Consider the following 114001-nt stretch of genomic DNA (forward strand, 5'->3'; position numbering starts at 1 on the left):
TTTGCCTGGCGGCTTTAGCGCGGTGGTCCCACCTGACCCCATGCCGAACTCAGAAGTGAAACGCCGTAGCGCCGATGGTAGTGTGGGGTCTCCCCATGTGAGAGTAGGGAACTGCCAGGCATCAAATAAGTAGAGAGGCCATCCGCAAGGATGGCCTTTTTGCGTTTTTGTACATCCCTCGTTTCCATAAACAAATCACCTATCCCCCCGTATATACGGTAAACTATCCGCGTTTTTGCATCAGGATAGCGTCTATGAACCACTCCCTTAAGCCCTGGAATACCTTTGGCATTCAACGTAATGCTAAACAAATTGTACGTGCCGATAATGCTCAGCAGTTGCTGAATGCATGGCAAAACGCGACAGAAAACGGTGAACCTGTACTGATTCTGGGCGAAGGAAGTAATGTCCTGTTTCTCGATGATTTTGCGGGGACCGTGATCGTCAACCGCATCATGGGAATCGACGTTAAAGAAAGCGCAGTGAGCTGGCATCTGCACGTGGGGGCCGGAGAAAACTGGCACCGTCTGGTGCAATTTACCCTCGAAAAAGGGATGCCCGGCCTGGAAAATCTTGCATTGATCCCAGGCTGCGCTGGATCGTCACCTATTCAAAATATCGGTGCCTACGGCATCGAACTAAAACACGTCTGTGAATATGTTGACTGCATTGAACTGGCAACAGGAAATGCGCAACGTTTAACCGCAGAACAGTGCCGCTTTGGCTATCGTGACAGTATCTTCAAACATGACTACCAGGATCGATTCGTCATTGTGGCCGTTGGTCTGCGTCTGGCGAAGCAGTGGAACCCGGTCCTTACCTACGGCGATCTCACCCGTCTCGATCCGGCCACCGTCACCCCGCGCGACGTGTTTGAATCAGTTTGCCATATGCGAATGACCAAACTCCCGGATCCAAAAATGAACGGAAATGCGGGCAGTTTCTTCAAAAATCCGGTCATCAGCAGCGAAAATGCGAAAACGTTCCTCACCGGCTGGCCAACGGCCCCGCATTATCCTCAGACGGATGGTAGCGTGAAGCTGGCTGCAGGCTGGCTTATCGACCAGTGCGAATTAAAAGGCACCACGATGGGCGGTGCTGCTGTTCATCGCCAGCAGGCGCTGGTGCTGATCAATCAAAACAATGCGACCAGCGACGATGTTGTGAAGCTGGCGCACCATGTCCGTCAGCGTGTGGGTGATAAATTTAACGTCTGGCTGGAGCCTGAAGTTCGCTTTATTGGCCGTACGGGTGAAGTCAACGCCGTGGAGACTATCGCATGAAGGACAACACGATCCCTTTAACCCTGATTAGCATCCTTGCGGACGGTGAGTTTCATTCTGGCGAGCAGCTAGGTGAGCAGTTGGGCATGAGCCGTGCTGCCATTAATAAACATATCCAGACGCTCCGCGACTGGGGCGTTGATGTGTTCACGGTTCCCGGAAAAGGCTACAGCCTGCCGGAGCCTATTCAATTGCTGAATGAAGAAGCGATCCGCAGCCAGATTGGACACGGCAATGTTGCGGTGCTGCCCGTGATTGACTCGACAAACCAGTACCTGCTGGATCGCCTGCCTGAACTGAAATCCGGCGATGCCTGCGTTGCTGAATATCAACAGGCCGGTCGCGGCCGTCGTGGACGCAAGTGGTTCTCGCCGTTTGGTGCGAATCTCTACCTATCCATGTACTGGCGACTCGATCAGGGCCCGGCTGCGGCGGTTGGGCTAAGCCTGGTCATCGGGATTGTGATGGCGGAAGTCCTGCACGATCTGGGCGCGGATAAGGTGCGGGTAAAATGGCCTAACGATCTCTATCTGAACGATCGAAAACTGGCGGGTATTCTGGTTGAGCTGACGGGAAAGACCGGCGATGCCGCGCAGATCGTCATTGGTGCCGGGTTAAACATGGTGATGCGTAATGTACAGAACGATGTGGTGAACCAGGCCTGGACTAACCTGCAGGAAGCGGGTATCACTATCGACCGCAATATCCTGGCCGCGCGAATGATTAAAGAGCTGCGAAGCTCACTCAGGCTCTTTGAGCAAGACGGGCTGGCATCGTTCCTGTCTCGCTGGGAAAAGCTGGATAACTTTATCAACCGCCCGGTGAAACTGCTGATTGGGGATAAAGAAATCTACGGCATTTCTCGCGGAATTGATGCGCAGGGGGCGCTTCTCCTGGAACAGGATGGCGCGATCAAACCCTGGATGGGCGGGGAAATCTCCTTACGCAGCGCTGAATAACCGGATTGTATTAATGATGCGAAAACCCGCATGCGCCACGCTGGCTGTCATGATGAGTTTGCTGTTCACGCCTTTCTCTCAGGCAGGCCAGGCCTGGGAGAGTTACAAAGCGCGCTTCTTTAAGCCGGATGGGCGAATCGTCGATACCGGCAACGGTGACGTTTCCCATACCGAAGGCCAGGGTTTTGCCATGCTGATGGCGGTGGCAAACGATGATAAAGCGACCTTTGATAAACTCTGGCACTGGACCAACAGTACGCTGAAGAATAAAGAGAACGGTCTTTTTTACTGGCGTTATAACCCCGCTCAGGCAGACCCGATTGCCGACAAAAACAATGCCTCCGATGGCGATGTGCTCATTGCCTGGGCTCTGTTAAAAGCGAACGCGCGCTGGCATGACAAAGGCTACAGCACGGCATCGGATGCCATTACCAAAGCGCTGCTTGCCCATAACGTTATCCGCTATGCGGGTTACCGCGTGATGTTGCCCGGCTCACAAGGATTTAAGCTGGACAATAACGTTGTGCTTAATCCTTCCTACTTCGTGTTTCCTGCCTGGCAGGCATTTGCTGACCGCAGCCATTTGCAAATATGGCGTCAGCTCGCGCAGGACGGACAGCGGCTGCTGAAGAAAATGGGGTCGGGTAAAGCCAATCTGCCAACCGACTGGGTCTCTCTGGACACGAAAGGGACGCTGGCCCCCGCAAACGCCTGGCTGCCCCGCATGAGTTATGACGCCATCCGCATTCCGCTGTACATCAGCTGGTCCAACGCGAAAAGCCCCTTGCTCACCCCGTGGCGCGCCTGGTTCGGTCAGTTTCCGCGTGAACAAACACCCGCGTGGGTTAACGTCACGACGAATGAATATGCCCCCTACATGATGGCAGGCGGTCTGCTGGCAGTGCGTGATTTAACGATGGGGCAGACGGTCGGCGAGCCGGACATCACTGCAAATGATGATTACTATTCGGCAAGCCTGAAAATGCTGGTCTGGATCTCAGAACAATAAGGCCCGCTCCCCGCTGGGGAGAGGGCCAGGTCTTTTACTGCGGATACGGTACCCAGTCGCCGCCGTTCAGGCGAACATAAGGTTTGTTCTGGTACTGGATCACCACCGCATTGGCGTTCTCCGATACCTCTGCCGTTTGTGGCAGACCGCTGGTGAGCTGATCCCAGTTCACGCTATCTTCAACAAACAGCTTACCGTCTACCGCGCGGGCAACGAGTTCTGAAATCGCCAGATAACTGCTTGGCTGAGTGATTTCGATTGGCGCACCCTGATGCGGGGCCTTCATCCCGAAGAATTTAATCCCGGCAGGGACGTTGGTAATCGACGGGCTTGGAATATCACGCAGGCCGGATACCTGCATCCTGTCGCCTTTCAGCGCGCCGCCGTGTTCTGGTACCACAACGACCATCACTTTACGGCCTGATTTTTCCAGCTCGGTAAAGAACGCGTCCAGTTCATCAAAGAACTTCTGCGCACGAACTTTGTAATCCGCCGTTTTGCTCACGCCCGGGAAGTGGTTACCATCGTGAAGCGGCAGGGTGTTAAAGAATGTTGCACTACGCGAACCCTCTTCTTTGCTGACGGTCTGCAACCAGCGCTGTAGCACGGCAGTATCGTCATAAACCGGAGAACCATCGAAGCCCAACAGAGTGACCGGCAGACCCGTTTGGTCCATCAGCGGTGCCTGCATACCCCCTTCTTCACGCACCTCTTTCAGGAAGTTACCAAACTGACCGTTATGACCCAGCATCAGGTGCTGCGTAAAGCCCAGTTTGGACAGGTTATCAAACAGGTAACACTGGTTACCGGCTGGCTGATAGAGGTTCTTATGCGAAGGTTGACCGCAGCTTGCACGTAACAGGCGAATCGCTGCCGGGCCGCTGTAAGAGGTCGCAGAGTTGAAATCTTTAAACTGAATATCGAAATGCGCCCACAGCGGATGCGACATTAATCCGGCTGCATCCACATCCGCCCAGGAGAGAGAACAGATGTTGATCACCAGCAGTTCAAATGGCTGGGCGTCGGCAGGGAGCGCATCCGGGAATTTGGTCTGACGCTTATCTTCAGCGGTATAGAAACTGGAGAGCCACGCGTTCAGATTGGTGGAGGTGGGTGGTGCGGTTTGTGCAGGAATATCGCCAACCACCGGCGTATCGCCTGCCGTCGTGACGGTTGCTGCCGCCGTGCCACCGGTGGTGGTGACCGTTGTGGTCGGTTGACCGGCTGGCCAAAGGGAGAAACTCGGCCCTGCCAGCGTCAGCACGTTTAACCAGACCATAATCGCGACGACAAACACCGTCACGCGGATCCACTGTGCCAGGAACAGCCAGGCGACCAGCAGCACAAACACCGCGCCAATCATCTGCCAGTTAATAAAGCGCTCAACCAGATCAAGCATATAGTCGGTACTGAAGCCCGCAACCTGCGAGCCCTGGCTCATAATGCTTTCCGGACCCGGTAGCCAGGTGTCATGCCAGAAGAGCGCGAACCCAATGGGGATAGCGACCCAGTGACGCAAACGATGCAGCCTGATATTGGGAATAGGCATCAGCAGGAATGCCATAAACACCAGGTTAAGCAGAGGGTGGAAATTAAGATAGCCTGCCCAGAGCAGGCCAAACTTCACCAGAAAGTAGAAATTCCAGCCGGAAAGTCCGCGCCAGTATTGCCAGAGCGGCGAGGGCGCCGACGTGGTATAGGTAGAATTAGTCATGTTTTCGGTCTGCCTTGACGTTCGGAGCGCGTGTCAGTGTTCCGGCTGGTTTAAGGTAGCGGGGTTTTAGAAACATCAATCTGGCCGTATCGCGAATACGACGCAGAGAATGGCGCGCATAGTAGCCCAGCGGGAAAAAAATCAGCGCACACAGTACGACCAGTTGAATGATATCGCTGAGATTCATGATGATGCGCTCTCCTCGCCCTCAGGTAATAAGCGTCGTGGTTCGGGTATCCGCCGCCAGACATGCCCGTCATGCTTCGCATTCAGGATCGGTTTGACATCGTTTGCCATAGGTAAAGGTTTCGCCCATTGTTCAGGCGTCAGGGCGCGCATTTGCACCAGTTCGGCATTAATCAAATTATCTTCGAACCAAATCATGCGGTTAGAGAAAATATCGCCAGTCGGCAGAGGGAAGATATGGTTGAGCGCGGTGTCGAGATCGTTTACCCGGCAGAAGGATAAAAACAGCACCAGACGGTTATCGCCAATCGTCATGATGTCTCCGATGCGGTTAGGGCGACATAGCGTGAGCGCCTGCTCAACACGAATACCCGGCACCGGACGCAGGGCAACCATGACCCCTTTTCCGTCTGCTGGCAGCAGCGTATTACTCATCATGTTGCCGACGGCATCACAGAAGGTATCCCACTTTTGAAAACCGCGCAGTTTCATCGGCTGTGTCATTGAGAGCAAGGTGCCGATATCTTCCGGAACATGGCGGTTAAACTGCTGCCCTTGTATGCTCTCAATAAGTGTCAGGCAGCGCGACAGCGGCGCATTCCACGGTATGACCATATTTGCGCCGCAACCCAGCAGCAGTCGTTCGTCAGTGGCACGCAGGCTGGTATTATTTTCACGCACCACGATTTTTAACGCACTGCCGCGCTGACGGCGTAATGTGTGAATGTGTCTCGCCAGCGTTTCGATTTGGTTATTCTGCATGAGAGAAAAAACAATCGTAGCGGCCTGCGTCGTACGGGCTTCATTAAATAACGCTTCGTTAGTTTCAAACAGTGACCAATTTTCAGAAAGCGCAGGCGCACCTTCTAATACCGCAATGTGGCTCAGGATGCGTTTTTCATCGCTGCGTGGCTGAACCACGGTTTCTTCTTGTCGGGCGAGATGCCACTCTCCCTTGATATGTTTAAGGGTGAGCTGTTGACGAGCGCTAACCCCTTTTTCATTGCACCAGAATGCAATATCGTAAAGATAGCTATCCGTCTGGTCATGGATACTTGCCAGACCGAAAAGAGAACGATATTCGCCCATTAACAGTGAAAAAAGCTTGTCGTTATTACTGCCGGGGTTAACAACCAATAGTGTGCAGTTTTGATTTTTTGCCCACTTATTGATTCTGTTCAGCCAGCGAAGCAGTTTTTCTGAGGGGATATTTTGCAGCGCGTTATTCGAACATTTTAGAATCAGGAAATAGTGATCCGGATCAATCGAGCACTGAATATCGCGGGGCAAAAAGTATAGACTATCCGCCTCCGAAGACATGGAAAATAATCGTACGGTCTGTGGCCCACGGTCGTTTTCGAGCCTGATGATATTTTTAGGTTCTTCGCCCATCGTAATGACAGCCACGCGGGAATCCTTATCCTGTGCGGCGATCGTCTGGTTTACCAGACTTATGGCATCTTCGTTGCGATCCGTATTAATCCACCAGACTCCTCCGACTGGCATGTGGCGCAATTCGTCCCATAATGACTGGATGCCAATAGAAAATATGGAGTCCACGGTATCCCTCTTTTCGTCGAATTTATCTGTATCTCAGTTTACTAGCGAAAGCGTAGAAATAAACCTAACATTGAAATTAAAGAGCATCAGATTTAGCATGTAAATGAAATTTCGTGGGCAGGATGCCGACAACATCTGATCGTGTGATTTTACGCTAAGGGATGAATTAATCATGCATAATAACGAATCCGGAACGCCTGTAGACTCAAGCCTGGGTTACACATTTCAAAACGATTTTCTGGCGCTGACGCAGGCTTTCTCTTTGCCCGAAATAGATTACACCGATATTTCCCAGCGGGAACAGTTGGCCGCGGCTATTAAACGCTGGCCGTTATTAGCTGAATTTGCCCAACAACAATAAGGGAGCCATTGATGGCCATACTAGGATTACAGGGCGTCCGTGGTGGTGTAGGTACAACATCCATTACCGCGGCGCTGGCGTGGTCATTACAGCTGTTAGGCGAATCGGTGCTGGTTATTGATGCCTGCTCCGACAATTTGCTGCGCATGTCATTTAACGTCGACTTTACGCATACAAAGGGTTGGGCCCGCGCGCTGCTCGACGATAAAGACTGGCGTGACGCGGGTATGCGCTATACCTCCCAGCTTGATTTACTTCCTTATGGTCAATTGACTGAAGCTGAGCGTGAGAATGAAGCCGCGTATCAGCGTCTGCTTTCGCAATTTACGACCGCGTTGAAGAGCCTGGAGGAAAAAGGGCAGTATCAGTGGATATTGCTGGATCTGCCGCACGGCGCCGCCGCGCTGACCCGCCAGCTTATCGCGCAATGTGACCATGTCCTCTCCATTGTGAATGTGGATGCGAATTGCCATATCCGCTTGCACCAACAGCCGTTGCCCACAAATGCCCATCTTCTGATTAACGATCTTCGCATCAACAGCCAGATCCAGGACGATCTCTACCAGGTTTGGCTGCAAAGCCAGCGTCGCCTGCTGCCGATTGTTATCCATCGCGATGAGGGAATGGCGGAATGTCTCGCCTCCAAGCAGCCGCTCGGTGAATATCGGGGCGATTCGCTGGCAGCCGAAGAGATCCTGACGCTGGCGAACTGGTGCTTATTGCACTTCGCGAAAAGACCGGAATCAGCCGGGAGTACGGTATGAGTCGCCTGTCTAACGGGTTACTTATCCCGCCGGTCAGTTCGCGTTTAAGCGAGCGCTACCGGCACTACCGTCGACATGGCGCGTCGTCGCTGAGTGCCACGCTCGGTTGCTTCTGGTTAATCCTGGCCTGGATATTTATTCCACTCGAACACCCCCGCTGGCAGGGTATTCGTGCGCGTCACAGTGAACTCTATCCGCACATTAACCCCGACCGTCCAAGGCCTCTCGACCCTGCACGCTATGCGATTCAGGCCGTCTGGCTGGTAGCGACGTCGACCAGGGTGGAAAAATCCACGCCGCGCTGGCGTAGCTTCGATCGCGTGCAGAACTTACGTGAACGCTATCACCAGTGGCTGGACAGGCTTCCCGACCGCGTCGGCGACAAAACCAGTCATCTGGATAATCATAAAGAGCTCGGGCACCTGCACCCGGGCTTCAGGCGTTTTATCCTCGGCGTCATTGTGGTGTTCTCGCTCATTCTGGCACTGGTCTGTATTACGCAGCCGTTCAACCCGCTGGCACAGTTCACCTTCCTGATCCTGCTCTGGGGCGTGGCGCTGCTGGTACGGCGCATTCCGGGACGCTTCTCCGCCCTGATGCTGATCGTGCTGTCACTGACGGTTTCCTGCCGCTATATCTGGTGGCGTTATACATCAACGCTGAACTGGGATGACCCGGTCAGCCTGGTGTGCGGTCTGGTTCTGCTGTTTGCTGAAACTTACGCGTGGATTGTGCTGGTCCTGGGCTATTTCCAGGTTATCTGGCCGTTGAACCGCCAGCCGGTTCCGCTGCCAAAAGACACCACCCAGTGGCCGTCGGTCGATCTCTTTGTACCGACTTACAACGAAGACCTGACGGTGGTGAAAAACACCATTTATGCTGCATTAGGTATCGACTGGCCGAAAGATAAGCTCAAAATCTGGATCCTGGATGACGGTGGCCGCGCCGAGTTTCGCCAGTTTGCGGAGGAGGTCGGCGTGGAGTACATCGCCCGTACCACTCATGAACACGCGAAGGCCGGTAACATTAACAACGCCCTGAAGTATGCCACCGGGGAGTTCGTCTCCATCTTTGACTGCGACCACGTGCCAACGCGCTCGTTCCTGCAGATGACGATGGGCTGGTTCCTGAAAGAGAAAGAGCTGGCGATGATGCAGACGCCACACCACTTCTTCTCACCGGATCCGTTTGAACGCAACCTCGGTCGTTTCCGTAAAACCCCGAACGAAGGCACGCTGTTCTATGGCCTGGTGCAGGACGGAAACGATATGTGGGACGCCACCTTCTTCTGCGGCTCCTGTGCCGTTATCCGCCGCAAACCGCTGGATGAGATTGGCGGTATTGCCGTTGAGACGGTGACGGAAGATGCCCACACCTCGCTGCGTTTACACCGCCTTGGCTATACCTCCGCATACATGCGCATTCCACAGGCAGCAGGGTTGGCGACAGAATCGCTGTCGGCGCATATCGGCCAGCGTATTCGCTGGGCGCGTGGCATGGTGCAAATTTTCCGTCTCGATAACCCATTGATGGGCAAAGGGCTGAAGCTGGCGCAGCGCTTGTGCTACGTCAACGCCATGTTCCACTTCTTATCCGGTATCCCGCGGCTGATCTTCCTCACCGCGCCGCTGGCGTTCCTGCTTCTTCATGCCTACATCATTTACGCTCCGGCGCTGATGATCGCGCTGTTTGTTCTGCCGCACATGATCCACGCGAGCCTGACGAACTCGAAGATCCAGGGGAAATATCGCCATTCGTTCTGGAGTGAAATCTACGAAACCGTGCTGGCCTGGTACATTGCCCCGCCAACCATGGTGGCGCTGATTAACCCGCACAAAGGCAAGTTCAACGTCACCGCGAAAGGTGGGCTGGTGGAAGAGGAGTATGTCGATTGGGTGATCTCCCGTCCGTATATCTTCCTGGTCCTGCTTAACATCGTCGGCGTCATCGTCGGCATCTGGCGTTACTTCTACGGCCCGGAAAACGAGGTCCTGACGGTATTCGTGAGTATGGCGTGGGTGTTCTACAACCTGATTATCCTCGGTGGTGCGGTAGCCGTATCGGTCGAGAGCAAACAGGTACGTCGTGCGCACCGCGTCGAGATCAGCATGCCGGCAGCAATAGCCCGCGAAGATGGTCACCTCTTCTCCTGTACCGTGCACGACTTCTCTGACGGTGGTTTGGGCATCAAAATCAACGGTCAGGCGAAAGTGCTGGAAGGGCAAAAGGTCAATCTGCTGCTCAAGCGCGGTCAGCAGGAGTATGTCTTCCCTACGCAGGTTGCGCGTGTGGCGGGTGATGAAGTGGGTCTGAAGCTGATGCCGCTGACCAAAAAGCAACATATTGATTTTGTGCAGTGTACGTTTGCCCGCGCGGATACGTGGGCTCTCTGGCAGGACAGCTTCCCGGAAGATAAACCTCTGGAAAGCCTGCTGGATATTCTGAAGCTGGGGTTCCGTGGCTATCGTCACCTTGCAGAATTTGCCCCGTCGTCGGTGAAATTAATTTTCCGGTCACTTACTTCACTGGTTTCCTGGGTCGTGTCGTTCATTCCGCGTCGACCTGAGCGAGATGAAGCGAAGCAGGCAGACCCGGTTATGGCTCAACAATGATGATAACGCGATGAAAACAAAACTTTCCTGGTTATGTGCAGTGGCAATGGGGATGAGTGCGCTCCCTACAACAATGGCTAACGCAGCGCCTGATAACGCAGCGGCCACGCCTGCCCCTACGGTTCCGGTGGTCGCGCAAGCGACCGATCCTGTTGTCACGGCAGCACCGGGGCAAACGGAAAACGTGGTCCCGAATAAGCCGACGGCGGGGAATACCTTACCTGCCGACAGCCAGGTCGTTGGGCAGGTGATGCCAGGCGTACGTGGTGCCAGTGCGCCTGTCGTCGCCGAAAATGTGCCGTCGCGCGATGTGAAGCTGTCGTTCGCCCAGATTGCCCCGCCGCCGGGCAGCATGGTGCTGCGTGGCATCAATCCTAATGGCGGCGTTGAGTTTGGGATGCGTAGCGACGAAGTGGTATCGAATGCGGTGCTGAATCTGGAATACACGCCGTCACCGTCACTGCTGCCCGTTCAGTCTCAGCTCAAGGTCTACCTGAACGATGAACTGATGGACGTTTTGCCGGTCACCAAAGAGCAGCTGGGTAAGAAAACCCTGGCTCAGGTGCCGATCAACCCGCTGTTCATCACCGACTTTAACCGTGTCCGTCTGGAATTCGTCGGCCACTATCGCGATGTGTGTGAAAACCCGGCCAGCAACACGCTGTGGATGGATATTGGTCGTAACTCCTCGCTGCAGTTGACCTATCAGCCGCTGGCGTTGAAAAACGATCTCTCGGCCTTCCCGGTCCCGTTCTTCGACCCGCGTGACAATCGCCCGTTAAACCTGCCGATGGTCTTTGCCGGTGCGCCAGATGTGACGGAACAGCTTGCCGCCACCATCGTGGCTTCCTGGTTTGGCTCTCGCTCCGGCTGGCGCGGTCAGAGCTTCCCGGTCATGTACGACAAAATGCCGGACAAAAACGCCATTGTGTTTGCCACTAACGCCAAACGCCCGGCGTTCCTGCGCGAACACCCGGACGTGAAAGCGCCGACGATTGAAATGATCAACCACCCGGACAATCCGTATGTGAAGCTGCTGGTCGTCTTCGGGCGTGATGAGAAAGATCTGGTGCAGGCGGCAAAAGGCATTGCGCAGGGGAATGTTCTCTTCCGGGGAAACAGCGTTGTGGTGGACGAGGTGAAACCGCTGCTGCCGCGTAAGCCTTACGATGCCCCTCACTGGGTGCGTACCGATCGCCCTATTAGCTTCGGCGAGCTGAAAACATACGAAGAGCAACTGCAGTCGACCGGCCTTGAGCCTTCTCCTGTCAGTTTGTCGATGAATCTGCCGCCCGATCTGTATCTGCTGCGCACCAACGGTATTGATATCAACCTGAACTACCGTTACACCGCGCCGTCGACCAAAGACAGCTCGCGGATGGATATCAGCCTGAACAACCAGTTCCTGCAATCATTCAGTCTGACGAGCAACCAGGAAACCAACCGCCTGATGCTCCGCCTGCCTGTGCTGCAGGGGCTGCTGGACGGTAAAACCGACGTGTCCATCCCGGCGCTGAAGCTTGGCGCGATAAACCAGCTGCGTTTCGACTTCCAGTATATGAACCCGATGCCTGGCGGCTCGGTCGATAACTGCATCACCTTCCAGCCGGTACAGAACCATGTTGTGATTGGCGATGAGTCCACTATCGACTTCTCGAAGTATTATCACTTTATCGCGATGCCGGATCTGCGTGCGTTTGCCAACGCCAGCTTCCCGTTCAGCCGCATGGCCGATTTGTCTGAGTCGATTATTGTGATGCCGAAAGCGCCAAATGAGGGTCAGGTGTCGACGCTGCTGAATACGATGGGGACCGTTGGATCGCAAACCGGTTTACCGGCCGTCAACGTCTCGCTCACCGACGATGGCAGCCAAATCCAGAACAAAGATGCCGATATCATGGTCATTGGCACCATTCCGGATAAGCTGAAGGATGATAAACGCGTCGATCTGCTGGTGCAGGCTGCCCAGTCGTGGGTTAACACGCCGCTGCGCCAGACCGAGTTCCCAAGCATTATGCCGGACAGCGGTGACCGCCAGGCCAGCGTTAAAACCAGCGTAAGCTCAACGGGCCCGATGGCGGCAATCGTGGGCTTCCAGTCACCGTACAACGACCAGCGCAGCGTGATCGCCCTGCTGGCAGACAGCCCTCGCGGGTATGAACTGTTAAATTCGGCCATGAACGACAGCGGTAAACGGGCCGCCATGTTTGGTTCTGTCTCCGTTATCCGTGAGGCGGGCGTCAACAGCCTGCGCGTCGGCGATGTCTATTATGTCGGTCATCTGCCGTGGTTCGAACGTCTGTGGTATGCCTTGTCCAATCATCCGGTCCTGCTGGCGATTCTGGCTGCAGTGAGTGTGATATTACTGGCATGGGTGCTGTGGCGTCTGCTGCGTATCATCAGCCGTCGTCGTTTGAATCCGGATCATGAGTAAGCTGTGATGAAAGGCTTTCGCTGGTGTGTATTCGCCGTGTTGATGCTGGCGGCAACGAATCTACGCGCCGCCTGTAGCTGGCCTGCCTGGGAACAGTTTAAACAGGACTACATCAGCGAAAGCGGGCGCGTTATCGATCCCAGTGACGCGCGAAAAATTACCACCTCTGAAGGGCAAAGCTACGCGCTGTTCTTTGCCCTGGCAGCAAACGATCGTAAAGCGTTCGATTTGCTGCTGGCGTGGACGCGCGATAATCTCGCCGGGGGCGATTTAGCGACCAACCTGCCTGCCTGGCTGTGGGGGCAAAAGGACAAAGAGACCTGGGCGGTTATCGACCCAAACTCCGCGTCCGATGCCGATATCTGGATTGCCTGGTCGCTGCTGGAAGCAGGGCGGCTGTGGAAAAATCAGGACTACACCCGCACAGGCAAGGGGCTGCTTAAACGCATCGTCAGCGAGGAAGTGGTGAAAGTGCCGGGTCTGGGCTTCATGCTGCTGCCGGGTAAAACCGGATTTGCCGAAGAGAACGCCTGGCGCTTTAACCCCAGCTACCTCCCGCCACAGCTCGCGAACTATTTCACCCGATTTGGTACGCCGTGGACCACGCTTCGTGAAACCAATCTGCGTTTATTGCTGGAGACGGCACCGAAAGGCTTCTCCCCGAACTGGGTGCAGTACCAGAAAAACAGAGGCTGGCAGCTCGGTCAGGATAAATCGCTGGTGGGCAGCTACGACGCCATCCGCGTTTATCTCTGGGTGGGCATGATGAATGATAAAGATCCGCAGAAGGCTCGGCTGCTGGCACGCTTTAAGCCAATGGCAACGGTGACGGCAAAGCAGGGTGTACCGCCCGAGAAAGTAGACGTGGCAACCGGAAAATGGACGGATAAAGGCCCGGTCGGTTTTTCTGCCTCTCTGCTCCCTTTTTTACAGAATCGGGACGCGCAGGCAGCGCAACGACAGCGCGTCGCCGATCGTTTTCCTGATAATAATGCCTATTACAGCTATGTACTGACCCTCTTTGGGCAAGGGTGGGATCAGCATCGTTTTCGCTTCACCACACAGGGTGAATTAATACCGGATTGGGGCCAGGAATGCGCAAGTTCACAATAAATCTACTCAGTTTATCGCTTGGCCTGGCACTGATGCCAATGGCCGGGGCCGCCAATTACCCCCAGCAGCAACAGTTGCTGGAGCAGGTTCGTCTGGGCGAATCGACGCAGCGTGAGGATTTGGTTCGCCAGTCGCTTTACCGCCTGGAGCTGATCGACCCGAATAACCCGGACGTGATTGCCGCACGTTTCCGTTATCTCTTACGTCAGGGAGATAACGCGGGCGCGCAAAAAGAGCTGGACCGCCTGAAAGGCATGGCGCCGAGCTCCAGCGCATACAAAACGTCCCGCAACACGATGCTGCTCTCCACGCCGGATGGCCGCCAGGCCTTGCAGCAGGCTCGCCTGTTGGCGACGACAGGTCATACGCAGGAAGCCATTGCCGCCTATGACAAACTGTTTGCTGGCGATCCGCCGGATGGCGACCTGGCAGCAGAATACTGGACGCTTGTAGCCAAAGAGCCCGCCAGACGGAATGCCGCCATTAATCAGCTGAAGAAGATAAATGCCAGTAATCCGGGCAATACGCAGCAGCAGGCTGCGCTGGCGCAACTCCTGTTCCAGAGCGGACGCCGCGATGAAGGTTTTGCGGTGTTGCAGTCGATGGCGAAATCCAACAATGGCCGCAATCAGGCATCTGATATGTGGTATCAGCAAATTAAAGATCAGCCTGCCAGCAGTGCCAGCGTCAGCGCGCTGCAGAAATACCTCACGGTGTTTAGCGATGGCGACAACGTGACGGCGGCGCGAGCACAGCTTGACGCACAGCAAAAACAACTTGCCGACCCAACGTTCCGCGCCAAAGCCGAAGGGCTAGCCGCAGTGGATGCCGGGCAGGGCGGTAAAGCGGTGGCAGAACTGCAAAAAGCGGTCAGCGCTAACCATGCCGACAGCGAAGCCGTGGGCGCGCTGGGCCAGGCCTATTCACAAAAAGGTGACCGCGCTCGCGCGGTGGCGCAGTTTGAAAAGGCAATCGCCCTCGATCCGCAGAGCGATAATCGGGGCAAGTGGGACAGCCTGCTGAAGGTCAACCGCTACTGGCTGCTGATCCAGCAGGGTGATGCTGCGCTGAAAGCTAACAATACAGCCCAGGCGGAGCGCTATTTCCAGCAGGCGCGCAATATCGATAATACCGACAGCTATGCGGTGTTGGGGCTGGGCGATGTCGCTGCCGCGCGCAAAGATAACGACGCCGCCGAGCGGTATTACCGTCAGGCGCTGCGCATGGACAGCGGCAACAGTAATGCGGTGCGCGGCCTCGCCAATGTGTATCGCGCGCAGTCGCCGGAGAAGGCGACACAGTTTATTCAGTCACTCTCGGCCAGCCAGCGTCGCAGCATAGATGATATTGAACGTAGCCTGACCAACGAACAGCTCTCCGCGCAGGCAGAGCAGCTGGAAAACCAGGGGCAATACGCCCAGGCCGCAGAAATTCAGCGTCGTCGCCTTGCGCTCTCGCCGGGAGACGTATGGATCACCTACCGTCTGTCGCGGGATCTCTACAGCGCGGGTCAGCGCAGTCAGGCGGATACTCTCATGCGCCAGCTGGCAAGCCAGAAGCCGGGCGATCCGGATCAGGTCTACGCCAACGGGCTGTATCTCTCGGGGAACGATCAGGATCGCGCCGCGCTGGCGCATCTGGATACCCTGCCGCGCGACAAGTGGAACGGCAATATTCAGGAGCTGGCTGACCGACTGCAGAGCAATCAGGTGCTGGAAACCGCTAACCGCCTGCGTGACAGCGGGAAAGCGCAGGAGGCTGAAGACCTGCTTCGTCAGCAGCCAGCATCCACACGTATCGATTTAACGCTGGCAGACTGGGCAGAACAGCGTGGCGATCATAACGCCGCGAAAGCGGCCTACAGCACCGTGCTCCAGCGTGAGCCGCAAAACGAAGATGCGCTCCTCGGACTGACCGAAGTTTATATCGCGCAAGGTGATAAAGACGCGGCGCGTGCCGAGCTGGCAAAACTGCCTGCCGCGCAAAATGGTCAACCGCCGTCGCTTAATATGCAACGTCGGATCGCCATGGCGCAGGCTGGCCTGGGCGATTCTGCCGCCGCAGAGCAAACCTTTAGCAAGATTATCCCTCAGGCCAAATCGCAGCCCGCATCGATGGACAATGCGCTGGTGCTGCGTGATGCGGCACGATTCCAGGCCCAGAACGGCCAGCCGCAGCAGGCACTGGAAACCTATAAAGACGCGATGGTGTCGTCCGGCATCACGTCAACGCGCCCGGCGGATAACGACAGCTTCACCCGCCTGACGCGAAATGATGAAAAAGACGACTGGCTGAAGCGCGGCGTGCGCAGCGACGCCGGTGATTTGTATCGCCAGCAGGATGTGAACGTCACGCTGCAACACGACTACTGGGGCTCCAGCGGCACCGGTGGCTATTCCGACCTGAAAGCGCATACCACGATGCTGCAGGTCGACGCGCCATTGTCAGATGGACGCATGTTCTTCCGAAGCGATCTGGTTAATATGGACGCTGGCTCGTTTGCCACCAATAACGGCACCTACGATCCGAAATGGGGTACCTGTGCCGAAACGCCATGTAGCGGCAACACGAACCAGTCAGCGAACGGTGCTAGCGTGGCTGTGGGCTGGCAGAATAAAACCTGGGCGTGGGATCTGGGTACGACGCCAATGGGCTTCGACGTGGTGGATGTGGTCGGTGGCGTGAGCTACAGCAATGACCTGGGGCCGATTGGCTACACCCTGAACGCCCATCGTCGTCCTATCTCCAGTTCTGTGCTGGCCTTCGCCGGGCAAAAAGATACCAATACCAACACCACCTGGGGCGGCGTCCGTTCGACCGGCGGCGGTGTGAGCGTAAGCTATGACAAAGGCGAGGCGAACGGTATCTGGTCGAGCCTGAACATGGACAGCCTGACCGGTAAAAATGTGGAAGATAACTGGCGCATCCGCTGGATGACCGGCTATTACTACAAGCTGATCAACGAGAACAACGAGCGTCTGACGGTCGGTGTCTCTAACATGCTTTGGCATTACGACAAAGATCTCAGTGGCTACACGCTGGGACAAGGTGGCTACTATAGCCCGCAGGAGTATGTTTCGTTTGCGTTGCCCGTCACCTGGCGTAAGCGTACTGAGAACTGGTCATGGGAGCTGGGCGGTTCGGTCTCCTGGTCGCATTCGAAGACGAAAGATGAGTTGCGTTATCCGAAACAGGGTCTGATCCCAACCGATGAGCCTGGCCGCTATACCGACAGAGGCGAAATGGAAACCGGTAGCAGCTCCTCCGGTACAGGTTATACCGCGAGGGCGATTATCGAGCGCCGCGTGACCTCCAACTGGTTTGTCGGTCTGGGCGTGGATATTCAGGAAGCAAAAGACTATACCCCGAGCCATGCGCTGCTCTACGTGCGTTATTCTGCTGCAGGCTGGCAGGGCGATATGGACCTGCCGCCAGAGCCGCTGGTCCCTTACGCCGACTGGTAATCGGATTTAACTTAATCCAATTGTAAGTCTCTCTTAAAAGTGCAGCAATCGGGTATACTCAGGCGCACCAGGTTCACTCCCTGGTGCGCCCTGCGCTTCGAGTTCTGTGGAGAGTCATTTTGCGTGTTAGCCGTTCTTTAACGATCAAACAGATGGCGATGGTTTCAGCCGTCACGATGCTGTTTGTCTTTCTCTTCAGCGTTATTTTGCTGTTTCATGCCGTACAGCAGAATCGCTACAACACGGCTTCGCAACTCGAAAGTATTGCCCGTGAGGTGCGTGAGCCGCTGTCGGCCGCGATCCTGAAAGGGGACATTCCCGACGCGGAAACCATTTTAAAACGCATCCAGCCTGCGGGTATTGTCAGCCGCGCGGATGTCGTTCTGCCTAATCAGTTTCAGGCGTTACGGATGCGCTTCATTCCTGAACGCCCCGTCCCGGTCATGGTCATGCGCATGTTTGAGCTACCGGTGCAAATTTCCCTGCCCATCTATTCACTGGAACGTCCGGCCAACCCTCAGCCGTTAGCCTACCTTGTCCTTCAGTCAGACTCCTATCGCATGTATAAGTTTGTCATGAGCTGGGTTGCTACGTTAGTGACTGCTTACTTACTTTTGACGCTTATTTTGAGCGTCGCGCTCACCTGGTGTATTAACCGTTTGATTGTGCATCCGTTGCGCCGCATCGCCAGAGAGCTGAACGACCTACCGCCGCAGGAGCAGATAGGCCACCAGATTGCGCTGCCGCGTCTGCATCATGACGATGAAATCGGCATGCTGGTGCGCAGCTACAACATCAATCAGCAGCGCATTATGCGCCAGCAGGATGAACTCAATATCAGTGCCACCCGTTTCCCGGTGTCCGATTTGCCAAATAAAGCCTTCCTGATGGCGATGCTGGAGCAGACGGTTGCCCGCCAACAGACCACCGCGCTGATGGTGGTCGCCTGCGAAACCTTGCAGGATACGGCGGGCGTGCTCAAGGAGAGCCAGCGTGAAATGCTGCTCCTGACGCTGGTGGAAAAGGTGAAATCGGTGCTTGCCCCGCGCATGGTGCTGACTCAGGTTAGCGGCTATGACCTGGTGATCATCGCGCATGGGGTGAAAGAGCCGTGGCACGCTATTACGCTAGGTCAGCAAGTGCTCACTGTCATTAATGAGCGGTTACCGATTCAGGGGATCCAGCTTCGTCCGAGCGCCAGTATCGGGATTGCGATGTTCTACGGCGACCTGACGGCAGAGCAGCTTTACCGTCGCGCATTCTCGGCGGCCTTCACCGCGCGACGCAAAGGGAAGAATCAGATCCAGTTCTTCGACCCGGAGCAGATGGAAAAGGCGCAGCAGCGTCTGACCGAAGAGAGCGACATACTGACCGCGCTGGACAACCGCCAGTTTGCCATCTGGCTGCAGCCGCAGGTCAATTTGCTAACAGGTGAAGTGAACAGTGCCGAAGCGTTGCTGCGTATGCAGCAGCCGGATGGCTCGTGGGAGCTGCCTGAGGGGCTGATTGACCGGATTGAATCCTGTGGCCTGATGGTCAGCGTGGGGTACTGGGTGCTGGAAGAGTCCTGCCGCCAGCTTGCGGCCTGGCAGGAGCGGGGCATCACCCTGCCGCTGTCGGTAAACCTCTCCGCCTTACAGCTGATGCACCCGACCATGGTGTCGGAGCTGCTGGAGCTGATCCACCGCTATCGCATCCAGCCGGACACGCTGATTCTGGAAGTGACGGAGAGCCGTCGTATTGACGACCCGAACGAAGCCGTGGCGATCCTGAAACCGCTGCGTAACGCGGGTGTTCGCATCGCGCTGGACGATTTCGGTATGGGCTACGCCGGACTGCGGCAGCTTCAGCATATGAAAACGCTGCCGGTCGACGTGCTGAAAATCGACAAAACCTTTGTCGATGGGCTACCGGAAGACAGCAGTATGGTCGAGGCCATTATCCAGATGGCGCGCAGTCTCAACCTGCATGTGATTGCTGAAGGTATCGAAAATGAAGACCAGCGAGACTGGCTGGCTAAAGCGGGTGTGGAGGGCGGTCAGGGCTTCTTATTTGGCCGTGCCGTGCCATCGGATATCTTCGAAAAAAGCTACCTTGCCGACGTGGGCAATAACGCAAAAGTGTAATTTTGTTGCTGGCTTGTGCGAGCCAGCTCAAAGTTCTTAACATTTGTGTTTCAAATTTGAACCTGGTTTATTTCTGTCCTGTTATGCGGGTGTTATTTTAGAGCCGCAGGTTAACCATAACCTTAAAAAGCCTGTGGTTTTTCTTCCCAAGGACACCCTATGAAAACCTCAATCTTCAAAAGCCTTTACTTTCAGGTCCTGACAGCCATCGCAGTCGGTATTCTGCTTGGTCACTACTACCCTGAACTGGGCGCACAAATGAAGCCGCTTGGCGACGCATTCGTGAAGCTCATCAAAATGGTCATTGCCCCGGTCATCTTCTGTACGGTGGTAACGGGTATCGCTGGCATGGAAAGCATGAAGGCGGTCGGACGTACCGGCGCAGTAGCGCTTCTCTATTTCGAAGTGGTCAGTACGCTTGCCCTGATTATCGGCCTGATCATTGTTAACGTCGTTCAGCCTGGGGCGGGTATGAACGTTGACCCGGCCACGCTCGATGCGAAGGCGGTAGCCGTTTACGCCGAGCAAGCGAAAGATCAGGGGGTTATCGCCTTCCTGCTCGACGTGATTCCGAGCAGCGTTATCGGCGCATTCGCCAGTGGCAATATCCTGCAGGTGCTGCTGTTTGCCGTGATGTTTGGCTTTGCCCTGCACCGTTTGGGCAGCAAAGGCCAGCTCATCTTCAACGTCATTGAAAGCTTCTCGCAGGTCATCTTCGGCATCATCAACATGATCATGCGTCTGGCCCCGATCGGTGCCTTCGGCGCGATGGCGTTTACCATCGGTAAATACGGCGTCGGCACGCTGGTACAGCTGGGTCAGCTGATTATCTGCTTCTACATTACCTGTATTCTGTTTGTGGTGGTGGTGCTGGGCTCAATCGCCCGTGCGGCGGGGTTCAGCATCTTCAAGTTCATCCGCTACATCCGCGAAGAGTTACTGATTGTTCTGGGCACCTCGTCCTCTGAGTCGGCGCTGCCGCGTATGCTCGATAAGATGGAAAAACTGGGCTGCCGGAAGTCGGTGGTGGGGCTGGTGATCCCGACGGGCTACTCCTTTAACCTGGACGGCACCTCGATATACCTGACGATGGCCGCGGTGTTTATCGCCCAGGCGACCAACAGCCATATGGATATCTTCCATCAAATCACCCTGCTGGTGGTGCTCCTGCTCTCCTCGAAAGGGGCGGCGGGTGTTACCGGAAGTGGGTTCATTGTGCTGGCGGCGACCATTTCAGCGGTGGGACACCTGCCGGTGGCTGGCCTGGCGCTGATCCTGGGTATTGACCGCTTTATGTCTGAAGCGCGCGCCTTAACCAACCTGGTGGGTAACGGTGTGGCTACGGTGGTGGTGGCGAAATGGGTGAAAGAGCTGGATCACAAAAAGCTCACCGATACGTTAAATAATCGCCCAACTGACAGCAAATCAGCAGGTTTATCCTCTTAATCACGTCATAATTGCCCGCATTCCCTTGTCGGGATGCGGGCTCCTGCGCATAATAATGCTTCATACCTGTCATACTTCGACAAGATTTTTTTTGGGTATATTTCACTTCCCTCCGTGACGTTTGGCTTAACACGCGGTCTAATCGGAGTGTTTTCATCGTCATCTTTAGAGTGCTCACGTCGCGAGACACTCTTTTTAACCAGGAATGTTGATCAGGGGTTCACATGCAGGGCACAAAAATTCGACTCTTAACCGGCGGTTTGCTGATGATGGCAGCAGCCAGTTATGTGCAGGCAGATGCGCTCCAGCCAGACCCGGCCTGGCAACAAGGGACCCTGGCGAATGGTTTTCAGTGGCAGTTGTTAGCGACTCCGCAGCGTCCCAGCGATCGTATTGAAATTCGTTTGTCAGTGAATACCGGTTCCCTCACTGAAAGCACCCAGCAGACTGGCTTCAGCCACTTTATTCCTCGACTGGCGCTCACCCAGAGCGGCAGTTTGCAGGCGGTACAGGTGCGTTCGCTCTGGCAACAGGCCATCGACCCGAAACGTCCTCTGCCCCCTGCGGTTGTGTCATACGACTACACCATGTTCAACCTGAGTCTGCCAAATAACCGTAACGACCTGCTGAAAGAGGCGCTGACCTATCTCTCCGACGCCACCGGTAACCTGTCGGTGACGCCGGAAACCGTCAACTATGCGCTGAGTAACAGTGACATGGTGGCGACCTGGCCTGTCGATACCAAAGAGGGTTGGTGGCGCTACCGCCTGAAAGGGTCAACGCTGCTCGGTCACGATCCGGCAGAGCCGCTGAAGCAGCCTGTGGATGCCGAGCAGGTCAAATCGTTCTACCAGAAATGGTACACCCCGGATGCGATGACCCTGATCGTGGTCGGCAATGTGGATAGCCGTGCGGTCGTCGAGCAAATCAACAAAGTATTTGGTGAGCTTAAAGGCAAGCGTGAAACGCCTGCGCCCGTACCGACCCTTTCGCCGCTGCGTCCTGAATCTGTCAGCATCATGACGGACACCGTGCGTCAGGATCGTCTCTCTATGATGTGGGACACCGCCTGGCAGCCTATTCGCGAATCCGCCGCGCTGCTGCGCTACTGGCGTGCAGACCTGGCGCGTGAAGCGCTGTTCTGGCACGTTCAGCAAACGCTCAGTAAAAACAACGTGAAGAATATTGGTCTGGGCTTTGACTGCCGCGTGTTGTTCCAGCGTGCGCAGTGCGCCATTAACGTTGAATCGCCGGGCGATAAGCTGAATACGAACCTGGGAGTGGTGGCGAAAGAGCTGGCAAAAGTGCGTAAAGAGGGGCTCTCTGAAGAGGAGTTCAACGCGCTGGTCGCGCAGAAATCACTTGAGCTGCAGAAACTGTTTGCCACCTATGCTCGCGCCGATACCGATATCCTGATCAGCCAGCGTATTCGCTCACTGCAAAACCAGGTGGTCGATATCGCGCCGGAGCAGTATCAAAAGCTACGCCAGGATTTCCTCAGCGGTCTGACCGTAGATATGTTAAATCAGGATTTGCGTCAGCAGCTATCGCAGGATATGGCGTTGATTCTGCTGCAGCCGCAAGGCGAGCCGGAATATAACATGAAGGAACTGAAAGCGACCTGGGATGCGATCATGGCGCCTGAAGCGCAGCCTGCACAGGCTGCATCGGCGGATGATTTGCACCAGGATGCGAGCGATATTCCGCAGGGTCAGTAAGACCCCGGTTCTTGGTTCCCTCTCCCTGTGGGAGAGGGTTAGGGTGAGGGCATCAGCCCGCACCTTATTTAAACAGGCATTGCCTCACGTGGAATAATCGCCCCGCGATACTGAATCACGGTACTCGCCGTTAGGTGACCACGCTGTGCCGCCGCTTCAGGTGTCCCGCCCGTCAGGCGTACCGCCAGATACCCCGCGCTGAAAGAATCTCCCGCCGCCGTCGTATCAATCACTTTCTCTTTCGCCAGTTTCACCGCAGGTACCTCAACCACCGCTTCGCCCGCGATGGCCACCAGGCATGAATCCGCACCGCGTTTAACCACCACTTCGCTCACGCCAGCAGCCTGAGTGCGTGAGATAACCTCATCCACGGGCTTCTCACCCCACAGGGCGTCTTCATCATCCAGAGTCAGGAATGCGATGTCGGTGCATTCCAGCATTTGCTGATAAACCTGCTGCGTCTCTTCGCGGCTGGCCCACAGGCGAGGGCGATAGTTATTATCGAAGATCACCTTGCCGCCGTTGGCGCGGCATTCGCGCAGCAGAGACAGCAGCTTTTCCCGGCTTTCCGGGCTCAGGATCGCCAGGCTGATCCCGCTCAGATAGAGGTAGTCAAAGGTGGCCAGCTCTTCGCAAATGGCGGCGGCGGCATCGCTTTCCAGCCAGAATTTGGCGGCGGCTTCGTTACGCCAGTAGTAGAAGGTGCGCTCGCCGGTGCTGTCAGTTTCGATGTAGTACAGACCCGGCAGGCGGTTTTCCATACGCTGGATAAGGGTGGTGTGAACATTCTCGCTCTGCCAGGACGCCAGCATCTGCTCGCTGAAGCTGTCCGTCCCAAGCGCAGTAACGTAGTTCACGCTCAGTGCGTCAGGAGCAACCTGACGGGCAATATAAACAGATGTGTTTAATGTATCGCCACCAAAACCGCGGCTGACTTCCTCGCCTTTTTGGGACAGCTCAATCATGCATTCGCCAATCACGGCAATTTTTTTGGACATAGTCGTGAACCTGAACAGAGTAATTTACGGTAGTGTGCGTTGAGTGAATTTTGTGGTCAACCATATTAAAACGACGTTCCAATATTTTTTTTGAGCCAGCGCGTGTTCCTGCAAATTTCTGTCATCTTAATTTCATTTTCCCGGCTAATTGAACATAAAGTTCTCAATTAGCGCGCCGATAACCCAGTGACGAGTCCAAAAAGGTCATCCCATACAACAGGACATCTGAAATGAAGTCAGAGCAGGTTATCCAGCGGCTGAACACTACGCCAGAGGCAAGTATTGAGAACTTGCAGGAGCATCGCTACTGGCTGCAATGTGATCGAGCGTACACCTATCAACCCATCTATCGCACCGATGGTCGGCTGATGGCGATTGAGATTTTAACGGTCGTTACACACCCATCGAATCCTTCACAGCGCATTGCGCCTGACCGCTATTTTGCGGAGGTGGCGGTTCGCCAGCGCCTGGACGTGCTGGAAGAACAACTCCGGATGCTGGCAACGAAGCAGGCATTTTTCGCCCGGCACGATATCCTTGCGTCGGTCAATGTAGACGGTCCAACTCTGCTGGCATTGCGCCAGAACGAGAAATTACAGGCGCTGATTGCCTCCCTGCCCTGGATGCGTTTTGAACTGGTGGAGCATGTCCGCCTGCCGCAGGACTCCTCATTTGCCTCCATGTGCGAGTTTGGCCCGCTGTGGCTGGATGACTTCGGCACCGGCATGGCGAACTTCTCGGCCCTTAGCGAAGTGCGTTACGACTACATCAAAGTGGCCCGCGACCTCTTTATCATGCTGCGCCAGACGCAGGAAGGTCGAAACCTGTTCACGCTGCTGCTGCAGCTGATGAATCGCTACTGCCAGGGCGTGATTGTTGAAGGCGTTGAAACGCTGGAAGAGTGGCGTGATGTGCAAAACTCTCCTGCCGCCGCTGCGCAGGGCTACTTCCTCTCTCGTCCGGTGCCGATGGATACGCTCGAAACGGTGATAACAACGCTCTGAACTGCCCGCTTCCCTTTGTCTGGACTATAGTTTTACAGGACAGGTCATCAGGAAAGGGGACAAAAATGACAAAGACAACCAGGGTTATCGCCTGGATCTCAGGGATTTTCTTGTTGTTGATCGCGGTCACCTTCATCATTATTGCGACATTCGACTGGAACCGTCTTAAGCCGACCATCAACCAGAAAGTCTCAACTGAGCTGAACCGACCCTTTGCCATACGCGGCGATCTGGGTGTGGTATGGGAACGGCAGAAAGAGGAGACCGGCTGGCGAAGCTGGGTGCCCTGGCCGCACGTTCACGCCGATGACATTATTCTTGGCAACCCGCCGGACATCCCTGACGTGACAATGGTTCACCTGCCGCGCGTTGAAGCCACGCTGGCACCGCTCGCGCTGCTGACCAAAACGGTTTACCTGCCGTGGATCAAACTCCAGCAGCCCGACGCACGCCTGATCCGCCTTTCTGAAAAGAACAACAATTGGACGTTTAACCTTGCCAGCGACGGCGAGAAAGATCCCAATGCGCAGCCCTCTTCGTGGTCATTCCGCCTTGATAACATTCTTTTCGATCGCGGGCGGATCGCCATTGACGATAAGGTCAGCAAAGCAGACGTGGAGATCCTGGTCGATCCGCTCGGCAAGCCACTGCCGTTTAGCGAAGTCACGGGCAGCAAGGCCAAAGGCGACAGCGCAAAAGCGGGCGATTACGTTTTCGGTCTGACGGCAAAAGGGCGCTATAACGACCAGCCGCTGACCGGGAAAGGGAAGATTGGCGGCATGCTGGCGCTCAGGAGCGAGGGCACACCGTTCCCGGTGCAGGCGGATTTCCGTTCCGGTAACACCCGCGTGGCGTTCGTGGGCACGGTTAACGACCCGATGAACATGGGCGGTGTTGACCTGCAGCTGAAGTTTGCCGGTGATTCGCTGGGTGAGCTGTATGAACTGACCGGCGTGCTGCTGCCGGATACCCCACCGTTTGAAACGGACGGACATCTGGTGGCAAAAATCGACACCGAGAAATCGTCGGTCTTTGACTACAGGGATTTCAACGGCCGCATTGGCGACAGCGATATTCACGGCTCGCTGACCTACACCACCGGCAAACCGCGTCCGAAACTGGAAGGTGACGTCGAGTCCCGTCAGCTGCGTCTGGCCGATCTCGGCCCGCTGATTGGCGTGGATTCCGGCAAAGGCACCAAATCAAAAGAGGTGAAAAAGGACATCCAGCCTGCGGGAAAAGTACTGCCTTACGATCGCTTTGAGACCGATAAGTGGGACGTGATGGATGCGGACGTCCGCTTCAAAGGGCGCAAAATTGAGCATGGCAGCACGCTGCCGTTGAGCGATCTCTCGACGCATATCATCCTGAAAAACGCCGATCTGCGCCTGCAGCCGCTCAAGTTTGGCATGGCGGGCGGGACGATTTCCTCGAACATTCATCTGGAAGGCGACAAAAAGCCGATGCAGGGACGGGCAGAGATTCAGGCGCGCAGGCTTAAGCTAAAAGAGCTGATGCCTGACGTCGAACTGATGCAGAAAACCCTCGGTGAGATGAACGGCGATGCCGACATTCGCGGCGTGGGCAACTCCGTGGCGGCGCTGCTGGGCAGCGGTAATGGTAACCTGAAACTGCTGATGAACGACGGGCTGATCAGCCGCAACCTGATGGAAATTCTGGGGCTTAACGTCGGTAACTTTATCATCGGCCAGATTTTCGGCGACGATGAAGTCCGCGTGAACTGTGCGGCGGCAAACGTGGATCTGGTCAACGGCGTGGCGCACCCGCAGATCTTCGCCTTCGATACGGAGAATGCGGTGATCAACGTGACCGGGACGGCCAGTATGGCCTCTGAGCAACTTGATCTCACCATCGACCCGGAAAGTAAGGGGATACGTATCATCACCCTGCGCTCGCCGCTCTACGTGCGCGGCACCTTCAAAAATCCGCAGGCGGGCGTGAAGCCCGGGCCGCTGATTGCGCGCGGTGCGGTAGCGGCAGCGCTTGCCACGCTGGTGACGCCCGCTGCGGCGCTGCTGGCGCTGATTTCGCCGTCAGAAGGGGATGCCAATCAGTGCCGGAACATTTTGGCGCAGATGAAGAAGTAAGGTGCAGCCTGTTTTTGCCGGGTGGCGCTGCGCTTACCCGGCCTACATTTGAATCGTAGGCCGGGTAAGGCGTAGCCGCCACCCGGCATAAGCTTACAGTGACTGGTTCTTAGTTTCGTGCGTCAGCAGCAGCGCAATCAGCGTCAGTGCTGCCATGGCCGCCAGATAGACGCCCACGTAGAACAGACCATAGTTCGCCTGCAGCCAGGTAGCGATATACGGCGCAACGGACGCGCCCAGAATAGAGGCAACGTTGTAGGAGAACGACGCGCCTGTATAACGCACTTCCGTCGGGAACAGCTCCGGCAGCAGCGCACCCATCGGGCCGAAGGTCAGGCCCATCAGGCTCAGGCCAATCAGCAGATACGCCATCACCAGTGCAGGGCTACCGGAACCCAACAGCGGCGGGAAGACGAACAGCGCGAACAGAATAATCAGCGTGGTGATCACAATCATGCTTGAGCGGCGACCAAACTTATCCGCCAGCAGACCCGCAATCGGCACCATCACGCCAAAGCCAATCACCGCCATCATCAGCATCCACAGCACTTCGTTACGCGGCAGACCCAGACCCACCGGCGCGGCGGCGGTGCTGTACGTCATTGAGTAGACGGTCATGATGTAAAACAGCGTATACGTCGCCAGCATGATAAAGGTGCCCAGCACGGTCACGCGGACGTGTTTGGTCAACAGCGTTCCCAGCGGGACTTTTACCTGTTTTTTCGCTGCCGCGACTTTGGCAAAGACCGGCGTTTCGTGCAGAGAGACGCGCACATACAGACCAATCAGCACCAGTACGGCAGAGAAGACAAACGGAATACGCCAGCCCCAGCTCATGAACTGTTCATCCGTCAGCAGCCAGGAGAGCAGCAGGAAGGTGCCGTTCGCGAAGAAGAAGCCAATCGGTGCGCCCAGTTGCGGAAATGAGCCATACAGCGCACGCTTGCGCGCCGGGGCGTTCTCGGTGGCCAGCAGCGCCGCGCCACCCCATTCACCGCCCAGGCCCAAACCCTGACCAAAACGCGCCAGCGCCAGCAGAACCGGTGCCAGAATGCCGATGGTCTCATAGGTTGGCAGCAGACCGATGGCCACGGTGGAGATCCCCATCGTCAGCAGCGATGCCACAAGCGTCACTTTGCGGCCAACGCGATCGCCAAAGTGACCAAAGACCGCTGAACCAATTGGACGCGCCACGAAGGCGATAGCAAAGGTTGCCAGAGACTGTAGCGTTGCCGCCGTCGGATCGCCCTGCGGGAAGAAAATATGCGGGAAGACGATAACCGCTGCGGTGGCATAAATATAAAAGTCGAAGAACTCAATGGCGGTGCCAATCAGCGATGCGACGACAACTTTGTTACGCGAGTTGACCGGAACGTTTTCCGCCCCTTCGTTAAGTGTTGTGGCTGTTGCTTGCATAATATTTTCTTATTTTTGGACGAACGAAAGGCCATATTACGCATAGCAAAAGCGACATTTCAATCTGTAACAAAGTCGCGAGGCGGTGATAAAAGCAACAAAAAGCGGATAATTTTCAGACCAGCGAAATACCTTCCATGAAATGCTTCACACTTTTCAAATATTAGTGATTAAAACTGGTTTTTGGTTAAATAAAAGTTACGGTCTGGATTTATATGCTGAAATGATTGGTCGGGCTGAAATATCAGCCCGACAGGGGGGCTTAGCGGTGGGTTTTTCCCGGCATGCGCGGGTCATCTTTATACTCGGCAGTGGCGATCCACGCCGCGCAGAACAACGTCAGGCGAGCGAAGAAGTAGAAGAACGCCATCAGCCCCAGTACGGAGCCAAACGCCGCGCCGGACGGGGATTTCACCAGCGACGGCAGGGTGTAGGTCATTACGATTTTGATCACCTCAAAGCCAATCGCCGCAATGAGCGTCCCGCGAATGAGCGCTTTCTTACGCGGACGATGGCGCGGCAGGCGCCAGAAGATCCAGAAGAACAGCAGGTAGTTGGCAAAGATGGAGATAGCCAGGCCAATCCCGCGCCATGCGGGCTTCAGCCATTCGATGTAATCAAGATAGAGCGCGGAGATGATCATCTGCTGCGCCGAACCTGCAACGGAAGTGATGGAAAGCGTCACGATCAGCGCCACGAGCAGACCAATCAGCGAGACAAAATCACGAAAATACTTAACCCAAATCTTCTCCTGATCCTGCGGCGTGCGCTCCCACACGTCGCGCGACTGGGCGCGAATGGCTTCACGCAGGTTGCCCATCCAGTTAATGCCGGAATAGAGGGCAATCAGTAAACCGACGATACCAACGGTAGTACGCTGCTGTACGGCGGTATTGATGGTGCTTTTCAGCGTGGAGGCGAGCGTTGGGTCGCTGACGTTAATCAGGATCTTATTGAAAATGTCCTGCAGCAGCGTCGGGTGTGACGCCAGCACAAAACCGGCGGCAGCAAACGACACCATCAGGATCGGGATCATCGATAAGAAAGAAAAGTAAGTAATGGCCGCCCCAAACTGATTCCCCATGCGGTCGTTAAACCGTTCCGTGGCGCGTATCAGGTGCGCAATCATGGGAAGCTGCTGGATCTTTTCTGCCATGCTGGTCACCGTGCCCAGCGCTTTGCTGGCTGTCCCAGGCGTTGCGGGCGCTTCAGGCTCGGTTTCCATCTTCTTGATGGGTTCATACTCTAAATGTTGAGTCGGTCGTTGCGGATTGTTTTCCGGCGTCACGCGCATTTTCCTTTTCGTTGAGCTGGATGTGTTTTTGAATTATAGCTTGCGACTAGTCCACGTAAGCTTTCGTGAGTTCAGTTAGCCACTCCATAAACAGATGTACCCGGCGGGAGAGGTTACGGCGGTGAGGATAAATCAGCGAAACGGGCATCGGTTCCGCCCGGTACTGCGGGAGGATCTCAACCAGTTTCTTCGCGCGCAGTAAATCACGTACTCCAACCCGCGGAACCTGAATAATACCTAACCCCGCAAGGCAGGCAGCCTGGTAGGTCTCCGTGCTGTTGACCGTTAATACACCGCCCGTCTTGACCCACTGCGTCGTGCTGCCGTTATAAAACTCGAAGCCCTGCGGGCGTGTGCCCAGCGTGGCGGCATAGTGGATCACCGCATGTGAAGCCAGATCGTCCAGCGTCTCGGGATAACCGAAGCGCGTCAGATACGCCGGGCTGGCGCAGTTGATGACGGACAGCTTGCCTAGCGGTCGGGCTATCAGCCCTGAATCCTTCAGCGTGCCCACGCGCACCACGCAGTCAAACCCCTCGCGAACCACGTCCACCAGACGGTCGCTGCTGCTGAGTTCCAGTTCGATGCCGGGATACTGTTGCAGAAAGGCGGGCAGTTTGGGGATGACTAAATTTCGTGCAACGCCAACGGGCATATCGACACGCAACCGCCCGCTGATGCTGGAAGGGTCATGAAGGAACATGCTGTCCAGTTCGTCGAGGTTTGCCAGCAGATCTTTTGTGCGTTCGTAATAGACCATCCCATCCTGCGTCAGGCTGACGCGACGGGTGGTACGGTGCAATAGCTGGGTGCCCAGCTGGTTTTCCAGCGCCTGGATTTGCCGCGAAACGCTGCCCTTTGGCAGGCTCAGCGTCTCCGCCGCGCGGGAAAAACTCTCCAGTTCTGCGACACGGATGAACAATTGCATTGCGTGAATTTTATCCATAGGCGGCGCTCATTGTTGTTCTTAATGAAACAGTGAAGCGTTATCCACTGTCTTTATTGATTTTCTATCACCTAATAAGCTCTTTCTCAATCTCCATAACAGCCGAAACGAGGTTTCCCATGAGTGAACGTATTGCATTAGTGACAGGTGGTAGCCGTGGCCTGGGTAAAAACGCGGTTTTGAAGCTGGCGGCAGAAGGGACGGGGATCGTCCTGACCTATAACAGCAGCGAGCGGGAAGCGCAGAACGTCGTGCGTGAAATTGAGCAAAAAGGGGTTAAGGCGGTGGCATTACAGCTTAACGTCGGCGAAATCTCCACTTTCGGTGACTTTGCTAAAAAAGTGCAGGAAAGCCTGAAGACGGTCTGGCAACGTGACACCTTTGATTATTTATTAAACAACGCGGGCACGGGTTTATATGCACCCTTTACCGAGACGACGGAAGCTCAGTTTGATGACGCAATGAACATCCACTTTAAAGGACCGTTCTTCCTGACTCAGACCCTGCTGCCTCTGATAAAGGATGGTGGGCGCATTCTGAACGTCTCCAGTGGTCTGGCCCGTTTCACCCAGCCGGGCTCGGGTACCTATGCGGCGATGAAAGGGGCGATGGAAGTGCTGACCCGCTATCAGGCGAAAGAGCTGGGCGCGCGCGGGATCGCCGTCAACATTATTGCCCCCGGCGCGATCGAAACCGACTTTGGCGGCGGACGCGTGCGTGACAACGCCGAGCTTAATCAACTGCTGGCGTCGCAGACGGCGCTGGGTCGCGTGGGCCTGCCGGACGACATTGGCGATGCCATTGCCGCCCTGCTTAGCGACAAACTGGGCTGGATGAACGCGCAACGTATTGAAGTGTCAGGCGGTATGTTCCTCTAAGCCGCACGCTTAAGGGGAGGGAACCTCTTAAGGAAATCCTTAAGACAAATGTGTCCAGATACGGGTAGATATAAAGAAAACGGGTGGATTTGTAACCTCTCCATTCATTGAGTTTTTTCTCAAATAATGCCTCTGTAGAATCCCCCCTCGCTATTCTCAGAGGGAGAAAAACGATGCGAGTAATCATGTTTGACAGGCAGTCGATATTTATTCATGGAGCGATACAGAGTCTGCAAAAGTTAATTCCGGAAATAGATATGACGGGGATCAGTCAGGCTGATGAATTATGGGCGCAGTTGTCCGCGTCACCCGCCGCTATCGTGATGATTGACGGGGATTTAATTCAGAAAGAGGGCATCGCTTTCCTGGAGGAAATCATACATCGCTTCCCGGCACTCCGCGTGGTGATGGTTCTGGCGAAAAAAGAGAGCCGATGGATTGAACAGGTGAGGCAGCGAAACGTGATGGCGATTATTCCCCGCAATGCGAACCCGGAGCGATTCGCCGCCGTGCTGGATTCCGTGTCCAGAGGGATGATCTGTTTTCCCGGGGAGTGGCTCAGGCAGCAGGCTTCGCAGGAGGCTTTATTAACGCTAAGCGAGCGTCAGCGTGAAGTGTTGAAACGCCTGGCTGCCGGGGAGTCAAATAAGGAAATTAGCCGCAGCCTGAATATCAGCGCGGCAACGGTAAAAGCCCATCTGGAAGCGCTTTTCCGTCGGCTGGATGTCAAAAACAGAACGCAGGCGGCCATGTACTACACCCGTTCAACGGCCTGAAGCCATGCTTTTACCCGCGTCGGTATTTCACCGAAGCTGAATATCGTTAATATCAGCGCGTCATGCTGCTGTTGGGTTAAGGGGAGCGTCACATTTTCCCGCAGCAGCGCCTCGCATAATTGCAAATCGCCGTGGAGCAAATATTCTGCCTCGATGGGGGTGATAAGACGGCGAAAATCTTCCCGCGGGTGGATGACGTGACCATATCCGATAACCCATATTCCGTTTATGTCACGATATTTCTCCAGGGAAAGCCCCTGATTTTTTTTAATTAACGCAATCGCAGCAGACGATATCTTTAGCGTAGAACCTGGCATATTCGTTTCCTCTTAATGGCAACACTGTAGAGGAAACGACGCGGGAGAAATATCCGCCAAATGGCTATTGCTCAGGGATTATTATTCAGATATTCATGCTTCAATAAGCCAAATAGCCAGTCATTTTGCCACTGATCGCCAAGGTAATAATTCTCGCGCAGTTCGCCTTCCAGTTGAAAACCTGTTTTTTCCAGTACACGCTTTGACGCGATATTTCCCGCCGTGACGGTTGCGGTAAGCCGACGAATACCGCCCTGAAGAAAGGCATAATCGCAAAGCGCCCGCAGCGATTCGAAGCCGTAACCTTTACCGTGTGCCGCAGGGGCGAAAAGGAATCCGACTTCGGCACAATCTTCTTCCCGATGAATGTAACCCGTGACGCCCAGCGGAGCCTGCGAGGCTGTATCACGCACGGTGAGGCAAAGCCAGTGCGCGCTGCCCGGCGACCATGGGACGAGACGAGAATCGAACGCGGCGCGGATCTCTGCCAGAGGGCGGTTTTCCGCCACAAAGCGCATCACGTTGGGATCGTGCTGTAGCGCGAGAAAAAATGGCCAGTCCTGCTCGTGCAGCGGTGAACAGGTGAGACGCGCGGTCGTTAATACGGGCATTCAGATTCTCCTGAAACATTTTAAATGATTATAAGGTTGTCACTTTATTTCAACAGAAAGTCAGGTATGTTTAACGTCGTATAAATAAAAGAAAAAAAGGCTGTTTCATGCCTGGCCCAGGCGTTTTCATTGTCTCTGAAGGAATACAATGACTCTCAGCACATCACACCCCATTCGCGAACAGTTTGAACACTGTCTTGCGGTTATTCGTCAGGCGTCAGTCGAAATTCTGCTCCTGCTGAATGTACATGCTTCTGAAGGAAAAGATCCACGCTGGTTTCTGGAACAGCTGGACAGTGCCCGCTTAGGTCTGGGGGGATGGACTGCTGTTGCGAAGCAACTCAACCTGAACGACGCTGAAATGTCGACATTTACGCTACAGCTGCGCCTGCTGCAGCAGCGCGTGCCTCAGTATGAAAGCGGGCAGGATGTCACTGAAAATCAGCTGATTGCGGCGATGCGGTTTGTGACGACTCTGGAGCATCTTCGTCTCCAGCAGCCTCTTCTGACTTACAACACCGAGCTGGCGCACGGTAGCGAAATCCAACAGCAGCAGGCGCATAAGCAGGTCCGTGCTATCGAATTGATGATGAAGGGGCTGATCCAGCAGGCGTGGCCCGATCAGGTGCGGCTCAATAACCATCTCAAGACTCTGTTCAATGCCGATCGCGTTCGTCGCTGGCTGAAGCTGGGCGACATTAACGATGTGTTGAGCGGCATGATGTTCAGCGAGCTGGCGCAGCTGCTGGTGGATAAAAAAGAATTTAGCCGTTACTACGCGTCACTGTTTAGCGATCCCGCCATGCTGACGCTGCTGGTGGAGCCGCGCATAACCCTGCAAACCTTCCTTGATGACATCCGACAAATCCGCAACAGCATTACCGTGCAGCGGGCATTAAGTTCCGCGCAAATCCTGCTTCTCGATCGCTACTATACGCAAGTCACCCGACCCGTTCAGCGCGCGTTTGAAGAGGGAAGAACGCGCGTCAATCCGGCGGGATTACTGGCCGTGGATGCCAGCGAACTGCATTCATTCTGGGAAAAGGCGCAGAAAATGGACCGGGTCACGGGCGGCGATCTGTTCGAGGTGCGTGACAGCATTGAAAAGCCCACCCAGCGCGCGCCGCGAACGCCTGAACAGCGCGAGCAGCTCATTTCCGGCGTGCTGTGGGGCGCGGTTGGCGTCATGGTTATCGCGATTATTGCCGGGGGCGTCTGGCTTGTGACCAGCGGCAAACCGCAGCACGTCGCGGCGAATGCCGCAGCCACGCCTCCAGTAGAGGAGATGCGTGAAACGCCTTCCTCGCGTGAGACGCTGACGCGCATGGGCGTCACCTGGGACGAGAATAATTTCCGTTCAGCCATCAACCGCAATGACACCCGCGTGGCGCTGCTTTTCTTGCAGGGTGGCATGGACTGGAAGCTGTCCTGGACGGAAGAGGCGATGTCGTCAGACCATGACGACGTGCTTGAACTGATGCTGCGCTATCGGAAAAACATGGTGGAAGAGAAGCCGTGCCGTCGTTTTATCAACACGCTTAGCCACGCGATGGCGAACGGTGAGTCTCTGACGTCAACGCGTAAAGACTATTTAAAAGCGTTTTGCACCGTACCCGCTGTTGTGAAGCGCCAGCAGCACGACGCGGATATGGCGAAGCGCCGCGCGCAGGCACAGCCGGGCTCTGAAACGAAAAAATGGCAGTCTATTCAGACCGCCATTTATGAGGTGATTCGCTGATTGTGTCTCCCTCTCCCGCAGGGCTGAGGAATGCTCAGTAATGTTTAAACAGAAGCAATAAAGTTGTTTCAGAACGATTGAAGGCTTTCAGCGATGCTCTGGTCCGGCTGTAAATCGCTGAGGCGTTTCCTGCAGGCCGGGGCGAGGCGCAGGGATGCGCCGAGAGGGCGGGCTTTACAGGGATGTTACCTCCGCCCGTCCCCGATAAGCCGGAAGGAATAAGCCGAGGGGACCGCGAAGCGGCGATTTACCGCCGGGAGCCTGGGTCGCCAGGGTGGTGGCGACTGAGCCACCCTGGCACGTTCACCGGTCATGTCGTTACAGAGTAGCAAGGAACATAAAGTGAACGGAATGACCGCCAGAGTCGTATGTTCCCCCTCACCCCAGCCCTCTCCCTCAAGGGAGAGGGGGTCGTCCGTGCAGGCATTATTTTTTGGGGAACCCTCAGCCCACAGGGAGAGGGCCGGGGTGAGGGCACCTAACCGCACCCCGCTTAAGGCTCCCCATACAGCCCAATCAGCCTCCGCACTACGCCGTTCGTCCAGCCGAAGCCGTCCTGAAGCGGGTACTCCCCACCCCCGCCTTCACGCGGCGTGCTGCTGGCGATGTGGTACTTCTCAATCAGCTTGTGGTGCGTCTTATAGAAGTGGTTCACCGTGTGCAGCCAGCTCCAGGCGATCTCGTCGCCCAGCGAGTCGTTGCCATACTGCTTGAACCCCTGAATCGCCATCCACTGCAGCGGTGCCCAGCCGTTGGGTTTATCCCACTGCTCGCCGGTTTCGTACTCGGTCGCCAGAATTCCGCCCGGCGTCAGTAGCCGCGCTTTCACCGCATCAGACACGCGTTCAGCCTGCTCATGAGTCGCCATCCCGACATACAGCGGCACGATGCTCGCCGCGGAGAAGAGGGCCATGACTTCACGTCGCCAGTCATAATCCCGATAACAGCCGTTCTCTTCATCCCATAAATAGCGGTTAACCGCCGCGCGGCGATCGCTGGCTTTCTGGCGGAACAGGTCGGCCGTCTCTTTATCTCCTTTCGACGCCGAGATATTGGCGATCGCGCTTTCCAGCTTGAACAGGAAGGCGTTCAAATCGATAGGGATAAACTGCGTGGTGCGGATGCTGGCAAGCCTGCCCGGCTCGCGCAGCCAGCGGGAGGAGTAATCCCAGCCAGACGCCGCCCCGGCGCGTAAATCGCGGTAAACCTCATTCGGCGGACGGCCAGAGTGGCGCGCCGTCTCCACGTCCTCGATCCACGACTCGTCGCGCGGCGTATCGCGGTCATCCCAGTAACGGTTAAGCAGTGAGCCATCCGGCATACGCACCGCGCTGCGGTAGGCCTGGTTAAGCAGCAGCGACTCGGCCCCGTCCATCCAGAAGGCGTGCTCCATCTTCAGGTGTTCAAGATAACGCTTCGCGCCGCGCACCCCGTCCTCCTCGAACAGCTCCACCATCAGGGCAAATACGGGCGGCTGGGAGCGGCTGAGATAGTAGGTACGGTTACCGTTCGGGATATGGCCGTAGCGTTCAATCAGCCACGCAAAGTTATCCGCCATACATTTCAGCAGATCGTTACGGCCACTCTCCGCCAGCCCCAGCATGGAGAAGTACGAATCCCAGTAGTACGTCTCGCTGAATCGCCCGCCGGGGACGATATACGCCTGCGGCAGCGCCAGCAGGGACGACCAGGGAATATGATCCTGCGGTTCGCGCGTCAGCACGGGCCACAGGTTATCAATGTGTTCTTTCAGGGAAAGACCGGGGTCGGAAACGTATTCTGTCCCGTAGGTTTCCGGCATCCAGAAGTGGTTTTCCACAAAGCGTGCCAGGTCAAAATCACGATGGCGACGCACTTTGCGGTAGCGGATCAGGATATCCAGCGGATCCATCTTCGGGGCGCAGTCGGGGAAGGTTTTGCTGTCGGCAAACAGCCTTGATGACTGCACGTGTTCGAACAGTTCAAGGTAGCGGTCGGCAGGCGTCAGGGCGTCGGAGGCCGGCAGCCCCTCGATCATTTCCGGTTCCGGCTCCGCCTCAATCATCTCATCCAGTTTCAACTCGCAGGGATCGGTCTCGTAGCGCAGCTCTTCTTCGATCCCGAATTCGATGTTCTCGGTAGCCTGTATCTTCTGGTTGAACATGGTGATAAGGACCTCCGGTTGTGTGTTCTTAAAGACAGGTTTTTCCGGGCGTCCTATAAGCGTAGACACTCGCTTCGGTAGAAGGGTAGGGATATGTGCGGTAGATCACTCTTTTCGGAGCATTCGTTTTGCAACGATTTATGAATGTTAAAAAAATGCCCCTCAGGAGAGGGGCATCAGGATTAACGCATGGTCACAAACTCTTCCGCCGCCGTCGGGTGGATCGCCACGGTATTATCGAAGTCTTTCTTCGTTGCGCCCATCTTCAGCGCAACCGCAAAGCCCTGCAGGATCTCGTCCATGCCGAAGCCGATGCCGTGGATACCGACAATCTTCTCTTCCGGGCCTACACACACCAGCTTCATGCGGCACGGCTGACGGTGAGAGGTGACGGCGGTGTACATCGCGGTAAACGCCGATTTATACACTTTCACCTGGTCGTCGCCGTACTGCTCGCGCGCCTGCGGCTCGGTTAAGCCGACGGTGCCGATTGGGGGGTGGCTGAAGACCACGGTTGGGATAAGGTTGTAATCCAGATGCTCGTCCGGCTTGTTGTTAAACAGGCGCTCGGAGAGACGACGGCCCGCCGCAACGGCTACTGGGGTAAGCTCAACGGCTCCGGTGTTATCGCCGACCGCGTAAATGCCAGGCACGCTGGTGTTCTGGAACTTATCAACGACGATGTAACCTTTATCGTTAGTTTTCACGCCCGTTACAGCCAGGTTGAAGTTATCGTTCGCCGGTTCACGACCGATCGCCCAGATCAGGCAGTCGACGGTCTGGCTGCGGCCATCTTCCAGCTCCAGGGTCAGGCTGCCGTCCGCATTTTTCACCACCGCTTTTGGTACGGCATTAGTGTGCAGGGTCGGGCCTTCGGTGTTCATCACTTCGACCAGGGTATCGACAATCAGCGGGTCAAAGCTGCGCAGCGGCGCGTGTTTACGCACGAACAGGTGCGCCTCAGCGCCCAGGCCGTTAATCACCCCGGCCAGTTCCACCGCGATGTAACCCGCGCCCACGATGGCAACGCGTTTAGGCAGGGCAGGCAGCTCGAAGAAACCGTCGGAGTCGATGCCGTATTCTGCACCTGGAATATTCGGGTGGCTCGGACGGCCGCCGGTGGCGATCAGGATGTGATCGGCAGTGATCGTCTCACCGTTCACTTCGATCGTTTTCGCGTTCACAAAGCGGGCGAAACCGCGGATCACGTCGACGTTATTTTTGCCCAGCACGTTGTCGTACGAGGTGTGAATGCGGTCAATATAGGCGGTACGGCTGGCGATCAGCTTGTCCCAGTCGAAGTTATTGATGGTAGTGTCAAAGCCATAATCCGGACCGTACATATGGATAGCTTCACGGATTTGCGCCGCATGCCACATCACTTTTTTCGGTACACAACCCACGTTCACGCAGGTGCCGCCCAGCGCTTTGGCTTCAATCAGCGCACACTTCTGGCCGTACATGGCCGCACGGTTGATGGAGGCGATGCCGCCGCTGCCGCCGCCGATTGCGATGTAGTCATAATGCTTAGTCATAGCTTTTGTCCTTAATCGTGAATTGCCGCGATTGTATACCTGAAATCAATAGTTTCCACCGATGGCTGCGATTACTCTGGTACGATCCAACTGACGGTGGCGTGGCCCGTACCCGCTGGCACCAGCGTTTTGTGCAGCCACGGCAGCACGTTGTTCATCTGCGCTTCGAGCTTCCACGGCGGGTTGATCACAATCATGCCGGAAGCGGTCATGCCGCGCTGATCGCTGTCCGGGCGTACCGCCAGCTCAATCTGCAGGATTTTGCGGATACCGGTCGCTTCCAGGTCTTTGATCATGCGTTTGATTTGCGCGCGCAGCACCACCGGGTACCACAGGGCATAGGTGCCGGTAGCGAAGCGTTTGTAGCCTTCGTGGATGCCGGTCACCACCGCCTGATAGTCGGTTTTGATTTCGTAAGGTGGGTCGATCAGCACCAGGCCGCGACGGGAGACCGGCGGCAGCTTGGCTTTCAGCTGCTGGTAGCCGTCGGCTTTTTCCACGCGGGCGCGATTATCTTTCTGGAATTCAGAACGCAGCAGCGGGAAGTCGCTCGGGTGCAGCTCGGTTAACTGGATGCTGTCCTGCTCGCGCAGCAGCTGGCGGGCAATCAGCGGGGAGCCAGGGTAGTAGCGCAACTGGCCGTTGCGGTTGAAGTGATTCACCACGCCAATGTACGGCTCCAGCTCGGCAGGCAGGTCGTCCTGCTGCCAGATGCGGGCGATGCCCTCAAGGTATTCACCGGTACGCTCGGCATGCTCGCCGCTCAGCTGATAACGGCCGGCACCCGCATGGGTGTCGAGATAGAGAAACGGCTTCTCTTTCTCTTTGAGCGCTTCAATGATCAGGCTCTGAACGGTGTGTTTAAGGACGTCGGCGTGGTTGCCAGCGTGGAAGCTGTGGCGATAACTGAGCATGGGTGAACGTGTTCCAGGTTGTAAACGTAGGCCCGATAAGCGCAGCGCCATCGGGCAAAAATAGAGCGTATCGCCACAGTATACAGAAAAGTTTCCACTGCCGCGAAAGCGCAACGTCTGGCATTGAAATCCTCTACACTTAACCCCATTCTAGATCCCATATGCCCAGCGCCGGATGCGCGCTTCATTCACCTATTTCAACAGGACAGCGTTTATGACCAATCCATTACTGACGCCTTTTTCGTTGCCGCCGTTTTCTAAAATCCTCCCTGAGCATGTGGTTCCAGCCGTTACGCAATCGCTGGACAACTGCCGCGCGGCGGTAGAAAACGTGGTTGCGCAGGGCGCGCCGTACACGTGGGAAAATCTGTGTCAGAAGCTTTCCGAAGTGGACGACGTGCTGGGGCGTATCTTCTCCCCGGTGAGCCACCTGAACTCGGTCAAAAACAGCCCGGAACTGCGCGAAGCCTACGAACAGACCCTGCCGCTGCTCTCTGAGTACAGCACCTGGGTCGGCCAGCACGAAGGACTCTACAAAGCCTACCGCGACCTGCGCGACGGCGACCACTATGCCGAACTGAACACGGCGCAGAAAAAATCTGTCGATAACGCCCTGCGTGACTTTGAGCTGTCCGGGATTGGTCTGCCAAAAGAGAAGCAGGTTCGCTACGGTGAAATCGCCGCGCGCCTGTCCGAGCTGGGCAACCAGTACAGCAACAACGTGCTCGACGCCACCATGGGCTGGACGAAGCTGATTACCGACGAAGCGGAGCTGGCGGGTATGCCGGAAAGCGCGCTGGCGGCGGCAAAAGCCCAGGCCGAAGCGAAAGAGCAGGACGGTTTCCTGTTAACGCTGGATATCCCAAGCTATCTGCCGGTGATGACCTACTGCGACAACCAGGCGCTGCGCGAAGAGATGTACCGCGCCTACAGCACCCGCGCCTCCGATCAGGGGCCGAATGCCGGTAAGTGGGACAACAGCCCGGTGATGGCGGAAATTCTCGCGTTGCGCCACGAGCTGGCACAGCTGCTGGGCTTCGACAGCTACGCTGATAAATCCCTCGCCACTAAAATGGCCGAGAACCCGCAGCAGGTACTCGACTTCCTGACCGATCTGGCGAAACGCGCCCGTCCTCAGGGTGAGAAAGAGCTGGCCCAGCTGCGCGCCTTTGCGAAAGCGGAGTTCGGCGTGGACGAGCTGCAGCCGTGGGACATCGCTTACTACAGCGAAAAACAGAAACAGCACCTCTACAGCATCAGCGACGAGCAGCTGCGCCCGTACTTCCCGGAAAACAAAGCCGTTAACGGCCTGTTCGAAGTGGTGAAACGCATCTATGGCATCACCGCGAAAGAGCGTACCGATATCGACGTCTGGCATCCGGACGTGCGCTTCTTCGAACTCTATGACGAGAAAAACGAACTGCGCGGCAGCTTCTACCTTGACCTGTACGCGCGTGAGAACAAGCGCGGCGGGGCGTGGATGGACGACTGCGTGGGCCAGATGCGTAAAGCCGACGGCTCCCTGCAGAAGCCGGTCGCCTACCTGACCTGTAACTTCAACCGTCCGGTGAGCGGCAAGCCTGCGCTCTTCACCCACGATGAAGTGATTACCCTGTTCCACGAGTTCGGTCACGGTCTGCACCACATGCTGACCCGCATCGAAACCGCAGGCGTAGCCGGTATCAGCGGCGTGCCGTGGGATGCGGTCGAGCTGCCAAGCCAGTTTATGGAAAACTGGTGCTGGGAGCCGGACGCGCTGGCGTTTATCTCCGGCCACTATGAGACCGGCGAACCGCTGCCGAAAGAGCTGCTGGATAAAATGCTGGCGGCGAAAAACTACCAGGCGGCGATGTTCATCCTGCGTCAGTTGGAGTTCGGCCTGTTCGACTTCCGCCTGCACGCGGAGTTCAGCCCGGAGCAGGGGGCGAGAATCCTCGACACCCTGGCCGAGATCAAAAAGCAGGTTGCCGTTATTCCAGGGCCAACCTGGGGCCGCTTCCCGCATGCCTTCAGCCACATCTTTGCTGGCGGTTACGCGGCGGGCTACTACAGCTACCTGTGGGCCGACGTGCTGGCGGCAGATGCCTTCTCTCGCTTCGAAGAGGAGGGGATCTTCAACCGCGAAACTGGCCAGTCGTTCCTCGACAACATCCTGACCCGCGGCGGTTCTGAAGAGCCAATGGTGCTGTTCAAACGCTTCCGCGGACGCGAGCCGCAGCTGGATGCGATGCTTGAGCATTACGGGATCAAAGGCTGATTGTTACGTGAAGATCTGCTTAGTAGATGAAACGGGCGCCGGAGACGGCGCCTTATCTGTTCTGGCGGCCCGCTGGGGGCTGGAGCACGATGAAGAAAACCTGATGGCGCTGGTGATGACGCCGGGACACCTGGAGTTACGCAAGCGCGACGAGCCGAAGCTCGGCGGGATTTTTGTCGACTTTGTCGGCGGCGCGATGGCGCACCGGCGCAAGTTCGGCGGCGGTCGCGGCGAGGCGGTAGCTAAAGCGGTCGGCATCAAAGGGAGCTATCTTCCGGACGTGGTCGATGCCACGGCGGGGTTAGGGCGTGATGCCTTTGTGCTGGCGTCTGTCGGCTGTCACGTGCGGATGCTGGAGCGTAATCCGGTGGTCGCTGCGCTGCTCGACGACGGGCTGGCGCGAGGCTATGCGGACCCGGAAATCGGCTCGTGGCTGCAGGCGCGTTTGCAGCTGATTCACGCCTCCAGTCTGACGGCGCTGACCGATATCACCCCTCGCCCGCAGGTGGTCTATCTCGACCCGATGTTCCCGCATAAGCAGAAAAGCGCGCTGGTGAAGAAAGAGATGCGGGTGTTTCAGTCGCTGGTGGGGCCGGATTTAGATGCAGATGGCCTGCTGGAGCCTGCCCGTCAGCTTGCAACGAAGCGGGTGGTGGTGAAGCGCCCGGACTATGCGCCGCCGCTGGCGGACGTTGCCACGACCAATGCGGTGACCACCAAAGGGCACCGGTTTGATATTTATTCGGGAACGCCAGAATAAAAAAGCCGGGTGGCGGCTTCGCCTTACCCGGCCTACGTTCAGTGCCATTTGTAGGCCCGGTAAGCGTTAGCGCCAGCGGGCTTTTTTGCACTTACTCGTCTTCTTCGTCACGCAGCGGAACAATCAGCATATCCACGTGAACGGTGTTAATCAGCTGGCGTGCTGAAGACATCAGCTTGCTCCAGAAGTCCTGATGGTGACCGCAAACCACCAGGTCCATGTCGTATTTCTTGATCGCATCAACCAGCACCTGGCCCAGGTCGCCGCTGCCGCTCAGGGTTTCGGTGATTGGATAGCCCGCGTTGGTGGACAGCTCGCTCAGCGCATGGTGAGTCTCTTCGGAGATGCGTTTCTGCATATCGCCAAGATTTACGTCGATCAGACCGGTGTAAAGGTCGGAGTAGTTCACATCAACGTGAATCAGCGAAACTTTCGCGTTGTAGGGACGTGCCATGGATACCGCTTTATCAACCAGCACTTTGCTCTCTGGGGAGAGGTCTACCGCGATGAGAATGTGTTTGTAAGCCATAGTGTTACTCCTTCCTTAAGTTATCGATGACTAATGGGGAAAGCCGTCGTCTGATACTTTCATTACGGCCCAGTTAAACATATTTTTCAAGCTTTGGTGTTGATAACGATTAACCTTGTGGCAAAAAAATTAACGGATCTCCTACACTATTTAATGAACCGTTCGGATATTAAAACGCGAACCGGATCGACTTTTGGTCATTCTTTCACTGAACTGTCTGTCAGGGCATTGGAGTTCGGTAGCTCAGAAGCCTTGCTTCGTGGGCGGACGCCGGGGAGGATGTATGATTAGCACCGTCGCATTGTTTTGGGCGTTATGCGTAGTTTGCATAGTGAATATGGCGCGCTACTTCTCATCGTTACGTGCGCTGTTAGTAGTACTTCGTGGTTGCGATCCGTTGCTTTATCAGTATGTGGACGGTGGAGGGTTCTTCACCTCGCATGGACAGCCCAGCAAACAGATGCGTCTGGTGGGATACATCTACTACCAGCGTTACCGCGATCATCACGATGAAGAGTTTATCCGTCGTTGCGAGCGTCTGCGTCGTCAGTTCATTTTGACCAGTGCCCTGTGCGGGCTGGTCGTGGTCAGTATGATTGCATTGATGATTTGGCACTGAGCATAAAAAAAGCGGGTCAGTTTCCTGACCCGCTTTTTTATCGCCTTCAACCGATTAAATCAGCTTCAGCGAAATCCAGTACAAACCGCCAGACAGCAGGATGGATGCCGGGAGTGTAAACACCCAGGCCATCAGAATGTTGGTCACGGTTTTGCGCTGCAGACCGCCGCCGTCAACAATCATGGTACCTGCCACGGACGAGGAGAGTACGTGGGTGGTGGATACTGGCATACCGGTGTAGCTCGCCAGACCGATAGAAACCGCCGCCGTCATCTGCGCAGACATACCCTGCGCATAGGTCATGCCTTTCTTACCGATCTTCTCGCCGATGGTGGTCGCCACACGACGCCAGCCAATCATTGTACCGATACCCAGTGCCAGCGCGACGGCCATGATGATCCAGATTGGCGCGTACTCAATGGTGTTGAGCATATCGCTTTTCAGTTTCTTCAGCAGACGTTTGTCGTCAGCATTCACTTCTGGCAGCTTCGCGACTTTATCCGTCACGTCAGAGATGCAGAGCATGATGCGACGCAGCTGACCACGCTGTTCAACAGCCAGTTTGTCGTAGCTTTCGATGTCGCCCAGCATACCTTTGGCACGTTCCAGCGCGTTAATTGCGTTTGCCGGATGGCAGTGGAACTCGCCCGGCGCGGTGGTGGCACCCGCTTCAGGAGACGGAATCAACTGGTCAACGCCGGTCGCTTTCTTCAACAGGGCAGGATGCTGCTGGAAGTACACTTCGACGTTGTTAATTGCATCACGGGTACGGGTGATTTCGTAACCGGAGGCGTTCATGTTGACCACGAAACCCGCCGGTGCGACGCCAATCAGTACCAGCATCACCAGACCAATCCCTTTCTGACCATCGTTCGCGCCGTGAGAGAACGCCACGCCGATAGCGGAAATGATCAGGGCAATACGCGTCCAGAATGGCGGCTTTTTCTTGCCGTCTTTCTTCTCACGCTCTGCTGGCGTCAGGTGGATACGCGCACGTTTTTTCGTGTTGCTCCAGTAGCGACGCAGGATGAAAATTAATCCACCCGCAACCACCAGACCCACGATAGGAGAGATGATCAAAGAGCCGAAAATCCCCAACACTTTCGGGATGTTCAGCGCATCAACAACGGACGTCCCGGTCATCAGGGCATTGGTTAACCCGATACCGATAATCGCGCCGATGAGAGTGTGAGAACTGGATGCAGGCAGGCCGAAATACCAGGTACCGAGGTTCCAGATAATTGCAGCAAGCAGCATTGAGAACACCATAGCAAGGCCATGGCCAGAACTAACGTTGAGAAGCAGATCCGTTGGCAGCATATGCACGATCGCATACGCAACGCTCAGTCCGCCCAGGAGGACACCAAAAAAGTTAAATACCGCCGCCATAACAACCGCAAGCTGCGATCGCATTGCGCGAGTGTAGATAACCGTTGCTACTGCGTTTGCAGTGTCGTGGAAGCCGTTGATCGCTTCGTAAAACAGTACAAAAACCAGAGCAAGCAATAATAAAAGCCCGGTATGTAAATCCAGGCCGGCAAACAAATGTAGCATAGGACGTTACGCCATTTTGAGGACATGAACGCGGCGCATTATCCAGGACAAATGCACGGCGGGCAAAGTGAAATATAGACTTTTTTTGACATACCACCTGATTTGGGAAAAGTGCCTGAAAGGATAATCTTTAAATATCAATGAAATGGCTTTGTAATATCTTTTTACGCTGGTGTGACCACAGAGGAAACTTTACAATCCGCGGCAGTTAACGAAGAGGATTTTGACGTGGAAAGGTTTGATGCCGTGGTAATTGGCGCCGGTGCGGCGGGTATGTTTTGTGCGGCGATGGCCGGACAGGCGGGTCGTCGCGTGCTGCTGCTGGATAACGGTAAAAAGCCAGGCCGTAAGATCCTGATGTCCGGCGGCGGGCGCTGCAACTTTACTAATCTGTATGTTGAACCCGCGGCCTATTTGAGCCAAAACCGTCATTTTTGCAAATCTGCGCTGGCGCGTTACACCCAGTGGGATTTTATCGATCTGGTGGGTAAGCACGGCATAGCGTGGCATGAGAAGACGCTGGGCCAGCTGTTCTGCGACGACTCCGCGCAGCAGATTGTCGATATGCTGGTGGCCGAGTGCGAGAAGGGTGGCGTGACGATGCGCCTGCGCACCGAAGTGCTGGAAGTCGCCCGCGACGAGCAGGGTTACAGGCTACAGCTGAACGGTGAAACCGTCAGTGCCGACAGCCTGGTGATCGCCAGCGGCGGCCTGTCGATGCCGGGGCTGGGCGCGTCCCCGTTCGGCTATAAAATTGCCGAACAGTTTGGCCTGAAAGTCTTGCCGACGCGTGCCGGTCTGGTGCCGTTCACGCTGCATAAACCGCTTCTGGAACAGCTCCAGACGCTTTCCGGCGTGTCCGTTCCCTCGGTCATTACCGCCGAAGACGGCACGGTGTTCCGTGAAAACCTGCTCTTTACCCATCGCGGTCTCTCCGGTCCGGCGGTGCTGCAAATCTCCAGCTACTGGCAGCCGGGCGAATTTGTGACGGTAAACCTGGTGCCGGACTGCGATCTGGACGCATTCCTCAACGAACAGCGTACCGCGCACCCGAATCAGAGCCTGAAAAATACCCTGGCGATGCAGCTGCCGAAGCGTCTGGTGGAGTGCCTGCAGGTGCTGGGGCAGATCCCCGATGTGTCGCTTAAGCAGCTAAACAGCCGCGAACAGGACGCGCTGGTCGAGACGCTGACAGCCTGGCGCGTTCAGCCAAACGGCACCGAGGGCTACCGCACGGCGGAGGTCACGCTGGGCGGGGTCGATACGAATGAGCTCTCGTCCCGCACCATGGAAGCCCGCAACGTACCGGGGCTCTATTTTATTGGCGAAGTGATGGACGTCACCGGCTGGCTCGGCGGGTACAACTTCCAGTGGGCATGGGCAAGTGCCTGGGCGTGCGCGCAGGCGCTGGCAGAGAAACCGTGACGGAAGGGCGTTTCGGGTCGTCCATTTTCGGGCTAGCGGCTGACGGTAAGCGTTCTTTCATCAGCCGTATTCAACACGTCTACAATATTTCTGGCCGCAACGGTTCCCATTTTTATATATGACGCTGCGCTGACGCCGCCAATATGCGGGGAGATAATGATGTTATCGACGCCCTGCCAGATGTGCGGCGCGGTCAGCGGTTCGCTGGTAAAGCTGTCCAGCCCCGCGCTGTGCAGTGTTCCATCCTTTAACGCTGCGAACAATGACCTGTCGTGAATCAAGCCGCCGCGTGCCGTGTTCACCAGGATAGCGTTTCGCTTAACGTGCGCGAGCGTCTCCGTATTGATCATGCCCCGATTCTCGTCGGTGAGCGGACAATGCAAAGAAATCACATCGGAGCGGGAAAGAAGGTCAGTCAGGGTATCAGTGCGCTCGCAGACGGAAGGCATTGATTTGGCGTAGGGATCGTAAGCCAGAACCCGCATACCAAAGACGTGACCCATATTCGCCACTCGCGAGCCAATCGCCCCCAGCCCGATCAGCCCCAGCGTTAGCCCTTCCAGTTCGATAGATTTATGCGTGGCCTTGTCCCAGTGCCCTTCGCGCAGTCGCGTGTCCAGGGACACCACGGATTTGGCGCAGGCGAGAATCAACGCCCAGGTGTGTTCCGCCACCGCCGCTGCGTTTGCCCCCGGCGCGGATCGGACGGCAATGTTACGCTCGGCCGCCGCCGCCTGGTCTATCACATCGATCCCGCTTCCGTGTTTGGAAATAACCTTCAGGGCAGGCGCAGCATCCATGATTTTCGCGGTTATTTTGCCGTAACGTACCAGTATTGCCACCGGGTTATGCTGCTCGCACAGCGCAATAAGCCCATCCTCCGTGGGCTGGCGACCCGCAAACACCACCTCAAAACCCTGCAAAATTTCCATGGCCTGCTCCGCCAGGTCGCTTCCGGTAACAATGACTACCTTTTTGTTTGCCATTACAGCGTCTCCCCGTCCGCCAGCATGCCCGCCTTGCGCAGCGCGTCGTTAAGCCAGTGTGGACGTAAATCTCCCTCGCGGATGGCGGCAAGACGTTTAGTCTCCATCTCCAGCTTTCCTTTTGCCAGGGCGATAATCTGCTGAACCTCATCGCGCGGGATCACCACCACGCCGTCGATATCGGCTACCACTAAATCTCCTGCCTGTACCGTCGCGCCGGCAACGGAAATCGGATGGTTAACCCGGCCAGGAATAGACTTTGTCGGGCCGCAGGGATTCAGACCGGCAGAGAAAATGGGATAGTTACCCTTGCTCAGCGTGTCAGCGTCACGCACTGCTCCGTCGATGATGATCCCGGCAATCCCGCTCGCCTGGGCCTGGGTTGCCATAATTTCACCCAGTAGCGCACAGCTCAGATCGCCTTTTCCATCGACGACCAGAACATCCCCGGGTCGGGCAACCGCCATCGCGGCGTGAATGGCCAGATTATCTCCTGGCCGTACCTCAACGGTGACGGCCGGACCCGCAACGGCCATATGCGGTGCCAGCGGCTTGATGCGGCCATGGAGCGTGCCGCGGCGTCCGGCAACATCCGCGAGGATAGCTGCCTGATACTCTGCGGCCTGGCGCACCTCTTCAGCAGAAACGCGTTCGAAGTGGCGATTGATCGTTGGTTTTTCAGAAACGGACATGAATGCCTCCATATTGTTTTACTGTGTACAATGCAGGTGTACAATACGAAACAACTATAGCGGTGTTGCTTTCCTTTTAGCCAGACCCGAGAGGGGGTTTGTGATGTAAACACGAAGTGACTCACAAAATTTGAGGTACACTCACTGCCGGGCTGAAAAGGAGATAATGATGGGGAATGAAGGCGTTGTAGCGGTTGAAAAAGCGCTGGCTTTACTGGATTGCTTCCGTCCTGGCGATGAAAGCCTGACGCTGACCGCGCTGGCTCAGCTATCGGGTTATCATAAAACCACGGTTTACCGCTTGATGAATTCTCTTGAACGGATGAACTATGTCGTCAGGCATGATGACGGCAATTATGCGCTTGGCCCTCGTCTGCTTTACCTCGGTAAGCTGTATGAACAGTCTTTCCATCTTTCCAGGGTAGTTCAACCTGAGCTACAGGCTTTATCCCTGGCGTCTCAGGAGAGTGCCAGCTGGTATGTGTTAGAGGGCGGGCAACGTCTGTGCCTGTTTCGTGCTGAAGCCTCACATGGGCTTCGTCACAGCAATCTTCCCGGCACACAGTTCCCGCTGGACGATTCTGCCATCAGTCAGGTTCTGCGCCATTGGGGTCTCAATGAACGCCTGCCGGACGGTGAGCCTGCTGTTCCGCTCTACACCGCAGGTGCCCGCGATCCCCATACTGCTGCGTTTGCAATGCCGGTCTTCGGTGTTCACGACAAGTTGATTGCGGTGTTGGCGTTGACCGGGCCCATATCAAGATTGACAGAAGACCGCAGGGAGCAAGGTATCAGCCAGTTGATGCATGACACTGCCAGCCGCCTGTCACAGAAAATGGGGGCGAGTAAGCCCTTCTGCCAGCAGTTTTACGGTGAAACGAGCGATACAGCAGAAGAAAACCGTTAACGAAAAGCGGGACATGCGTCCCGCTTTTGTTATCGTTAATTTGTGACCTGCTTCTCGTGTAGCTGAGTATTGCGGGTCTGTCGGCCCATCATCAGCACCGCGATCCCCCCCGCCACACACAGCGCGGCCAGCGGAAGCATAGCCAGCGTATAACTGCCCGTCCGCTCATTGATAATGCCGTACGCATTGACCATTACTGCTCCGCCAATCAGGTTCGCGATGGCGCCAATCGCGGCGAGTCCTGCTGCCGCCGAGGTACTGCTCATCCAGCCGGACGCCAGCGCCCAGAAAGGCCCTTTCATTGAATAAGCGCCGATGAGCATGATGCTGAGAATAACGATGGTGGCAGCAAGGGAGGCGCTGACAAATGCGGCAAATACGCCTGCGGCAATCATGAAAAGCGTCAGCGCGGTATGCCAGCGGCGTTCGTTGGTTCGGTCAGAACTTCGTCCCCATACAATCATGAGTACGGATGCCAGACCGTACGGGATGGCGTTGAACAGGCCTGTCTCAAGATTATTGAGATGGAAGGATTTCAGCAGTTGAGGAGACCATACGCTGATAGTCGTGCCAGCAGACGATGCGCCAGCGTAAATCAGCGCCAGCAGCCAGATTTGGCGATGTTTCAATAACTGCCACGTCGTTTGATGTCCAATATTCTTTTGCTGGTTACGCTCGCTCTCCAGCGTGGTTTCCAGCCATTGCTTCTGCTCACTGCTGAGCCAGTTCGCCTGATGAGGGCGATCGCGGAGAATAAACCAGGCGGCAATGCCGAGCAGCACGGCGGGCAAACCTTCAATGATAAACAGCAGATGCCAGCCACGCAGACCCAGCCAGCCGTCCATGGACAGTATCAACCCGGAAAGCGGGGAGCCGATGAAGTTGGCGAGTGGGATGGCGACCATAAAGGAGGCAATAATGCGTGCGCGGTAACGGGAAGGGATCCACCAGGTCAGATAAAGCACGACGCCCGGGAAGAAGCCCGCCTCTGCGGCGCCGAGAAGGAAACGGACGATATAGAGCGACGTGGTGTTCTGGACCAGCGACATACACATGGACACAATGCCCCAGCTAATCATAATGCGCGGGATCCACAGCCGCGCGCCGACTTTTTGCATCGCCAGGTTGCTTGGCACTTCAAACAAAAAATAGGCCACAAAGTAAAGGCTGCTGGCGAAGCCAAATGCCGCTTTGCTGAGGCCAAGATCCTCATTCATCTGCAGCGAAGCCATGCCGATATTACCGCGATCGATAATGGAGATCAGATAGCTGACGATGAGAAACGGCAGGATACGCCAGATCACTTTCCGCATCGTCTCTTTTTCTATCTCCTCAGTGGCGGTTGCGCCATAACATGTTTGTTCTGTCATTGTGTCCTCGCAGGGTTTATTCTTGGTTTTATCAGGTACAACTCGGTTTTATTAAACAAAACCACTATAGCGACGATGCGTTATTTTTATCCAGTGAATGGAAGGTTTAAATTATGTAAATAAGAGGTGACTCACATATAAAGTTCTTAACGTAATGCGTCTAAACGGCAGATGCGCCACCCTACGTTGTGAGGTAAAGTACACACCTTGCGCAGCCACAGAGCTGCGGTTTTGAGGGTGGAGACGTTGATCAACAGTCCACCCTTTTTCTCGGCTGGTTTACGCCAGTCTGCATGGTGCTGTGTTTTGCCTCTATAAAAGGGTTGTGTATGTCTGCTGCTCATCTCGGTTTCCCGACGGAAACCGTTGTTGTCTTTGTCGTAATGGCCGTTGGGGCGATGTTTATCGACCTCTTCATGCACCGTCACGATAAACCTGTCTCGCTGAAAAGCGCGGCGATGTGGTCCGTTTTCTGGTTCTCGATGGCGATGGCGTTTGCCGGGTTCCTGTATATCCACCACGGTGCCGAAATGGCGAGCCTGTTCCTTACCGGCTACGCGCTGGAGGAAGTTCTCTCCATTGATAACCTGTTCGTGATGATGGCCATCTTCGCCTGGTTTGGCGTGCCGGATAAATACCGTCACCGTGTGCTCTACTGGGGCGTGCTGGGGGCGATTGTTTTCCGCGGTATCTTTGTGGCTATCGGCACCAGCCTGTTAAGTCTGGGACCGTACGTTGAGGTGGTTTTCGCGCTGGTCGTCGGCTGGACGGCGGTGATGATGCTCAAGCGCAATGAAGAGAGCGATGAAGTTGAAGATTACTCCGGTCATCTGGCTTATCGTCTGGTAAAACGCTTTTACCCGGTCTGGCCGAAAATCAGCAGCCACGCGTTTATCCTGACGCAAAAAGAGGTGGATGCTGAGCTGGAGAAGCCAGAAAACCAGGACGTCATGGTTGGCCGCGTGAAGAAAGCGAAGCGCTACGCGACGCCGTTACTGCTCTGTGTGGCGGTGGTGGAACTCTCTGACGTAATGTTCGCGTTTGACTCCGTACCGGCCATTATCGCGGTGAGCCGCGAACCGCTGATTATCTACAGCGCCATGATGTTCGCTATCCTTGGCCTGCGTACCCTTTACTTCGTGCTGGAAGCGCTGAAGCAGTACCTGGTACACCTCGAGAAAGCCGTGGTGCTGCTGCTGTTCTTTGTGGCGTTCAAGCTGGGTCTGAATGCCACCGATCACTTCTGGCATCACGGTTACAGCATTGGCGCGACGGCCAGTCTGTTTGTGGTATTGGGCGTGCTGGCGCTGGGGATTATTGCGAGCGTGATGTTCCCGGGGAAACGTGAGGCCTGATGTACCGTTTTTCTCCCTCTCCCTGTGGGAGAGGGCCGGGGTGAGGGCAAAAGACCGCACTTACCCCTTAATCGGTGAATTCCGCCGCTTGCGCGGATGATGGAAGTGACGCCAGTGTGGATCCTGCGCAGCCGCCAGCAGTTCGTGGTCACCACGGGTGTCACCCCAGGCGCGCAGGTGGTAGGTGTTGAGATCGCCGTAGACCTTTTCCAGCCTCGCCACTTTCTGTGCACAGCGGCAGTTATTGCCGGTGATACGCCCGGTCAGCTTGCCGTTTTTCACTTCCAGCTGCGTACCAATTAGCTTAATGCCGAGCTTATCCGCCCACGGTTGAAGCACCAGTGCCGGGGAGGCGGAGCAGATAGTCACTTCCGCACCGGAATTCACCTCAGCCGCCACGGCTAAAACCCCTTCAGGGCGCATCAGCTTGTTCCAGTATTTTTCACAAAAGGCTTCCGCCTGCTGACGTAGCCAGTGCTCGTCCACCCCTGTCAGGAACGTTTTGATCAATACCTCTTTCAGTTCATCACGCGTTAGCTTGCGGCGCACGCAGTGGAGCGTCGGTAACGCCATCCGTACCAGCCGTCCCGCAAAGTAACGCTTGCCAAAGGCAAAGCGCAGGAAAGGGATAAAGCTGTCGTGATGCGTCAATGTTCCATCAAAGTCAAAGACAGAGAGCACGTGGGATTTGGCCACGGCGTCGTCGGCAATCATATTGGTCATAAATACGTCTTAGCTGAAATACACATTCTGCTCATTAGTTTACCTGCTTTAACGCCACAGTCCTTATACCACGCGCGTTTTTTTCTCATTCTTGCGACAGGGCCGAAGAGTCCAAAATCAGACCCGATAAGAATTGGATGAAAAACGAACAGTCTATATTATCGCCACATTGCACGATTTTTGGGGAAACATTGGCCCCACCCGTAAGGAAAAACTCACTCACTGCTTCTTTTTGATATGACTCTTAGATCGCTTATTTCAATACTCTCGTTAAGTTTTGCCTCGTTTTCAGCATTTAGTTTTCAACTGCCTGCTTCCATGTTGTCAATGAACAGCGAGCTGTCGGCATCCCCGGCAAAGGCCGGGCTGATGCATCGGCAAACGGGTCCGCTACGTTCCCGCATTCTCGATCAATACCAGAAATGGAAAGGGACCCACTACCGGTGGGGAGGAACTACGCATCGCGGGGTGGATTGCTCTGCGCTGATGCAGCACTTCTTCAGTGATGCCGCACACCTGAAACTGCCGCGCACCACGAGCGAGCAGATCCATCGCGGTGTGCAGGTAGAGCAATACCGTTTGAAGGCCGGAGATTTGGTGTTTTTCCAGACGGGCCCGAACCGAAAGCATGTGGGCGTTTACATTGGTGATAGCCAGTTCATTCACGCTTCGAGCAGCCAGGGCGTAACGGTTTCAACCCTGACGGACAACTACTGGCAGGAACATTTCATCACCGCCCGCCGGGTGGCGGGCGCTGCAGCCTGACGGCTCAGATGATGTCATCCACTACGCCACCATCGACGCGCAGTGCCGCGCCGGAGGTGGCGGAGGCCTGCGTTGAACAGACATACACCACCATATTCGCCACTTCTTCCACCGTCGCGGCGCGCTGAATCACCGAGCTGGGGCGATTAGCCATCACAAACTCTTTCGCCAGTTGCTCCAGCGATTTCCCGGTTTTCTCGATCTCGTCCTTCATCATCTCGGCAAAACCGTCAGACATCGTCGGTCCTGGCAGGACGCTGTTAACCGTGACGCCGCTTCCGGCTACAAATTTCGCCAGCCCGCGCGCCAGCGAGAGCTGCGCCGTTTTGGTCACGCCATAGTGGATCATATCCGCCGGAATATTGCAGGCCGATTCGGACGAAATAAACACCACGCGCCCCCAGCCTTTCTGCACCATGCCGGGCAGCAGGGCGCGGGAGAGGCGCACGCCGGACATGACGTTGGTCTGCCAGTAACGCTCCCAGGTGTCATCGTCGGTGGAGTAGAAATCCTGCGGGCCGTAAATCCCCGCGTTGTTGACCAGAATGTCGACGTTCGTTGCCACGTTCAGCAGCGCGTCCACCCCTTCCGGTGTACTGAGATCGGCAATGGCCGCCCGCACCTGCACGCCGGGCACGACCTGCTGGAGTTGCTGAATACCCTTGTTCACCGAGTCCGTGCTGCGGCCATTCACAATCACTTCCGCACCACTTTCAGCCAGCCCTCGGGCGATAGCGAACCCAATCCCGCCGGTTGAGGCGGTCACCAGCGCCACTTTCCCCGTAAAATCGATTTTCATGCTCCGCTCCTTGTGGTTTTAACGTTCAGACCTTAAAGCGTAGCAGGTGAGGATGGCGGCTCCTGTTTAAAAAGGTGCAGCAAGGTGTCCACCTGTTCATCCAGCGGGCTGAGCGAGCGCTTAACGATGAGGTGCAGCGGCGTCGCGCGGCGCACGCCGTGGCTGAGCGGCAGCGCTTTCAGAACGCCTTGTTCCAGCTGCGTTTGAATACGCTCTTCCGGCAGCCAGCCGTATCCAACCTGGTTCATCACCGCTTCGATGGCGGCATCAATGGTGGAAAATGTCCAGGACCCGCCAGCAGGGCGGGCAGCAGGCTGGCTGTCCGCAATTTGGATCAGCGGCCACGGGCGCAGCAGTTCATCGTTCAGCGGGGCATCAAGTGCAAACAGAGGGTGCTCGTGATGGGCAACGGCGACAAAGTCGATATTCATCAGCCATTCGCCCAGTCCGGTAATGTCTTGGCGGCGGGTGAGGATCATCACGTCGGCTTCATCATTCAGCGCATCGTCGCGGCTGTTTTCCAGCACTTCGGTAAGCCGCACCTGCGTTTGCGGATAGCGCTGCTGGAACTGCCGCAAAATGGCGAACAGGCGGCGACGCGGGAAGATACTGTCAACCATGAGGTCGAGCCGGGTCCGCATGCCGCTCTGCAGCGTCGCGGCGCGCGTCTCGACGTAAGAGAACGCCTTCAGCAGCGGTTTGACCTGATTCAGTAATAATTCCCCTGCGGGAGTGAGCACGGCCCGTCTTCCCTCCGCCATCAGCAGCGCCACGCCCAGCCGCTCCTGCAGCAGCGACAGGTTATAGCTGACCGAAGACTGGCTGCGGTGGGTCTCTTCCGCTGCTTTAGCAAAGCTGCCAGCCTCCACCACTCTCTCCAGCAAGGCCCATTGTTCGAGCGTCGTCTTGTGCATAATTAATCTAAAATTTGGATGAATTTGATTCAAAGATAGCGTTATTCATTCGTTTTTTGAAGGAATAAGATCGTCTCATCAAAACAAAGGAGACATCTTATGAACACCTTCGACAAACATGATTTAAGCGGCTTCGTCGGCAAACATCTGGTTTATACCTACGATAATGGCTGGAACTATGAAATTTACGTCAAAAACGAAAACACCCTCGATTACCGTATTCACAGCGGCCTGGTCGGCAACCGCTGGGTGAAAGACCAGCAGGCGTACATCGTCCGCGTTGGGGAGAGCATCTATAAAATCTCCTGGACCGAGCCCACCGGCACCGACGTGAGCCTGATTGTGAACCTGGGCGATAGCCTGTTCCACGGCACGATCTTCTTCCCGCGCTGGGTAATGAACAATCCGGAAAAAACCGTCTGCTTCCAGAACGATCACATTCCGCTGATGAATAGCTATCGCGATGCGGGCCCGGCATATCCAACCGAAGTGATTGATGAATTTGCCACTATTACTTTTGTTCGCGACTGCGGTGCTAACGATGAAAGCGTTATTGCGTGCGCTGCCAGTGAACTTCCAAAAAACTTTCCTGATAATTTAAAATAAGCGCGACAATTAACTAAAAAGAAAAGTTCCCGGCTCATTTCATATTTATTCGAAATGGTCGGGAATTTTTTGTTTGTTGATGTTTGGTTTAGATAAAAAGCGCGTTAACGGTGAGCGTAATCACAAAATAAATAATTCATAATTTATTAACTCTTTGTTTATTAATTGATTTTAGTTGTTTGGCTATTCCTCTTTTTCGCTATCTTAATTTTTCCCTAAGAAATGAACGTTACCTTGAGATGAGTTTATGGTTCGTTGAAATAAACGCGTCGGCATTTGGTTAATATCAAAAAGTTGCCTTAAACATCTCAAGGAAATTAATAATGCGTGATTTTTTGCCGTTTTCTCGTCCTTCAATGGGCGCTGAGGAAATCGCCGCAGTGCAGGAGGTATTAACCTCCGGCTGGATCACCACCGGGCCGAAAAATCAGGCGCTGGAAGACGCGTTTTGTACGCTTACCGGAAACCGTCATGCGATTGCCGTCTCCTCCGCCACGGCGGGGATGCATGTCACTCTGATGGCGATGGATGTCGGTCCCGGCGATGAGGTGATTACCCCCTCCCTCACCTGGGTGTCGACGCTGAATATGATCGTGCTGCTGGGCGCCACGCCGGTGATGATCGACGTCGACAAAGAGACGCTGATGGTGACGCCTGAGGCGGTCGAGGCCGCCATTACGCCCCGCACGAAAGCCATTGTGCCGGTGCATTATGCGGGCGCGCCGTGCGATATCGACGCCATTCGCGCCGTCGGTGAACGCCACGGTATTCCCGTCATTGAAGATGCCGCCCATGCCGCCGGAACCTACTACAAAAACCGCCACGTGGGCTGGCAGGGGACGGCAATTTTCTCTTTCCACGCCATCAAAAACATGACCTGCGCCGAAGGGGGCCTGGTGGTGACGGATGACGCACAGCTGGCGCAAAAAATCCGCAGCCTGAAGTTCCACGGTCTGGGCGTAGATGCCTATGACCGCCAGACCCACGGCCGCGCGCCGCAGGCGGAGGTCATCACCCCCGGCTTCAAATACAACCTTGCGGATATCAACGCCGCGCTGGCGCTGGTGCAGCTCGGCAAGCTGGGCGAGGCCAATAAGCGCCGTCGCGACATTGCCGACCGCTACGGGCTTGAACTCGCGGATACCCCTTTCCAGCCGCTGCGCACCCCGGCCTGGCCACATCTGCACGCCTGGCACCTGTTTATTATTCGCGTGGATGAAGCCCGGTGCGGCATCTCGCGCGATGCCCTGATGGCCGCGCTGAAAGAGCAGGGCATCGGTACCGGCCTGCATTTCCGCGCGGCCCACACGCAAAAATACTATCGCGAGCATTTCCCGGAGGTGTCCCTGCCGAACACCGAATGGAACAGCGCGCGCATTTGTTCTCTCCCCCTTTTCCCGGACATGACCCATGACGACACAACCCGCGTCATTACCGCGCTCCATCAGCTTGCAGGACATTGATATGTTCAGCGCGCCGCCCGTTCAAAAAGTCTCCGTGGTGATCCCGGTCTACAACGAGCAGGAGAGCCTGCCGGAGCTGATCCGCCGCACAACCGCTGCCTGTGACACCCTGGGCAAGGCTTACGAAATTCTGTTGGTGGATGATGGCAGCAGCGATGACTCCGCGATGATGCTGACCGACGCCGCGCAGGCGGAGGGCAGCCATATCGTTGCCGTGCTGCTTAACCGTAACTACGGCCAGCACTCGGCGATCATGGCCGGGTTCAGCCACGTGACGGGCGATCTGGTGATTACGCTGGACGCTGACCTGCAAAACCCGCCGGAAGAGATCCCGCGCCTGGTTGCCAAAGCCGACGAGGGCTACGACGTGGTCGGCACCGTGCGGCAAAACCGTCAGGACAGCCTGTTCCGCAAGCTGGCGTCACGCACCATTAACCGGCTGATCCAGCGCACCACCGGCAAAGCGATGGGCGATTACGGCTGCATGCTGCGCGCCTATCGCCGCCACATCATCGACGCCATGCTGCACTGCCACGAACGCAGTACCTTCATTCCGATTCTGGCGAACACCTTTGCCCGCAAAGCGACGGAGATCCCGGTGCTGCACGCCGAGCGCGAGCACGGGGAGTCAAAGTACAGCTTTATGCGCCTGATCAACCTGATGTACGACCTCATCACCTGCCTGACCACCACGCCGCTGCGCCTGCTGAGCGTTTTCGGCAGCGTTATCGCGCTGGCCGGGTTTGCGCTTTCCGTTCTGCTGGTCGTGCTGCGGCTGGCATTTGGCCCACAGTGGGCGGCGGAAGGGGTCTTTATGCTGTTTGCCGTGCTGTTCATGTTCATCGGTGCCCAGTTCATTGGTATGGGCCTGCTCGGTGAATACATTGGCCGTATTTACAACGATGTTCGCGCGCGTCCGCGCTACTTTATTCAACGGGTTGTCCGTCAGGAACACACCGCATCTCAAGAGGAAAAACACCCATGAAAGCTGTCGTCTTCGCCTATCACGATATGGGGTGCTCGGGCACGCAAGCCTTGCTGGACGCGGGCTTCGACATTACGGCCATCTTCACGCATCCGGACGTTGCCGGAGAAAACCATTTCTTTGGCTCGGTGGCGCGTATTGCGGCTGAACACGGGATCCCGGTGTACGCCCCGGACGACGTGAACCACCCGCTGTGGGTGGATCGCATTCAGAAACTCGCGCCGGACGTGATTTTCTCGTTCTATTACCGCAACCTGCTCTGCGATGCGATCCTGAGCGTGGCAGACAAAGGGGCGTTCAACCTGCACGGCTCCCTGCTGCCAGCCTACCGTGGCCGCGCCCCGCTGAACTGGGCGCTGGTTAACGGTGAAACGGAAACCGGCGTAACGCTGCACAAAATGGTACGACGTGCCGATGCGGGCGGTATCGTGGCGCAGCAGAAAGTGAGCATTGACGCCGATGAGACGGCGCTGGAGCTGCACCGCAAGCTCTGCACCGCCGCGCAAAGCCTGCTGCGCGACGCGCTGCCGACGATCCTTCAGGGAACCTTTACCGAAACCGCGCAGGATGAAAGCAAGGCCAGCTGCTTCGGTCGCCGCACGCCGGAAGATGGCCGTCTGGACTGGAACCAACCGGCGCGTCAGCTGCACAACCTGGTACGCGCCGTGACCGACCCGTGGCCGGGCGCATACAGCTTTGCGGGTGTAAGTAAATTTATCGTCTGGAAATCCCGCGTGCGTGACGACATTCCTGCCGCCAAACCGGGCACCGTCGTCTCGGTCTCCCCGCTGATTGTGAGCTGCGGCGAGCAGGCGCTGGAGATCGTCACCGGACAAACCGACAGCGGCTTGTACGTTCAGGGGGCGCAGCTGGCGCAGTCTCTGGGGCTGGTGGCGGGGGCGCTGATCACCAGCGCGCCGGTGGTGGCGCTCAAACGGCGCACGCGCGTGTTGATCCTCGGGGTGAACGGGTTTATCGGTAACCACCTCACCGAGCGCCTGCTGAAAGACGACAACTACGAGATCTACGGTCTGGACATTGGATCCGATGCGATCGGCCGTTTCCTCGGTAATCCGCGCTTCCACTTCGTTGAAGGGGACATCAGCATCCACTCCGAATGGATCGAGTACCACATCAAGAAATGCGACGTGGTGCTGCCGCTGGTGGCGATTGCCACACCGATTGAGTACACCCGTAACCCGCTGCGCGTGTTCGAGCTGGATTTCGAAGAGAACCTGAAGATTATCCGCGACTGCGTGAAATACGATAAGCGCATCATCTTCCCGTCCACTTCTGAGGTGTACGGCATGTGTACCGATAAGAACTTCGACGAGGACACCTCCAGCCTGGTGGTCGGGCCGATCAACAAGCAGCGCTGGATCTACTCCGTTTCCAAGCAGCTGCTGGACCGCGTGATTTGGGCCTACGGCGAGAAAGAGGGGCTACGCTTTACCCTGTTCCGTCCGTTTAACTGGATGGGGCCGCGTCTGGATAACCTGAACGCCGCGCGTATCGGCAGCTCCCGCGCCATCACCCAGTTGATCCTGAACCTGGTGGAAGGGTCGCCCATTAAGCTTATCGAAGGCGGCAAACAGAAACGCTGCTTCACCGATATCAGCGACGGCATTGAAGCGCTGTTCCGCATCATCGAAAACAAAGACGGCCGCTGCAACGGGGAGATCATCAACATCGGCAACCCGGACAACGAAGCGAGCATCCGCGAGCTGGCTGAAATGCTGCTGGCAAGCTTTGAGCGCCATCCGCTGCGCAGCCAGTTCCCGCCGTTTGCCGGGTTCCGCGAAGTGGAGAGCAGCAGCTACTACGGCAAAGGCTATCAGGACGTAGAGCACCGCAAGCCGAGCATCCGCAACGCGAAGCGCTGCCTGAACTGGACGCCAACCGTGAAGATGGAGCAGACCATTGATGAAACGCTCGACTTCTTCCTGCGCACCGTGGAGCTGTCGGAACAGGCATCATGAAAAAGGTCGGTTTACGCATTGATGTCGACACCTTTCGCGGCACCCGCGACGGCGTCCCGCGGCTGCTGGAACTGCTGAGCAAGCACGACGTGCGTGCCAGCATTTTCTTCAGTGTCGGGCCAGACAACATGGGGCGTCATCTGTGGCGCCTGGTTAAACCGGCATTTCTGTTCAAAATGCTGCGCTCGCGCGCGGCATCCCTCTACGGCTGGGATATTTTGCTGGCGGGGACCGCCTGGCCCGGCAGGCGCATCGGGGCGGGGAATGAAGCGATTATCTGCGAAGCGGCGCATCAGCACGAAGTGGGGCTTCACGCCTGGGATCACCATGCCTGGCAGGCCTGGGCGGGCGTCTGGGATATTCCGCGCCTGGAACAAGACGTTGAGCGCGGCGTGCAGGAGCTGGAGGCGATTACCGGCCAGCCCGTGCGCTGTTCCGCCGCGGCGGGATGGCGTGCCGACCAGCGCGTGGTGAAAGCCAAGGAGACCTTTGCGTTTCGCTATAACAGCGATTGCCGCGGTACCACCCCGTTTTTACCGCTGTTAGGGAACGATCGCACCGGTACGGTTCAAATTCCTGTCACGCTCCCGACATGGGATGAAGTGGTCGGGCGCGACGTCAGCGCCGCAGGGTTTAACCGCTACATACTGGACTGCATGCATCGCGACGAGGGTACGCCGGTCTACACAATTCACGCCGAGGTGGAAGGGATCGCGTATCAGCATGATTTTGATGCGCTGTTGACGATGGCTGCCGCCGAGGGCATTCACTTCTGCCCGCTCGGCGACCTGCTGCCAGACGATCTCAGCACCTTGCCGGTCGGCAAAATTGTGCGCAATGAAATGGCCGGCCGGGAAGGCTGGCTTGGCTATCAACAAACCGTGAGCCCGGTATCATGAAAGCAGCCCGTTATGGCGTAGCGCTTCTCGCACTGTTTATTGTTTACTACGTTATCCCGGTCGATCTCCGCCTGTTGTGGCAGCCGGACGAGACGCGCTACGCGGAAATCAGCCGTGAAATGCTCGTCTCAGGCGACTGGATTGTGCCGCATTTTCTCGGCCTGCGTTACTTTGAAAAGCCGATTGCCGGTTACTGGGTTAACAGCATCGGGCAGCTGATCTTTGGTCACTCCAACTTTGCCGTGCGCGCCGGGGCGATCTTCTCCACCGGGTTGACGGCGCTGCTGGTCATCTGGCTCGCCTGGCGCCTCTGGCAGGATAAGCGGGTGGCGATTTTCTCCGGTCTTATCTTCTTAACGCTGTTCCTGGTCTACGGCATCGGCACTTACGCCGTGCTGGATCCGATTATCGCCCTGTGGCTGGCGGTGGCGATGTGCAGCTTCTGGCTGGCTGCCCAATCGAAAACCGTGGCCGGAAAAGCGGGGGGCTACATTCTGCTGGGGCTGGCCTGCGGCATGGGCGTCATGACCAAAGGCTTCCTGGCGCTGGCGGTTCCGGTGATAGGCGTGCTGCCCTGGGTGATTGCGCAGAAACGCTGGAAAGAGGTGCTTGTTTTCGGCTGGCTGGCGATCCTGAGCTGCGTGCTTATCGTCCTGCCCTGGGGGCTGGCAATCGCCCAGCGCGAACCGGATTTCTGGCGTTACTTCTTCTGGGTGGAGCATATCCAGCGTTTTGCGCAGAGCGATGCCCAGCATAAAGCGCCGTTCTGGTACTACCTGCCGTTCCTCGTCGCGGGGAGTCTGCCGTGGCTGGCGCTGCTGCCGGGCGCGCTGCGCCTCGGCTGGCGTGAGAGGCAAAATGAGGGGGCGGGGCTCTATCTGCTGGGCTGGGTGGTGATGCCGCTGCTGTTCTTCAGTATCGCCAAAGGCAAGCTGCCCACCTATATCCTGCCGTGCTTCGCGCCGCTGGCTATCCTGATGGCGCGCTACGCCTGCACGATGGCGGAAAATGGGGCCCGCGTGCTGCGCGTCAACGGCGGCATCAACCTCGCGTTTGGCGTTATCGGCGTGGTGGCGGCGCTGGTGGTGTCGCCGTGGGGACTCGCGAAACATCCGGTCTGGACATCGGTTGAACTGTACAAAGTCTTCTGTGCCGCGATCGCTTTTCTTATCTGGGCCGCGGTGGGCTGGTTTACGCTGAAGCAGAGCTCGCGGCGCTGGTGGATCGCGGCACTCTGTCCTGCCGGTCTTGCGCTGCTCATCGGGTTTGCCATCCCTAACCTGGTGGTGGATTCCAAGCAGCCGCAGTCGCTGGTGGATACCGTGCGCATGCCGCTGGAGGAGAGCCGGTTTGTGCTGGCAAACAACGTTGGCGTGGCGTCGGGGCTGGCGTGGGAACTGAATCGTCATGACATCATTCTTTTTGGGCAGACCGGGGAGCTGAAATATGGCCTCGGTTACCCGGATGTGAAAGGACGGTTTGTGAGCAATGGCGACATCGCACAATGGCTCGACACGCATCGTCAGCAGGGGCCGGTGTCACTGGTGATCCTGCTTTCAAAAAACGATGACATAGCCCGCGCCGGGCTGCCAAAACCGGACAGCCTGACGATTCAGGGGCGTCTGGCCTACCTGCAATATCTGCCGCAATGATGGCCTGGATCTGGCTGGTACTGGCAAGCCTGCTGAGCTGCGCAGGGCAGCTGTGTCAGAAACAGGCCACCCGGGCGAAGGGCGGTCAGCGAACTGTCCTGTGGCTTGGGCTGGCCTTGCTGGCGCTTGGCTGCGGGATGCTTGCCTGGCTGGTGGTGTTGCAGCTTTTGCCCGTCGGCGTGGCTTACCCCATGCTGAGCCTGAACGTTGTCTGGGTCACGCTGGCGGCGAAAATCGTCTGGCATGAGTCCGTCCCGTCACGCCACTGGCTGGGCGTCGGGTTGATTATCGTCGGGATTATCCTGCTGGGAGGAAGCCTGTGAAGGGGGCATGTTGGGCGTTATGCAGCGTGGTGTTGGTGAGCGTGGCGCAGCTGGTGCTGCGCCACGCCATGGTGACGCTGCCGCCGGTGAGTGACGCCTTTTTTGCTGCCCTTTGGCACGCCGCGCCCGGCACGGGAACCTTGATGCTGGGTCTAACTGGCTATGTGGCCTCGATGGGCTGCTGGTATCTGGCCCTGCAGCGCATGGCGCTCAGTAGAGCCTATGCCCTGCTGAGCCTCAGCTACATTCTGGTGTGGGGTGCCGCCGTTGTGCTGCCCGGCTGGGGAGAACACTTTTCCTGGCGCGGGCTGGCGGGCGTTGGCCTGATTATTCTCGGCGTGCTGACGATCTTTATGCCGCAGACGTATTGGGGTAAGAAATCGACTCGGCGGTCAAGGTAAAGGGCGTAGGGGTACACACCGCCAGGCTCAGCGTGCCGAAGCGCAGCTGGCTCACCGAATGCGTCTGCGCGGTGCTGTCGATGCTGACAATCTGCCAGGCGCTGCCGCCGCGCTGTTTTACAATCGCCTCTTTCCGCGTCCAGATACGCCAGAAAGCAGAAAGCTGTTCCTCGGGCGCTTCGCGCTCAAGCTCTTCATGCTCGGTGATGCTAAAGACGGCATTCGCCAGCGCCTGCCAGTTCTGTCGCGGGCGGATCACTTCGATATCGCAGCCGACTTCACCTTCGTCGCTCATCAATAAGGCAATGTCGTCGCCGCTATGGCTCAGGTTGAACCACAACGGGTGCCCCTTCGCAAAAGCCGGTTTTCCCTGTTCACCGTAAATGATGTCGGGCAGCGGCGAGGGGGATAATGTTCTGGCGAGCAGCGTCCGGCCTGCAAGCCAGGAGGCGTTTCGCGCACCCTGAGGTGCCCTGTCTGCGAGCGTTGACGCCAGCGGGTCCGCGCTAAGGGTGGAGATTTTTCCCAGTACAAACTGGTACATAGTTACGCCCAGCGTTTAATGATTATCGAAGTATTGATGCCGCCGAATGCGAAGTTATTGCTTTGCAGATACTCACAGTCAATCTGACGGGCTTCCCCCATAATATAATCTAAAGCGCCGCATTGCTCATCCGGTTGTCTTAAATTGAGCGTTGGAATGAACCAGCCTTCGCGCATCATCTCCAGGCTCAGCCAGGCTTCCAGCGCCCCGCACGCGCCCAGCGTGTGGCCAAAATAGCTTTTCAGGGATGAAATGGGCACGCTGTCGCCGAAAATGGCGGCGGTGGCCTGACTCTCGGCGATGTCCCCGCGATCGGTCGCCGTGCCGTGGGCGGAAATGTAGCCAATATCCTGAGGGCTCAGACCCGCCATCGCCAGCGACTGTTCCATACAAATCTGCATGGTTTCACGCTGGGGCTGGGTGATATGGGCCGCATCGCAGTTGGTGGCAAAGCCCACAATCTCGCCGTAAATTGTCGCACCGCGCGCTCTGGCGTGCTCCAGCTCTTCCAGAATGACGGTGCCTGCACCTTCGCCAATCACCAGGCCGTCGCGCTGGCTGTCGAAAGGCGACGGCGTGGTTTTGGGCGCGTCGTTACGCTGGCTGGTGGCGAAGAGGGTATCAAAAACGGCGGCTTCCGAGGGGCAAAGCTCTTCCGCACCGCCCGCCACCATCACGGTTTGATAACCATGACGAATGGCCTCCCACGCATAGCCAATCGCCTGGCTCCCGGAGGTACAGGCGCTCGAGGTGGGGATCACCCGTCCGCGCAGGCCAAAGAACAGTCCGGTGTTGACGGCGGTGGTGTGCGGCATCATCTGCACATAGGTCGTGCCGGTGATGTTATGGGTGTGCTTTTCCATAAGCATGGACGCGAATTCGCTCACCGGCCCGGTGCTGCCCGTCGACGAGCCGTAGGCGATGCCGGTTTGGCCGCTGGTCAGCACGGCGTCGTCGATCAGGCCCGCCTGCTCCAGCGCCAGCTCGGTGGCGCGGGTAGAGAGCAGCGACACGCGACCCATGGCCCGAATCCGCTTGCGGGTGTAGTGATCCGGCAGGGTGAAGTCCTCAATGGGCGCGGCCAGCAGGGTTTGCAGACCGTCATACGCCTGCCATTCAGACATGGTGCGCACCGCATTTTCATACCCGCGCAGGCGGCGTGAAATGGTCGGCCACGCTTCGCCAAACGCGGTGATGCCACCCATGCCGGTAATCACGACGCGGCGCGTCATAGCATACCTCCGTTAATCGAGATCACCTGGCGCGTCACATAGCCCGCCTTGTCTGACATCAGGTAGCTCGCCAGCCCGGCCACTTCGTCAGCGTGGCCCATACGCTGCATCGGGATCATCGACATTGTCGCGTTCAGCGCGGCCTCGTCCATCTCGATCATACCGGTATCAATCAGCCCCGGCGCGATGCAGTTCACGGTGATTTTGCGCTTCGCCAGCTCAACGGCCAGCGCCTTGGTGGCCCCGATAATCCCGGCTTTGGCGGCGCTGTAGTTCACCTGCCCGCGGTTGCCCATCAGGCCAGAAACCGACGACAGGGTGATAATCCGCCCGCCCTTGCGGGTGCCGATCATCGGCATAATGCAGGGATGGATAACGTTATAGAAACTGTCGAGATTGGTGTGGATCACGCTGTCCCAGTCATCCTCGCTGAGCGCCGGAAACGCGCCGTCGCGGGTGATGCCTGCGTTACTGACCACGCCATACCATGCGCCGTGGTCAGCCATTTCCTGTTCCAGCACCGCGCGGCACTGCTCGCGGTTGCCCACGTCGAAGGCAAGTAAACGGCCCGTGCCGCCCGCCTGAACAATCGCGTCGAGTGTCTCCTGTGCGCCAGCGGCATCGCGGTGGTAATGCACGCCCACGGTGAAACCGTCAGCCGCAAGCTGAAGGGCAATAGCGCGGCCAATGCCTTTGCTGGCACCGGTGACCAGTACGGATCTCATGATGGCGTTCCCTGATTGAAAAGTGATGTTAATTCTTCTTCGCTCGGCTGGAAGGTGTTCACCCGGCCCGTGGCGAGGGAGGCGTTATCCGCGTGGATGACGCACTCGAAGCTGCCAAAGCGTTCATCCTGCATCAGCCGTTCGATGGTGATAGTCAGCGTGGTGCCTGCGGTAAACAGCCCTGCAGCGCATACCAGTTCACGCGCGCCCAGTACCATGCCCAGCGGGCTGTGCGGCAGCCCTTTTTGCAGGCGATGCCACTCAGACCAGACGCCGACGGTCTGCGCCATCAGCTCCAGCGCAAACCAGCCCGGCAGGTCGCCGTCGGCGTTCAGAAACGGGGCGAGCACGCCGTGCCCGCTCACCGTGACGCTGCACGCTGCGCCATTGTCGGTGACGCTCTCGACGGTCTCCAGCAGCATCATGGGCGCGTCGTGAGGAAGGTACTCGGCGGGGGATAAATATTTCATCACACTCTCCCCAGCAGAAGGCTGGCGTTGTTGCCGCCAAACGCGAACGAGTTCGACAGGATCGCCGGTTTTTTCAGCGGGGCAGGCGCGTGCAGCAGTCCGCAGGCGGGCAGCGTGTCGTCCTGCGCGTAGCGGGAAAAATCCTGCGGCGGCAGCGGCAGGTTTCGGGTCAGGATCAGCCAGCTTAGCGCGGCCTCGGTGATCCCGGCGGCGCCCAGCGTGTGGCCGGTCAGATGTTTGGTGGAACTGCACGGCACGCGTTCGCCAAACAGATCGTGGATAACCTGCGCCTCAATGCGATCGTTAAGCGGCGTGGCGGTGCCGTGCAGGTTGATATAGCCGATATCATCCGCCGTCATGCCCGCCTCGTTCAGCGCCTGCGTGATGGCGCGGATGGCTCCTTCACCCTGCGGATGCGGCGCGGAAATATGATACGCATCGCTGGATTCACCCGCGCCCAGCAGCGCGATCTCTCCCGGCTCGCGGGTTAGCACCATCAGCGCCGCCGCTTCACCAATGGTGATCCCCCGGCGGTCACGGCCAAAGGGTTCGCACTGGGTTGGCGAGAGGGACTCCAGGCTGTTAAACCCGTTAACCGGCATGCGGCTCAGGCTGTCGGCGCCGCCCACAATGGCGACATCCACCAGCCCGGCGTTGATCAAACGACAGCCGCTGATGATTGCCCGCGCGCTGGAGGAGCAGGCGGTCGAAATGGTATACGCCGGGCCGTCCAGCTCAAGCCAGCTGGCGAGAAAGCGCGACGGATCGCCCAGCTCCTGCTGCGGGTATTGCCACTGCGGGCTGTCCTCGCCGCTCTGAGAGAGGCGCACGTACGCGTCACCTTCGTCCAGTCCGGACGTGCTGGTGCCAAGCACCACCGCCACGCGGTCGCGTCCCACGCGCGCGATGGCCGCATCGACGGCAGGCTGGATCTGCGCCAGCGCCGCCAGCAACAGCTGGTTGTTACGGCTGCGATGCGCCGACAGGTGGTCCGGTATTGACGGCAGCTCGCCTTCCACGCCGCCCAGCACCGCATCCGGCACGCCCTGCAGCCAGCCTGCGCGGTGACGCATCCCCGGCGCAACGCCTGCGGTCAGATTTGCCGCAATCTCATCAGCCGAGTTACCCAGGGCGTTGACCATGCCAACGGCAGAAAGGTAGATCATCTCAGTCACCCAGATATTGAATGGTGATGTGGTAGTTAAAAACATGTTGCTCGATGCTAATCGGCTCACGTTTGCCTTTGCGTTGCAGGTAGACAATCTCCGTGACCAGCTTGCCGTCGGGGTTGCGCAGCTCGCGTCTGCTGTCAGTATCGTTCAGCGTCCAGCCTTTCGGCAACTGCGGCTGCCAGGCGCTGAGCGGCCAGTGGCTGAGCATCACGTCCGCCAGTACCTGGCTGGCGGGCGGCAGCTCCGGCGCCACAACCGACTGTTCGGTATGGATACCGGTATTGTCATACGTCGCGAGGAACAGACGGATCCCCACGGAGGAGAGGCCGGCCAGCGTCACCTTTTGCTCGTCAGCATTCAGCATCACCAGCAGCGACTGGGTGTGTCCGTTGAACCTGCCGGTCAGCAGCTGTTGCGAGCTCATTGCCGGGGTGATACCCGGCGGCGGCAGCGTCACGCGGGTGCCCGGCTGGAGCCAGGCCTCGGGCCGCGCGTCATCGCGGTTCGGCGAATGGCTACACCCTGCCAGCAGCAGCGCCAGAAGACATATCGCCAGGCGGTAAAATCGGATCATCGTATTCTCTCTTTCGTCGTCGGCATCGCCAGCGGGGCGAGCAGGAAGGCGGTGAAGATACCGCTCACCAGCACTATGCCAAAGCTGCTGATGGCCTGGGTGGTGCTGAACACCAGCATGCCCAGCGTCAGCAGCGTGGTCATCATGGCAAGCGTAATCGCCAGCATCGCGGTCAGGGGCGTTCCGCGCGGGTTGCTGAAAAACAGCGTGTAGTTGATGCCAATTCCGAGCACCAGCACCAGCGCCAGCAGCGAAAACAGGTTCACCGGATGGCCCGCGACGGCCAGCGCCGCCAGCCCGCAGCTGAGCGAGAGCAGGGAGGGAACCAGGCTGATCGCCCCTTTGCGCCAGCCGAGGCGCACCATCGCGCCGCAGGCAATCACCGCCAGCGCCACGAACAGTAAGCCCGTCAGCAGCGAACGGTAGAGCGCAAACAGGCTGTCGAAGCTGGCTTTGCGGTCGACCCAGGCAACGCCCTCATGGCTGGCCGCCAGTTTGCCGAGCGCCGCGCTGTTTTTCACGCCATCCACCGGGACCAGTACGCCGCTTTCGCCGTTGGGCAACGTCAGCCACAGCAGCCGCCAGCCTTCGCTGACCGGGCTGGCGAGCCAGGCCTCAACGCTAACCGGCATCGCGTCCAGATTGGGTGTGACGCTGTTCAGCCCCGCGCTTTTCAACATTGTTGTCACCGCAGGCGCGGCGTTGTGCAGCAGCTGCAGATCGCTTTTCTGACGCGCCAGCGAGTTCAGCGGCAGGGTGCGCCAGTGGGCCATATCGCCCGCCTTTTGCGCCTGCGCCAGCGCCGGGGTAAAGGCCTCCAGCCGCTCCAGCGTTTGCTGAGCCGACGCGCCGTACACCACAAACCACTTTTGGTCGACGCTCTGCCCGGTCAGGGCGGTAATGGTTTTTTCCTGTGCCAGAATGTCTTTCGGCAGCGCCTGAAGCTGGGCGATATCGTCGTCGACCCGTAAGCTGCCTATCCCGATGGCGGAAATCAGCGCCAGCGCCAGCGGCAGCCCCACGGACAGGGTTTTGCTGCTACGCCAGGCGTTCAGCCAGCGCAGCATAAAACCTTTCGCGGGGATCGGGCGAACCGGCATTCTGTGGCACAACCACGGATGCCAGAAAATCACCGTCAGGCACGAGGCGCTCAGCCCCGCCGCGGCAAACACCGCCATCTGGCGGATGCCGGGGAAGGGGGCCAGCATCATCATCAGGTAGGCGACGACGGTGGTGAGCAACGCCAGCAGCAGCGCGTTACGTACCTTCGACAGGCTGTGCCAGGGCGAGTCGTCAGCGGCGTGCACCATCCGCTCCGTGAGGTAGTAAAGCGTATAGTCTGCCGAAATACCGATGATGCTCATGCTCATCACCAGCGTCATCAGGTGCAGCTCGCCAAACAGCAGCAGCGTAAACACCGTGCCCGCCAGCGCGCCGATGGCAATGGAGAGCATGCTCAACAGCAGCGGGCGCACGGAACGGAACACCGCCACAATCAGCAGGATCACCCCGAGCACCGTGGCGACGCCGAGCGTGGAAATATCCCGCCTGGCCTGCTGGCTGGCGTAATCGCTGTAAAACACCGTGCCGCGAGAGAGCAGCTGCGCCTGCGGGGAGTGCATTTTCAGCGTCTCTTCCAGCGCCTTAAGGGTGGTGACCAGCCGGTGGGTTTGCTGCATATCGAACGACGACCCCGCCAGTTCGCCGTGCAGCAGATACCAGTAGTTTCCGGCATCATCTTTGGTGACCAGCCAGCCGTCCATCAGCTGCATTTTCTGGCCGTTTTGAGCGAGGGCGAGCTGTGAGCCGCGCATCAGCATCAGCGGATCGTTTTGCAGCTCCTTGCCGCTCACGCCGGAAAAGGCGGAATAGAGCTGGGACAGGATCCACTGGGCCTGCATTTCCCCGCCGTGTTGCAGGCGCGCCCGGGTGGCGGGATCGATCAGGCCGTTACGGTGCTGCCAGAAGAAGTCACCCCAGGCTTTTTGCCCGGCGGCGTCCATTGGCCCTTTCACCTCATTCAGCGCCTGACTGCGCTGCAGCAGTTCCAGCCATTGCTGCGCCACGCGCGGGTCCGGCTTTTTGCCGGGGCTGACCAGCCAGACGAGCTGGCGGTCGAGACGCTGCATAAATCCGTCATTGAGCGCCGGGGGGATCGCCCCGAGCGTCTGTTTCGGCAACATCGCCAGCACGCTGCTGTTCAGCCGCGCGCCGGGCAGCAGCGTGAGCAGTACGCCCAACAGGATCAGGCATACCGTGGCCCACAGCAGCGCCGGGCGCAGGGATTTACGGTGCGGCAAAGCGTTGGCGTTCGGCATCGGTCAGGCTGGCGGGCGTCAGTTGGTGGCGGGACAGGGCGATATCGGTTGTGTCGCCCTGCTTATCGTTCAGTCGAATCGATTCCAGGTACGCGGCACCGCGCAAATCGAGGGTGGAGAAAATCTTGTCCAGCGGCGTGGTCACAGGCGTCAACACCAGCGACCACCGGCCCTCCCCCTGGTCTTTAAAATCGATGCGGAAGTTCTCTTCGAGCACCTTGCGGTCGGCCTGAAACAGCGCCCTCAGCAGGTGGTTGAACTGGAACATCTGCGGGTTAGTGTCGGCGGTAATGGTCTGCGGCGGTTGGCCGTTAACGATCTGCACCATCCGCTTGTCGTCCAGCAGCAGCGTCATCGGAAACGGCGCTTTTTGATCCCACAGCAGGCCGCTGTCGCGGGCAATCAGCATCTCCCCCTGCGAGCGCAGCGGCTGTGGCATGTCCTTGATGGTGCGGGTTTGCTCGAAGTGCGCGCGCACCACCGGCTGTTCCGCAAAGCGCTGTTGCAGTTCGTCCAGCGTGATCGCGCTGACCAGCGGGCTCATCAGCAGGGCGAGAAGCGGTATCCATTTCATGGCGCGATCCCCATACGTTCAAACAGAATGGCCGGGCTGACAAAGCACATCTCCCGGCTGGCTTCATCCACCGCCACCTGAATGGTGTAGCCGGAGGTGGTGCGTTTTCCGGTTTGCGCGTCGAAGATTTGATAGGCGATGCGCAGGCGGTTTTCATATTCTTCAATGTGGGCGCGCACGCGGATGCGCTGCTCGAAGGTCACCGCGTCGCGGTATTTCACGCGGGTGTCCACCACCGGCCAGACGTAGCCGGAGGCCTTCATCTGGCGGTAGCCGTAATTAAACTGGTTGAGCAGCGCCTCGCGGGCGATCTCAAAGTAGCGGAAATAGTTACCGTGCCAGACCACGCCCATCATATCGACGTCGTGGAACGGAACGGCGATCTCGACTTCAGCCGTAAAGCGGGGATCGGTCAGCACCCTTTACTCCTTCTCGTTGACCTCTGGCAGCTGCCAGAAATCGAAAAAATTAAACCAGTCGAGCGGCGACATGAGGGCGTAATGTTCCAGCCGCTGCGCATAGCGATCGACGGTCTGCTGCAGCGCCTGCTGGCGTTCGCCGCGCGGCAGCAGCAGCGGGTCGGCAAAGGGCTCGCAGTGCAGGGTCAGTTTCCCCTGCTGGCAGAGGGCAAAAATCAGCACCACCGGGCAGCGTAAAATAGACGCCAGGATAAACGGCCCCTGCGGGAACGGCGCGGGCTGGCCCATAAAGTCGCTCCATATCACGCGCCAGCTGCCGCCGCGCTGCGGCGTGACGGCGATGCGGTCGCCCACAATGGCGACCCATTCGCCGCGATCCAGCTTCTCTTTGATGAGGATGGCGGTATCCGGGCCGATGTCGGTCACGGGCATCAGGTGAATGCCCGCCTGCGGGGCCATCTCCTCCATCACCTGTTTGAAACGTTTGGCGTTATCGCTGAAGACCAGCGCGTTGATGGTTTTCCCGCCTTCGCGCTGCGCCAGCGCCCGGCAGGCTTCCACGTCGCCAAGATGCGAGGCGAGCAGCAGTTTGCCCTGCGGATCGTTCAGACCCAGCGCCGCCTGCGCACCCGGTGCAAAGACCAGATCGCGATGGAGCTTCATTTCGCCGCGCCAGCTGGCCACTTTGTTGAGCATGGCCTGACCAAAACGCAGGAAGTGGAAAAAGCTGTGCAGGCGGGGAGGCTGAGGCATCTGCCGCTGCGCCATCACCTGCTTTACGCGCGTCAGCCATTGCCGTGACGCCTGGCGCGCAGAGCGGGCGGTCAGCCAGTATACGGCGGTGACCGGCCACAGCAGGACGGTAAAGGCGTTACGCCCCAGCAGCTGCCAGACGCGCAGCATCAGACGCATTCCCCACAGCCCTTTCACCTCCTGCTGCTGCGCCCAGTGCCGCGTGCGGCGGCGCATTAGCAGAGCGGGAATGCGCGGCAGCATGCCGAAGAACAGGCGGGTATGCATCAGCGAGATGCGCAGGTTGTCTTTTAGCGCATCGAAATGGGATAGCCCGTCCGGCGGATAGGTCACGCGGGTGGGCAGAAAATAGCTGGTGTTGCCCTGCCAGTAGAGCCGCACCATCACTTCGGTATCAAAATCCATCCGTTTACCGAGCGGCGTGCGCGCGGCAAGCCGCAGCACCGGCGCGATGGGGTAGACCCGAAAACCGCACATGCTGTCTTTTAGCTGCAGCGACAGGGTTTCAATCCACACCCAGACGTGCGTTATCCAGCGTCCGTACAGGCGCGAACGGGGAATGGAGTCATCGTAAACGGGCCTGCCGGAAATTAACGCCTCAGGGTGGTGCTCCGCCAGCGCAAGCAGTTTGGGAATGTCTTCGATAGCGTGCTGACCGTCGGCGTCCACCTGAATCGCGTGGGTGAAGTCGCGCCCTGCGCAGGCTTGCAGACCCTGCATGACTGCCGCCCCTTTCCCGCTGTTTTCTGCCAGCCGCAGCAGCGTGACCTGCGGATGGCTTGCCGCCAGCGCTTCAAGCGTGCGGCGTGTGGCGTCATCGCTGCCGTCGTCCACCACCAGACAGGGGAGTTCGAAGGGCGCGAGGCGCGCCAGCACCGAGGCCATCATCGCCCCGTGGTTGTAGCACGGGATCAGCACGCAGGGGCGGAAGGTTACTGACATAGGCGAATCTTCCCGCTGCTGGCAGTATGGCGTTCGTCACCGGCATGGCGCTGGTAGCTGAAGGTCAGCATCTGGCGTTCGGGCTGCCAGGCCAGGAGCAGCGTCACCCTGTTCTCCGGCAGCAGCGGGGCCGCGAACTTCACGTTCTGAATGCTGTGAAAACGGTAGCCCGGTGCCAGCAGCGTGGTGGCGTAGTCCATGATCCAGTCGAGCTGCGCCACGCCGGGGAGCAAGGGCTGTACGGCGAAATGCCCCTTAAACCAGAGCAGGGCCGGATCCAGATAGAGGTCGATCTCCAGATGCGTCGCATCGGGCTGGCGGCGTTCGATTTCATGGATCTTCATGAAATAACTCCTGTAGCTGCGCAGTCACACGCTTGTTCATGCTGTTGACCGGAATTTCATCGACAATCCGCCAGTAGCGGGGCACGGCAACCGGTTCAAGGCAGGGGCGAAGGGCGCTGCGCCAGGCGGATTCCTGGGCATTTTTCCCCACGCTTTCTCTGTGCATTCGCGCGTCGTCACTGAGCACCAGCAGCACGCCAATGCCCTGACGTCCCCCGCGCGTCACCGCCAGCGCGGCGGCGTCGCAAATGCCGTCCAGCGCCAGCAGCCGCTGCTCAATTTCATCGAGCGAAATGCGTTTGTCTTCGATTTTGACCACCCGCCCACGGCGGCCAACGATGCTGAACTGCCCGTCGGCCGTGAAGTGTAAATTATCATCCAGCACGACGCCTTCCGGCTCGTGGATCAGCGGCGACGTGACGCGACCGTCGTGAAACGTCACGCCGGGAAACGGCTGCCAGCGCGTTGTCTCATCCTGACGGTGACGCCAGGCCATGACCCCCGTTTCGGTACTGCCGTAGATTTCATCGGGCCAGAGGTTGAGCCAACCCTGAAACGCGGTGATATCCCGCCAGGGCAATACGCCACCTGCGGAAATGAGCAGGGCAACGGGGGGCGGCGTCAGTGCTGTATCCAGGCGCTTGAGGAAGGCCGGGCTGCTGATAAAAAGATAGCGTTTGTCGTGGGGCAGGGCTGAGAGCTGCTCGGCATAGTTGAGCAGGTTGGTCCGTGACGGCAGGCCGAGCGCCATGGGTAAGACGACACGAAACGTCAGGCCATACAGGTGGTGCAGCACCACGGAGGCGACAACATGGCAGCCCGCAAGACGATCGCCAAACTGATCCGCCAGCAAGCGGGCTTCGCGATCCAGACTGATAATCGGCTTAACCACCCGCTGCGGCGCGCTGGTGGAGCCGGAGGTGAAAAGCTCGATGGCGCGCGTATCGTCTATGGCTGGCAGCGGGGAAAAGCCGTTGTCTGTGCGCGGGGTGGAGGCCACCAACCGCTGTCGCCCTGCAAAGGCAAGCGCTGTGTCACTCAGGACGCCGCTGAACAAGTCCCGCTGTTCGTTAAGCTGCGCGGCCCGGCTGTGCCCGGGTAGCACGGGCGTTTTACCCGCGTGCAGCGTCGCCAGCAGGGCGACCGTAAACAGATAGCCGTTTTCAACGCACAGCGCCCAGCGCTCGCCCTCTTCCTGACGCAGCGTGTTAACCAGCTGCGTCACGTCGTGACGCAGATCGCCGAGCGTCCAGACACCATCGTCGCGCCAGGCTATCGGCGTATCGTCAGGGCGGGGCGCACTGAGCCACTGGCTGAGCGGAAGCGGTTTATGCATCTTTTTTCATTACCCGTTGTCGCACCAGCCACTCGCAGGCCATCAGCGTGCCCATCAGGATGTAGGCAATCATGCCGTTCCACAGCGTCCACAGGTGTATGTCGGCGTGCAACACGGTAAACAGCGCCATCGTGCCGTTGCCGATAAAAAAGCCGCACCACACCCGGGTAACGATGCGAGTGTAGCGGATGCCGGTGGGCGAGAGAGTGGGCTCACGCAGCCGCGCAAATCGTTCTACCATCGGCATGGTTGTCCACAGCGACCCGCCAAACACCACCAGCATCACCAGATTAACGACGACCGGATAAAACAACACCCACTGGTGAGCGTGCAGCACATAGCTCGCCGCGCACAGCGCCACGCCTGTGAGGGCAACGCCCAGGATCATGTTGCGCAGAGGGCCGCTCTGACGGCGCACCTGCCAGACCCGCAACAGCAGCACAAGCGCTATCACGGGCAGTATCCCGTGCAAATTGTTGTTTGCCAGCCCGAAGCCAATCAGAAAAGGCCATGCCAGCAGCATCAACCCCGTCAGTATCGGGATGAATGGAATCGCAGGCACGTTACGCTTCGCGCTGAAGCTGTTCCACAACGTCGACCACGTCCTGGACGGTACGCACCGCTTTGAAGGTGTCAGGCTTGATTTTATGGCCGGTCTTCTTCTGCAGGTGAACCACCATGTCAACGGCATCAATGCTGTCGAGATCCAGATCGTCGTACAGGCGCGCTTCCGGGGTGATGTCCTCGGGGGCGACTTCAAACAGCGTAATAAGAAGCGCAGAGACTTCCTGATAAATCGTTTCCTGGTTAGTCATAGCGGGTAAATTCTCAGGCGCGTTGTTGATGGATAAAAGCCGCGAGCGTGGCAACGGAATAGAAGTGCTGACGCATCTCGTCGCTTTCGGCAGAAAGCACTACGCCATACTGATTTTTCACAGCCAGCCCCAGCTCCAGGGCATCTATCGAGTCCAGACCCAGCCCGTCGCCAAACAGCGGGGCGTCAGTATCGATATCCTCTGGCGTAAGTTCTTCCAGATTCAGCGTAGAGATAATGAGATTCTTAATTTCAAGATAGAGCGCTTGCATCTTTCGTTCCTGACAAAGATTGAAGACCGGTTGTTAACTGATGCTGCATATGCCGGTTTAACTGCCTTGCCGCCAGCGCAGGTTCGTGCTGGCTCGCATCGTAAAAATCATGAATGTTGATGCGTTCGCGAACATCCACGGTAAAAAAAGGTTTGTTGGGCGGAACGTTGTACCAGCTGCTTTGCTTATCCAGCATGCGTTCGCTGCAGTGGATCACCACCACACGCACAGCGCTATTGCAGCGAACGGCAATGTTAGCCGCCCCGCGCTGCAGCGTTATGGCTTCGCCAACGCGCGTGCGGGTCCCTTCCGGGAATATGAGCAACGTATCGCCCTGTGCCAGACGCTGCTGGCTGGCGGAGAGCAGGGTTTCAGCTTCGCTGTTGATCAGATAATCCGCAGCGCGGATCACCCCGCTGACAAACGGGTTACGCAGTAGGGCGCTTTTCACCAGGCAGTCGGTTTCGTTCATGACCGACGCCAGGAACACGTAGTCCAGTAGCGAAGGGTGGTTGGCTATCACCAGACAGCCGCGCTCCGCGCGCAGCACGTCGAGGTTGTTGAAGCGGTAATCCAGTACACCCACTCCCCGTACCACCGCGAGAAACAGGCGAAAACTGGCGGAAATGCTGCGGCGGGCCAGCTGGCGGCGCTTCGCGCGATCGCGCTGGACAAGCAGCAGCAGGTTAAACCACACCAGCGACAGCAGCAGCCCGCCGAGGCCGAACAGCGCGAAGCAGAATCCGGTCATCGCCATGCGCCATAACCGGTCGAGACGCGACGTCAGCCCGCTCATTTGCGCGTCCATTGCCACTGGAGGCGTTCGCCAGAGAGGGTAAATTGCGGCGCGTCGTTCAGGTAATGGCGCAGAAACTGGAGGCTTTGCGGCAGCGCGGGCTCTTCGCCTTCGCTTCCGCCACGCGTTTCGCAGCAGAGCCGATCGCCGGCTTCAATCACCAGCGCCAGGGCATACGGCCAGACGGGCATTTGCGGCGGCAGCCCAGCGTGATAAAACGCAGGCAGGACGCCGTCAAAATCGACCAGCAGCACGCGGGAATAGCCCGCATGGAGCAGGCTTAACACTTCGCACAAACCTTGCTGGAAGGTATCCATACCGGCGGAGACCGACGAGGAGACAATCGGCTGACGCGCGGCGATTGTGAGATTGCCGACGGCCGCATTGTGAACCGACATGGCAAAATCCGTGGGAGAAACAGGTTCTTCCGCCGCCAGCGCCTGCAGAATGCGGTAATTGCGCTCCAGTTCACCGTGGCGACTGCTGTAGACGACGGCGTCAATCTGGTGCTTTCGCAGCATCGCGAGGCCGATATCCACCGCCAGCCTGCTGCCAGAGTTGAGGCGGCGCGCGGTCATCATCGGCAGGTCGGTCAGTTTTGCCAGCGGCGCGGCGGGGTCGATAGCGTCAGACTGGCGTGACCAGTCCTGCCACGCAGCGGCATCGCCCAGTCCTGGCGCACGTGCCTGCCAGTCGATAATCGAGAGTGTAAATTTCATCTACGCGCGTCCGCGATAAACCTGTTTCTGTAACTTATTCTTCGCAAGCGCGATGAGCTGCGCACATCGTACAATGTTGTTGGCGCGCATGCGAATAAACGTCTCTTTTAGCCCTTTCCCTGCGATTAGCCCGGCAACCGGCTTTTTGGGCGACCTGGACCCAGCAGAATGGCGAGTTTACTGCCGCCTTTGGTGGTCTCCATCCAAATTTTACAGACGCTGGTGAGCGGTACCGACAGCAACATCCCGACGGGACCCAGCAGCCAGCCCCAGATCAGTAACGATAAAAACACCACCAGCGTCGACATGCCCAGGCGGTGGCCCATCATGCGCGGCTCGAGAATATTCCCCAGCACCATATGCACGACAAGGAAAAGCGCCCCGACCAGCATGCATTCGTAAAACCCGTTAAACAGGAAGGCCTGGATCATGGGCGGCACGGCGGAGAGCACCGCGCCAATGTTGGGCACGTAGTTTAACAGAAACGCCAGCACGCCCCACATCAGCGCGAACTGCACGCCCATTAGCATCAGCCCCAGCCAGACGATGATCCCGGTCCACAGGCTTAATAACGTTTTCAGCGCCAGATATTTGGTGACGCCCTTTAATGCGCGGTGCAAACCGGCAATGTGAATTTGCGGATTGTTCAGCGCAAAGCGCAGTTTGTAGGGCACGTGGCGGACTTCGAACAGCATAAACACCACCGTCATCACCAGCAGCAGAATGCTGGCCATCGCGCCGGAAAGGCCGGTCATCAGCGTGGTGGCGTAGGTCATCACCTTCTCTGAATCCATCCGGCGCAGCATCCGTTCTGGCGAAATATGCAGGTTGATAAACGGCATCATCTCCTGCAAATCAACCAGCTTGCGGGTGAGGGCTTTGTTGTATTGCGGCAGCATGGTCGAGAATTCACTCAGGGATGCGGCCAGTACGCCAAACAGCGCCGTCAGAACAATCAGCATGACGATGACGACGATAGTAATCGCCACCGGGCGGCTGACGCCGCGGCGTAAAAACCAGGTTACCAGCGGGTTGAGCACGATGGCAAAAAAGAGCGCCAGTAACAGCTGAACGATGATATCAGCCGCAGCGTGGATACCTGCCAGGATCACGACCAGACAGGCGAGTTTTAACAAAATGTGAAGTCCTGTTTTATCGGGCGGGCTGGCTGTCATACGAATTCCTTTTTCGGGGGGCTTGTTTATTGTAGTGCGCCGGATCCCCTTCGTCTGGGGTGTTACTCTGAAAGTCACTGCTGATTTTCATCTCTCTTCATGGTAATAGTGAAACACTGTTGCAAAAATCCAGGTTAAACCCATGCCCGAACCTTCCGCCGAACCGGCACTGAGCGGAGTGCGCCTCAATCTGCGCATTGTTTCTGTTGTGATTTTTAACTTCGCCAGCTATCTGACGATTGGCCTGCCGCTGGCGATCCTGCCGGGCTACGTTCACGACGTGATGGGCTTTAGCGCCTTCTGGGCGGGGCTGGTCATTAGCCTGCAATACTTTGCGACGCTGATAAGCCGCCCCCATGCGGGACGCTACGCCGATCTTTTTGGGCCGAAGAGCATTGTCGTCGTGGGGCTGTGTGGCTGCTTTCTGAGCGGGCTGGGGTACTTTCTGGCGGCCACCGCCAGCCAGTGGCCGCTGGTCAGTCTGGTGCTGCTGTGTCTGGGCCGCGTGATTCTGGGTATCGGGCAAAGCCTGGCGGGTACGGGTTCCACGCTCTGGGGCGTGGGCGTCGTCGGCGCATCGCACATCGGGCGGGTGATCTCCTGGAACGGGATTGTCACCTACGGCGCCATGGCGATTGGCGCGCCGCTTGGGGTGGTGTGTTACGCCTGGGGCGGTCTGTACGGCCTGTCCCTCACCATTATGGCGGTTGCGCTGCTGGCGATCCTGCTGGCGCTGCCGCGCCCGAAAGTGAAGGCCAGCAAGGGCAAGCCGCTGCCGTTTCGCGCGGTGCTGGGGCGCGTCTGGCCATACGGGATGGCGCTGGCGCTGGCGACCACCGGCTTTGGGGTGATCGCCACCTTCATCACCCTGTTTTACGACGCCAAAGGCTGGGACGGCGCGGCCTTTGCCTTAACCCTGTTTAGCTGTGCGTTTGTCGGCGCGCGACTGCTCTTCCCGAACGGCATTAACCGTCTGGGCGGGCTGAACGTGGCGATGATCTGCTTTGCGGTCGAAATCGTCGGGCTGCTGCTGACTGGGATCGCCACTGCGCCGTGGATGGCGAAAATCGGCGTCTTTCTTGCGGGGGCGGGCTTCTCTCTGGTCTTCCCGGCGCTGGGCGTGGTGGCGGTGAAGGCCGTGCCGCAGCAAAATCAGGGGGCCGCGCTCGCCACCTATACGGTGTTTATGGATATGTCGCTGGGGATCACCGGGCCGCTGGCAGGGCTGGTGATGGCCTGGGCTGGCGTGCCTGTTATCTATCTGGCGGCGGCAGGTTTAGTGGTGCTGGCGCTGATGCTGACGTGGCGGCTAAAAAAATGGCCCCCGGTGCACGCACCGGAGGCCACGTCATCCTCGTGAAAGATTACTGAATCACGAGGGTGTTAATGATGTTTTCTGCGGTAGTCTGCGCTTTCTGCTGGTCTTCCGCAGGCAGCGTGATTTGCAGGGTCAGCAGTTTGTTATCAACTTTACCCAGTACCACGGAAGAGTAAGCGGTCTGGCCTTTCGCAGAGATAATGCTGTCCAGCTGTTGCAGCGTGTGGCCTTTGAGTTCGATAGACTTATTGGTTACCACCTGCAGCTGCGGGTCGCGGCTACGCTGCTGATCTTCCAGACGTTTGGACAACACGCTTAGCTCTTCAGTGGTGTCGTCACCCACAATCACAATGACCGCTTTCTGACCGGTTGCGTCGGAATACACGTGCATGTTGTTCGCCTGGGTACCCAGCTTGCCGCTCTGATCGGTCATATCCGCTGGCAGAGAGAAACTGAGTTTACCGTCCAGCAGGCTTACCGGCTGCCCGGTCGCGTTGCTCTCTGCGGACGCGCCCTGTGCAGGCGTTTTCGTGTCGCTGTTATCACAGGCTGCAAGGCCAACAACCAGCAGGCCAATCCCGACATATTTAACCAGATTGCGCATTGACTTCTTCCTTTCGATAAACGGCCATAGCGGCTCATTCGCTCATCTTATCACAACTGATAGAGCGAACCTTTAACCTGCCTGCAATGCGGTGATTTCAGATTTATCTGCCAGCCTTTTCAGCAGCATATTCAGCAGCACGCCGTACATCGGCAGGAAGAACACAATGCTGATAAGCACCTTGAAGCAGTAGTCCACCAGGGCGATTTCCATCCAGTGTTCGGCCATGAACGCATCCGGGCTGCGCCAGAAGGCGATGAAGAAGAAGGCCAGCGTATCGCTCACGTTTCCGAACAGCGTGGAGGCGGTTGGCGCCATCCACCAGCGGTGATTTTGACGCAGGCGGTTAAACACGTGAACGTCAAGGATCTGCCCCAGCGCGTAGGCCATAAAGCTGGCGGCGGCGATACGGGCGACAAAGAGGTTGAAGTGCGTCAGCGCCTCAAAGCCCTGCCAGCTTCCCATGTAGAACAGGGAAGAGATCACATACGACACGAACAGCGCCGGGAGCATCACCGCGAAAATAATGCGACGCGCCAGCGGTGCGCCAAAGATTCGCACGGTCAGATCGGTGGCGAGGAAAATAAACGGAAAACTGAACGCGCCCCAGGTGGTATGGAAACCAAAAATGGAGATCGGGAGCTGCACCAGATAGTTGCTGGAGGTGATCACCAGCAGATGAAAAAGCGAAAGCCAGAACAACGCTTTTACGCGCTGCGATTGAGAAAACTGCGTCATATTGTGACCTTTTTATACGTTGGGGTGAGGGAACCCAATAAAAACCGCCGCATGATACTGCTTTGACGGGACTTTGCAATGGCTAATTTTCACGCAACCGTTAACCTGGTTTGCATTGGCGGCAACCGGGCGTAAACTACAGCCGTTTTATTTTGATCGAGAAGACCATGACCGACCTGTTTTCCAGCCCAGACCACACCCTTGACGCCCAGGGCCTCCGTTGCCCGGAGCCGGTAATGATGGTGCGCAAAACCGTGCGCACTATGCAGACCGGTGAAACGCTGCTGATCATCGCAGACGATCCGGCCACTACCCGCGACATTCCCGGCTTTTGTACCTTTATGGAGCACGAGCTGGTGGCGCAGCAGACCGAAACGCTGCCGTACCGGTATGTGATTCGTAAGGGGTAATTGCGGCAAGATGCCCTCACCCCGACCCTCTCCCACGGGGAGAGGGAGAAAACCTTTCTAAACCATCGTTTCAAATTTTCGCGCTTTTGTGAGGCGCTTCACCTCCGCTTTTCCAGCCGTAGTCTAATTTTTAAGCGTATAAAAATAAAACGCCGTTTTAACGCTTATCTCACTACCCTGGAGTTGACCCGATGAAAACGACCCTCAAGCCGTTACTGGCCGCGCTGTGTCTGTCTGCTTTTGCCTGCACCGCTTCTGCTCAAACCATCAAAGCTGCCGATGTACACCCCGAAGGCTACCCGAACGTGGTGGCGGTTCAGCACATGGGTGAAAAACTCAAGCAGCAAACCGACGGCAAGCTGGAGATCAAAGTCTTCCCCGGCGGCGTGCTCGGGGATGAAAAGCAGATGATTGAGCAGGCGCAGATGGGGGCCATCGACATGATCCGCGTCTCGATGGCGCCGGTTGCCGCCATCCTGCCGGATATCGAAGTCTTCACGCTGCCGTACGTCTTCCGCGATGAGGACCACATGCACAAGGTGATCGACGGCGATATCGGCAAGCAGATTGGCGACAAGCTGACCGCGAACCCGAAATCGAAGCTGGTGTTCCTCGGCTGGATGGATTCCGGCACCCGTAACCTGATCACCAAAGAGCCGATCGTTAAACCGGAAGATCTTAAAGGGAAAAAAATCCGCGTGCAGGGTAGCCCGGTGGCGCTCGCCACGCTGAAGGATATGGGGGCAAACTCGGTCGCGATGGGCGTGAGCGAAGTCTACAGCGGCATGCAGACCGGGGTGATCGACGGCGCGGAGAACAACCCGCCAACCTTTATCGCCCACAACTACATGCCGGTCGCCAAAAACTACACCCTCAGCGGCCACTTTATCACCCCGGAAATGCTCCTCTACTCAAAAGTGAAATGGGACAAGCTCAGCGCCGACGAGCAGCAAAAGGTCCTGACGCTGGCCCGCGAAGCGCAGTTCGAGCAGCGCAAGCTCTGGCAGGCCTATAACGACCAGGCGCTGGCGAAAATGAAGGCGGGTGGGGTGCAGTTCCACGACATCGACAAAACGGTGTTTATCAAAGCCACAGAGCCGGTGCGCGCCCAGTATGGCGACAAGCATCAGGATCTGATGAAAGCCATCGCTGACGTCCAGTAAAACGGAGTACGTATGTCCGAACTCTACCTGAAGTGGATGGACCGTCTGTACCTGCTCGCCATGACCGTGGCGGGCATCTCGCTGCTGGTGATGACGATCGTGATCCCGATTGGCATCTTCTCGCGCTACGTGCTTAACCGCGGAGAATCCTGGCCGGAGCCGATCGCCATTATCTGCATGGTGACCTTTACCTTTATTGGCGCAGCGGTAGGGTATCGCGCTGGGTCGCACATCGCGGTCAACATGCTCACCGACCGTCTGCCCGACATGCTGAAAAACCTCTGCGCCCGCGTGGTCGACCTGCTGATGCTGCTGATCTCCGCCCTGATGTTCTGGTACAGCCTCTGGCTGTGCGTCGACCTCTGGGAACAGCCCGTCGCGGAGTTCCCGCTCCTGACCTCTGGCGAAAGCTATCTGCCGCTGCCCGTCGGGTCGGCCATTCTGATCCTGTTTGTGATTGAACGCCTGCTGTTTGGCTCGCAGGAAAACCGTCCCGTCGTGCTTATCGGCAACCACAGTTAAGGGGTGAACAATGGATGCATTCGTTTTGTTATTCACCCTCGCCATTCTGCTGGCGCTGGGAATGCCGGTGGCTTTCGCCGTCGGGTTAAGCGCCGTGGCGGGGGCGTTGTGGATCGATCTGCCGCTGGAGGCGCTGATGATCCAAATCACCAGCGGGGTGAACAAGTTTACCCTGCTGGCGATCCCGTTCTTTATCCTTGCCGGGGCGATCATGGCGGAAGGGGGCATTGCCCGACGGCTGGTGAATTTCGCCTACGTGTTTGTCGGCTTTATTCGCGGCGGGCTGTCGCTGGTGAACATTGTCGCCTCAACGTTCTTCGGCGCAATTTCCGGCTCGTCTGTGGCGGATACGGCCTCTATCGGCAGCGTGATGATCCCGGAGATGGAGAAGAAGGGCTACCCGCGGGAATATGCGGCGGCGGTAACGGCCAGCGGTTCCGTGCAGGCGATTCTGATCCCGCCGAGCCACAACTCGGTCATTTACTCGCTGGCCGCGGGCGGGACGGTTTCTATTGCCACGCTGTTTATCGCGGGCGTGCTGCCGGGGCTGCTGTTAGGGTTATGTCTGATGATCCTCTGCCTCGGCTTCGCCCATAAGCGCGGCTACCCGAAAGGCGAGAAAATCCCGTTTAAGCAGGCGCTGAAGATATTGCTCGATGCTCTGTGGGGGCTGATGACGGTCGTGATCATCCTCGGCGGGATATTGTCCGGGATCTTCACGGCAACCGAATCCGCCGCCGTGGCCTGCCTGTGGGCGTTCTTCGTCACCATGTTCATCTACCGCGATTATAAGTGGAGCGAACTGCCGAAGCTGCTGTGCCGGACGGTGAAAACCGTCACCATCGTGATGATTTTGATTGGTTTTGCGGCGGCCTTTGGCGCGGTGATGACCTACATGCAGCTCCCGACCCGCATCACCGAGTTCTTCACCTCGCTCTCCGATAACAAGTACGTGATCCTGATGTACCTCAACGTCATGCTGCTGCTGATTGGCACGCTGATGGACATGGCGCCGATCATCCTGATCCTGACCCCGGTGCTGCTGCCGGTGACCAATTCGCTGGGGATCGACCCGGTGCATTTCGGGATGATCATGATGGTGAACCTGGGGATCGGGCTGATCACCCCGCCGGTTGGGTCGGTGCTGTTCGTAGCGAGCGCGGTGAGCAAGCAGAAGATCGAGCACGTTGTGCGGGCGATGCTGCCGTTTTACGGCATGCTGCTGGTGGTGCTGGGGATGGTGACGTACATCCCGGCGATTTCGTTATGGCTGCCGAGGATGTTAGGGATGCAGTGACGCCGTTTTATGCCGGGTGGCGGCTGCGCCTTACCCGGCCTCCGGTTCGGAGATGTTGTAGGCCCGGTAAGGCGCAGCCGCCACCGGGCGTTTTTACCGACGGCGCAGAAGCCGCAGCGCGTTTGCCGTCACCAGCACCGTTGCACCCGTATCCGCCAGCACCGCCAGCCACAGGCCGGTCATGCCGAGCAGGGTGGTGACGAGGAATATCCCCTTCAGCCCCAGCGCAATCCCGATGTTCTGGCGGATGTTGGCGCGCGTCGCCCGCGCCAGGCTAATCATTTGCGCCAGCCCGGTCAGGCGGTTGTGGGTCAGCGCCGCATCCGCCGTCTCCAGCGCCACGTCGGTGCCGCTGCCCATCGCAATGCCGATGGTTGCCGCCTTCATCGCAGGCGCATCGTTAATGCCGTCACCGACCATCGCCAGCGGGGCGAAGGCGTTCAGTTCCGTGACCGCGCGGACTTTATCCGCGGGCAGCAATCCGGCCTTGAATTCCAGCCCCAGCTCACCGGCAATTGCCGCCGCCGCGCGCGGATTATCGCCGGTCAGGATCACGCCCTGTACGCCAAGCTGATGCAGCGCCGCCACGGCCTCTTTGGCGTCATCGCGCAGGGTGTCGCGCAGCGCCAGCATCCCTTTCGCGACGCCGTCCTGCATGAGGGTCACGACAGTTTGTCCGGTCTGTTCTAACGCCTCAACCTCTGGATGAGAAGACTTGCCCGCCGCGACAATCAGCACCTTTTTACCGTCAACGGTGGCCTCAATCCCCGACCCGACCAGCGCCCGCTGTGCCGTTGCCGTCGGAATTGCCAGCCCGCGCGACTGCGCTTCACGCACAATCGCCTGCGCCAGCGGGTGAGTGGAACCCTGCTCAACGGCGGCGGCCAGCGTAAGCAGTTCATCTTCACCGATATCCTGCGTATACACGCCGGTGACCTGCGGCTTGCCGACGGTCAGCGTGCCGGTTTTATCGAACGCGATATGCTGAACCTGGCTCAGCTGCTCCAGCGCCGCGCCGCCCTTAATCAGCGCCCCGCGACGTGCCGCCGCTGCCAGCCCGGAGGTAATCGCCGCAGGCGTGGAGATCACCAGCGCGCACGGGCAGCCGATCAGCAGCAGCGTCAGCCCTTTATAGATCCAGCCCTCCCACGGTGCGCCGAAGAACAGCGGCGGCACGATAGTAACCAGCAGGGCAACCAGCATGATGGCAGGGGTATAAATCCGGCTAAAACGGTCGATGAAACGCTCGACGGGCGCGCGGCGCTCCTCGGCTTCTTCTATCAGCCTGAGGATGCGGTCGATGGCGCTGTCGCCCGGTTCGGAAAGGACCGTCAGCTGCACCAGACGGTCGACGCTGGTGGCGCCAGCAGGCACTTTTTCACCTGCCGCGCGTTCTACCGGAATGGATTCCCCGGTCAGGGCGCTCTCGTCGAAGCTGGCGGTGGCGGTAACCAGCGCACCATCGGCGGGTAGACGACCGCCCGCGGCGACTTCAATCACGTCTCCGGGACGCAGGGTATTAATCGCCACCGTTTCACGATTGCCGTTATTTACCCGTGTGGCGGTTTCAGGCTTCAGCGCCATCAGCGCGCTGACCCCTTTACGCGCCCGGCTCGCCGCCCAGCCTTCAAGCCGTTCGCCGATTAAGAACAGCAGCAGCACCATCGCCGCTTCCGCCGTCGCGCCGATGAACAGCGCGCCGATGGCCGCCACGCTCATCAGCGTTTCGATGGCAAACCAGCTGCCGCTTTTCATCAGGCGCAGCGCCTGGCGGGCAATCGGGAACAGCCCGACCAGCGTGGTGGCGATAAACGCCAGATTGCCGAACGGGTGGTTAATCTGCTCCAGCCCCCAGCTCAGGGCCATCATGATGACGAGGGTAATGAGCGGCAGGTTTTCTTTTAGGGAGGAGGTTTTTTCGACGGGGGCCGTTTCGCTACGCAGTGTATAGCCCGCCTTGCTGACGGCGGCTTCCACCTGTTTGCTGACGTCGCTTTCGGCGCTGACCAGCAGTTTTTCGGTGGCGAACAGCACCTGAACGTGACTCACGCCCGGCACTTGCATCACCGCGTTTTCCACTTTGCGCGCGCAGGCCGCGCAGTCCATGCCGTTGACGACCCAGCTGTAGCGGTTGCCGCTTTCAGGCAGCATTTCAGTTTGCGTTTCGCACGCGCCTTCGCAGCAGCAGTCGTCTTTCGGCGGAACCGGGCTGAGCTTAAGTGCCGAGAATTGTGGAACTTTTTTAGATGTTTCTGGAGTCGACATGGCAGTCTCCGGTAATGATAATTTTCTCATTAACCGCAGCATACACTCTGGAGTCGACTCCAGAGTCAAGACTTATTTAAATATACAGCGAACGCACGATCAGGAAGTGCCCGGCAAAGTAGCAGGCGGCGGCAATCGCGTTATCCGCGCGGAAGCGACGGCGATAGTGGCTGCCCAGCCAGACGATATTCCCGATCAGCAACAGCGCCGCGCCGAAGAACGCTGACATCGCCGGAGACGTCGGACGGAAGAACCACAGCTCGCCTGCAAGCCACACCATCACCAGCGTCATGGCGATAAAGGTACAGACCGGCAAACGCATCTCTTCCAGACGCGACCAAATCACCGCAATCAGCAGCGCGCCAATCACCAGCAGCACCAGCGGCAGCGGCCAGAAGAAGGAGAGCGTCATCTGGCTGGCAAAGTAGATGGTGTAAAGCAGATGCGACAGGAAGAACGCGCCGACGGCATAGAGCAGGCGCTGACGGGGGAGCAGAGTCAGCGCATCGCCTATCAGGGACGCACACAGCCCGGCGAGGACCAGATAGCTGACGGCGTTAAACATCGGCGCTTGCCAGGCCAGCAGCAGCAGGAGCAGCAGTGTGACGGGTTTGAACAGCCAGCGCTGCCAGGCAGGGCCACGATACGACGCATCGACAAAAAGCCATGCGGACAAACAGACGGCGATAAATGACCAAAGCATATTAACTCCCTGTATCTGTTGAGGCTGAATAATCAGTTTCTGATCCAGTGTAGTGACGCGGGCGGGCGTTTGGCAATGACGGGGAAGGCAAGGTATCCTGAATTCCGCAAAATCTGATGGGATTTATCAATGAGCAAGATGCCGCTTTTTTTCATTATCGTGGTGGCGATTATCGTCATTGCCGCCTCGTTCCGTTTCGTGCAGCAGCGCCGCGAGAAGGCGGATAACGACGCTGCACCGCTGATGCAAAAGCGCGTGGTGGTGACGAACAAGCGTGAGAAACCGCTCAACGACCGCCGCTCGCGCCAGCAGCAGGTGACGCCCGCTGGAACCAGCATGCGCTATGAAGCGAGCTTTAAGCCGGAAACGGGCGGGCTGGAGGTGACCTTCCGCCTGGAGGCGCAGCAGTACCATCAGCTGACTGTGGGGGAGAAAGGAACGTTGAGCTATAAAGGATCGCGGTTTGAAGGGTTTGAACCGGAGCGGTAATGCCGGGCGGCACTGCGTTTGCCCGGCCTACAGGGTTTCGTAGGCCCGGTAAGCGCAGCGCCACCGGGCGACTAAACGCACCTTACTTCTTCACCTGCGCCTTAAACTTCTTCATCCACACCAGCAGCTCAAACACGCCGAAAATAAACACGCGCAGCTGCTGCCATCCGGTCATCTGCGGGCCGTCTTTCGGAAGACCGTTTTTCAGCATCACCATCTGCAGGGCGTGCATAAACGACGTGAAAATCAGCGCTACGTTAACGAAAATGTTCATCGGGCGCGGGAACGGGTGCACCAGATTCAGAATCAAAAACGCCCAGACGCCCAGCATCAGCAAACGTCCCAGGTTAATCAGTACCGGCATCGGATCCTCCTTGTGCCTGACGGTGATACAGACGATAAGCAACCTGACCGGCGACCTTTTCGCGGTGCAGATCCCAGTGCGCGGGCACCGGCGGCAAACCGTTCTCCACTTCGCTTTCTACATAGATTAGCGCGTCATCCGCCAGCCAGCCGTTTTGCTCCAGCAGGGATAACGTCTCTTCCAGCAGCCCCTTGCGGAACGGTGGGTCGACGAACACCACGTTGTGCGGTGTGCCCTGTTGCGCGAGGAAGCTCAGCGTGTTGGTGTTGACCACTTTGGCGTTGCTCGCCTTCAGCGTCGCCAGATTTTGCTGCAGCGTCTGCGCCACGCCGCGCTCCATCTCCAGCAGCGTGGCGCTGGCGGCATAGCGCGACAGCGCTTCAAGCCCTAATGCGCCGCTTCCGGCGAAGCAGTCCAGGCAGCGGGCGTCTACCATTGACGGGGCGAGCCAGTTAAACAGCGTCTCGCGCACGCGGTCGGTAGTGGGGCGTAAACCGGGGCTGTCCGGCACCGGTAATTTCCGGCCTCGCCACTGACCGCCGATAATACGAATTTGACCGGCCGGGGCGCGGTTGGGTTTCTTCATCTCAGGAAAGCTCTGTTAACAATTGGCCTGCGATTGCGGGCGGTGATGTCAATTAAGTAAAGTGTTAGACTATTTCATCATTTTTTTAGCTTACATGTATATAGCGCCGCGAGGAGTGTAGTCGCAGATGGCAAAACAAAAAAAACGTGGCTTCTTTTCCTGGCTGGGCTTCGGTGAAAAAGAGCAAGAAACAGAACAGAAAACCGAAGAACAACAGGTAGTTGAAGAGCCGTCGCAGCCTGAAACGCCTGTAGAAACCGCCGCGGTTGTCGAAGCGGAAGAAACGGCGCACAGCAAAGAAGAGATTGAATCCTTTGCTGAAGAGGTGGTTGAGGTCACTGAACAGGTTCAGGAAAGCGAGAAGCCAGAGCCGGCTGTCGTCGAAGACATTACCCACGCGCCGCAGGCCGTTATTGAGCACGAAGAGCTGCCGCTGCCGGAAGAGGTAAAAGCCGAAGAGGTTTCTGCCGAAGAGTGGCAGGCCGAAGCGGAAACCGTTGAAATTGTTGAAGCGGTGGAAGAAGAAGCGGCGCTCGAGCCAGAACTGACCGACGAAGAGCTGGAAGCCCAGGCGCTGGCGGCGGAAGCCGCAGAAGAAGCGGTCATCGTTGTGCCGGTAGAAGAGCAAGCCGAAGAAGAGATCGTTCAGGAGCAGGAAAAACCGACCAAAGAAGGTTTCTTCGCGCGCCTGAAGCGTAGCCTGCTCAAAACCAAAGAAAACTTAGGTTCCGGATTTATCAGTCTGTTCCGCGGCAAGAAGATCGACGACGATCTCTTTGAGGAGCTGGAAGAACAGCTGCTGATTGCGGACGTCGGCGTGGAAACCACCCGTAAGATCATCGCCAACCTGACCGAAGGGGCGAGCCGCAAACAGCTGCGTGATGCCGAAGCGCTGTATGGCCTGCTGAAAGACGAGATGGGCGAAATTCTCGCAAAAGTTGACGAACCGCTTAATATTGAAGGCAAAACGCCATTTGTTATTCTGATGGTGGGCGTGAACGGCGTAGGTAAAACCACCACCATCGGCAAGCTGGCGCGTCAGTTCGAGCAGCAGGGCAAATCGGTGATGCTGGCGGCGGGCGATACCTTCCGTGCAGCGGCGGTTGAGCAGCTGCAGGTCTGGGGCCAGCGCAACAACATTCCGGTGATTGCCCAGCATACCGGCGCGGATTCCGCATCCGTGATCTTCGACGCCATCCAGGCGGCGAAGGCGCGTAACGTGGACGTGCTGATTGCCGATACCGCAGGGCGTTTGCAGAACAAATCGCACCTGATGGAAGAGTTGAAGAAAATCGTCCGCGTCATGAAGAAGCTGGACGAAGACGCACCGCATGAAATTATGCTGACCATTGACGCCAGCACCGGACAGAACGCCATCAGTCAGGCGAAGCTGTTCCATGAAGCGGTAGGACTGACGGGGATCGCGCTGACCAAGCTGGACGGCACCGCCAAAGGCGGGGTGATCTTCTCCGTGGCCGACCAGTTCGGTATTCCTATCCGTTACATCGGTGTGGGCGAGCGTATTGAGGATTTGCGTCCGTTTAAGGCGGACGACTTTATTGAGGCATTATTTGCCCGAGAGGACTAACAATGATTCGCTTTGAACACGTCAGCAAGGCCTATCTCGGTGGGAGACAAGCGCTGCAGGGGGTAACGTTCCATCTGCAGCCAGGCGAGATGGCATTCCTGACCGGCCATTCCGGCGCGGGGAAAAGTACCCTGCTCAAGCTTATCTGTGGGATCGAACGGCCCAGCGCCGGGAAAATCTTTTTCAGCGGCCACGAAATTAGCCGCCTGAAAAACCGCGAAGTGCCGTTCCTGCGTCGTCAGATCGGCATGATTTTCCAGGATCACCACCTGCTGATGGATCGCACCGTTTTTGATAACGTCGCTATCCCGCTGATTATTGCCGGTGCCAGCTATGACGATATCCGCCGTCGCGTCTCTGCGGCGCTGGATAAGGTCGGGCTGCTGGACAAAGCGAAGAACTTCCCGATCCAGCTGTCCGGCGGTGAGCAGCAGCGCGTGGGCATCGCCCGTGCGGTGGTGAATAAGCCTGCCGTACTGCTGGCGGATGAACCAACCGGTAACCTGGACGATGCCCTGTCCGAAGGGATTTTGCGTCTGTTTGAGGAATTCAACCGCGTAGGGGTCACGGTATTGATGGCGACGCACGACATTGGGCTCATTTCCCGTCGTTCGTACCGCATGCTGACCCTGAGCGACGGGCATTTGCACGGAGGCCACGGTGAACAAGCGTGATGCAATGAACCAGATTCGGCAGTTCGGAAACCGGTTTGACCGTTTCCGTAAGCCGCAGGGCGGCGGTGACGGCAATCGTAATACGCCAAAGCGCCAGAAAGCGGCGCCAAAACCGGCTTCCCGCAAGACCAACGTGTTCAACGAGCAGGTGCGTTATGCCTTCCAGGGGGCATTGCAGGATCTGAAAAGCAAGCCGCTGGCGACGTTCCTGACGGTGATGGTGATCGCCATCTCCCTGACGCTGCCAAGCGTCTGCTACATGGTCTATAAGAACGTTAACCAGGCAGCGTCGCAGTATTATCCGTCGCCGCAGATCACCGTTTATCTGGATAAAGCGCTCGACGATAACGCGGCGGCGCAGGTGGTCGGGCAAATCCAGGCCGAACAGGGCGTGGAGAAGGTTAACTATCTCTCGCGCGATGAAGCGCTGGGCGAGTTCCGCAACTGGTCAGGCTTTGGCGGCGCGCTGGATATGCTGGAAGAGAACCCGCTGCCCGCCGTGGCGGTGGTGATCCCGAAACTCGATTTCCAGGGTACCGATTCGCTTAACACCCTGCGCGACCGCATCACCCGTATCAACGGGATTGATGAAGTGCGCATGGACGACAGCTGGTTCGCCCGTCTTGCTGCCCTGACCGGGCTGGTGGGGCGCGTGTCGGCGATGATAGGCGTGCTGATGGTGGCGGCGGTGTTCCTCGTCATCGGTAACAGCGTGCGTCTGAGCATCTTCGCCCGCCGCGATACCATCAACGTGCAGAAACTGATTGGCGCAACGGATGGTTTCATCCTCCGTCCGTTCCTCTACGGCGGCGCGCTGCTCGGTTTTTCCGGCGCATTTCTTTCACTGATATTGTCAGAAATTTTGGTGATGCGGCTTTCGTCTGCCGTGACTGAAGTGGCGCAGGTTTTCGGAACCAAGTTTGATATCAGTGGCTTAGGGTTCGATGAGTGCCTGCTGTTGCTGCTGGTGTGCTCCATGATCGGCTGGGTAGCCGCATGGCTGGCGACGGTTCAACATTTACGCCACTTTACTCCCGACTAATAAAAGCGTGATATAATCTTTCCCTGCACCGAGATGTTCGCTCTGCAGGGAAAGCGTCCCTGTTGTCTCTTCCCCTGTTATCATCTTCATGTCACATTTTGTGCGTAATTTATTCACTGTTGCACCTGGAACTTGTGGATAAAATCACGGTCTGATAAAAGTGTGAATGCTAATCTCGCTGCTCAAACGCTTTGGCATGGTTGTTGCCTGATGGGGACAGCCTGGACCAGAAGAAACATTGAGAGGAATGAATGACCAAAGAAATGCAAACTTTAGCTTTAGCCCCTGTTGGTAACCTGGAATCTTACATCCGGGCTGCGAACACCTGGCCGATGTTAACGGCCGAGGAAGAAAAGGAGCTTGCTGAAAAGCTGCATTACCAGGGCGATCTGGAAGCAGCTAAGACGCTGATCCTGTCTCACCTGCGCTTTGTTGTTCACGTTGCTCGTAACTACTCGGGCTACGGCCTGCCGCAGGCGGACTTGATTCAGGAAGGTAACATCGGCCTGATGAAGGCTGTACGTCGCTTCAACCCGGAAGTGGGTGTGCGACTGGTCTCCTTCGCCGTGCACTGGATCAAAGCAGAAATTCACGAATACGTCCTGCGTAACTGGCGTATTGTGAAGGTCGCCACGACAAAAGCGCAGCGCAAACTGTTCTTCAATCTGCGTAAAACCAAGCAGCGTCTGGGCTGGTTTAACCAGGATGAAGTCGAAATGGTGGCGCGCGAGCTGGGCGTATCCAGCAAAGACGTCCGTGAGATGGAATCCCGCATGGCCGCGCAGGACATGACCTTTGACATGTCCTCCGACGACGACGCCTCTGACAGCCAGCCGATGGCCCCGGTCCTGTACCTGCAGGATAAAACCTCTAACTTTGCCGACGGCATTGAAGAGGACAACTGGGAAGACCAGGCGGCGAACAAGCTGACCTTCGCGATGGAAGGCCTCGACGAGCGTAGCCAGGATATCATCCGCGCCCGCTGGCTGGACGAGGACAACAAGTCCACGCTGCAGGAGCTGGCCGACCGCTACGGCGTTTCCGCGGAACGTGTCCGTCAGCTTGAAAAGAACGCCATGAAAAAACTTCGCGCTGCTATCGAAGCGTAATCTAAGCGAAGTACACCGATAACCCCTGGATGCGAGTCCGGGGGTTTTGTTTTTTTAGCGCCCGCTCTGGCGAATTCCCTCCCCCTGGCAAACACTTACTGATGCGCTAAGCAGGCGACTTTCTCAGGGGGACAGGGTGAAAAATAACGAACTTAACGACCGGCGTTTACAGGCGACGCCGCGCGGCATCGGCGTGATGTGTAACTTCTATGCCGATAAAGCTGAAAACGCCACGGTGTGGGACGTGGAAGGCAATGAGTACATCGACTTCGCCGCCGGGATCGCGGTGCTGAATACCGGCCATCGCCATCCAAAAGTCATTGCCGCCATCGAAAAACAACTCCACGCCTTCACCCACACGGCCTACCAGATTGTGCCGTATGAGGGCTATGTGGCGCTTGCCGAACGCATCAACCAGCGCGTGCCGATTGACGGTCCCGCCAAGACCGCCTTCTTCTCGACGGGCGCAGAAGCGGTTGAAAACGCGGTCAAAATTGCCCGCGCGTACACCAAACGCCCCGGTCTTATCACCTTTGGCGGCGCCTTCCATGGCCGCACCTTTATGACCATGGCGCTGACCGGCAAGGTCGCACCCTACAAGCTGGGCTTCGGCCCGTTCCCCGGCTCGGTGTACCACGCACAGTTCCCTAACGATCTGCACGGCATCAGCACGGCGGAAGCGTTAAAAAGCCTGGAGCGCATTTTCAAAGCGGATATCGCGCCAGACCAGGTGGCGGCCATTATCCTCGAACCGGTTCAGGGTGAGGGCGGGTTTAATGTCGCGCCCGCCGATTTTATGCAGGCGCTGCGTGCCCTGTGCGATACCCACGGGATTTTGCTGATTGCCGACGAAGTCCAGACCGGCTTCGCCCGCACCGGCAAGCTGTTCTCGATGGAAAACCACTGCGTGAAGCCGGACCTTATCACCATGGCGAAAAGCCTGGCGGGCGGGATGCCGCTTTCGGCGGTCTCTGGTCGGGCGGAGGTGATGGACGCCCCCGCGCCCGGCGGGCTGGGCGGCACCTACGCGGGTAACCCGCTGGCGATTGCCGCGGCCCATGCGGTGCTGGACGTGATTGACGAAGAAGATCTCTGCACCCGCGCGGCCCACCTTGGCCACCATCTGGTAGAGGTGCTAAATAAAGCGAAGGATGGCTGCCCGTATATTGCCGACATTCGTGCGCAAGGCTCTATGGTGGCGGTGGAGTTCAACGATCCGCAATCCGGGCAACCCTCGCCGGAATTCACCCGACAGGTGCAAGAACGCGCGTTGAACGAAGGGCTGCTGCTCCTGAGCTGCGGCGTGTACGGCAACGTGATTCGCTTCCTCTATCCGCTCACGATCCCCGAAGCGCAGTTCCGACAGGCGCTGGATATTATTTCCGCCTCGCTGACACGATAAAGCCAAATGCCCGGCGCAAAACGGTGCCGGCGTAGCATAGATACATTTCAAATTAGCTATTCCAAAATCATAAAAATCGGGTATGTTTTAGCAGAGTATGCTGAAAAAGCGCGAACAGCACACCTATAACTGACATAAAGCGCTGCACAACAACATCACAACAATCGTAATAACCATAATAATGGGGAATCTCAGGATGAACATGAAGGGTAAAGCGTTACTGGCAGGATGTATCGCGTTGGCATTCAGCACCATGGCACAGGCAGATATCAAAGTTGCTGTGGTTGGCGCGATGTCCGGTCCGGTAGCTCAGTACGGCGACCAGGAATTTACGGGCGCAGAACAGGCGGTTGCAGACATTAATGCTAAGGGCGGCATCAAGGGCGAAAAACTGCAGATCGTAAAATATGATGATGCCTGTGACCCGAAACAAGCGGTCGCGGTGGCGAACAAAGTGGTGAACGACGGGATCAAATACGTTATCGGTCACCTGTGCTCCTCCTCTACGCAGCCCGCGTCTGACATCTACGAAGACGAAGGCATTCTGATGATCACCCCGGCTGCAACCGCGCCGGAGCTGACCTCGCGCGGCTACAAGCTGACCCTGCGCACCACCGGCCTGGACTCTGACCAGGGCCCAACCGCAGCGAAATACATCGTTGAAAAAGTGAAGCCGAAGCGCATCGCTATCGTTCACGACAAGCAGCAGTACGGTGAAGGTCTGGCGCGTTCCGTCCAGGACAACCTGAAGAAAGCCAATGCTGACGTGGTGTTCTTCGACGGTATTACCGCCGGTGAGAAAGACTTCTCCACGCTGGTGGCGCGTCTGAAGAAAGAGAATATTGATTTCGTTTACTACGGTGGCTACCACCCGGAAATGGGCCAGATCCTGCGCCAGGCGCGCGCTGCCGGTCTGAAAACCCAGTTCATGGGGCCGGAAGGCGTGGCAAACGTCTCTCTGTCTAACATCGCGGGTGAATCAGCCGAAGGCCTGCTGGTGACCAAGCCGAAGAACTACGACCAGGTCCCTGCGAACAAACCAATCGTAGATGCGATCAAGGCGAAGAAACAGGATCCAAGCGGCGCGTTCGTCTGGACCACCTACGCGGCGCTGCAATCGCTGCAGGCGGGCCTGAACCAGTCAGCCGATCCGGCTGAGATTGCCACCTGGCTGAAAGCGAACTCCGTGGAAACCGTCATGGGGCCGCTGTCATGGGATGAGAAGGGCGATCTGAAGGGCTTCGAGTTCGGCGTGTTTGACTGGCATGCTAACGGGACTGCTACTGACGCAAAATAAAAGCAAAAGGCAACGTAAGTTGCCTTTTTTATGTTTTCTCCCTCTCCCTGTGGGAGAGGGCCGGGGTGAGGGCACCAGGCCGCACAGCCCCTCTTTTGCCCGGTGGCGCTTCGCTTACCGGGCCTACAATGAGCACCTCGTAGGCCGGGTAAGGCGCAGCCGCCACCCGGCTTTCTTTTAGCGCTTCTCCCACCCGTTCGCCTGCGCCGTAAACCCTAACGCCTGCATAAACGCCGCCATCACGCTGCGGTCTTCCACGCCCACGTCGGCCATCCACCAGGAGGTCACGCTCGGGTTTTCACGAATGACTTCTTCAATTAAATACTGTCCGACCCCGCGACGGCGGGTGACGTCGCGAACGCGCAGGGAATCCAGCGCCCCTTCCGTGCCGCTCAGCGTCACGCGAACGGCGGCCAGCAGACGCTCGTTAAAGCGCGCGGCATAGATACGGTGATTGTCGTCGACGGCCAGCGACGAAGGGGAATATTCCGGCCAGATCTTGCCCAGGTCGATATGATCCTGGTCGCTAAAGGTCACCAGACGCACGATAGTCAGTTTCATTAGCTACTTGTCCAAATCAGATTGAGTAGGGCCAGTGTACTCAATTTATTTGCTCGGGTGCTTTCTCTTTTTATTCCCATTTACCAGGTGATTAGTTTTTTGGCAACGCATTGCGCAGTTCGAAAACACATGGATCGAAAATTAAGCAGAATTTTAACCTGACAGGCAGTGATTTATTCGGCGCTTTGTACCGTTATTTTATGCTGCAAACTGCACTTTTATTTGTTTATCTCTGCCTGATTTCAGAATATTATCTTTGCTTAATCGCCTGAAAAATAGAGATATTAGTCTGGTTTTTGATAAAAAACCGCGCTAAACCATTAAAGACACTGGTAAAAATAGCGTTGTTCATTAAAAGTACAGAATGCTTTTTAACCATAATAAAACAAAATATATACACGACATCACGAATGGGGATTCAGAGATGAAAAGGAACGCGAAAGCAATAATCGCGGGAATGGTCGCACTGGCAATTTCGCAGGCGGCTATGGCGGACGACATAAAAGTGGCTGTGGTCGGCGCGATGTCCGGTCCTGTTGCCCAGTGGGGTGATATGGAGTTCAACGGCGCGCGCCAGGCCATTAAAGACATCAACGCCAAAGGCGGCATCAAAGGCGACAAGCTGGTGGGCGTAGAATATGACGACGCCTGCGATCCAAAACAGGCCGTCGCGGTCGCCAACAAAATCGTCAACGACGGTATCCAGTACGTCATCGGCCACCTGTGCTCATCGTCCACGCAGCCCGCATCTGATATTTACGAAGACGAAGGCATTCTGATGATCACCCCGGGCGCAACTAACCCGGAGCTGACCCAGCGCGGCTACCAGCACATTATGCGTACCGCCGGCCTGGACTCCTCCCAGGGGCCCACCGCCGCGAAATACATCCTCGACACCGTTAAGCCAACGCGTATTGCCATCATTCATGACAAACAGCAGTACGGCGAAGGCCTGGCACGCTCCGTGCAGGACGGCCTGAAAAAAGGCGGCGCGAACATCGTCTTCTTCGACGGCATTACCGCCGGTGAGAAAGACTTCTCCGCGCTGATCGCCCGTCTGCAAAAAGAGAATATCGACTTCGTTTACTACGGCGGCTACTACCCGGAAATGGGCCAGATGCTGCGCCAGGCGCGCGCCACCGGCCTGAAAACCCAGTTTATGGGGCCAGAGGGCGTGGGCAACGCCTCCCTGTCGAATATCGCGGGGGATTCTGCCGAAGGCATGCTGGTGACGATGCCAAAACGCTATGACCAGGATCCGGCCAACAAGGCTATCGTAGAGGCGCTCAAGGCGCAGAAGAAAGATCCGAGCGGTCCGTACGTCTGGATCACCTACGCGGCCGTGCAGTCTCTGGCGACCGCGCTGGAGCGTACCGGCAGCAAAGAGCCGCTGGATCTGGTGAAAGATTTAAAAGCACACGGGGCGAACACCGTGATTGGGCCGCTGAACTGGGATGAGAAAGGCGATCTGAAGGGATTTGAATTTGGTGTCTTTAAGTGGCACGCCGACGGTTCGTCCTCGGCCGCCAAATAACTATCCCACCGCCCGGCTCGCCGGGCGGGTATAAAAAGGTTTGCATATGTCCGAGCAGTTTCTCTATTTCCTGCAGCAGATGTTTAACGGCGTTACGCTGGGAAGCACCTACGCGCTGATCGCCATCGGCTACACGATGGTTTACGGCATTATCGGCATGATCAACTTCGCCCACGGCGAGGTGTACATGATCGGTAGCTACGTCTCCTTTATGATCATTGCCGCCCTGATGATGATGGGCATCGACAGCAGCTGGCTGCTGGTCGCCGCCGGGTTTGTCGGCGCGATTGTGATTGCCAGCGCCTACGGCTGGAGCATCGAACGCGTGGCTTACCGGCCCGTGCGCAGTTCAAAACGCCTGATTGCGCTGATTTCCGCCATCGGAATGTCCATCTTCCTGCAAAACTACGTCAGCCTTACCGAAGGCTCGCGCGACGTGGCGCTGCCAAGCCTGTTTAACGGCCAGTGGATTGTGGGGGCCAGCGAAAACTTCTCTGCCTCTATCACCACCATGCAGCTGGTTATCTGGGTTGTAACCTTCCTGGCAATGCTGGCTCTGACTATTTTCATCCGTTACTCCCGCATGGGACGCGCCTGCCGCGCCTGCGCGGAAGACCTGAAGATGGCGAGCCTGCTCGGCATCAACACCGACCGCGTGATTGCCCTGACCTTCGTGATTGGCGCAGCGATGGCGGCGGTGGCGGGCGTCCTGCTCGGCCAGTTCTACGGCGTGATCAACCCGTACATCGGCTTTATGGCCGGGATGAAAGCCTTCACCGCCGCGGTACTGGGCGGTATCGGCAGTATTCCGGGCGCGATGATCGGCGGCCTGATCCTGGGCGTGGCAGAGGCGCTCTCCTCGGCGTACCTGAGCACAGAATATAAAGACGTGGTGTCGTTTGCCCTGCTGATTCTGGTTCTGCTGGTGATGCCTACCGGTATTCTGGGCCGTCCGGAGGTAGAGAAAGTATGAAACCGATGCATTTTGCAATGGCGCTGCTTTCTGCCGCCATGTTCTTCGTGCTGGCGGGCGTCTTTATGGGCGTCCAGTTAGAGCTGGACGGCACTAAGCTGGTGGTCGACACCGCCGCTGATATTCGCTGGCAGTGGGTGTTTATCGGCACGGCCGTAGTGTTCCTGTTCCAGCTGCTGCGCCCGGTCTTCCAGAAGACGCTGAAAAACGTCTCCGGGCCGAAGTTCGTGCTGCCCGCTATCGACGGTACGACCGTGAAGCAGAAGCTGTTCCTCGTGGCGCTGCTGGTCGCTGCCGTGGCATGGCCGTTTGTGGTATCGCGCGGGACCGTGGATATCGCCACCCTGACCATGATCTACGTGATTCTGGGTCTCGGTCTGAACGTGGTGGTGGGGCTCTCCGGCCTGCTGGTGCTGGGCTACGGCGGCTTCTACGCCATCGGTGCCTACACCTTCGCGCTGCTGAACCACTATTACGGCCTCGGCTTCTGGACCTGCCTGCCGCTGGCGGGGCTGGTCTCTGCCGCCGCGGGCTTCCTGCTCGGCTTCCCGGTGCTGCGCCTGCGCGGTGACTACCTGGCGATTGTGACCCTGGGCTTCGGCGAAATCGTCCGTATCCTGCTGCTCAACAATACCGAAGTGACCGGCGGCCCGAACGGCATCAGCCAGATCCCGAAACCGACCTTCTTCGGCCTGGAGTTCAGCCGTACCGCCCGCGAAGGCGGCTGGGATACCTTCAGCAACTTCTTTGGCATCAAGTACGATCCGTCCGACCGCGTGATCTGGCTCTATCTGGTGGCGCTGCTGCTGGTGGTGATTACCCTGTTCGTGATCAACCGTCTGCTGCGCATGCCGCTGGGCCGCGCGTGGGAAGCGCTGCGCGAAGATGAAATCGCCTGCCGCTCGCTGGGCCTGAACCCAACCCGCATCAAGCTGACCGCGTTCACCATCAGCGCCGCGTTTGCCGGTTTCGCCGGAACGCTGTTTGCCGCACGTCAGGGCTTCGTTAGCCCGGAATCCTTCACCTTTGCCGAATCGGCCTTCGTGCTGGCGATTGTGGTACTCGGCGGGATGGGCTCGCAGTTTGCCGTTATCCTCGCGGCCATCCTGCTGGTGGTCTCGCGCGAGCTGATGCGCGACTTTAACGAATACAGCATGCTGATGCTGGGTGGTTTGATGGTGCTGATGATGATCTGGCGTCCGCAGGGTCTGCTGCCGATGACCCGTCCACAGCTGAAGCTGAAGAACGGGCAAGCGAAAGGAGAGCAGGCATGAGCCAGCCATTATTATCCGTTAACGGTCTGATGATGCGTTTTGGCGGCCTGCTGGCGGTCAACAACGTGAATCTGGATCTGCACAAGAAAGAGATTGTCTCCCTGATTGGCCCGAACGGCGCGGGGAAAACCACGGTCTTCAACTGCCTGACCGGCTTCTACAAGCCGACGGGAGGCACCATCATGCTGCGCGACCAGCACCTGGAAGGTCTGCCGGGCCAGCAGATTGCCCGCATGGGCGTGGTGCGTACCTTCCAGCACGTGCGTCTGTTCCGCGAGATGACGGTAATTGAGAACCTGCTGGTGGCACAGCATCAGCAGCTGAAAACCGGGCTCTTCTCCGGCCTGCTGAAAACCCCGGCCTTCCGACGCGCACAGGATGAAGCGCTTGACCGCGCGGCCACTTGGCTTGACCGAATTGGCCTGCTGCAGCACGCCAACCGTCAGGCGAGCAACCTGGCCTACGGCGATCAGCGTCGCCTGGAGATTGTGCGCTGCATGGTGACGCAGCCGGAAATCCTGATGCTCGACGAACCGGCGGCAGGCCTCAACCCGAAAGAGACCAAAGAGCTGGACGAGCTGATTGCCGAGCTGCGCGATCATCACGACACCACCATTCTGCTGATTGAGCATGACATGAAGCTGGTGATGGGCATTTCGGACCGTATCTACGTGGTAAACCAGGGCACGCCGCTGGCGAACGGCACGCCGGAAGAGATCCGCAACAACCCGGACGTGATCCGCGCATACCTTGGTGAGGCATAAGATGGAAAAAGCGATGTTAACGTTCGACAAGGTCAACGCGCACTACGGCAAGATCCAGGCGCTGCACGACGTCAGCCTGCACATCAATCAGGGCGAAATCGTCACCCTGATCGGGGCCAACGGCGCGGGTAAAACCACGCTGCTCGGCACCCTGTGCGGCGACCCGCGCGCCACCAGCGGGCGGATTGTGTTCGATGGCAAAGACATTACCGACTGGCAGACCGCCAAAATAATGCGTGAAGCGGTGGCGATTGTCCCGGAAGGGCGTCGCGTGTTTTCCCGCATGACGGTGGAAGAGAACCTGGCGATGGGCGGCTTCTTTGCTCACCGCGATGAATACCAGACCCGCATCAAGTGGGTGTACGAACTCTTCCCACGCCTGTGGGAGCGCCGCATCCAGCGTGCGGGCACCATGTCCGGCGGCGAGCAGCAGATGCTGGCGATTGGCCGCGCGCTGATGAGCCAGCCGCGTCTGCTGCTGCTGGATGAACCGTCGCTCGGTCTGGCGCCGATCATCATTCAGCAGATCTTCGACACCATTGAGCAGCTGCGCAAAGAGGGGATGACCATCTTCCTCGTCGAGCAGAACGCCAACCAGGCGCTGAAGCTCGCCGACCGTGGCTACGTGCTGGAGAACGGTCGCGTGGTGCTGGAGGATACCGGCGACGCGCTGCTGGCAAACGAGGCGGTGCGGAGCGCGTACCTCGGAGGCTAAGCCGTCTGTATTGCCCGGTGGCGCTTACGCTTACCGGGCCTACGTGTTTTTCTCCCTCTCCCTGTGGGAGAGGGCCGGGGTGAGGGCACCAGACCGCACCCAACCACACACCCACCCCTTCACACAACCATCATCCCTCTGACGCCTGGCTGTCACTTATCTGTAAACAAACAGTTATTTTTCTGTAATTCGAGCATGTCATGTTACCTCGCGAGCATAAAACGCGTGATATCGCGCATCCGGCACAATAAGAGAGATGACAATGACATCGTTACGACACACAGCTTTGGGTCTGGCACTGGGTCTGGCTTTTGCGACGAACGCAATGGCTGTGACCACCATTCCGTTCTGGCATTCCATGGAAGGGGAGTTGGGTAAAGAGGTTGACTCCCTGGCGCAGCGTTTCAATGACACCCACCCGGATTACAAAATTGTGCCGGTGTACAAAGGCAACTACGAGCAGAGCCTGAGCGCGGGCATTGCCGCCTTCCGTACCGGCAACGCGCCGGCGCTGTTACAGGTTTATGAAGTGGGTACCGCCACCATGATGGCCTCCAAAGCCATCAAGCCGGTGTATGAAGTGTTCAAAGACGCAGGCATCAACTTCGATGAATCACAGTTTGTACCGACCGTTTCCGGTTACTACACCGATTCCAAAACGGGCCATCTCCTGTCCCAGCCGTTTAACAGCTCCACGCCGGTGCTGTATTACAACAAAGACGCCTTCAAAAAAGCTGGCTTAGACCCGGAGCAGCCGCCAAAAACCTGGCAGGATCTGGCGGCGTACACCGCGAAGCTGAAAGCGGCGGGGATGAAGTGCGGCTACGCCAGCGGCTGGCAGGGCTGGATCCAGATTGAAAACTTCAGCGCCTGGCACGGCCTGCCGGTTGCGACCAAAAACAACGGCTTCGACGGCACCGACGCGGTGCTGGAGTTCAACAAGCCGGAGCAGGTGAAGCACATCGCGCTGCTTGCTGATCTGAACAAGAAGGGCGACTTCAGCTACTTCGGACGTAAAGACGAATCCACCGAGAAGTTCTACAACGGCGATTGCGCCATTACCACCGCCTCGTCCGGCTCGCTGGCGGATATCCGTCACTACGCCAAATTTAACTACGGCGTGGGCATGATGCCGTACGACGCCGACGTGAAGGGCGCGCCGCAGAACGCCATCATCGGCGGGGCGAGCCTGTGGGTGATGCAGGGCAAAGACAACGGCACCTACAAAGGTGTAGCCGAGTTCCTCGACTTCCTGGCGAAGCCTGAAAATGCTGCCGAGTGGCACCAGAAGACCGGCTACCTGCCGATCACCAAAGCTGCGTACGACCTGACCCGCGAGCAGGGCTTCTACAGCAAAAACCCAGGGGCGGACATTGCGACGCGTCAGATGCTGAACAAGCCGCCGTTGCCGTTCACCAAGGGCCTGCGTCTGGGCAACATGCCGCAGATCCGTACCATCGTGGATGAAGAGCTGGAAAGCGTGTGGACCGGGAAGAAAACGCCACAGCAGGCGCTGGACTCTGCGGTAGAGCGCGGGAATCAGCTGCTGCGCCGCTTTGAGCAGTCCACCAAATCGTAATTCAAACCTGCCCCTCACCCTAACCCTCTCCCCATAGGGGAGAGGGGACTGCGCGGAGCCGTCTTTTCTCCCTCGCCCCTTTGGGGAGAGGGCCGGGGTGAGGGGGGAATACCTACAGAGCAAACCTATGTCATCATCCCGTCCGGTGTTCCGTTCCCGCTGGCTGCCGTACCTGCTGGTCGCGCCGCAGCTGGTCATCACCGTTATTTTCTTTATCTGGCCTGCGGGCGAAGCGCTGTGGTACTCGGTACAAAGCGTCGATCCGTTCGGGCTTTCCAGCCAGTTTGTCGGGCTGGACAACTTCACCGCGCTGTTCCATGACAGCTACTACCTGGATTCCTTCTGGACGACGATCAAGTTCAGCGCCCTGGTGACCGTCAGCGGCCTTCTGGCATCGCTGTTCTTCGCCGCGCTGGTGGACTACGTGGTGCGCGGCAGCCGTATTTATCAAACGCTGATGCTGCTGCCTTACGCCGTGGCTCCCGCCGTCGCCGCCGTGCTGTGGATCTTCCTGTTTAACCCGGGACGCGGGTTGATTACCCATTTCCTGGCCGAACTGGGCTACGACTGGAACCATGCCCAGAACAGCGGCCAGGCGATGTTCCTGGTGGTATTCGCCTCGGTGTGGAAGCAGATCAGCTACAACTTCCTGTTCTTCTTTGCCGCGCTGCAGTCCATTCCCCGTTCGCTGGTGGAAGCCGCCGCGATTGACGGCGCAGGGCCGATTCGTCGCTTCTTCAGGCTGTCGCTGCCGCTGATCGCCCCGGTGAGTTTCTTCCTGCTGGTAGTTAACCTCGTGTACGCCTTCTTCGACACCTTCCCGGTGATCGACGCGGCGACCGCAGGCGGACCGGTGCAGGCGACAACGACGCTGATCTACAAGATCTACCGCGAAGGTTTTGCGGGGTTGGATCTCTCCGCTTCTGCCGCGCAGTCGGTGGTGCTGATGTTCCTCGTCATCATCCTCACGGTGGTGCAGTTCCGCTATGTCGAAAGTAAGGTGCGCTACCAATGATTGAGAACCGTCGCGGGCTGACGATTTTCAGCCATACCATGCTGATTTTAGGGATTATCGTCATCCTCTTCCCGCTGTACGTGGCGTTTGTCGCCGCCACGCTGGACACCAAAGCGGTGTTCGACACGCCGATGACGCTGATCCCAGGTACACATCTTTTCGAGAACATGAAGACCATCTGGACCCAGGGCGTGGGCACCAACAGCGCGCCGTTCTGGCTGATGATGCTCAACAGCTTCATCATGGCGTTTGGCATCACCGTCGGCAAAATTACGGTGTCGATGCTCTCGGCCTTCGCCATCGTCTGGTTCCGCTTTCCGCTGCGTAACCTCTTCTTCTGGATGATCTTCATTACCCTGATGCTGCCGGTGGAGGTGCGTATCTTCCCGACGGTGGAGGTGATCGCCAACCTGAAAATGCTCGACAGCTACGCGGGCTTGACCCTGCCGCTGATGGCCTCGGCGACCGCGACCTTCCTGTTCCGCCAGTTCTTTATGACCCTGCCGGACGAGCTGATTGAAGCGGCGCGCATCGACGGCGCGTCGCCGATGCGCTTTTTCCGCGACATCGTGCTGCCGCTGTCGAAAACCAACCTCGCGGCGCTGTTTGTGATCACCTTTATCTACGGCTGGAACCAGTACCTGTGGCCGCTACTGATTATTCAGGACGTCAACCTCGGCACCGCCGTGGCGGGCATCAAAGGCATGATTGCCACCGGTGAAGGCACCACTCTCTGGAACCAGGTGATGGCGGCGATGCTGCTCACCCTTATCCCACCCGTAGTCATTGTTTTAGCCATGCAGCGTGCGTTTGTCCGCGGCCTGGTCGATAGCGAGAAATAAGATGGCAGGTTTAAAACTTCAGGCAGTAACCAAAAGCTGGGATGGTAAAACCCAGGTGATTCAGCCGCTGACGCTCGACGTGGCGGACGGGGAATTTATCGTGATGGTCGGCCCGTCCGGCTGCGGCAAATCCACGTTGCTGCGCATGGTGGCGGGGCTGGAGCGCGTGACGTCCGGGGATATCTGGATTGACCGCCAGCGCGTTACCGAGATGGAGCCCAAAGATCGCGGCATCGCGATGGTGTTCCAGAACTACGCCCTCTATCCGCACATGAGCGTGGAGGATAACATGGCCTGGGGGCTGAAAATCCGCGGCATGGGCAAAGGCCATATCGAGGAGCGCGTGAAAGAAGCGGCGCGCATTCTTGAGCTGGACGGCCTGCTGAAGCGCCGCCCGCGCGAGCTCTCCGGCGGCCAGCGCCAGCGCGTGGCGATGGGGCGCGCCATCGTGCGCGACCCGGCGGTATTCCTGTTCGACGAACCGCTTTCTAACCTCGACGCCAAGCTGCGCGTGCAGATGCGTCTTGAGCTGAAGCAGCTGCACCGTCGTCTGAAAACCACCTCCCTGTACGTGACCCACGATCAGGTCGAAGCCATGACCCTCGCCCAGCGCGTAATGGTGATGAACAAAGGCATCGCCGAGCAGATTGGCACCCCGGTGGAGGTGTATGAGAAACCGGCTACCCGCTTTGTGGCGAGCTTTATCGGCAGCCCGGCAATGAACCTGCTGGAAGGACGGATCAGCAGCGCGGGCACCCACTTTGAACTGGAAAGCGGGATGGCATTGCCGATCAACTGGTACTATCGTGGCTACGCCGGGCGTAAGATGACGCTCGGTATCCGCCCGGAGCATATCGGTTTAACCTCTCAGGCGGACGGCGGCGTGCCGCTGGTGATGGACACGCTGGAGATGTTGGGTGCAGATAACCTGGCGCACGGGCGCTGGGGCGAGCAAAAAATGGTGGTGCGCCTGGCGCATCAGGAGCGCCCGAAGGCTGGCAGCACGCTGTGGCTGCACCTGCCGGAAAACCATCTGCACCTGTTTGACGGTGAAACAGGACAACGAGTATGAGCAACTGGCCTTATCCCCATGTCGTCGCCCACCGCGGCGGCGGTAAGCTGGCGCCGGAAAACACGCTGGCGGCGATTGACGTTGGCGCGCGCTACGGTCACACGATGATCGAGTTCGACGCCAAGCTGTCGAAAGACGGCGAAATTTTCCTGCTGCATGACGATAACCTCGAACGCACCAGCAACGGCTGGGGCGTGGCGGGGGAACTGCCGTGGCGCGATCTGCTGAAGGTAGATGCCGGAAGCTGGTACAGCGGCGAGTTCAAAGGCGAACCGCTGCCGCTGCTGGCGGAAGTGGCGGATCGCTGCCGCCAGCACGGCATGATGGCCAATATCGAAATCAAACCGACCACCGGCACCGGCTCGCTGACGGGCAAAGTCATTGCGCTGGCCGCGCGTGAGCTGTGGGAAGGGATGACGGCACCGCTGCTGTCGTCGTTTGAAATCGACGCGCTGGAAGCGGCACAGGCGGCCGTGCCGGAGCTGCCGCGCGGGCTGCTGCTGGACGAGTGGCGCGAGGACTGGCACGAGCTGACGACACGCTTAGCGTGCGTCTCTATCCATCTCAATCACAAGCTGCTGGATGAGGCGCGGGTGAAGATGTTGAAAGCGGCGGGTCTGCATATTCTGGTGTATACCGTTAACAAACCCCAGCGTGCAGCCGAACTGCTGCGCTGGGGCGTTGACAGCATTTGTACCGATGCGATTGACCGGATCGGCCCGAACTTTAGTTCTGCGGATTAAGCATACTGCCGTTCGACTGCTGCGGCAGCATATGCTGCTGGCCGCTGTTCAGGGTTGAACCCCCGCCTAACATCCCGCCGTTTTTATTCGGCAGCGGCTGCTCGCGCACCTGACCCTGCTGGACGCGCTGGGTGTTGGCGTTCATCTGGTTTTGCAGGCTCTGCTGCTGCATCTGGGTTTGCGTTTTCAACTGTTGATTAAGCATCCCTTTCTGCTGCTGTTGCTGGCTCATCATTTCCGTTTGCATCCGCTGCTGGCTGGGAATGACGTAACCCTGCTGGTTAGGGTTGTTCATCGTATTGAGTGGCTGTGCGAGCGCGGCAAAGGGAAGCAGTGCCGTAAGAATCATCAAGCGTTTCATTGTCATCTCCTCCTTTTGAGGTTTCTCTTAAGTTTACCCCGATTTCACCATGACGATGATTTTTTAGGAGTTGTGAACCAGGCTTAAGCGGGGAGTATGAACCCCATCACCTGGAGAACAATAATGATGAAACCAACGTTTTTGCGCTGGGTAGCGATCGCCGCGCTGATGGCAGGCGGCACATTTAGCGTGGCGGCCAACCCGCCCGCGGCGCCTCCTGTCTCCTACGGCGTGGAGGAAGACGTTTTCCATCCCGTGCGGGCGACGCATGGCATGGTGGCCTCGGTTGACGCGCTGGCAACCCAGGTGGGCGTCGATATTCTGAAGCAGGGCGGTAACGCGGTGGATGCGGCGGTTGCGGTCGGGTACGCGCTGGCGGTCACGCATCCGCAGGCGGGTAACCTCGGCGGCGGCGGGTTTATGATGCTGCGTACCAAAGACGGGAAAACCACCGCCATCGACTTCCGTGAGATGGCACCGAATCAGGCCTCCCGCGACATGTTCCTTGACGAGCAGGGCAACCCGGACAGCAAGAAATCCCTGACCTCGCACCTCGCCTCCGGCACGCCGGGCACCGTTGCGGGCTTCTCGCTGGCGCTGGAGAAATACGGCACGCTGCCGCTGAACAAAGTGGTGCAGCCTGCCATCAAGCTGGCGCGCGACGGTTTTGTGGTGAATGACGCGCTCGCGGACGATCTCAAAACCTACGGCAGTGAAGTCATTCCGAATCATGAAAACAGTAAGGCCATCTTCTGGAAAGACGGCGAGCCGCTGAAGAAGGGCGATAAGCTGGTGCAGAAGAACCTGGCGACCAGCCTGGAGCGGATTGCGGAACACGGCCCGGATGCCTTCTATATAGGCGCGATTGCTGACCAGATTGCCGATGAAATGCAAAAGAACGGTGGGCTAATCACGAAAGCGGATCTGGCGGAGTACAAAGCGGTGGAGCGCGAGCCGATTAGCGGCACCTATCGTGGCTACGAGGTCTTCTCCATGCCGCCGCCGTCGTCCGGCGGGATCCACATCGTGCAGATCCTCAATATTCTGGAAAACTTCGATATGCACAAGTTTGGCTTCGGCAGCGCGGACGCCATGCAGGTGATGGCGGAAGCGGAAAAACGCGCCTACGCCGACCGCTCGGAGTACCTCGGCGACCCGGACTTCGTGAAGGTACCGTGGCAGGCGCTGACCAACAAAGCCTATGCCAAATCCCTGGCTGACCAGATCGACATCAACAAGGCGAAGCCGTCGAGCGAGATCCGCCCCGGCAAGCTGGCGCCTTATGAAAGCAATCAGACCACCCACTTCTCGGTGGTGGATAAAGACGGCAATGCGGTGGCGGTGACCTATACGCTGAATACCACCTTTGGTACCGGGATTGTGGCGGGCAACAGCGGCATTCTGCTGAACAACGAGATGGATGACTTTTCCGCCAAGCCGGGCGTGCCGAACGTTTACGGGCTGGTAGGCGGTGATGCAAACGCCGTCGGGCCGAAAAAGCGTCCGCTCTCGTCCATGTCGCCCACCATAGTGGTGAAAGACGGAAAAACCTGGCTGGTAACCGGCAGCCCGGGCGGGAGTCGAATTATTACCACCGTGCTGCAGATGGTGGTGAACAGCATCGACTTTGGGATGAACGTCGCCGAAGCGACTAACGCCCCGCGTTTCCATCACCAGTGGCTGCCGGACGAGCTGCGCGTTGAGAAGGGCTTTAGCCCGGACACCATTAAGCTGCTTGAACAGCGCGGGCAAAAAGTGGCGGTGAAAGAGGCGATGGGCAGCACCCAGAGCATTATGGTCGGGCCGGACGGGGCGCTGTTTGGCGCATCGGACCCGCGTTCGGTGGATGATTTGACGGCGGGATATTGATGTATTGCCGGGTGGCGGCTTCGCCTTACCCGGCCTACGTGTTTCATTCCCTCTCCCACGGGGAGAGGGTTAGGGTGAGGGCAACAAACTACTTCATCCTCGCCATATAATACGCATCCACATACTCGCCGTTGCGCAGGGCAAATTTCCTGCCGGTGCCTTCGATTTCAAAACCAAACTTCCGGTACAGCGCCAGTGCAGCAGGGTTATCGGCAAAAACCGTTAACTCGATACGTTCGATGCGCATCCAGTTATCGCACAGGTTGATCATCTCGCGCATGAGCGCGCTCCCCACGCCGCGCCCCTGGGCGTGCGCCGCAACGCTGATACCAAAGGTTGCCACATGGCTGCGTCGCGGGCTGGCTTCTACCTGCAGTGCCAGGTCACCGACGATGTTTTCATCGATGCAGGCGACCAGACGTTTTTGGCCAGGTTTTGGGAGAAGCCGCTCTTGCCAGTGTTCAAGGGAAGGATGAGGTAGCTGTAGCGTGTCGTGATACACCCCGGGATGCATATAGTTCTGGCGTAAAGCTTCGGCATCTTTCGGTTCTGCGTGGCGTATCACTATCTCACTCATTCCTTGTTCCTCAATCAGTTAAATGTCCCTTCCAACATCAATGACTTTAAAATTTGAGTCAACCGCTATTTTTTGCAAAAAGAAGTGGACAAGTGCGAATGAGAATGATTATTATTGCTCTGCATTCAGGAAGACCGCTACGGGAACCTGAAAGCACGACATTGCTCACATTGCTTCCAGTATTACTTTAGCCAGCGTTTCGCTGGCTTTTTTTTGCTTATTATTTGGCAAGCTCGCACGCTTCAGGAGCGTCAGCGGTGCTGTCCTTGATCAGGCCAACGACGTTGTTCTTTTCGATAGCGGCAGGCAGCATCTCTGCAATACCGGAAAACATCCCCCCTTTTTTGACGGCCAGCGCCCGGTAGGAAAGCGTTCCCGTTACCTCACCGTTTTCGCAGATTTCAATGGCATCGCTGTGGCATTCGCCGATCACGGCCCCGTCAATAATCAGCTCGCGGCAGGTGATGTTTCCCTCAACCCGTCCCCCGCGCATGATTTTGATCAGACTCTGTTCAGAGGCAATATTGCCGATGAGCTCACCGTGCACATAGACGTGGCCCGTCGAAACGATATTGCCTTCAACGCGGACGTCGTTGGCAATCACCGTGGTGCCGTGCTTCTCGGTGGCGGTAGGTTCTTTTTCCATGACAGGAGCCGGGGGAAGGGCAGTTGGCACCTTGATTTCATTAATTTTATTCTTTTTAAACATAACATTACCCAGGTTGATAAGCAGGGGAAGCGTGAAAGCCAATAAAGAGAATGCTGCGAAGAGCCATGCGAGTTGACGGGCGGCGAAGCACCAGGCGGCAAGCGAAAGCAACCAGAAGAGAAGCGCACTGTTTAAGGCGAGATATTTCCTTTCCATAGAAATGGGCGCGACTCCATTCGCGAGCATAGATTTGACCTTCACCTTATCGGGGTTTTTAGCGGCAGGGTCAAGGCAAGTGCCGCCATTTTAGGATTCTTTTGGGCAAGTTTATCGCTATAGTGAAAACAGAAACCTGATCAAAAAGGACGGAACCATGACCCTGAACTGTGCGTTTATCGGCTTTGGTAAAAGCACCACCCGCTATCACCTACCCTATGTCCTCAACCGTAAAGACAGCTGGCACGTCGCCCATATCTACCGACGCAGTGCGAAGCCGGAAGAGCAGTCTTCACAGTATTCCCACATTCATTTCACCAGCGATCTGAACGAGGTGCTTCACGATCCGCAGGTGAATCTGATCATTGTCTGCACCCACGCCGACAGCCACTTCGACTACGCGAAGCGCGCGCTGGAAGCAGGCAAAAACGTGCTGGTGGAAAAGCCATTCACCCCGACCATCGCAGAAGCGAAGGAACTGTTTGCGCTGGCGAAAAGCAAAGGGCTGACCGTGACGCCGTATCAGAACCGCCGTTTTGACAGCTGCTTCCTGACGGCGAAAAAGGCGATTGAGAGCGGCAAGCTCGGCGACATTGTGGAAATTGAAAGCCACTTCGACTACTACCGTCCGGTCGCGGAAATCCAGCCCGGCCTGCCGCAGGACGGCTCGTTCTATGGTCTGGGCGTGCACACCATGGACCAGATCATCTCCCTGTTTGGTCGCCCGGACCACGTAGCGTACGACATCCGCAGCCTGCGCAACAAAGCCAACCCGGACGACACCTTCGAGGCGCAGCTGTTCTACGGCGACCTGAAGGCCATCGTTAAAACCAGCCATCTGGTGAAAATCGACTATCCGAAATTTATCGTTCACGGCACCCGAGGCTCGTTTATCAAGTACGGTATTGATCAGCAGGAGACCAGCCTGAAGGCCAATATCATGCCGGGCGAACCGGGCTTTGCGGCGGATAATTCCGTGGGCGTGCTGGAGTATGTGAAGGCAGATGGCACAACAGTAAAAGAAGAACTCAAGCCGGAACCAGGCGACTATGGCCGCGTTTACGATGCGCTGTATGAAACGCTCACCACGGGTACGCCGAATTACGTCAAGGAATCTGACGTTCTGACCAACCTGGAAATCCTTGAACGGGCCTTTGAGCAGGCTTCTCCTGCCACGGTAACCCTCGCAAAATAAGCAAAAACGGCTCCTCTGCGCTTGTTCATAATTTTTGAACAGAGGAGTCAATTTTCACCCTCTATGATCCCAGGCGGTTTGCGTCCACACTTACTTCATCGAAACGAACTGAGGGTGAAAAAAATGATCTACTTACGCAAAGCAAACGAACGTGGTCACGCGAATCATGGCTGGCTGGACTCATGGCATTCATTCTCGTTTGCCGACTACTACGACCCGAATTTCATGGGCTTCTCCGCACTGCGCGTGATTAACGACGACGTGATTGATGCAGGCCAGGGCTTCGGCACCCACCCGCACAAAGACATGGAAATCCTGACCTATGTGCTCGAAGGTGCCGTGGCGCACAAAGACAGCATGGGTAACGAAGAGCAGGTTCCGGCGGGTGAGTTCCAGATTATGAGTGCGGGCACCGGGGTGCGTCACTCTGAGTACAACCCGAGCAAAACGGAAAAACTGCACCTGTATCAAATCTGGATCATTCCAGAAGAGACCGGCATCGCACCGCGCTACGAGCAGCGCCGCTTCGACGCTAAACAGGGCAAACAGCTGGTGCTGTCCCCGGATGCGCGTGAAGGTTCCCTGAAAGTGCATCAGGATATGGAGCTGTACCGCTGGGCGCTGGCAAAAGACGAACAGTCCGTGCATCAGATTGCCGCCAACCGCCGCGTCTGGATCCAGGTGGTGAAAGGTGACGTGTCCATCAACGGCACCAAAGCCACAACCGCCGATGGTCTGGCCATCTGGGATGAGCAGGCGCTCTCCGTGCATGCCGACAGCGAAAGCGAAATCCTGCTGTTTGACCTGCCGCCGGTATAAATAATTTCTCAACCTTCCCTTTAAACGGGGAAGGTTGAGCTTTGTCCGTGATAAACTGAGAAAATCTCTCACTTCAAGATTTCTCAGGACGATGAAAAAGAAACGCCCCGTACTTCAGGATGTCGCCGATCGCGTCGGTGTGACCAAAATGACGGTCAGCCGTTTTTTACGTAACCCGGAACAGGTTTCCGTGGCGTTACGTGGCAAGATTGCCGCTGCCCTTGATGAACTGGGTTATATTCCCAACCGCGCACCCGATATTCTCTCCAATGCGACCAGCCGTGCGGTGGGCGTCCTGCTTCCTTCCTTGACCAACCAGGTTTTCGCCGAAGTATTACGTGGAATCGAAAGCGTGACCGATGCCTTTGGCTATCAGACCATGCTCGCGCACTACGGGTACAAGCCGGAACTGGAAGAGGAACGTCTTGAATCGATGCTTTCCTGGAACATCGACGGCCTGATTTTAACGGAACGTACCCACACTGCCCGCACGCTCAAAATGATTGAAGTGGCCGGTATCCCGGTGGTGGAACTGATGGACAGCCAGTCGCCTTGCCTCGATATCGCCGTTGGGTTCGATAACTTTGAAGCGGCGCGTCAGATGACGGCGGCGATCATTGCGCGCGGTCATCGCCACATTGCCTATCTGGGTGCACGCCTTGATGAACGTACTATCATCAAACAGAAGGGATACGAGCAGGCGATGCTCGACGCCGGTTTAACCCCGTACAGCGTGATGGTGGAGCAATCCTCGTCCTACACCTCGGGTATTGAACTGATGCGTCAGGCGCGACGCGAGTATCCGCAACTGGACGGTATTTTCTGTACCAACGATGACCTTGCGGTCGGCGCGGCGTTTGAGTGCCAGCGTCTGGGGCTGAAGATCCCTGACGATATGGCGATTGCCGGTTTCCACGGCCACGACATCGGCCAGGTGATGGAGCCGCGTCTGGCGAGCGTCCTGACCCCGCGTGAACGTATGGGCCGCATTGGCGCAGAACGCCTGCTGGCGCGCATTCGTGGTGAGGCAGTTACCCCTAAAATGTTAGATTTAGGTTTCACCTTGTCACCGGGTGGATCTATTTAATCCGACAAATTTGAAG

Annotated in this window: 106 protein-coding genes and 1 rRNA gene; 59 read left to right on the plus strand and 48 right to left on the minus strand. The window is 57.5% G+C overall.

The features are described from left to right. The first annotated feature begins 4 nt into the window (after positions 1-4). The 4 genes from rrf (at position 5) to AC2T6E_RS19870 (ending at position 3251) form a co-directional block, all read left to right on the plus strand. Positions 5-120 (plus strand): 5S ribosomal RNA (gene rrf / locus AC2T6E_RS19855). Between the two features lie 134 nt (positions 121-254). Continuing rightward, entirely contained in the window at positions 255-1283 is a 1029-nt protein-coding gene (murB, locus tag AC2T6E_RS19860; protein ID WP_486692974.1) for a UDP-N-acetylmuramate dehydrogenase, read from the plus strand. Beyond that, positions 1280-2242 carry a bifunctional biotin--[acetyl-CoA-carboxylase] ligase/biotin operon repressor BirA gene (gene birA, locus AC2T6E_RS19865; protein ID WP_042713772.1) on the plus strand — a complete coding sequence of 321 codons (963 nt, stop codon included), beginning with the start codon at positions 1280-1282 and terminating at the stop codon, positions 2240-2242. Before murB ends, birA begins: the two co-directional genes overlap by 4 nt. Positions 2243-2258: 16 nt before the next feature. Further along, on the plus strand, positions 2259-3251 hold the full coding sequence (locus AC2T6E_RS19870) for a family 8 glycosyl hydrolase (protein WP_486693090.1): 993 nt from the start codon (positions 2259-2261) through the stop codon (positions 3249-3251). Between the two features lie 34 nt (positions 3252-3285). Here the strand turns inward: AC2T6E_RS19870 and bcsG are convergent, their stop codons facing one another. From bcsG to bcsE, 3 genes are read right to left on the minus strand one after another with little or no spacing between them, the layout of a single operon-like run. Then, the gene (gene bcsG / locus AC2T6E_RS19875; protein WP_148401353.1) at positions 3286-4965 is read right to left on the minus strand and encodes a cellulose biosynthesis protein BcsG; all 1680 of its coding nucleotides are present in this window, start codon (positions 4963-4965) and stop codon (positions 3286-3288) included. After that, entirely contained in the window at positions 4958-5155 is a 198-nt protein-coding gene (gene bcsF / locus AC2T6E_RS19880) for a cellulose biosynthesis protein BcsF (RefSeq protein ID WP_427354154.1), read from the minus strand. The genes bcsG and bcsF overlap by 8 nt, the downstream gene beginning before the upstream one ends. Continuing rightward, positions 5149-6711, minus strand: coding sequence for a cellulose biosynthesis c-di-GMP-binding protein BcsE (bcsE, locus tag AC2T6E_RS19885; RefSeq protein ID WP_486692977.1), 1563 nt, complete (start codon positions 6709-6711; stop codon positions 5149-5151). Before bcsE ends, bcsF begins: the two co-directional genes overlap by 7 nt. Positions 6712-6883: 172 nt before the next feature. Here bcsE and bcsR point away from each other — a divergent pair, with 172 nt between their 5' ends. The 9 genes from bcsR (at position 6884) to AC2T6E_RS19930 (ending at position 22749) form a co-directional block, all read left to right on the plus strand. Next, positions 6884-7072: a cellulose biosynthesis protein BcsR gene (gene bcsR / locus AC2T6E_RS19890; RefSeq protein WP_010426045.1), complete on the plus strand. Its 189-nt coding sequence runs from the start codon at positions 6884-6886 to the stop codon at positions 7070-7072. Between the two features lie 11 nt (positions 7073-7083). Then, a complete protein-coding gene (gene bcsQ, locus AC2T6E_RS19895; RefSeq protein ID WP_108417650.1) occupies positions 7084-7836 on the plus strand; it encodes a cellulose biosynthesis protein BcsQ in 753 nt (250 codons plus the stop codon). After that, positions 7833-10448 (plus strand): UDP-forming cellulose synthase catalytic subunit, encoded by a 2616-nt coding sequence (gene bcsA, locus AC2T6E_RS19900; RefSeq protein WP_486692980.1) that lies wholly within the window; start codon positions 7833-7835, stop codon positions 10446-10448. The genes bcsQ and bcsA overlap by 4 nt, the downstream gene beginning before the upstream one ends. 10 nt (positions 10449-10458) lie before the next feature. After that, positions 10459-12882 (plus strand): cellulose biosynthesis cyclic di-GMP-binding regulatory protein BcsB, encoded by a 2424-nt coding sequence (gene bcsB / locus AC2T6E_RS19905; RefSeq protein WP_071985388.1) that lies wholly within the window; start codon positions 10459-10461, stop codon positions 12880-12882. 6 nt (positions 12883-12888) lie between these two features. Continuing rightward, on the plus strand, positions 12889-13995 hold the full coding sequence (gene bcsZ / locus AC2T6E_RS19910; protein WP_260663323.1) for a cellulose synthase complex periplasmic endoglucanase BcsZ: 1107 nt from the start codon (positions 12889-12891) through the stop codon (positions 13993-13995). Further along, positions 13977-17459: a cellulose synthase complex outer membrane protein BcsC gene (gene bcsC, locus AC2T6E_RS19915; RefSeq protein ID WP_460212973.1), complete on the plus strand. Its 3483-nt coding sequence runs from the start codon at positions 13977-13979 to the stop codon at positions 17457-17459. Before bcsZ ends, bcsC begins: the two co-directional genes overlap by 19 nt. Positions 17460-17578: 119 nt before the next feature. Next, positions 17579-19585: a biofilm formation regulator HmsP gene (gene hmsP / locus AC2T6E_RS19920; RefSeq protein WP_214594975.1), complete on the plus strand. Its 2007-nt coding sequence runs from the start codon at positions 17579-17581 to the stop codon at positions 19583-19585. Positions 19586-19744: 159 nt separating this feature from the next. Then, on the plus strand, positions 19745-21031 hold the full coding sequence (locus tag AC2T6E_RS19925) for a dicarboxylate/amino acid:cation symporter (protein ID WP_460212974.1): 1287 nt from the start codon (positions 19745-19747) through the stop codon (positions 21029-21031). Between the two features lie 224 nt (positions 21032-21255). Further along, on the plus strand, positions 21256-22749 hold the full coding sequence (locus AC2T6E_RS19930; RefSeq protein WP_460212975.1) for a M16 family metallopeptidase: 1494 nt from the start codon (positions 21256-21258) through the stop codon (positions 22747-22749). A 68-nt stretch (positions 22750-22817) separates the two neighbouring features. On the opposite strand, the gene kdgK is transcribed toward AC2T6E_RS19930, so the two are convergent. Beyond that, positions 22818-23747: a 2-dehydro-3-deoxygluconokinase gene (kdgK, locus tag AC2T6E_RS19935; RefSeq protein ID WP_108417654.1), complete on the minus strand. Its 930-nt coding sequence runs from the start codon at positions 23745-23747 to the stop codon at positions 22818-22820. Between the two features lie 230 nt (positions 23748-23977). Here kdgK and pdeH point away from each other — a divergent pair, with 230 nt between their 5' ends. Together pdeH and AC2T6E_RS19945 are read left to right on the plus strand one after the other, a co-directional pair. After that, positions 23978-24751 carry a cyclic-guanylate-specific phosphodiesterase gene (gene pdeH / locus AC2T6E_RS19940; RefSeq protein ID WP_010426029.1) on the plus strand — a complete coding sequence of 258 codons (774 nt, stop codon included), beginning with the start codon at positions 23978-23980 and terminating at the stop codon, positions 24749-24751. Between the two features lie 65 nt (positions 24752-24816). Beyond that, complete coding sequence (locus tag AC2T6E_RS19945) at positions 24817-26859, plus strand: AsmA family protein (RefSeq protein WP_486692985.1); 2043 nt, start codon at positions 24817-24819, stop codon at positions 26857-26859. A gap of 93 nt (positions 26860-26952) precedes the next feature. Here AC2T6E_RS19945 and AC2T6E_RS19950 read toward each other — a convergent pair whose 3' ends face one another. From AC2T6E_RS19950 to AC2T6E_RS19960, 3 genes are all read right to left on the minus strand, one after another. Next, on the minus strand, positions 26953-28275 hold the full coding sequence (locus AC2T6E_RS19950; RefSeq protein WP_211447904.1) for an MFS transporter: 1323 nt from the start codon (positions 28273-28275) through the stop codon (positions 26953-26955). 262 nt (positions 28276-28537) lie between these two features. Next, entirely contained in the window at positions 28538-29563 is a 1026-nt protein-coding gene (yhjD, locus tag AC2T6E_RS19955; protein ID WP_089598703.1) for an inner membrane protein YhjD, read from the minus strand. A 52-nt stretch (positions 29564-29615) separates the two neighbouring features. Next, positions 29616-30515: a LysR family transcriptional regulator gene (locus AC2T6E_RS19960; protein ID WP_120159392.1), complete on the minus strand. Its 900-nt coding sequence runs from the start codon at positions 30513-30515 to the stop codon at positions 29616-29618. Positions 30516-30634: 119 nt separating this feature from the next. Here AC2T6E_RS19960 and AC2T6E_RS19965 point away from each other — a divergent pair, with 119 nt between their 5' ends. Beyond that, complete coding sequence (locus AC2T6E_RS19965) at positions 30635-31393, plus strand: SDR family NAD(P)-dependent oxidoreductase (RefSeq protein ID WP_486692988.1); 759 nt, start codon at positions 30635-30637, stop codon at positions 31391-31393. A gap of 173 nt (positions 31394-31566) precedes the next feature. Beyond that, on the plus strand, positions 31567-32169 hold the full coding sequence (locus AC2T6E_RS19970) for a helix-turn-helix transcriptional regulator (RefSeq protein WP_148401346.1): 603 nt from the start codon (positions 31567-31569) through the stop codon (positions 32167-32169). Here the strand turns inward: AC2T6E_RS19970 and AC2T6E_RS19975 are convergent. Beyond that, positions 32148-32486, minus strand: coding sequence for a lysozyme (locus AC2T6E_RS19975; protein WP_148401345.1), 339 nt, complete (start codon positions 32484-32486; stop codon positions 32148-32150). The genes AC2T6E_RS19970 and AC2T6E_RS19975 overlap by 22 nt on opposite strands. Before the next feature lie 71 nt (positions 32487-32557). Then, positions 32558-33097: a GNAT family N-acetyltransferase gene (locus AC2T6E_RS19980; RefSeq protein WP_337257066.1), complete on the minus strand. Its 540-nt coding sequence runs from the start codon at positions 33095-33097 to the stop codon at positions 32558-32560. Between the two features lie 148 nt (positions 33098-33245). Here AC2T6E_RS19980 and AC2T6E_RS19985 point away from each other — a divergent pair, with 148 nt between their 5' ends. After that, a complete protein-coding gene (locus AC2T6E_RS19985) occupies positions 33246-34835 on the plus strand; it encodes an STY4199 family HEPN domain-containing protein (RefSeq protein ID WP_262181894.1) in 1590 nt (529 codons plus the stop codon). A 493-nt stretch (positions 34836-35328) separates the two neighbouring features. Here the strand turns inward: AC2T6E_RS19985 and AC2T6E_RS19990 are convergent, their stop codons facing one another. The 3 genes from AC2T6E_RS19990 to AC2T6E_RS20000 form a co-directional block, all read right to left on the minus strand. Beyond that, positions 35329-36978, minus strand: coding sequence for an alpha,alpha-trehalase (locus AC2T6E_RS19990; protein ID WP_089598696.1), 1650 nt, complete (start codon positions 36976-36978; stop codon positions 35329-35331). Between the two features lie 182 nt (positions 36979-37160). Next, on the minus strand, positions 37161-38513 hold the full coding sequence (gorA, locus tag AC2T6E_RS19995) for a glutathione-disulfide reductase (protein ID WP_486692992.1): 1353 nt from the start codon (positions 38511-38513) through the stop codon (positions 37161-37163). 71 nt (positions 38514-38584) lie between these two features. After that, the gene (locus AC2T6E_RS20000; protein ID WP_108417662.1) at positions 38585-39427 is read right to left on the minus strand and encodes a 23S rRNA (adenine(2030)-N(6))-methyltransferase RlmJ; all 843 of its coding nucleotides are present in this window, start codon (positions 39425-39427) and stop codon (positions 38585-38587) included. A gap of 214 nt (positions 39428-39641) precedes the next feature. On the opposite strand from AC2T6E_RS20000, the gene prlC reads away from it, so the two are divergent. Together prlC and rsmJ are read left to right on the plus strand one after the other, a co-directional pair. After that, complete coding sequence (gene prlC / locus AC2T6E_RS20005; RefSeq protein ID WP_126816107.1) at positions 39642-41684, plus strand: oligopeptidase A; 2043 nt, start codon at positions 39642-39644, stop codon at positions 41682-41684. 7 nt (positions 41685-41691) lie between these two features. After that, positions 41692-42444, plus strand: coding sequence for a 16S rRNA (guanine(1516)-N(2))-methyltransferase RsmJ (rsmJ, locus tag AC2T6E_RS20010; protein ID WP_187365558.1), 753 nt, complete (start codon positions 41692-41694; stop codon positions 42442-42444). Between the two features lie 91 nt (positions 42445-42535). Here rsmJ and uspA read toward each other — a convergent pair whose 3' ends face one another. Beyond that, positions 42536-42973: a universal stress protein UspA gene (gene uspA / locus AC2T6E_RS20015; RefSeq protein ID WP_003861223.1), complete on the minus strand. Its 438-nt coding sequence runs from the start codon at positions 42971-42973 to the stop codon at positions 42536-42538. Between the two features lie 283 nt (positions 42974-43256). Between uspA and uspB the strand changes: the two genes are divergently transcribed. Next, entirely contained in the window at positions 43257-43592 is a 336-nt protein-coding gene (uspB, locus tag AC2T6E_RS20020; protein WP_003861224.1) for a universal stress protein UspB, read from the plus strand. A gap of 54 nt (positions 43593-43646) precedes the next feature. Here the strand turns inward: uspB and pitA are convergent, their stop codons facing one another. Further along, positions 43647-45146 (minus strand): inorganic phosphate transporter PitA, encoded by a 1500-nt coding sequence (gene pitA, locus AC2T6E_RS20025; protein ID WP_042717227.1) that lies wholly within the window; start codon positions 45144-45146, stop codon positions 43647-43649. Positions 45147-45374: 228 nt separating this feature from the next. Here pitA and AC2T6E_RS20030 point away from each other — a divergent pair, with 228 nt between their 5' ends. Then, positions 45375-46571 (plus strand): BaiN/RdsA family NAD(P)/FAD-dependent oxidoreductase, encoded by a 1197-nt coding sequence (locus tag AC2T6E_RS20030; protein WP_454540204.1) that lies wholly within the window; start codon positions 45375-45377, stop codon positions 46569-46571. 32 nt (positions 46572-46603) lie between these two features. Here AC2T6E_RS20030 and AC2T6E_RS20035 read toward each other — a convergent pair whose 3' ends face one another. Continuing rightward, positions 46604-47557, minus strand: coding sequence for an NAD(P)-dependent oxidoreductase (locus tag AC2T6E_RS20035; protein ID WP_454540203.1), 954 nt, complete (start codon positions 47555-47557; stop codon positions 46604-46606). After that, positions 47557-48249, minus strand: coding sequence for an RraA family protein (locus AC2T6E_RS20040; protein ID WP_278436144.1), 693 nt, complete (start codon positions 48247-48249; stop codon positions 47557-47559). Before AC2T6E_RS20040 ends, AC2T6E_RS20035 begins: the two co-directional genes overlap by 1 nt. A 169-nt stretch (positions 48250-48418) precedes the next feature. Between AC2T6E_RS20040 and AC2T6E_RS20045 the strand changes: the two genes are divergently transcribed. Then, positions 48419-49156 (plus strand): IclR family transcriptional regulator, encoded by a 738-nt coding sequence (locus AC2T6E_RS20045; RefSeq protein WP_010436618.1) that lies wholly within the window; start codon positions 48419-48421, stop codon positions 49154-49156. A gap of 35 nt (positions 49157-49191) precedes the next feature. Here the strand turns inward: AC2T6E_RS20045 and AC2T6E_RS20050 are convergent, their stop codons facing one another. Beyond that, complete coding sequence (locus AC2T6E_RS20050; protein ID WP_148401146.1) at positions 49192-50526, minus strand: MFS transporter; 1335 nt, start codon at positions 50524-50526, stop codon at positions 49192-49194. 329 nt (positions 50527-50855) lie between these two features. Between AC2T6E_RS20050 and AC2T6E_RS20055 the strand changes: the two genes are divergently transcribed. Next, positions 50856-51881: a TerC/Alx family metal homeostasis membrane protein gene (locus tag AC2T6E_RS20055; RefSeq protein WP_120159402.1), complete on the plus strand. Its 1026-nt coding sequence runs from the start codon at positions 50856-50858 to the stop codon at positions 51879-51881. Positions 51882-51941: 60 nt separating this feature from the next. Here AC2T6E_RS20055 and AC2T6E_RS20060 read toward each other — a convergent pair whose 3' ends face one another. Beyond that, positions 51942-52604, minus strand: coding sequence for an HAD family hydrolase (locus tag AC2T6E_RS20060; protein ID WP_089598690.1), 663 nt, complete (start codon positions 52602-52604; stop codon positions 51942-51944). Positions 52605-52841: 237 nt separating this feature from the next. Here AC2T6E_RS20060 and AC2T6E_RS20065 point away from each other — a divergent pair, with 237 nt between their 5' ends. Then, on the plus strand, positions 52842-53369 hold the full coding sequence (locus AC2T6E_RS20065) for an NlpC/P60 family protein (protein WP_312959440.1): 528 nt from the start codon (positions 52842-52844) through the stop codon (positions 53367-53369). 4 nt (positions 53370-53373) lie between these two features. Here the strand turns inward: AC2T6E_RS20065 and AC2T6E_RS20070 are convergent, their stop codons facing one another. Both AC2T6E_RS20070 and AC2T6E_RS20075 read right to left on the minus strand, forming a co-directional pair. Then, the gene (locus tag AC2T6E_RS20070; protein ID WP_108417669.1) at positions 53374-54168 is read right to left on the minus strand and encodes an SDR family NAD(P)-dependent oxidoreductase; all 795 of its coding nucleotides are present in this window, start codon (positions 54166-54168) and stop codon (positions 53374-53376) included. A gap of 32 nt (positions 54169-54200) precedes the next feature. After that, positions 54201-55082 (minus strand): LysR family transcriptional regulator, encoded by an 882-nt coding sequence (locus AC2T6E_RS20075; protein WP_458593100.1) that lies wholly within the window; start codon positions 55080-55082, stop codon positions 54201-54203. 99 nt (positions 55083-55181) lie between these two features. On the opposite strand from AC2T6E_RS20075, the gene AC2T6E_RS20080 reads away from it, so the two are divergent. The 8 genes from AC2T6E_RS20080 (at position 55182) to arnF (ending at position 63390) form a co-directional block, all read left to right on the plus strand. Next, positions 55182-55688, plus strand: coding sequence for a phenolic acid decarboxylase (locus tag AC2T6E_RS20080; RefSeq protein ID WP_108417671.1), 507 nt, complete (start codon positions 55182-55184; stop codon positions 55686-55688). Between the two features lie 323 nt (positions 55689-56011). Then, positions 56012-57151, plus strand: coding sequence for a UDP-4-amino-4-deoxy-L-arabinose aminotransferase (gene arnB / locus AC2T6E_RS20085; RefSeq protein WP_486693001.1), 1140 nt, complete (start codon positions 56012-56014; stop codon positions 57149-57151). A gap of 1 nt (position 57152) precedes the next feature. Continuing rightward, the gene (gene arnC / locus AC2T6E_RS20090) at positions 57153-58136 is read left to right on the plus strand and encodes an undecaprenyl-phosphate 4-deoxy-4-formamido-L-arabinose transferase (RefSeq protein ID WP_010436594.1); all 984 of its coding nucleotides are present in this window, start codon (positions 57153-57155) and stop codon (positions 58134-58136) included. Beyond that, positions 58133-60115 (plus strand): bifunctional UDP-4-amino-4-deoxy-L-arabinose formyltransferase/UDP-glucuronic acid oxidase ArnA, encoded by a 1983-nt coding sequence (gene arnA, locus AC2T6E_RS20095; protein ID WP_010436592.1) that lies wholly within the window; start codon positions 58133-58135, stop codon positions 60113-60115. Before arnC ends, arnA begins: the two co-directional genes overlap by 4 nt. Next, positions 60112-61014 carry a 4-deoxy-4-formamido-L-arabinose-phosphoundecaprenol deformylase gene (gene arnD, locus AC2T6E_RS20100; protein ID WP_108417674.1) on the plus strand — a complete coding sequence of 301 codons (903 nt, stop codon included), beginning with the start codon at positions 60112-60114 and terminating at the stop codon, positions 61012-61014. The genes arnA and arnD overlap by 4 nt, the downstream gene beginning before the upstream one ends. Further along, positions 61011-62666 carry a lipid IV(A) 4-amino-4-deoxy-L-arabinosyltransferase gene (arnT, locus tag AC2T6E_RS20105; RefSeq protein ID WP_486693004.1) on the plus strand — a complete coding sequence of 552 codons (1656 nt, stop codon included), beginning with the start codon at positions 61011-61013 and terminating at the stop codon, positions 62664-62666. Before arnD ends, arnT begins: the two co-directional genes overlap by 4 nt. Beyond that, complete coding sequence (gene arnE / locus AC2T6E_RS20110) at positions 62663-62989, plus strand: 4-amino-4-deoxy-L-arabinose-phosphoundecaprenol flippase subunit ArnE (RefSeq protein ID WP_238458406.1); 327 nt, start codon at positions 62663-62665, stop codon at positions 62987-62989. Before arnT ends, arnE begins: the two co-directional genes overlap by 4 nt. Continuing rightward, entirely contained in the window at positions 62986-63390 is a 405-nt protein-coding gene (gene arnF / locus AC2T6E_RS20115; RefSeq protein ID WP_108417677.1) for a 4-amino-4-deoxy-L-arabinose-phosphoundecaprenol flippase subunit ArnF, read from the plus strand. The genes arnE and arnF overlap by 4 nt, the downstream gene beginning before the upstream one ends. Here arnF and acpT read toward each other — a convergent pair. The 18 genes from acpT to AC2T6E_RS20205 all read right to left on the minus strand — a co-directional run bounded on the left by acpT (position 63341) and on the right by AC2T6E_RS20205 (position 78569). After that, on the minus strand, positions 63341-63934 hold the full coding sequence (acpT, locus tag AC2T6E_RS20120) for a 4'-phosphopantetheinyl transferase AcpT (RefSeq protein ID WP_010436580.1): 594 nt from the start codon (positions 63932-63934) through the stop codon (positions 63341-63343). The two genes, arnF and acpT, sit on opposite strands and share 50 nt — an antisense overlap. Before the next feature lie 2 nt (positions 63935-63936). Beyond that, positions 63937-65166, minus strand: coding sequence for a beta-ketoacyl-ACP synthase (locus AC2T6E_RS20125; RefSeq protein ID WP_010436577.1), 1230 nt, complete (start codon positions 65164-65166; stop codon positions 63937-63939). Continuing rightward, a complete protein-coding gene (locus tag AC2T6E_RS20130) occupies positions 65163-65894 on the minus strand; it encodes a 3-ketoacyl-ACP reductase FabG2 (RefSeq protein WP_182401800.1) in 732 nt (243 codons plus the stop codon). Before AC2T6E_RS20130 ends, AC2T6E_RS20125 begins: the two co-directional genes overlap by 4 nt. Further along, positions 65888-66361 (minus strand): hotdog family protein, encoded by a 474-nt coding sequence (locus tag AC2T6E_RS20135; RefSeq protein ID WP_120159411.1) that lies wholly within the window; start codon positions 66359-66361, stop codon positions 65888-65890. Before AC2T6E_RS20135 ends, AC2T6E_RS20130 begins: the two co-directional genes overlap by 7 nt. Beyond that, positions 66361-67527: a beta-ketoacyl-[acyl-carrier-protein] synthase family protein gene (locus AC2T6E_RS20140; protein WP_126816094.1), complete on the minus strand. Its 1167-nt coding sequence runs from the start codon at positions 67525-67527 to the stop codon at positions 66361-66363. The genes AC2T6E_RS20135 and AC2T6E_RS20140 overlap by 1 nt, the downstream gene beginning before the upstream one ends. Before the next feature lies 1 nt (position 67528). After that, positions 67529-68107 (minus strand): DUF3261 domain-containing protein, encoded by a 579-nt coding sequence (locus tag AC2T6E_RS20145; RefSeq protein ID WP_214594990.1) that lies wholly within the window; start codon positions 68105-68107, stop codon positions 67529-67531. Beyond that, the gene (locus AC2T6E_RS20150; protein WP_486693009.1) at positions 68104-70425 is read right to left on the minus strand and encodes an MMPL family transporter; all 2322 of its coding nucleotides are present in this window, start codon (positions 70423-70425) and stop codon (positions 68104-68106) included. Before AC2T6E_RS20150 ends, AC2T6E_RS20145 begins: the two co-directional genes overlap by 4 nt. Beyond that, positions 70394-70999, minus strand: a complete 606-nt coding sequence (locus tag AC2T6E_RS20155) for an outer membrane lipoprotein carrier protein LolA (protein ID WP_486693011.1) — start codon at positions 70997-70999, stop codon at positions 70394-70396. The genes AC2T6E_RS20150 and AC2T6E_RS20155 overlap by 32 nt, the downstream gene beginning before the upstream one ends. Next, on the minus strand, positions 70996-71418 hold the full coding sequence (locus AC2T6E_RS20160; protein ID WP_174340006.1) for an acyl-CoA thioesterase: 423 nt from the start codon (positions 71416-71418) through the stop codon (positions 70996-70998). The genes AC2T6E_RS20155 and AC2T6E_RS20160 overlap by 4 nt, the downstream gene beginning before the upstream one ends. 3 nt (positions 71419-71421) lie before the next feature. Further along, entirely contained in the window at positions 71422-73113 is a 1692-nt protein-coding gene (locus tag AC2T6E_RS20165) for a glycosyltransferase family 2 protein (protein WP_486693014.1), read from the minus strand. Then, complete coding sequence (locus AC2T6E_RS20170; RefSeq protein WP_174340008.1) at positions 73104-73457, minus strand: ApeI family dehydratase; 354 nt, start codon at positions 73455-73457, stop codon at positions 73104-73106. Before AC2T6E_RS20170 ends, AC2T6E_RS20165 begins: the two co-directional genes overlap by 10 nt. Next, entirely contained in the window at positions 73444-74793 is a 1350-nt protein-coding gene (locus tag AC2T6E_RS20175; protein WP_486693017.1) for a class I adenylate-forming enzyme family protein, read from the minus strand. The genes AC2T6E_RS20170 and AC2T6E_RS20175 overlap by 14 nt, the downstream gene beginning before the upstream one ends. Further along, entirely contained in the window at positions 74786-75385 is a 600-nt protein-coding gene (locus tag AC2T6E_RS20180) for a COG4648 family protein (RefSeq protein WP_108417686.1), read from the minus strand. Before AC2T6E_RS20180 ends, AC2T6E_RS20175 begins: the two co-directional genes overlap by 8 nt. Further along, positions 75357-75608: an acyl carrier protein gene (locus AC2T6E_RS20185; RefSeq protein ID WP_010436547.1), complete on the minus strand. Its 252-nt coding sequence runs from the start codon at positions 75606-75608 to the stop codon at positions 75357-75359. Before AC2T6E_RS20185 ends, AC2T6E_RS20180 begins: the two co-directional genes overlap by 29 nt. 13 nt (positions 75609-75621) lie before the next feature. After that, complete coding sequence (locus tag AC2T6E_RS20190; RefSeq protein ID WP_010436544.1) at positions 75622-75879, minus strand: phosphopantetheine-binding protein; 258 nt, start codon at positions 75877-75879, stop codon at positions 75622-75624. After that, positions 75860-76675 (minus strand): lysophospholipid acyltransferase family protein, encoded by an 816-nt coding sequence (locus AC2T6E_RS20195; RefSeq protein ID WP_126816086.1) that lies wholly within the window; start codon positions 76673-76675, stop codon positions 75860-75862. The genes AC2T6E_RS20190 and AC2T6E_RS20195 overlap by 20 nt, the downstream gene beginning before the upstream one ends. Beyond that, positions 76672-77394: a beta-ketoacyl synthase chain length factor gene (locus tag AC2T6E_RS20200; protein WP_126816085.1), complete on the minus strand. Its 723-nt coding sequence runs from the start codon at positions 77392-77394 to the stop codon at positions 76672-76674. Before AC2T6E_RS20200 ends, AC2T6E_RS20195 begins: the two co-directional genes overlap by 4 nt. Positions 77395-77519: 125 nt before the next feature. Continuing rightward, entirely contained in the window at positions 77520-78569 is a 1050-nt protein-coding gene (locus tag AC2T6E_RS20205) for an AI-2E family transporter (RefSeq protein WP_486693021.1), read from the minus strand. A gap of 142 nt (positions 78570-78711) precedes the next feature. Between AC2T6E_RS20205 and AC2T6E_RS20210 the strand changes: the two genes are divergently transcribed. Beyond that, positions 78712-79929: an MFS transporter gene (locus AC2T6E_RS20210; RefSeq protein WP_100167332.1), complete on the plus strand. Its 1218-nt coding sequence runs from the start codon at positions 78712-78714 to the stop codon at positions 79927-79929. A 4-nt stretch (positions 79930-79933) separates the two neighbouring features. Here the strand turns inward: AC2T6E_RS20210 and AC2T6E_RS20215 are convergent, their stop codons facing one another. Together AC2T6E_RS20215 and AC2T6E_RS20220 are read right to left on the minus strand one after the other, a co-directional pair. Then, entirely contained in the window at positions 79934-80491 is a 558-nt protein-coding gene (locus AC2T6E_RS20215) for a DcrB family lipoprotein (RefSeq protein ID WP_316384224.1), read from the minus strand. A gap of 72 nt (positions 80492-80563) precedes the next feature. Further along, positions 80564-81229 (minus strand): 7-cyano-7-deazaguanine/7-aminomethyl-7-deazaguanine transporter, encoded by a 666-nt coding sequence (locus tag AC2T6E_RS20220; protein ID WP_010436525.1) that lies wholly within the window; start codon positions 81227-81229, stop codon positions 80564-80566. Positions 81230-81396: 167 nt separating this feature from the next. Here AC2T6E_RS20220 and tusA point away from each other — a divergent pair, with 167 nt between their 5' ends. The 4 genes from tusA to AC2T6E_RS20240 all read left to right on the plus strand — a co-directional run bounded on the left by tusA (position 81397) and on the right by AC2T6E_RS20240 (position 84621). Then, positions 81397-81639 (plus strand): sulfurtransferase TusA, encoded by a 243-nt coding sequence (gene tusA / locus AC2T6E_RS20225; protein ID WP_010436523.1) that lies wholly within the window; start codon positions 81397-81399, stop codon positions 81637-81639. Positions 81640-81830: 191 nt separating this feature from the next. After that, the gene (locus AC2T6E_RS20230; protein WP_148401169.1) at positions 81831-82802 is read left to right on the plus strand and encodes a TRAP transporter substrate-binding protein; all 972 of its coding nucleotides are present in this window, start codon (positions 81831-81833) and stop codon (positions 82800-82802) included. Between the two features lie 12 nt (positions 82803-82814). Next, positions 82815-83324 (plus strand): TRAP transporter small permease, encoded by a 510-nt coding sequence (locus AC2T6E_RS20235; RefSeq protein ID WP_089598663.1) that lies wholly within the window; start codon positions 82815-82817, stop codon positions 83322-83324. Positions 83325-83334: 10 nt separating this feature from the next. Continuing rightward, positions 83335-84621, plus strand: coding sequence for a TRAP transporter large permease (locus AC2T6E_RS20240; protein ID WP_126816083.1), 1287 nt, complete (start codon positions 83335-83337; stop codon positions 84619-84621). A gap of 93 nt (positions 84622-84714) precedes the next feature. On the opposite strand, the gene zntA is transcribed toward AC2T6E_RS20240, so the two are convergent. Both zntA and AC2T6E_RS20250 read right to left on the minus strand, forming a co-directional pair. Further along, a complete protein-coding gene (zntA, locus tag AC2T6E_RS20245) occupies positions 84715-86886 on the minus strand; it encodes a Zn(II)/Cd(II)/Pb(II) translocating P-type ATPase ZntA (protein WP_486693027.1) in 2172 nt (723 codons plus the stop codon). Positions 86887-86962: 76 nt separating this feature from the next. Then, on the minus strand, positions 86963-87589 hold the full coding sequence (locus AC2T6E_RS20250) for a lysoplasmalogenase (RefSeq protein WP_010436513.1): 627 nt from the start codon (positions 87587-87589) through the stop codon (positions 86963-86965). A gap of 129 nt (positions 87590-87718) precedes the next feature. Between AC2T6E_RS20250 and AC2T6E_RS20255 the strand changes: the two genes are divergently transcribed. Further along, positions 87719-88078 (plus strand): DUF2500 domain-containing protein, encoded by a 360-nt coding sequence (locus AC2T6E_RS20255; protein ID WP_042713682.1) that lies wholly within the window; start codon positions 87719-87721, stop codon positions 88076-88078. 82 nt (positions 88079-88160) lie between these two features. Here AC2T6E_RS20255 and AC2T6E_RS20260 read toward each other — a convergent pair whose 3' ends face one another. After that, entirely contained in the window at positions 88161-88442 is a 282-nt protein-coding gene (locus AC2T6E_RS20260) for a DUF1145 family protein (RefSeq protein ID WP_010436509.1), read from the minus strand. After that, the gene (gene rsmD / locus AC2T6E_RS20265) at positions 88426-89028 is read right to left on the minus strand and encodes a 16S rRNA (guanine(966)-N(2))-methyltransferase (RefSeq protein WP_010436505.1); all 603 of its coding nucleotides are present in this window, start codon (positions 89026-89028) and stop codon (positions 88426-88428) included. Before rsmD ends, AC2T6E_RS20260 begins: the two co-directional genes overlap by 17 nt. A 127-nt stretch (positions 89029-89155) precedes the next feature. On the opposite strand from rsmD, the gene ftsY reads away from it, so the two are divergent. The 6 genes from ftsY (at position 89156) to livJ (ending at position 96140) form a co-directional block, all read left to right on the plus strand. Then, complete coding sequence (gene ftsY, locus AC2T6E_RS20270) at positions 89156-90616, plus strand: signal recognition particle-docking protein FtsY (RefSeq protein WP_214595000.1); 1461 nt, start codon at positions 89156-89158, stop codon at positions 90614-90616. Between the two features lie 2 nt (positions 90617-90618). Beyond that, a complete protein-coding gene (gene ftsE / locus AC2T6E_RS20275; RefSeq protein ID WP_008500091.1) occupies positions 90619-91290 on the plus strand; it encodes a cell division ATP-binding protein FtsE in 672 nt (223 codons plus the stop codon). Beyond that, a complete protein-coding gene (gene ftsX, locus AC2T6E_RS20280; RefSeq protein WP_108417694.1) occupies positions 91277-92332 on the plus strand; it encodes a permease-like cell division protein FtsX in 1056 nt (351 codons plus the stop codon). The genes ftsE and ftsX overlap by 14 nt, the downstream gene beginning before the upstream one ends. A gap of 251 nt (positions 92333-92583) precedes the next feature. Beyond that, positions 92584-93441, plus strand: coding sequence for an RNA polymerase sigma factor RpoH (gene rpoH, locus AC2T6E_RS20285; RefSeq protein ID WP_010436497.1), 858 nt, complete (start codon positions 92584-92586; stop codon positions 93439-93441). Positions 93442-93577: 136 nt separating this feature from the next. Next, positions 93578-94843, plus strand: coding sequence for a 4-aminobutyrate--2-oxoglutarate transaminase (locus AC2T6E_RS20290; protein ID WP_042713697.1), 1266 nt, complete (start codon positions 93578-93580; stop codon positions 94841-94843). A gap of 196 nt (positions 94844-95039) precedes the next feature. Next, positions 95040-96140 carry a branched chain amino acid ABC transporter substrate-binding protein LivJ gene (gene livJ, locus AC2T6E_RS20295; RefSeq protein WP_139157911.1) on the plus strand — a complete coding sequence of 367 codons (1101 nt, stop codon included), beginning with the start codon at positions 95040-95042 and terminating at the stop codon, positions 96138-96140. Positions 96141-96317: 177 nt separating this feature from the next. Here the strand turns inward: livJ and panM are convergent, their stop codons facing one another. Beyond that, entirely contained in the window at positions 96318-96701 is a 384-nt protein-coding gene (gene panM / locus AC2T6E_RS20300; RefSeq protein ID WP_126816080.1) for an aspartate 1-decarboxylase autocleavage activator PanM, read from the minus strand. A 424-nt stretch (positions 96702-97125) separates the two neighbouring features. Between panM and livK the strand changes: the two genes are divergently transcribed. From livK to ugpQ, 10 genes are all read left to right on the plus strand, one after another. Further along, positions 97126-98235, plus strand: a complete 1110-nt coding sequence (gene livK / locus AC2T6E_RS20305; protein ID WP_010436489.1) for a high-affinity branched-chain amino acid ABC transporter substrate-binding protein LivK — start codon at positions 97126-97128, stop codon at positions 98233-98235. A gap of 46 nt (positions 98236-98281) precedes the next feature. Next, positions 98282-99208, plus strand: coding sequence for a high-affinity branched-chain amino acid ABC transporter permease LivH (gene livH / locus AC2T6E_RS20310; RefSeq protein WP_010436488.1), 927 nt, complete (start codon positions 98282-98284; stop codon positions 99206-99208). After that, positions 99205-100482: a branched chain amino acid ABC transporter permease LivM gene (gene livM, locus AC2T6E_RS20315; RefSeq protein WP_010436486.1), complete on the plus strand. Its 1278-nt coding sequence runs from the start codon at positions 99205-99207 to the stop codon at positions 100480-100482. Before livH ends, livM begins: the two co-directional genes overlap by 4 nt. Next, complete coding sequence (gene livG, locus AC2T6E_RS20320) at positions 100479-101246, plus strand: high-affinity branched-chain amino acid ABC transporter ATP-binding protein LivG (protein ID WP_008500101.1); 768 nt, start codon at positions 100479-100481, stop codon at positions 101244-101246. Before livM ends, livG begins: the two co-directional genes overlap by 4 nt. A 1-nt stretch (position 101247) precedes the next feature. Further along, positions 101248-101961 (plus strand): high-affinity branched-chain amino acid ABC transporter ATP-binding protein LivF, encoded by a 714-nt coding sequence (gene livF / locus AC2T6E_RS20325; protein WP_006812273.1) that lies wholly within the window; start codon positions 101248-101250, stop codon positions 101959-101961. Between the two features lie 262 nt (positions 101962-102223). Further along, entirely contained in the window at positions 102224-103540 is a 1317-nt protein-coding gene (ugpB, locus tag AC2T6E_RS20330) for a sn-glycerol-3-phosphate ABC transporter substrate-binding protein UgpB (RefSeq protein WP_126816079.1), read from the plus strand. A 127-nt stretch (positions 103541-103667) separates the two neighbouring features. Then, positions 103668-104555, plus strand: coding sequence for a sn-glycerol-3-phosphate ABC transporter permease UgpA (ugpA, locus tag AC2T6E_RS20335; protein WP_100167338.1), 888 nt, complete (start codon positions 103668-103670; stop codon positions 104553-104555). Beyond that, entirely contained in the window at positions 104552-105397 is an 846-nt protein-coding gene (gene ugpE / locus AC2T6E_RS20340) for a sn-glycerol-3-phosphate ABC transporter permease UgpE (protein WP_486693037.1), read from the plus strand. Before ugpA ends, ugpE begins: the two co-directional genes overlap by 4 nt. Before the next feature lies 1 nt (position 105398). After that, positions 105399-106469 carry a sn-glycerol-3-phosphate import ATP-binding protein UgpC gene (locus tag AC2T6E_RS20345; RefSeq protein WP_486693039.1) on the plus strand — a complete coding sequence of 357 codons (1071 nt, stop codon included), beginning with the start codon at positions 105399-105401 and terminating at the stop codon, positions 106467-106469. Further along, the gene (ugpQ, locus tag AC2T6E_RS20350; protein WP_486693041.1) at positions 106466-107212 is read left to right on the plus strand and encodes a glycerophosphodiester phosphodiesterase; all 747 of its coding nucleotides are present in this window, start codon (positions 106466-106468) and stop codon (positions 107210-107212) included. Before AC2T6E_RS20345 ends, ugpQ begins: the two co-directional genes overlap by 4 nt. On the opposite strand, the gene AC2T6E_RS20355 is transcribed toward ugpQ, so the two are convergent. Next, a complete protein-coding gene (locus tag AC2T6E_RS20355) occupies positions 107196-107573 on the minus strand; it encodes a DUF2756 family protein (RefSeq protein ID WP_481977888.1) in 378 nt (125 codons plus the stop codon). The two genes, ugpQ and AC2T6E_RS20355, sit on opposite strands and share 17 nt — an antisense overlap. Positions 107574-107696: 123 nt before the next feature. On the opposite strand from AC2T6E_RS20355, the gene ggt reads away from it, so the two are divergent. After that, positions 107697-109442, plus strand: coding sequence for a gamma-glutamyltransferase (gene ggt / locus AC2T6E_RS20360; RefSeq protein ID WP_486693044.1), 1746 nt, complete (start codon positions 107697-107699; stop codon positions 109440-109442). Positions 109443-109530: 88 nt separating this feature from the next. Here ggt and yhhY read toward each other — a convergent pair whose 3' ends face one another. Together yhhY and AC2T6E_RS20370 are read right to left on the minus strand one after the other, a co-directional pair. Then, positions 109531-110019 carry an N-acetyltransferase gene (gene yhhY / locus AC2T6E_RS20365; RefSeq protein WP_253179435.1) on the minus strand — a complete coding sequence of 163 codons (489 nt, stop codon included), beginning with the start codon at positions 110017-110019 and terminating at the stop codon, positions 109531-109533. Between the two features lie 220 nt (positions 110020-110239). After that, positions 110240-110884, minus strand: a complete 645-nt coding sequence (locus AC2T6E_RS20370) for a bactofilin family protein (RefSeq protein WP_126545946.1) — start codon at positions 110882-110884, stop codon at positions 110240-110242. 157 nt (positions 110885-111041) lie between these two features. Between AC2T6E_RS20370 and AC2T6E_RS20375 the strand changes: the two genes are divergently transcribed. The 3 genes from AC2T6E_RS20375 to gntR all read left to right on the plus strand — a co-directional run bounded on the left by AC2T6E_RS20375 (position 111042) and on the right by gntR (position 113985). Further along, a complete protein-coding gene (locus AC2T6E_RS20375) occupies positions 111042-112079 on the plus strand; it encodes an oxidoreductase (protein WP_486693047.1) in 1038 nt (345 codons plus the stop codon). Positions 112080-112202: 123 nt separating this feature from the next. After that, positions 112203-112898 carry a pirin family protein gene (locus AC2T6E_RS20380; RefSeq protein WP_010436464.1) on the plus strand — a complete coding sequence of 232 codons (696 nt, stop codon included), beginning with the start codon at positions 112203-112205 and terminating at the stop codon, positions 112896-112898. Between the two features lie 91 nt (positions 112899-112989). Then, complete coding sequence (gntR, locus tag AC2T6E_RS20385) at positions 112990-113985, plus strand: gluconate operon transcriptional repressor GntR (RefSeq protein WP_089598541.1); 996 nt, start codon at positions 112990-112992, stop codon at positions 113983-113985. Positions 113986-114001 lie beyond the last annotated feature (16 nt).

This window comes from Enterobacter sp. B79-1 (assembly GCF_057444735.1).

What these genes read in the sequence shown, in the direction of transcription:
- murB (WP_486692974.1), top strand. Translation starts at nt 255, where the DNA reads ATGAACCACTCCCTTAAGCCCTGGAATACCTTTGGCATTCAACGTAAT.
- birA (WP_042713772.1), top strand. Translation starts at nt 1,280, where the DNA reads ATGAAGGACAACACGATCCCTTTAACCCTGATTAGCATCCTTGCGGAC.
- AC2T6E_RS19870 (WP_486693090.1), top strand. Translation starts at nt 2,259, where the DNA reads ATGCGAAAACCCGCATGCGCCACGCTGGCTGTCATGATGAGTTTGCTG.
- bcsG (WP_148401353.1), bottom strand. Translation starts at nt 4,965, where the DNA reads ATGACTAATTCTACCTATACCACGTCGGCGCCCTCGCCGCTCTGGCAA.
- bcsR (WP_010426045.1), top strand. Translation starts at nt 6,884, where the DNA reads ATGCATAATAACGAATCCGGAACGCCTGTAGACTCAAGCCTGGGTTAC.
- bcsQ (WP_108417650.1), top strand. Translation starts at nt 7,084, where the DNA reads ATGGCCATACTAGGATTACAGGGCGTCCGTGGTGGTGTAGGTACAACA.
- bcsA (WP_486692980.1), top strand. Translation starts at nt 7,833, where the DNA reads ATGAGTCGCCTGTCTAACGGGTTACTTATCCCGCCGGTCAGTTCGCGT.
- bcsB (WP_071985388.1), top strand. Translation starts at nt 10,459, where the DNA reads ATGAAAACAAAACTTTCCTGGTTATGTGCAGTGGCAATGGGGATGAGT.
- bcsZ (WP_260663323.1), top strand. Translation starts at nt 12,889, where the DNA reads ATGAAAGGCTTTCGCTGGTGTGTATTCGCCGTGTTGATGCTGGCGGCA.
- bcsC (WP_460212973.1), top strand. Translation starts at nt 13,977, where the DNA reads ATGCGCAAGTTCACAATAAATCTACTCAGTTTATCGCTTGGCCTGGCA.
- AC2T6E_RS19925 (WP_460212974.1), top strand. Translation starts at nt 19,745, where the DNA reads ATGAAAACCTCAATCTTCAAAAGCCTTTACTTTCAGGTCCTGACAGCC.
- AC2T6E_RS19930 (WP_460212975.1), top strand. Translation starts at nt 21,256, where the DNA reads ATGCAGGGCACAAAAATTCGACTCTTAACCGGCGGTTTGCTGATGATG.
- kdgK (WP_108417654.1), bottom strand. Translation starts at nt 23,747, where the DNA reads ATGTCCAAAAAAATTGCCGTGATTGGCGAATGCATGATTGAGCTGTCC.
- pdeH (WP_010426029.1), top strand. Translation starts at nt 23,978, where the DNA reads ATGAAGTCAGAGCAGGTTATCCAGCGGCTGAACACTACGCCAGAGGCA.
- AC2T6E_RS19945 (WP_486692985.1), top strand. Translation starts at nt 24,817, where the DNA reads ATGACAAAGACAACCAGGGTTATCGCCTGGATCTCAGGGATTTTCTTG.
- AC2T6E_RS19950 (WP_211447904.1), bottom strand. Translation starts at nt 28,275, where the DNA reads ATGCAAGCAACAGCCACAACACTTAACGAAGGGGCGGAAAACGTTCCG.
- AC2T6E_RS19960 (WP_120159392.1), bottom strand. Translation starts at nt 30,515, where the DNA reads ATGGATAAAATTCACGCAATGCAATTGTTCATCCGTGTCGCAGAACTG.
- AC2T6E_RS19965 (WP_486692988.1), top strand. Translation starts at nt 30,635, where the DNA reads ATGAGTGAACGTATTGCATTAGTGACAGGTGGTAGCCGTGGCCTGGGT.
- AC2T6E_RS19970 (WP_148401346.1), top strand. Translation starts at nt 31,567, where the DNA reads ATGCGAGTAATCATGTTTGACAGGCAGTCGATATTTATTCATGGAGCG.
- AC2T6E_RS19975 (WP_148401345.1), bottom strand. Translation starts at nt 32,486, where the DNA reads ATGCCAGGTTCTACGCTAAAGATATCGTCTGCTGCGATTGCGTTAATT.
- AC2T6E_RS19980 (WP_337257066.1), bottom strand. Translation starts at nt 33,097, where the DNA reads ATGCCCGTATTAACGACCGCGCGTCTCACCTGTTCACCGCTGCACGAG.
- AC2T6E_RS19985 (WP_262181894.1), top strand. Translation starts at nt 33,246, where the DNA reads ATGACTCTCAGCACATCACACCCCATTCGCGAACAGTTTGAACACTGT.
- AC2T6E_RS19990 (WP_089598696.1), bottom strand. Translation starts at nt 36,978, where the DNA reads ATGTTCAACCAGAAGATACAGGCTACCGAGAACATCGAATTCGGGATC.
- gorA (WP_486692992.1), bottom strand. Translation starts at nt 38,513, where the DNA reads ATGACTAAGCATTATGACTACATCGCAATCGGCGGCGGCAGCGGCGGC.
- AC2T6E_RS20000 (WP_108417662.1), bottom strand. Translation starts at nt 39,427, where the DNA reads ATGCTCAGTTATCGCCACAGCTTCCACGCTGGCAACCACGCCGACGTC.
- prlC (WP_126816107.1), top strand. Translation starts at nt 39,642, where the DNA reads ATGACCAATCCATTACTGACGCCTTTTTCGTTGCCGCCGTTTTCTAAA.
- uspA (WP_003861223.1), bottom strand. Translation starts at nt 42,973, where the DNA reads ATGGCTTACAAACACATTCTCATCGCGGTAGACCTCTCCCCAGAGAGC.
- uspB (WP_003861224.1), top strand. Translation starts at nt 43,257, where the DNA reads ATGATTAGCACCGTCGCATTGTTTTGGGCGTTATGCGTAGTTTGCATA.
- pitA (WP_042717227.1), bottom strand. Translation starts at nt 45,146, where the DNA reads ATGCTACATTTGTTTGCCGGCCTGGATTTACATACCGGGCTTTTATTA.
- AC2T6E_RS20035 (WP_454540203.1), bottom strand. Translation starts at nt 47,557, where the DNA reads ATGGCAAACAAAAAGGTAGTCATTGTTACCGGAAGCGACCTGGCGGAG.
- AC2T6E_RS20040 (WP_278436144.1), bottom strand. Translation starts at nt 48,249, where the DNA reads ATGTCCGTTTCTGAAAAACCAACGATCAATCGCCACTTCGAACGCGTT.
- AC2T6E_RS20045 (WP_010436618.1), top strand. Translation starts at nt 48,419, where the DNA reads ATGGGGAATGAAGGCGTTGTAGCGGTTGAAAAAGCGCTGGCTTTACTG.
- AC2T6E_RS20050 (WP_148401146.1), bottom strand. Translation starts at nt 50,526, where the DNA reads ATGACAGAACAAACATGTTATGGCGCAACCGCCACTGAGGAGATAGAA.
- AC2T6E_RS20055 (WP_120159402.1), top strand. Translation starts at nt 50,856, where the DNA reads ATGTCTGCTGCTCATCTCGGTTTCCCGACGGAAACCGTTGTTGTCTTT.
- AC2T6E_RS20060 (WP_089598690.1), bottom strand. Translation starts at nt 52,604, where the DNA reads ATGACCAATATGATTGCCGACGACGCCGTGGCCAAATCCCACGTGCTC.
- AC2T6E_RS20065 (WP_312959440.1), top strand. Translation starts at nt 52,842, where the DNA reads ATGACTCTTAGATCGCTTATTTCAATACTCTCGTTAAGTTTTGCCTCG.
- AC2T6E_RS20070 (WP_108417669.1), bottom strand. Translation starts at nt 54,168, where the DNA reads ATGAAAATCGATTTTACGGGGAAAGTGGCGCTGGTGACCGCCTCAACC.
- AC2T6E_RS20075 (WP_458593100.1), bottom strand. Translation starts at nt 55,082, where the DNA reads ATGCACAAGACGACGCTCGAACAATGGGCCTTGCTGGAGAGAGTGGTG.
- AC2T6E_RS20080 (WP_108417671.1), top strand. Translation starts at nt 55,182, where the DNA reads ATGAACACCTTCGACAAACATGATTTAAGCGGCTTCGTCGGCAAACAT.
- arnB (WP_486693001.1), top strand. Translation starts at nt 56,012, where the DNA reads ATGCGTGATTTTTTGCCGTTTTCTCGTCCTTCAATGGGCGCTGAGGAA.
- arnC (WP_010436594.1), top strand. Translation starts at nt 57,153, where the DNA reads ATGTTCAGCGCGCCGCCCGTTCAAAAAGTCTCCGTGGTGATCCCGGTC.
- arnA (WP_010436592.1), top strand. Translation starts at nt 58,133, where the DNA reads ATGAAAGCTGTCGTCTTCGCCTATCACGATATGGGGTGCTCGGGCACG.
- arnD (WP_108417674.1), top strand. Translation starts at nt 60,112, where the DNA reads ATGAAAAAGGTCGGTTTACGCATTGATGTCGACACCTTTCGCGGCACC.
- arnT (WP_486693004.1), top strand. Translation starts at nt 61,011, where the DNA reads ATGAAAGCAGCCCGTTATGGCGTAGCGCTTCTCGCACTGTTTATTGTT.
- arnE (WP_238458406.1), top strand. Translation starts at nt 62,663, where the DNA reads ATGATGGCCTGGATCTGGCTGGTACTGGCAAGCCTGCTGAGCTGCGCA.
- acpT (WP_010436580.1), bottom strand. Translation starts at nt 63,934, where the DNA reads ATGTACCAGTTTGTACTGGGAAAAATCTCCACCCTTAGCGCGGACCCG.
- AC2T6E_RS20125 (WP_010436577.1), bottom strand. Translation starts at nt 65,166, where the DNA reads ATGACGCGCCGCGTCGTGATTACCGGCATGGGTGGCATCACCGCGTTT.
- AC2T6E_RS20135 (WP_120159411.1), bottom strand. Translation starts at nt 66,361, where the DNA reads ATGAAATATTTATCCCCCGCCGAGTACCTTCCTCACGACGCGCCCATG.
- AC2T6E_RS20140 (WP_126816094.1), bottom strand. Translation starts at nt 67,527, where the DNA reads ATGATCTACCTTTCTGCCGTTGGCATGGTCAACGCCCTGGGTAACTCG.
- AC2T6E_RS20145 (WP_214594990.1), bottom strand. Translation starts at nt 68,107, where the DNA reads ATGATCCGATTTTACCGCCTGGCGATATGTCTTCTGGCGCTGCTGCTG.
- AC2T6E_RS20150 (WP_486693009.1), bottom strand. Translation starts at nt 70,425, where the DNA reads ATGCCGAACGCCAACGCTTTGCCGCACCGTAAATCCCTGCGCCCGGCG.
- AC2T6E_RS20155 (WP_486693011.1), bottom strand. Translation starts at nt 70,999, where the DNA reads ATGAAATGGATACCGCTTCTCGCCCTGCTGATGAGCCCGCTGGTCAGC.
- AC2T6E_RS20165 (WP_486693014.1), bottom strand. Translation starts at nt 73,113, where the DNA reads ATGTCAGTAACCTTCCGCCCCTGCGTGCTGATCCCGTGCTACAACCAC.
- AC2T6E_RS20170 (WP_174340008.1), bottom strand. Translation starts at nt 73,457, where the DNA reads ATGAAGATCCATGAAATCGAACGCCGCCAGCCCGATGCGACGCATCTG.
- AC2T6E_RS20175 (WP_486693017.1), bottom strand. Translation starts at nt 74,793, where the DNA reads ATGCATAAACCGCTTCCGCTCAGCCAGTGGCTCAGTGCGCCCCGCCCT.
- AC2T6E_RS20185 (WP_010436547.1), bottom strand. Translation starts at nt 75,608, where the DNA reads ATGACTAACCAGGAAACGATTTATCAGGAAGTCTCTGCGCTTCTTATT.
- AC2T6E_RS20190 (WP_010436544.1), bottom strand. Translation starts at nt 75,879, where the DNA reads ATGCAAGCGCTCTATCTTGAAATTAAGAATCTCATTATCTCTACGCTG.
- AC2T6E_RS20195 (WP_126816086.1), bottom strand. Translation starts at nt 76,675, where the DNA reads ATGAGCGGGCTGACGTCGCGTCTCGACCGGTTATGGCGCATGGCGATG.
- AC2T6E_RS20200 (WP_126816085.1), bottom strand. Translation starts at nt 77,394, where the DNA reads ATGAAATTTACACTCTCGATTATCGACTGGCAGGCACGTGCGCCAGGA.
- AC2T6E_RS20205 (WP_486693021.1), bottom strand. Translation starts at nt 78,569, where the DNA reads ATGACAGCCAGCCCGCCCGATAAAACAGGACTTCACATTTTGTTAAAA.
- AC2T6E_RS20210 (WP_100167332.1), top strand. Translation starts at nt 78,712, where the DNA reads ATGCCCGAACCTTCCGCCGAACCGGCACTGAGCGGAGTGCGCCTCAAT.
- AC2T6E_RS20215 (WP_316384224.1), bottom strand. Translation starts at nt 80,491, where the DNA reads ATGCGCAATCTGGTTAAATATGTCGGGATTGGCCTGCTGGTTGTTGGC.
- AC2T6E_RS20220 (WP_010436525.1), bottom strand. Translation starts at nt 81,229, where the DNA reads ATGACGCAGTTTTCTCAATCGCAGCGCGTAAAAGCGTTGTTCTGGCTT.
- tusA (WP_010436523.1), top strand. Translation starts at nt 81,397, where the DNA reads ATGACCGACCTGTTTTCCAGCCCAGACCACACCCTTGACGCCCAGGGC.
- AC2T6E_RS20230 (WP_148401169.1), top strand. Translation starts at nt 81,831, where the DNA reads ATGAAAACGACCCTCAAGCCGTTACTGGCCGCGCTGTGTCTGTCTGCT.
- AC2T6E_RS20235 (WP_089598663.1), top strand. Translation starts at nt 82,815, where the DNA reads ATGTCCGAACTCTACCTGAAGTGGATGGACCGTCTGTACCTGCTCGCC.
- AC2T6E_RS20240 (WP_126816083.1), top strand. Translation starts at nt 83,335, where the DNA reads ATGGATGCATTCGTTTTGTTATTCACCCTCGCCATTCTGCTGGCGCTG.
- zntA (WP_486693027.1), bottom strand. Translation starts at nt 86,886, where the DNA reads ATGTCGACTCCAGAAACATCTAAAAAAGTTCCACAATTCTCGGCACTT.
- AC2T6E_RS20250 (WP_010436513.1), bottom strand. Translation starts at nt 87,589, where the DNA reads ATGCTTTGGTCATTTATCGCCGTCTGTTTGTCCGCATGGCTTTTTGTC.
- AC2T6E_RS20255 (WP_042713682.1), top strand. Translation starts at nt 87,719, where the DNA reads ATGAGCAAGATGCCGCTTTTTTTCATTATCGTGGTGGCGATTATCGTC.
- AC2T6E_RS20260 (WP_010436509.1), bottom strand. Translation starts at nt 88,442, where the DNA reads ATGCCGGTACTGATTAACCTGGGACGTTTGCTGATGCTGGGCGTCTGG.
- rsmD (WP_010436505.1), bottom strand. Translation starts at nt 89,028, where the DNA reads ATGAAGAAACCCAACCGCGCCCCGGCCGGTCAAATTCGTATTATCGGC.
- ftsY (WP_214595000.1), top strand. Translation starts at nt 89,156, where the DNA reads ATGGCAAAACAAAAAAAACGTGGCTTCTTTTCCTGGCTGGGCTTCGGT.
- ftsE (WP_008500091.1), top strand. Translation starts at nt 90,619, where the DNA reads ATGATTCGCTTTGAACACGTCAGCAAGGCCTATCTCGGTGGGAGACAA.
- rpoH (WP_010436497.1), top strand. Translation starts at nt 92,584, where the DNA reads ATGACCAAAGAAATGCAAACTTTAGCTTTAGCCCCTGTTGGTAACCTG.
- livJ (WP_139157911.1), top strand. Translation starts at nt 95,040, where the DNA reads ATGAACATGAAGGGTAAAGCGTTACTGGCAGGATGTATCGCGTTGGCA.
- panM (WP_126816080.1), bottom strand. Translation starts at nt 96,701, where the DNA reads ATGAAACTGACTATCGTGCGTCTGGTGACCTTTAGCGACCAGGATCAT.
- livK (WP_010436489.1), top strand. Translation starts at nt 97,126, where the DNA reads ATGAAAAGGAACGCGAAAGCAATAATCGCGGGAATGGTCGCACTGGCA.
- livH (WP_010436488.1), top strand. Translation starts at nt 98,282, where the DNA reads ATGTCCGAGCAGTTTCTCTATTTCCTGCAGCAGATGTTTAACGGCGTT.
- livM (WP_010436486.1), top strand. Translation starts at nt 99,205, where the DNA reads ATGAAACCGATGCATTTTGCAATGGCGCTGCTTTCTGCCGCCATGTTC.
- livG (WP_008500101.1), top strand. Translation starts at nt 100,479, where the DNA reads ATGAGCCAGCCATTATTATCCGTTAACGGTCTGATGATGCGTTTTGGC.
- livF (WP_006812273.1), top strand. Translation starts at nt 101,248, where the DNA reads ATGGAAAAAGCGATGTTAACGTTCGACAAGGTCAACGCGCACTACGGC.
- ugpB (WP_126816079.1), top strand. Translation starts at nt 102,224, where the DNA reads ATGACATCGTTACGACACACAGCTTTGGGTCTGGCACTGGGTCTGGCT.
- ugpA (WP_100167338.1), top strand. Translation starts at nt 103,668, where the DNA reads ATGTCATCATCCCGTCCGGTGTTCCGTTCCCGCTGGCTGCCGTACCTG.
- ugpE (WP_486693037.1), top strand. Translation starts at nt 104,552, where the DNA reads ATGATTGAGAACCGTCGCGGGCTGACGATTTTCAGCCATACCATGCTG.
- AC2T6E_RS20345 (WP_486693039.1), top strand. Translation starts at nt 105,399, where the DNA reads ATGGCAGGTTTAAAACTTCAGGCAGTAACCAAAAGCTGGGATGGTAAA.
- ugpQ (WP_486693041.1), top strand. Translation starts at nt 106,466, where the DNA reads ATGAGCAACTGGCCTTATCCCCATGTCGTCGCCCACCGCGGCGGCGGT.
- AC2T6E_RS20355 (WP_481977888.1), bottom strand. Translation starts at nt 107,573, where the DNA reads ATGAAACGCTTGATGATTCTTACGGCACTGCTTCCCTTTGCCGCGCTC.
- ggt (WP_486693044.1), top strand. Translation starts at nt 107,697, where the DNA reads ATGATGAAACCAACGTTTTTGCGCTGGGTAGCGATCGCCGCGCTGATG.
- yhhY (WP_253179435.1), bottom strand. Translation starts at nt 110,019, where the DNA reads ATGAGTGAGATAGTGATACGCCACGCAGAACCGAAAGATGCCGAAGCT.
- AC2T6E_RS20370 (WP_126545946.1), bottom strand. Translation starts at nt 110,884, where the DNA reads ATGGAAAGGAAATATCTCGCCTTAAACAGTGCGCTTCTCTTCTGGTTG.
- AC2T6E_RS20375 (WP_486693047.1), top strand. Translation starts at nt 111,042, where the DNA reads ATGACCCTGAACTGTGCGTTTATCGGCTTTGGTAAAAGCACCACCCGC.
- AC2T6E_RS20380 (WP_010436464.1), top strand. Translation starts at nt 112,203, where the DNA reads ATGATCTACTTACGCAAAGCAAACGAACGTGGTCACGCGAATCATGGC.
- gntR (WP_089598541.1), top strand. Translation starts at nt 112,990, where the DNA reads ATGAAAAAGAAACGCCCCGTACTTCAGGATGTCGCCGATCGCGTCGGT.